This window comes from Chryseobacterium lathyri (assembly GCF_030812195.1).
Classification (GTDB): Bacteria; Bacteroidota; Bacteroidia; order Flavobacteriales; family Weeksellaceae; genus Chryseobacterium; species Chryseobacterium lathyri_A.
In genome coordinates this window covers 115343-230685 of record NZ_JAUSSF010000002.1, presented here as the reverse complement: position 1 = coordinate 230685, position 115343 = coordinate 115343, and the positions used below count along the sequence as shown (strand labels likewise).

Annotated in this window: 120 protein-coding genes, 3 tRNA genes and 1 riboswitch (2 of these 124 running past the window's edge); of the genes, 82 read left to right on the top strand and 41 right to left on the bottom strand. The window is 37.1% G+C overall.

From position 1 onward, the window contains the following. From J2T03_RS11315 to J2T03_RS11280, 8 genes are all read right to left on the bottom strand, one after another. Positions 1-645: the 5' portion of an MFS transporter gene (locus tag J2T03_RS11315; protein WP_306840454.1), read on the bottom strand. The gene continues 561 nt to the left of window position 1, outside the view; the window shows 645 of its 1206 coding nt (coding positions 1-645); it begins with the start codon at positions 643-645; the stop codon falls past the left edge of the window. 56 nt (positions 646-701) lie between these two features. Beyond that, a complete protein-coding gene (locus J2T03_RS11310; protein WP_307211275.1) occupies positions 702-1358 on the bottom strand; it encodes a FadR/GntR family transcriptional regulator in 657 nt (218 codons plus the stop codon). Between the two features lie 157 nt (positions 1359-1515). Continuing rightward, positions 1516-1587, bottom strand: a tRNA-Glu gene (locus J2T03_RS11305). Between the two features lie 93 nt (positions 1588-1680). Further along, a tRNA-Glu gene (locus tag J2T03_RS11300) sits at positions 1681-1752 on the bottom strand. A 10-nt stretch (positions 1753-1762) separates the two neighbouring features. After that, on the bottom strand, positions 1763-2017 hold the full coding sequence (gene rpsT, locus J2T03_RS11295; protein ID WP_040993501.1) for a 30S ribosomal protein S20: 255 nt from the start codon (positions 2015-2017) through the stop codon (positions 1763-1765). Between the two features lie 67 nt (positions 2018-2084). Further along, entirely contained in the window at positions 2085-2405 is a 321-nt protein-coding gene (locus J2T03_RS11290) for a hypothetical protein (protein ID WP_111957012.1), read from the bottom strand. An 11-nt stretch (positions 2406-2416) separates the two neighbouring features. Then, positions 2417-2491: transfer RNA gene (locus tag J2T03_RS11285), tRNA-Glu, on the bottom strand. 58 nt (positions 2492-2549) lie between these two features. Continuing rightward, positions 2550-3839, bottom strand: a complete 1290-nt coding sequence (locus J2T03_RS11280) for an N-acetylmuramoyl-L-alanine amidase family protein (protein ID WP_307211272.1) — start codon at positions 3837-3839, stop codon at positions 2550-2552. A gap of 51 nt (positions 3840-3890) precedes the next feature. Between J2T03_RS11280 and J2T03_RS11275 the strand changes: the two genes are divergently transcribed. The 3 genes from J2T03_RS11275 (at position 3891) to J2T03_RS11265 (ending at position 7450) form a co-directional block, all read left to right on the top strand. Next, positions 3891-6476, top strand: a complete 2586-nt coding sequence (locus J2T03_RS11275; RefSeq protein ID WP_306840451.1) for a putative LPS assembly protein LptD — start codon at positions 3891-3893, stop codon at positions 6474-6476. A gap of 138 nt (positions 6477-6614) precedes the next feature. Beyond that, on the top strand, positions 6615-6995 hold the full coding sequence (locus tag J2T03_RS11270; protein ID WP_045491236.1) for a RidA family protein: 381 nt from the start codon (positions 6615-6617) through the stop codon (positions 6993-6995). Further along, positions 6995-7450, top strand: a complete 456-nt coding sequence (locus J2T03_RS11265; protein ID WP_111957020.1) for a hypothetical protein — start codon at positions 6995-6997, stop codon at positions 7448-7450. Before J2T03_RS11270 ends, J2T03_RS11265 begins: the two co-directional genes overlap by 1 nt. 56 nt (positions 7451-7506) lie before the next feature. Here J2T03_RS11265 and J2T03_RS11260 read toward each other — a convergent pair whose 3' ends face one another. Next, on the bottom strand, positions 7507-9033 hold the full coding sequence (locus J2T03_RS11260; RefSeq protein ID WP_306840450.1) for a trypsin-like peptidase domain-containing protein: 1527 nt from the start codon (positions 9031-9033) through the stop codon (positions 7507-7509). Positions 9034-9408: 375 nt separating this feature from the next. On the opposite strand from J2T03_RS11260, the gene trhO reads away from it, so the two are divergent. After that, positions 9409-10761: an oxygen-dependent tRNA uridine(34) hydroxylase TrhO gene (gene trhO / locus J2T03_RS11255; protein WP_307211270.1), complete on the top strand. Its 1353-nt coding sequence runs from the start codon at positions 9409-9411 to the stop codon at positions 10759-10761. Between the two features lie 20 nt (positions 10762-10781). Beyond that, complete coding sequence (locus J2T03_RS11250) at positions 10782-11357, top strand: 5-formyltetrahydrofolate cyclo-ligase (protein ID WP_307211268.1); 576 nt, start codon at positions 10782-10784, stop codon at positions 11355-11357. On the opposite strand, the gene J2T03_RS11245 is transcribed toward J2T03_RS11250, so the two are convergent. Together J2T03_RS11245 and J2T03_RS11240 are read right to left on the bottom strand one after the other, a co-directional pair. Beyond that, positions 11306-11887, bottom strand: a complete 582-nt coding sequence (locus tag J2T03_RS11245) for a hypothetical protein (protein WP_306840447.1) — start codon at positions 11885-11887, stop codon at positions 11306-11308. The genes J2T03_RS11250 and J2T03_RS11245 overlap by 52 nt on opposite strands. Further along, positions 11871-13052: a hypothetical protein gene (locus tag J2T03_RS11240; RefSeq protein WP_307211266.1), complete on the bottom strand. Its 1182-nt coding sequence runs from the start codon at positions 13050-13052 to the stop codon at positions 11871-11873. Before J2T03_RS11240 ends, J2T03_RS11245 begins: the two co-directional genes overlap by 17 nt. Before the next feature lie 182 nt (positions 13053-13234). On the opposite strand from J2T03_RS11240, the gene J2T03_RS11235 reads away from it, so the two are divergent. Continuing rightward, positions 13235-13576: a hypothetical protein gene (locus J2T03_RS11235; protein ID WP_076507063.1), complete on the top strand. Its 342-nt coding sequence runs from the start codon at positions 13235-13237 to the stop codon at positions 13574-13576. A 118-nt stretch (positions 13577-13694) separates the two neighbouring features. Here J2T03_RS11235 and J2T03_RS11230 read toward each other — a convergent pair whose 3' ends face one another. The 10 genes from J2T03_RS11230 to J2T03_RS11185 all read right to left on the bottom strand — a co-directional run bounded on the left by J2T03_RS11230 (position 13695) and on the right by J2T03_RS11185 (position 21904). Then, positions 13695-14462 (bottom strand): TrmH family RNA methyltransferase, encoded by a 768-nt coding sequence (locus J2T03_RS11230; protein WP_307211264.1) that lies wholly within the window; start codon positions 14460-14462, stop codon positions 13695-13697. A gap of 26 nt (positions 14463-14488) precedes the next feature. After that, entirely contained in the window at positions 14489-15274 is a 786-nt protein-coding gene (locus J2T03_RS11225) for a CPBP family intramembrane glutamic endopeptidase (RefSeq protein ID WP_307211262.1), read from the bottom strand. Between the two features lie 90 nt (positions 15275-15364). Then, complete coding sequence (locus J2T03_RS11220) at positions 15365-16213, bottom strand: LytTR family DNA-binding domain-containing protein (RefSeq protein ID WP_307211261.1); 849 nt, start codon at positions 16211-16213, stop codon at positions 15365-15367. 87 nt (positions 16214-16300) lie between these two features. After that, positions 16301-17803, bottom strand: coding sequence for a DNA recombination protein RmuC (rmuC, locus tag J2T03_RS11215; protein WP_373425236.1), 1503 nt, complete (start codon positions 17801-17803; stop codon positions 16301-16303). 79 nt (positions 17804-17882) lie between these two features. Next, positions 17883-18539 (bottom strand): hypothetical protein, encoded by a 657-nt coding sequence (locus tag J2T03_RS11210; RefSeq protein WP_307211259.1) that lies wholly within the window; start codon positions 18537-18539, stop codon positions 17883-17885. Between the two features lie 101 nt (positions 18540-18640). After that, positions 18641-18895, bottom strand: a complete 255-nt coding sequence (locus tag J2T03_RS11205; RefSeq protein WP_306840439.1) for a hypothetical protein — start codon at positions 18893-18895, stop codon at positions 18641-18643. Positions 18896-19034: 139 nt separating this feature from the next. Next, on the bottom strand, positions 19035-19622 hold the full coding sequence (locus tag J2T03_RS11200) for a hypothetical protein (protein ID WP_306840438.1): 588 nt from the start codon (positions 19620-19622) through the stop codon (positions 19035-19037). A gap of 2 nt (positions 19623-19624) precedes the next feature. After that, positions 19625-20095, bottom strand: coding sequence for a YciI family protein (locus tag J2T03_RS11195; protein WP_307211257.1), 471 nt, complete (start codon positions 20093-20095; stop codon positions 19625-19627). A 60-nt stretch (positions 20096-20155) separates the two neighbouring features. After that, positions 20156-21334, bottom strand: a complete 1179-nt coding sequence (pncB, locus tag J2T03_RS11190; RefSeq protein ID WP_306840436.1) for a nicotinate phosphoribosyltransferase — start codon at positions 21332-21334, stop codon at positions 20156-20158. Between the two features lie 93 nt (positions 21335-21427). Beyond that, positions 21428-21904 (bottom strand): Dps family protein, encoded by a 477-nt coding sequence (locus tag J2T03_RS11185; protein ID WP_306840435.1) that lies wholly within the window; start codon positions 21902-21904, stop codon positions 21428-21430. A 121-nt stretch (positions 21905-22025) separates the two neighbouring features. On the opposite strand from J2T03_RS11185, the gene J2T03_RS11180 reads away from it, so the two are divergent. From J2T03_RS11180 to J2T03_RS11155, 6 genes are all read left to right on the top strand, one after another. Further along, positions 22026-23612: a hypothetical protein gene (locus J2T03_RS11180; RefSeq protein ID WP_307211255.1), complete on the top strand. Its 1587-nt coding sequence runs from the start codon at positions 22026-22028 to the stop codon at positions 23610-23612. A 201-nt stretch (positions 23613-23813) separates the two neighbouring features. Beyond that, positions 23814-24227 (top strand): 30S ribosomal protein S12, encoded by a 414-nt coding sequence (gene rpsL, locus J2T03_RS11175; protein ID WP_002983146.1) that lies wholly within the window; start codon positions 23814-23816, stop codon positions 24225-24227. Positions 24228-24250: 23 nt separating this feature from the next. Next, positions 24251-24727 carry a 30S ribosomal protein S7 gene (gene rpsG / locus J2T03_RS11170; RefSeq protein ID WP_007839548.1) on the top strand — a complete coding sequence of 159 codons (477 nt, stop codon included), beginning with the start codon at positions 24251-24253 and terminating at the stop codon, positions 24725-24727. 6 nt (positions 24728-24733) lie between these two features. Then, complete coding sequence (gene fusA, locus J2T03_RS11165; RefSeq protein ID WP_111957054.1) at positions 24734-26851, top strand: elongation factor G; 2118 nt, start codon at positions 24734-24736, stop codon at positions 26849-26851. 17 nt (positions 26852-26868) lie between these two features. Next, the gene (gene rpsJ, locus J2T03_RS11160) at positions 26869-27174 is read left to right on the top strand and encodes a 30S ribosomal protein S10 (protein ID WP_002661363.1); all 306 of its coding nucleotides are present in this window, start codon (positions 26869-26871) and stop codon (positions 27172-27174) included. A 336-nt stretch (positions 27175-27510) separates the two neighbouring features. Continuing rightward, positions 27511-28011, top strand: a complete 501-nt coding sequence (locus tag J2T03_RS11155; protein WP_307211253.1) for a low affinity iron permease family protein — start codon at positions 27511-27513, stop codon at positions 28009-28011. Between the two features lie 32 nt (positions 28012-28043). On the opposite strand, the gene J2T03_RS11150 is transcribed toward J2T03_RS11155, so the two are convergent. The 7 genes from J2T03_RS11150 to J2T03_RS11120 form a co-directional block, all read right to left on the bottom strand. Then, positions 28044-30770 carry a hypothetical protein gene (locus J2T03_RS11150; protein ID WP_307211251.1) on the bottom strand — a complete coding sequence of 909 codons (2727 nt, stop codon included), beginning with the start codon at positions 30768-30770 and terminating at the stop codon, positions 28044-28046. 85 nt (positions 30771-30855) lie between these two features. Then, positions 30856-31827: a hypothetical protein gene (locus J2T03_RS11145; protein ID WP_307211249.1), complete on the bottom strand. Its 972-nt coding sequence runs from the start codon at positions 31825-31827 to the stop codon at positions 30856-30858. Continuing rightward, positions 31824-32243 carry a hypothetical protein gene (locus J2T03_RS11140; RefSeq protein ID WP_307211248.1) on the bottom strand — a complete coding sequence of 140 codons (420 nt, stop codon included), beginning with the start codon at positions 32241-32243 and terminating at the stop codon, positions 31824-31826. The genes J2T03_RS11145 and J2T03_RS11140 overlap by 4 nt, the downstream gene beginning before the upstream one ends. Positions 32244-32572: 329 nt before the next feature. Beyond that, positions 32573-33373 (bottom strand): hypothetical protein, encoded by an 801-nt coding sequence (locus tag J2T03_RS11135; RefSeq protein WP_307211246.1) that lies wholly within the window; start codon positions 33371-33373, stop codon positions 32573-32575. Between the two features lie 9 nt (positions 33374-33382). Further along, on the bottom strand, positions 33383-34114 hold the full coding sequence (locus tag J2T03_RS11130) for an MIP/aquaporin family protein (RefSeq protein ID WP_306840428.1): 732 nt from the start codon (positions 34112-34114) through the stop codon (positions 33383-33385). Positions 34115-34136: 22 nt separating this feature from the next. Beyond that, on the bottom strand, positions 34137-35633 hold the full coding sequence (glpK, locus tag J2T03_RS11125) for a glycerol kinase GlpK (protein WP_307211245.1): 1497 nt from the start codon (positions 35631-35633) through the stop codon (positions 34137-34139). 11 nt (positions 35634-35644) lie between these two features. Further along, positions 35645-37243, bottom strand: a complete 1599-nt coding sequence (locus tag J2T03_RS11120) for a glycerol-3-phosphate dehydrogenase/oxidase (RefSeq protein ID WP_307211243.1) — start codon at positions 37241-37243, stop codon at positions 35645-35647. Positions 37244-37360: 117 nt separating this feature from the next. Between J2T03_RS11120 and J2T03_RS11115 the strand changes: the two genes are divergently transcribed. The 29 genes from J2T03_RS11115 to rplQ all read left to right on the top strand — a co-directional run bounded on the left by J2T03_RS11115 (position 37361) and on the right by rplQ (position 52236). Then, positions 37361-38125 (top strand): DeoR/GlpR family DNA-binding transcription regulator, encoded by a 765-nt coding sequence (locus J2T03_RS11115; protein WP_306840425.1) that lies wholly within the window; start codon positions 37361-37363, stop codon positions 38123-38125. Positions 38126-38372: 247 nt separating this feature from the next. Continuing rightward, entirely contained in the window at positions 38373-38999 is a 627-nt protein-coding gene (rplC, locus tag J2T03_RS11110) for a 50S ribosomal protein L3 (RefSeq protein WP_034678007.1), read from the top strand. After that, the gene (gene rplD / locus J2T03_RS11105) at positions 38990-39619 is read left to right on the top strand and encodes a 50S ribosomal protein L4 (protein WP_111957081.1); all 630 of its coding nucleotides are present in this window, start codon (positions 38990-38992) and stop codon (positions 39617-39619) included. The genes rplC and rplD overlap by 10 nt, the downstream gene beginning before the upstream one ends. Positions 39620-39622: 3 nt before the next feature. Continuing rightward, positions 39623-39913 carry a 50S ribosomal protein L23 gene (gene rplW / locus J2T03_RS11100; protein WP_034702844.1) on the top strand — a complete coding sequence of 97 codons (291 nt, stop codon included), beginning with the start codon at positions 39623-39625 and terminating at the stop codon, positions 39911-39913. Between the two features lie 22 nt (positions 39914-39935). After that, the gene (gene rplB, locus J2T03_RS11095; RefSeq protein ID WP_111957083.1) at positions 39936-40757 is read left to right on the top strand and encodes a 50S ribosomal protein L2; all 822 of its coding nucleotides are present in this window, start codon (positions 39936-39938) and stop codon (positions 40755-40757) included. A gap of 2 nt (positions 40758-40759) precedes the next feature. After that, the gene (gene rpsS / locus J2T03_RS11090) at positions 40760-41038 is read left to right on the top strand and encodes a 30S ribosomal protein S19 (protein WP_034702850.1); all 279 of its coding nucleotides are present in this window, start codon (positions 40760-40762) and stop codon (positions 41036-41038) included. A 2-nt stretch (positions 41039-41040) separates the two neighbouring features. Continuing rightward, positions 41041-41439, top strand: coding sequence for a 50S ribosomal protein L22 (rplV, locus tag J2T03_RS11085; RefSeq protein ID WP_111957085.1), 399 nt, complete (start codon positions 41041-41043; stop codon positions 41437-41439). Between the two features lie 7 nt (positions 41440-41446). Then, positions 41447-42193, top strand: coding sequence for a 30S ribosomal protein S3 (gene rpsC / locus J2T03_RS11080; RefSeq protein WP_111957087.1), 747 nt, complete (start codon positions 41447-41449; stop codon positions 42191-42193). 98 nt (positions 42194-42291) lie between these two features. Then, positions 42292-42717 (top strand): 50S ribosomal protein L16, encoded by a 426-nt coding sequence (gene rplP, locus J2T03_RS11075; protein WP_034738777.1) that lies wholly within the window; start codon positions 42292-42294, stop codon positions 42715-42717. Positions 42718-42728: 11 nt separating this feature from the next. Then, positions 42729-42917 (top strand): 50S ribosomal protein L29, encoded by a 189-nt coding sequence (rpmC, locus tag J2T03_RS11070; RefSeq protein ID WP_034725985.1) that lies wholly within the window; start codon positions 42729-42731, stop codon positions 42915-42917. Between the two features lie 11 nt (positions 42918-42928). Next, positions 42929-43186: a 30S ribosomal protein S17 gene (rpsQ, locus tag J2T03_RS11065; RefSeq protein ID WP_053073319.1), complete on the top strand. Its 258-nt coding sequence runs from the start codon at positions 42929-42931 to the stop codon at positions 43184-43186. A 2-nt stretch (positions 43187-43188) separates the two neighbouring features. Continuing rightward, positions 43189-43557: a 50S ribosomal protein L14 gene (rplN, locus tag J2T03_RS11060; protein WP_007839504.1), complete on the top strand. Its 369-nt coding sequence runs from the start codon at positions 43189-43191 to the stop codon at positions 43555-43557. Between the two features lie 23 nt (positions 43558-43580). Next, positions 43581-43907, top strand: a complete 327-nt coding sequence (rplX, locus tag J2T03_RS11055; protein WP_111957089.1) for a 50S ribosomal protein L24 — start codon at positions 43581-43583, stop codon at positions 43905-43907. Positions 43908-43920: 13 nt separating this feature from the next. After that, positions 43921-44472: a 50S ribosomal protein L5 gene (gene rplE, locus J2T03_RS11050; protein WP_034702867.1), complete on the top strand. Its 552-nt coding sequence runs from the start codon at positions 43921-43923 to the stop codon at positions 44470-44472. Positions 44473-44475: 3 nt separating this feature from the next. Continuing rightward, the gene (rpsN, locus tag J2T03_RS11045) at positions 44476-44745 is read left to right on the top strand and encodes a 30S ribosomal protein S14 (protein ID WP_047376574.1); all 270 of its coding nucleotides are present in this window, start codon (positions 44476-44478) and stop codon (positions 44743-44745) included. A 145-nt stretch (positions 44746-44890) separates the two neighbouring features. Next, a complete protein-coding gene (gene rpsH / locus J2T03_RS11040; RefSeq protein WP_306840424.1) occupies positions 44891-45289 on the top strand; it encodes a 30S ribosomal protein S8 in 399 nt (132 codons plus the stop codon). Between the two features lie 17 nt (positions 45290-45306). Further along, positions 45307-45852 (top strand): 50S ribosomal protein L6, encoded by a 546-nt coding sequence (gene rplF, locus J2T03_RS11035; protein WP_306840423.1) that lies wholly within the window; start codon positions 45307-45309, stop codon positions 45850-45852. 15 nt (positions 45853-45867) lie between these two features. Further along, positions 45868-46221: a 50S ribosomal protein L18 gene (gene rplR / locus J2T03_RS11030; RefSeq protein WP_034725976.1), complete on the top strand. Its 354-nt coding sequence runs from the start codon at positions 45868-45870 to the stop codon at positions 46219-46221. Positions 46222-46241: 20 nt separating this feature from the next. Further along, positions 46242-46763 (top strand): 30S ribosomal protein S5, encoded by a 522-nt coding sequence (gene rpsE / locus J2T03_RS11025; protein ID WP_034703137.1) that lies wholly within the window; start codon positions 46242-46244, stop codon positions 46761-46763. A 10-nt stretch (positions 46764-46773) separates the two neighbouring features. Continuing rightward, the gene (gene rpmD / locus J2T03_RS11020) at positions 46774-46950 is read left to right on the top strand and encodes a 50S ribosomal protein L30 (RefSeq protein WP_007839493.1); all 177 of its coding nucleotides are present in this window, start codon (positions 46774-46776) and stop codon (positions 46948-46950) included. Between the two features lie 21 nt (positions 46951-46971). After that, a complete protein-coding gene (gene rplO / locus J2T03_RS11015) occupies positions 46972-47421 on the top strand; it encodes a 50S ribosomal protein L15 (protein WP_111957099.1) in 450 nt (149 codons plus the stop codon). A gap of 9 nt (positions 47422-47430) precedes the next feature. After that, on the top strand, positions 47431-48810 hold the full coding sequence (gene secY, locus J2T03_RS11010; RefSeq protein WP_034725974.1) for a preprotein translocase subunit SecY: 1380 nt from the start codon (positions 47431-47433) through the stop codon (positions 48808-48810). Between the two features lie 3 nt (positions 48811-48813). Then, complete coding sequence (infA, locus tag J2T03_RS11005) at positions 48814-49029, top strand: translation initiation factor IF-1 (protein ID WP_027381317.1); 216 nt, start codon at positions 48814-48816, stop codon at positions 49027-49029. Positions 49030-49139: 110 nt separating this feature from the next. After that, entirely contained in the window at positions 49140-49256 is a 117-nt protein-coding gene (rpmJ, locus tag J2T03_RS11000) for a 50S ribosomal protein L36 (protein WP_007839480.1), read from the top strand. 9 nt (positions 49257-49265) lie between these two features. Continuing rightward, on the top strand, positions 49266-49643 hold the full coding sequence (gene rpsM, locus J2T03_RS10995; RefSeq protein WP_002983260.1) for a 30S ribosomal protein S13: 378 nt from the start codon (positions 49266-49268) through the stop codon (positions 49641-49643). A 12-nt stretch (positions 49644-49655) separates the two neighbouring features. Continuing rightward, a complete protein-coding gene (gene rpsK / locus J2T03_RS10990) occupies positions 49656-50045 on the top strand; it encodes a 30S ribosomal protein S11 (protein ID WP_027387198.1) in 390 nt (129 codons plus the stop codon). A gap of 19 nt (positions 50046-50064) precedes the next feature. Further along, the gene (gene rpsD, locus J2T03_RS10985) at positions 50065-50673 is read left to right on the top strand and encodes a 30S ribosomal protein S4 (RefSeq protein ID WP_034725972.1); all 609 of its coding nucleotides are present in this window, start codon (positions 50065-50067) and stop codon (positions 50671-50673) included. A 33-nt stretch (positions 50674-50706) separates the two neighbouring features. Further along, the gene (locus J2T03_RS10980) at positions 50707-51702 is read left to right on the top strand and encodes a DNA-directed RNA polymerase subunit alpha (protein WP_306840422.1); all 996 of its coding nucleotides are present in this window, start codon (positions 50707-50709) and stop codon (positions 51700-51702) included. A 6-nt stretch (positions 51703-51708) separates the two neighbouring features. Further along, positions 51709-52236 (top strand): 50S ribosomal protein L17, encoded by a 528-nt coding sequence (gene rplQ, locus J2T03_RS10975; protein WP_306840421.1) that lies wholly within the window; start codon positions 51709-51711, stop codon positions 52234-52236. Between the two features lie 170 nt (positions 52237-52406). On the opposite strand, the gene J2T03_RS10970 is transcribed toward rplQ, so the two are convergent. Continuing rightward, positions 52407-52841 carry a hypothetical protein gene (locus J2T03_RS10970; protein ID WP_306840420.1) on the bottom strand — a complete coding sequence of 145 codons (435 nt, stop codon included), beginning with the start codon at positions 52839-52841 and terminating at the stop codon, positions 52407-52409. A 175-nt stretch (positions 52842-53016) separates the two neighbouring features. Between J2T03_RS10970 and J2T03_RS10965 the strand changes: the two genes are divergently transcribed. The 7 genes from J2T03_RS10965 (at position 53017) to J2T03_RS10935 (ending at position 62480) form a co-directional block, all read left to right on the top strand. Then, positions 53017-53649, top strand: a complete 633-nt coding sequence (locus tag J2T03_RS10965) for a response regulator (RefSeq protein ID WP_307211241.1) — start codon at positions 53017-53019, stop codon at positions 53647-53649. A gap of 6 nt (positions 53650-53655) precedes the next feature. Beyond that, complete coding sequence (locus J2T03_RS10960; RefSeq protein WP_306840418.1) at positions 53656-54468, top strand: hypothetical protein; 813 nt, start codon at positions 53656-53658, stop codon at positions 54466-54468. 593 nt (positions 54469-55061) lie between these two features. Beyond that, positions 55062-55850, top strand: coding sequence for a sensor histidine kinase (locus J2T03_RS10955; protein ID WP_306840417.1), 789 nt, complete (start codon positions 55062-55064; stop codon positions 55848-55850). Positions 55851-56108: 258 nt separating this feature from the next. Next, positions 56109-57401 carry a phosphopyruvate hydratase gene (eno, locus tag J2T03_RS10950; protein ID WP_306840416.1) on the top strand — a complete coding sequence of 431 codons (1293 nt, stop codon included), beginning with the start codon at positions 56109-56111 and terminating at the stop codon, positions 57399-57401. 81 nt (positions 57402-57482) lie between these two features. Next, entirely contained in the window at positions 57483-58769 is a 1287-nt protein-coding gene (locus tag J2T03_RS10945) for a citrate synthase (protein ID WP_307211239.1), read from the top strand. A gap of 206 nt (positions 58770-58975) precedes the next feature. After that, complete coding sequence (locus tag J2T03_RS10940) at positions 58976-60037, top strand: helix-turn-helix domain-containing protein (protein WP_307211237.1); 1062 nt, start codon at positions 58976-58978, stop codon at positions 60035-60037. Between the two features lie 79 nt (positions 60038-60116). Then, a complete protein-coding gene (locus J2T03_RS10935; protein WP_307211235.1) occupies positions 60117-62480 on the top strand; it encodes a TonB-dependent receptor domain-containing protein in 2364 nt (787 codons plus the stop codon). 42 nt (positions 62481-62522) lie between these two features. Here J2T03_RS10935 and J2T03_RS10930 read toward each other — a convergent pair whose 3' ends face one another. Then, complete coding sequence (locus J2T03_RS10930; protein WP_306840412.1) at positions 62523-62684, bottom strand: hypothetical protein; 162 nt, start codon at positions 62682-62684, stop codon at positions 62523-62525. 312 nt (positions 62685-62996) lie between these two features. On the opposite strand from J2T03_RS10930, the gene J2T03_RS10925 reads away from it, so the two are divergent. From J2T03_RS10925 to J2T03_RS10880, 10 genes are all read left to right on the top strand, one after another. Continuing rightward, the gene (locus J2T03_RS10925; protein ID WP_306840411.1) at positions 62997-63911 is read left to right on the top strand and encodes a dimethylarginine dimethylaminohydrolase family protein; all 915 of its coding nucleotides are present in this window, start codon (positions 62997-62999) and stop codon (positions 63909-63911) included. A gap of 70 nt (positions 63912-63981) precedes the next feature. Then, positions 63982-64905: a citrulline utilization hydrolase CtlX gene (gene ctlX, locus J2T03_RS10920; protein WP_307211233.1), complete on the top strand. Its 924-nt coding sequence runs from the start codon at positions 63982-63984 to the stop codon at positions 64903-64905. Positions 64906-64926: 21 nt separating this feature from the next. Continuing rightward, positions 64927-65286 carry an S-adenosylmethionine decarboxylase family protein gene (locus tag J2T03_RS10915; protein ID WP_307211231.1) on the top strand — a complete coding sequence of 120 codons (360 nt, stop codon included), beginning with the start codon at positions 64927-64929 and terminating at the stop codon, positions 65284-65286. A 42-nt stretch (positions 65287-65328) separates the two neighbouring features. After that, positions 65329-66753: a DUF4178 domain-containing protein gene (locus J2T03_RS10910; RefSeq protein ID WP_307211229.1), complete on the top strand. Its 1425-nt coding sequence runs from the start codon at positions 65329-65331 to the stop codon at positions 66751-66753. Positions 66754-66756: 3 nt separating this feature from the next. Further along, positions 66757-66951, top strand: a complete 195-nt coding sequence (locus J2T03_RS10905; protein ID WP_307211227.1) for a hypothetical protein — start codon at positions 66757-66759, stop codon at positions 66949-66951. Positions 66952-66963: 12 nt separating this feature from the next. Further along, complete coding sequence (locus J2T03_RS10900) at positions 66964-67179, top strand: DUF350 domain-containing protein (protein WP_276729455.1); 216 nt, start codon at positions 66964-66966, stop codon at positions 67177-67179. After that, complete coding sequence (locus J2T03_RS10895) at positions 67172-68686, top strand: polyamine aminopropyltransferase (protein WP_307211224.1); 1515 nt, start codon at positions 67172-67174, stop codon at positions 68684-68686. Before J2T03_RS10900 ends, J2T03_RS10895 begins: the two co-directional genes overlap by 8 nt. Further along, positions 68661-70250 carry an NAD(P)/FAD-dependent oxidoreductase gene (locus tag J2T03_RS10890; protein WP_307211222.1) on the top strand — a complete coding sequence of 530 codons (1590 nt, stop codon included), beginning with the start codon at positions 68661-68663 and terminating at the stop codon, positions 70248-70250. Before J2T03_RS10895 ends, J2T03_RS10890 begins: the two co-directional genes overlap by 26 nt. Further along, positions 70247-71272 (top strand): hypothetical protein, encoded by a 1026-nt coding sequence (locus J2T03_RS10885; protein WP_307211221.1) that lies wholly within the window; start codon positions 70247-70249, stop codon positions 71270-71272. Before J2T03_RS10890 ends, J2T03_RS10885 begins: the two co-directional genes overlap by 4 nt. A gap of 23 nt (positions 71273-71295) precedes the next feature. Next, entirely contained in the window at positions 71296-73056 is a 1761-nt protein-coding gene (locus J2T03_RS10880) for a discoidin domain-containing protein (protein ID WP_307211219.1), read from the top strand. A gap of 31 nt (positions 73057-73087) precedes the next feature. Here the strand turns inward: J2T03_RS10880 and J2T03_RS10875 are convergent, their stop codons facing one another. The 6 genes from J2T03_RS10875 to recJ form a co-directional block, all read right to left on the bottom strand. Then, on the bottom strand, positions 73088-73894 hold the full coding sequence (locus tag J2T03_RS10875) for an alpha/beta hydrolase (protein WP_307211217.1): 807 nt from the start codon (positions 73892-73894) through the stop codon (positions 73088-73090). 156 nt (positions 73895-74050) lie between these two features. Then, the gene (locus tag J2T03_RS10870; protein WP_307211215.1) at positions 74051-76357 is read right to left on the bottom strand and encodes an outer membrane beta-barrel family protein; all 2307 of its coding nucleotides are present in this window, start codon (positions 76355-76357) and stop codon (positions 74051-74053) included. Positions 76358-76422: 65 nt separating this feature from the next. Then, a complete protein-coding gene (locus tag J2T03_RS10865; RefSeq protein WP_307211213.1) occupies positions 76423-78654 on the bottom strand; it encodes an outer membrane beta-barrel family protein in 2232 nt (743 codons plus the stop codon). A 244-nt stretch (positions 78655-78898) separates the two neighbouring features. Further along, positions 78899-79237, bottom strand: a complete 339-nt coding sequence (locus J2T03_RS10860; RefSeq protein WP_306840405.1) for a DUF3817 domain-containing protein — start codon at positions 79235-79237, stop codon at positions 78899-78901. Positions 79238-79322: 85 nt separating this feature from the next. After that, the gene (gene nadD, locus J2T03_RS10855) at positions 79323-79907 is read right to left on the bottom strand and encodes a nicotinate (nicotinamide) nucleotide adenylyltransferase (protein ID WP_307211211.1); all 585 of its coding nucleotides are present in this window, start codon (positions 79905-79907) and stop codon (positions 79323-79325) included. Positions 79908-79950: 43 nt separating this feature from the next. Continuing rightward, on the bottom strand, positions 79951-81663 hold the full coding sequence (gene recJ, locus J2T03_RS10850; protein WP_306840403.1) for a single-stranded-DNA-specific exonuclease RecJ: 1713 nt from the start codon (positions 81661-81663) through the stop codon (positions 79951-79953). 108 nt (positions 81664-81771) lie between these two features. Between recJ and J2T03_RS10845 the strand changes: the two genes are divergently transcribed. After that, entirely contained in the window at positions 81772-82584 is an 813-nt protein-coding gene (locus tag J2T03_RS10845) for a M48 family metallopeptidase (RefSeq protein WP_306840402.1), read from the top strand. An 85-nt stretch (positions 82585-82669) separates the two neighbouring features. On the opposite strand, the gene J2T03_RS10840 is transcribed toward J2T03_RS10845, so the two are convergent. Then, positions 82670-84292 (bottom strand): ABC-F family ATP-binding cassette domain-containing protein, encoded by a 1623-nt coding sequence (locus J2T03_RS10840; RefSeq protein ID WP_307211210.1) that lies wholly within the window; start codon positions 84290-84292, stop codon positions 82670-82672. Positions 84293-84483: 191 nt separating this feature from the next. Here J2T03_RS10840 and smpB point away from each other — a divergent pair, with 191 nt between their 5' ends. The 5 genes from smpB (at position 84484) to J2T03_RS10815 (ending at position 89193) form a co-directional block, all read left to right on the top strand. Beyond that, positions 84484-84942 (top strand): SsrA-binding protein SmpB, encoded by a 459-nt coding sequence (gene smpB / locus J2T03_RS10835; protein WP_040993570.1) that lies wholly within the window; start codon positions 84484-84486, stop codon positions 84940-84942. Between the two features lie 77 nt (positions 84943-85019). After that, positions 85020-86504 (top strand): OmpA family protein, encoded by a 1485-nt coding sequence (locus J2T03_RS10830; protein WP_307211207.1) that lies wholly within the window; start codon positions 85020-85022, stop codon positions 86502-86504. A 94-nt stretch (positions 86505-86598) separates the two neighbouring features. Further along, positions 86599-87339 carry a YebC/PmpR family DNA-binding transcriptional regulator gene (locus J2T03_RS10825; protein WP_306840400.1) on the top strand — a complete coding sequence of 247 codons (741 nt, stop codon included), beginning with the start codon at positions 86599-86601 and terminating at the stop codon, positions 87337-87339. Positions 87340-87396: 57 nt separating this feature from the next. Then, positions 87397-88221: a UDP-2,3-diacylglucosamine diphosphatase gene (locus J2T03_RS10820; RefSeq protein WP_307211205.1), complete on the top strand. Its 825-nt coding sequence runs from the start codon at positions 87397-87399 to the stop codon at positions 88219-88221. Beyond that, positions 88222-89193 (top strand): glycosyltransferase family protein, encoded by a 972-nt coding sequence (locus J2T03_RS10815; protein WP_307211204.1) that lies wholly within the window; start codon positions 88222-88224, stop codon positions 89191-89193. It begins immediately after the preceding gene. On the opposite strand, the gene J2T03_RS10810 is transcribed toward J2T03_RS10815, so the two are convergent. Beyond that, entirely contained in the window at positions 89182-89472 is a 291-nt protein-coding gene (locus J2T03_RS10810; protein WP_307211202.1) for a GNAT family N-acetyltransferase, read from the bottom strand. The genes J2T03_RS10815 and J2T03_RS10810 overlap by 12 nt on opposite strands. Positions 89473-89658: 186 nt before the next feature. Further along, positions 89659-90408, bottom strand: coding sequence for an RDD family protein (locus J2T03_RS10805; protein WP_306840396.1), 750 nt, complete (start codon positions 90406-90408; stop codon positions 89659-89661). 27 nt (positions 90409-90435) lie between these two features. Here J2T03_RS10805 and J2T03_RS10800 point away from each other — a divergent pair, with 27 nt between their 5' ends. The 7 genes from J2T03_RS10800 (at position 90436) to J2T03_RS10770 (ending at position 97336) form a co-directional block, all read left to right on the top strand. Continuing rightward, positions 90436-91419: a stage II sporulation protein M gene (locus J2T03_RS10800; RefSeq protein ID WP_306840395.1), complete on the top strand. Its 984-nt coding sequence runs from the start codon at positions 90436-90438 to the stop codon at positions 91417-91419. Further along, positions 91403-92365, top strand: a complete 963-nt coding sequence (locus tag J2T03_RS10795; RefSeq protein WP_306840394.1) for a DUF4013 domain-containing protein — start codon at positions 91403-91405, stop codon at positions 92363-92365. Before J2T03_RS10800 ends, J2T03_RS10795 begins: the two co-directional genes overlap by 17 nt. Continuing rightward, positions 92358-93155, top strand: a complete 798-nt coding sequence (locus J2T03_RS10790) for a DUF4129 domain-containing protein (RefSeq protein ID WP_307211200.1) — start codon at positions 92358-92360, stop codon at positions 93153-93155. Before J2T03_RS10795 ends, J2T03_RS10790 begins: the two co-directional genes overlap by 8 nt. 15 nt (positions 93156-93170) lie before the next feature. Next, positions 93171-94328, top strand: coding sequence for a hypothetical protein (locus J2T03_RS10785; protein ID WP_306840392.1), 1158 nt, complete (start codon positions 93171-93173; stop codon positions 94326-94328). 98 nt (positions 94329-94426) lie between these two features. Next, on the top strand, positions 94427-95458 hold the full coding sequence (locus J2T03_RS10780) for an AAA family ATPase (RefSeq protein ID WP_306840391.1): 1032 nt from the start codon (positions 94427-94429) through the stop codon (positions 95456-95458). Positions 95459-95520: 62 nt separating this feature from the next. Then, positions 95521-96843: a DUF58 domain-containing protein gene (locus J2T03_RS10775; RefSeq protein ID WP_307211199.1), complete on the top strand. Its 1323-nt coding sequence runs from the start codon at positions 95521-95523 to the stop codon at positions 96841-96843. Positions 96844-96916: 73 nt separating this feature from the next. Continuing rightward, entirely contained in the window at positions 96917-97336 is a 420-nt protein-coding gene (locus tag J2T03_RS10770) for an OsmC family protein (RefSeq protein WP_306840389.1), read from the top strand. Between the two features lie 53 nt (positions 97337-97389). Here J2T03_RS10770 and J2T03_RS10765 read toward each other — a convergent pair whose 3' ends face one another. Next, complete coding sequence (locus tag J2T03_RS10765; RefSeq protein ID WP_307211198.1) at positions 97390-100005, bottom strand: MGH1-like glycoside hydrolase domain-containing protein; 2616 nt, start codon at positions 100003-100005, stop codon at positions 97390-97392. Positions 100006-100192: 187 nt separating this feature from the next. Next, a riboswitch (SAM riboswitch) is annotated at positions 100193-100299 on the top strand. A 58-nt stretch (positions 100300-100357) separates the two neighbouring features. Here J2T03_RS10765 and J2T03_RS10760 point away from each other — a divergent pair. The 7 genes from J2T03_RS10760 (at position 100358) to metF (ending at position 110018) form a co-directional block, all read left to right on the top strand. Beyond that, on the top strand, positions 100358-101296 hold the full coding sequence (locus J2T03_RS10760) for an alpha/beta fold hydrolase (RefSeq protein ID WP_307211197.1): 939 nt from the start codon (positions 100358-100360) through the stop codon (positions 101294-101296). A gap of 1 nt (position 101297) precedes the next feature. After that, positions 101298-102836: an ACT domain-containing protein gene (locus tag J2T03_RS10755; protein WP_307211196.1), complete on the top strand. Its 1539-nt coding sequence runs from the start codon at positions 101298-101300 to the stop codon at positions 102834-102836. Between the two features lie 92 nt (positions 102837-102928). Continuing rightward, complete coding sequence (locus tag J2T03_RS10750) at positions 102929-104089, top strand: O-succinylhomoserine sulfhydrylase (RefSeq protein ID WP_306840385.1); 1161 nt, start codon at positions 102929-102931, stop codon at positions 104087-104089. Positions 104090-104156: 67 nt separating this feature from the next. Further along, a complete protein-coding gene (locus J2T03_RS10745) occupies positions 104157-105167 on the top strand; it encodes a homocysteine S-methyltransferase family protein (RefSeq protein ID WP_307211195.1) in 1011 nt (336 codons plus the stop codon). An 83-nt stretch (positions 105168-105250) separates the two neighbouring features. Beyond that, complete coding sequence (locus tag J2T03_RS10740; RefSeq protein ID WP_306840383.1) at positions 105251-106342, top strand: fatty acid desaturase family protein; 1092 nt, start codon at positions 105251-105253, stop codon at positions 106340-106342. A gap of 6 nt (positions 106343-106348) precedes the next feature. Continuing rightward, a complete protein-coding gene (gene metH / locus J2T03_RS10735) occupies positions 106349-109009 on the top strand; it encodes a methionine synthase (RefSeq protein ID WP_307211194.1) in 2661 nt (886 codons plus the stop codon). A gap of 49 nt (positions 109010-109058) precedes the next feature. After that, entirely contained in the window at positions 109059-110018 is a 960-nt protein-coding gene (metF, locus tag J2T03_RS10730) for a methylenetetrahydrofolate reductase [NAD(P)H] (RefSeq protein WP_306840381.1), read from the top strand. Between the two features lie 49 nt (positions 110019-110067). Here the strand turns inward: metF and J2T03_RS10725 are convergent, their stop codons facing one another. Further along, entirely contained in the window at positions 110068-111222 is a 1155-nt protein-coding gene (locus J2T03_RS10725) for a hypothetical protein (protein ID WP_307211193.1), read from the bottom strand. A gap of 90 nt (positions 111223-111312) precedes the next feature. On the opposite strand from J2T03_RS10725, the gene folE reads away from it, so the two are divergent. The 4 genes from folE to J2T03_RS10705 all read left to right on the top strand — a co-directional run. After that, positions 111313-111981 (top strand): GTP cyclohydrolase I FolE, encoded by a 669-nt coding sequence (gene folE / locus J2T03_RS10720; RefSeq protein WP_306840379.1) that lies wholly within the window; start codon positions 111313-111315, stop codon positions 111979-111981. A 7-nt stretch (positions 111982-111988) separates the two neighbouring features. Next, positions 111989-112420, top strand: a complete 432-nt coding sequence (locus tag J2T03_RS10715) for a DinB family protein (RefSeq protein ID WP_306840378.1) — start codon at positions 111989-111991, stop codon at positions 112418-112420. A gap of 121 nt (positions 112421-112541) precedes the next feature. Next, positions 112542-114008: a cysteine--tRNA ligase gene (cysS, locus tag J2T03_RS10710; RefSeq protein WP_307211192.1), complete on the top strand. Its 1467-nt coding sequence runs from the start codon at positions 112542-112544 to the stop codon at positions 114006-114008. A gap of 390 nt (positions 114009-114398) precedes the next feature. After that, positions 114399-115343: the 5' portion of a T9SS type A sorting domain-containing protein gene (locus J2T03_RS10705; RefSeq protein WP_307211190.1), read on the top strand. It continues 222 nt past the right edge of the window; 945 of the gene's 1167 nt are visible here — the first part of the coding sequence; its start codon is at positions 114399-114401; the stop codon falls past the right edge of the window.

The window sequence follows — 115343 nt, the reverse complement described above, 5'->3', positions numbered from 1 at the left end:
GGATAGTTCTACGGCTATAATATTACTGGAATGCTGAGTCGTTTTTTTCAGAGACAATCGTTCTGCATACCAATTCCCGATCCTCCATAATACTATAATTCCTATAAAAGCGGCAATGGCAAAAAGGCTGACGTACCCTTGTCCTAAAGGAAGTACAATTAAAGCAACCAATAGAGGGCCAATAGCACTTCCTGAATTTCCTCCTACCTGAAAGATGGATTGAGCAAGTCCTTTTTGTCCGCCCGAAGCCAATTGCGCAACTCTGGAAGCCTCAGGATGAAAAATTGAAGATCCCATCCCTATTAAAGCGACTGAAACAAGGATCATATAATATTGATGGGCTGCCGCCAAAAGTAACAATCCGGCCATTGATAATCCCATTCCTACAGCTAAAGATCTTGGATTGGGCTTTTTATCTGTATAAATCCCCACAAACGGCTGTAATATAGATGCCGTAAGCTGAAACACCAATGTAATGATACCAATCTGTGCAAATGATAAGCTAAATTCACCTTTTAGAATAGGGTATAATGATGGAATAGTAGATTGTATCAGGTCATTTAAAAAGTGAGAAAAGCTGATCATAAATAAGATCGGATAAACAATTTTATTAGTATCAATTGTCTGGGTCTGTAGATTTTTCATGAATTATAAGTTTCAATTCATCATGTCATCTGATGAATTTTGTTAAAAAAATATTTTTAATATACCCTGTCGACGATGAGCTGTGCAATATGAGCTGCATTTTCAGGATCTTTATTTTCAATACAGCTATAGAGATCCGTATGTATTTTTTGAGAAAACTTAAAAGAGTCTGTATTGTTATTATGACTGCTTTCAAAAGTACTGAGGATATGTTTACTGGCGATTTTGTAAATTTCTTTCAAAAGGTTATTGCCACATGCTTCAGCAATAGATATGTGAAAGTTGATATCAGCCTGATAGCATTCCAAAGCCTGATTTTCTTCTGCAAACTTCTCTCTAAGATCCAGATACATTTTAATAGTCTTTAATTCCTTTTCACTGCGGTGAACTGCTGCTCTTGCTGCTATTTTTGAATCTAATAGAGAACGTACCTCATATACTTCATTGAATTCAGCGTTATTGATCCGAGCTTCCAGTGATTCTTGAATATTCTTCGAAATAACAAATGTACCCACACCTTGCTGTACATTCAGGACTCCTTTTATCGATAAAATTTTTATTGCTTCACGGATGCTCGATCGTCCTACACCATATATTTTCATCAATTCCGGTTCAATAGGAAGTTTATCACCTACTGCATATTCTTCATTGGTAATCCCTTGTATTAACCTTTCTGCGACTTCCTGAGCTAATGTTTTCCTTTGAATTTGCATATACATCTTATCATCTGATGAATACAAAGGTAGTTAAAAAATACATAAGCCTGTACTATTTTATTGTCAAAGGATGAGTTTTTTGATAATAAGGTGGTTTGCAAAATATTTTAAAACATAAAAAGAGAGATCCTAGTATTAAGAATCTCTCTTTAAGTAGCCCGTAGGGGAATCGAACCCCTCTTACCAGAATGAAAATCTGAGGTCCTAACCGATAGACGAACGGGCCATCTATCTAGCACTAATAAATTAGTGGGTTAGATTTTTTGTTTTTATAAGTTTCAACTCTTATTAACCACCCGGTTAGTAGTGATTAAATTTGTAGCCCGTAGGGGAATCGAACCCCTCTTACCAGAATGAAAATCTGAGGTCCTAACCGATAGACGAACGGGCCAACTATACTTTTACGCTAATTTATTAACGTGTTTTGTTAATTTGCTTTTCAAGTTAGCCGCTTTGTTTTTGTGGATAATATTTCTCTTAGCTAATTTATCCAATAAAGCAATAACTTTTGGCAGTTGCTCTGTAGCAGCAGCTTTGTTCTCTTCATTTCTTAAGACTTTAAGAGCAGTTCTAGCAGTCTTGTGATAATATCTGTTACGAACTTTTCTAACTTCGTTTTGTCTGATTCTTTTTAATGCTGATTTATGATTTGCCATATCGTTCAAATGTGAGTGCAAAACTATAAACTTTTTTTTAATCTGCCAAATTATTTTTTAAAATTTTTCAATTTTCTTCTGACAGGTATTTTCTTAGTTTATCTATTGCTTGTTCTATTTTTAAATTCTCTTGTTCTCGTTCTATTTTCTTGATCGTACTGCTTAGCATGATCATCGCATTGTTCCATTCTCCAGTGGTATTGGTAAAGGAAAGTCCGTCAATTGTTACTTCAAAGGCAACCCTTTCTCCTGTCCTGTAAAGTCTGAAACTTATCTTATCATCCCTGCCTGTAATCCCCTCTTCATTGATTTGTAAATCATAACTTTTTGGGTTAGAGTGGATTTTCTTAAAAAGAAGTTTTGCTTCCTGTATTTTTAAATCCGGCATGATATCAAATTTGGTAGCCTATAGGGGAATCGAACCCCTGTTGCAAGAATGAAAATCTTGAGTCCTAACCACTAGACGAATAGGCCAAATTTTGAGGTTGCAAAAGTAATGATTAACTTTTTAACTTCAAAATTATTTTTTACGTTATTTAAAAACTTTTTGAATAATAGTATTCTTGATTCCCTTGGATTCAAGGTCTTTTTGGAGCTTTACAGCATCCTCTAAAGTAAATACTTTACCATAAGTGTAGTAAAACACTCCATTGTCTTTATTTCTCTCCACATCTTTCAATGTCTGGAGAATAAACGAATTGCCATTCAGTTTATCGCCTGTATAAACCTCAATGGTATAATAGCCCGTCAGAAGTTTTTGATTAGGCATAAATCCTACTGCATAAGCATTTCTGAATCCCGCATCCTTGGCCGTTTTGAGGTTGATATCTTTTATCGAAGCCATATTAGTAACTCCATAGTAATATTTGTATTGCCCATTGTCTTTGATAGGGAGAATATAATTTAAGCCCTTTAAAGCAGGATCTCCGTCATTGTATTTAACCGGGGAGCTCAACAGTAAAATTCTGAAATCATTTTTTAAAGGAGTTTCGGCAGGCTTTTCAGGTTCCGGTTTTCTGGTAGCAATAGAAGATCCACCTGTTTTTCTGTCAATTGCTTTTTTATAATCGATGATCGCGTTATAGATACTTTCAGAAATTTCGTTCTGTCCCTTTTCAGAAGCCAAATAGTGGCTTTCTTCTGGGTGGTTGATGAAACCGGTTTCTATCAATACAGAAGGCATTGCATTCATACGCAGGACGTGAAGGTTTTTCTGGAAAACACCTCTTGAAAATCTTTTATCCTTATTTACAAAATTACCTTCCACCAGTCCGCCAAGCAGCAAGCTTGACTCAAGGTATTTATTTTGCTGAAGTTTCAGGGCAATAAGAGATTCCGGGGAACTTGGGTTGTAAGATCCGAAGGTTTGTCTGTCTTTTTCATCAAGAAAGATCACATCGTTCTCTCTTTTTGCAACCTCCAGGTTTTCATCATTCTGGTTAGGTCCCTGCACATAAGTTTCAGTTCCGTAGGCTGTAGGTCTCTGTGAAGAATTACAGTGGATCGAGACAAAAAGATCAGCTTTACTTCTGTTGGCCAGGTTGGTTCTGTCTGAAAGGGAAGGGTATTCGTCGAATTTACGGGTGTATATAACTTTGAAGTCTCTGTTTTTTTCCAACATTGCTCCAATCTTTAGAGTAACGGCAAGTGTAACGTCTTTTTCTGCAACCCTTCCGATATCCGCATAAGTCCTGTTCGCACCATGATCGCTTCCCCCATGACCAGCATCTAAAACGATCGTAAATTTCTTTTGTGAAAAAATTAAAATACCGGAAAGAAGGAGGAGAAATGATAAAATTATTTTAAATTTTTGTTTGTACATCTTACAGTTTTAAAAATTATACTAATTTTGAGCCTTAATTAAAGAATAAAATTGGCCAAAACCGTCCTCAAAAATATATTACAAATTTTAATTATCCTAATTTTTAACAATTTTTTAGCACAGAAAACCCCTGAAAAATTGCCTAAAAATGTGGTTAATGATACTATTTCCAAAAAGGATACCATTGTTGTAAAAAAAGAAGCTTTAGATGATGTTCTTCATACAAAGGCAGATGATCAGCGTAGAGATGTCCCGAAAAAGATGACATTTCTGAATAAAAATGCCCAGGTAAAATACCAGGACATGCAGATCGATGCAGATTATATCTCTATTGATGATAACAAAAACCTGATCTATGCACGAGGAAAACAGGATTCTTTAGGGAAGATCATAGAACCTGTAATTACCACTCAGGCTGGTAAGAAGTATGAGACCAATGAGTTCAGCTACAATACCAAAACCAAGCAAGCCATTGCTTTTAATGCAAGAACAGAAGAAAGCGAGGGGGTGATCACAGCACAGAAAACCAAAAAATATAATGATTCTGTTTTTGCCATGAGAAATGCAGATTATACAACGGATGAATATTATATCAAGAAAAAAGATACAGCCTCGGATTACTTTATGCGGGCATCCAACATCAAGCTGATCAAAACTAAAAATAAATCACAGATTGTTACAGGTCCTATACAGATGTATATAGAAAGGGTGCCAACACCTCTTATTCTTCCGTTTGCCATTCTTCCGTTTTCAGACAAAAGGGCAGCCGGCATCCTGATTCCAAGTTTTGGAGAAAGGGAAGATGTAGGCTTTTTCCTTAACGGATTGGGGTATTACCAGCCGATAGGGGAGCATTTTGACCTTAAAGTGCTTGCTGATATCTACACCAAAGGAAGCTGGAACTTAAGACCACAGATGAATTATCTGAAGAAATACCGGTATTCCGGAACTTTTACAGCGGATGTAGGGACCATGGTGAGAGGAATTAAAGGTTTGGATGATTATACCAGGAACAGCACGTACAGAATCGCATGGACACACACTCAGGACACAAAGGCGAATCCTTTCCTGACTTTCAGTGCTTCTGTGGATATTGTAAGTACCAAGTTTTACAACAATCCGCTTAATAACAACTATATTTTCAACCAGAACGTCCTGAATACACAGCAGAGTTCAGCGGTAACAGTCACAAAAAGATTTTTAAAGCTGCCTGCAACCATCACCGGGACAGCATCATATTCTCAAAACTTTGCGACCGGGTTAGCAGATCTTCGTCTCCCTCAGATGAATGTGGCGATCAATCAGTTTTATCTGTTTGGTTCGAAAACAGGAGTGAGACAGGGACTTCTTGAAAATATTACAGTAAACACAGGTTTTAACCTGACCAACTTTGTAAATACACAGGAAAATGAGCTGTTTACAAAAGCAATGTGGGATAAGATGCAGACGGGACTGAAAAACAATATTGCATTAGGAACCAACACAACGGTAGCGAAATATTTTACGTTCAGCTTAAGTGCGAACATTGATAACGCTTTAACGACGAAAACACTTAAAAAATATTATGATCCTGTAAAGAATGCGGATGTGGATGAAATACAGAAAAATATTGCCGGATATTCCACGTTCTCTTCATCTGCCAGTCTTCAGACCACTCTTTATGGAATGCTGAAATTTAAAAAAGGTTCTGCTGTAGAAGCAGTAAGACATATGATGACACCAAGTCTTAGCTTTACTTATTCACCGGATTTCTCGAGTCCCGGTTTCGGATATTATAAAAACTATTACAATGCAGAAGGAGCTTTGACCCCTTATTCTATTTTTGAAAAAGGAATTGTAGGAAGCCCGTCAAGTGGAGTGGTAGGAGCCTTAGGTTTTAATATTGGAAACAATATTGAAATGAAAGTAAAGTCTAAAACTGATTCTACCGGTGTAAAGAAAGTAAAAATCTTTGAATCCCTTAACCTTTCCGGAAATTACAATTTTGCAGCGAAAGATCATCCATGGTCTGTATTCAGCATCAACGGGCAGTCTTCTTTCTTCAATAATAAATTAAATGTAAATACCAGTCTTTCACTGGATCCTTATAAGATTGTCTTTGCTCCGGGTGCAACGCAGGGAGTAAGAACGGAACAGTTTGGACATTTCAGCGTACAGGGTTTCAACGTGCAGTTATCATATCCTTTAAGTAGTGAGCTCTTTGGTGAAAAAACGGATTATGCTAAAAAATATCCGGCAAAAGGTGAAGTCAGAAATGAAAATTATTATTTTGATGATGATAATTATGCTCATTTCGACCAGGCATGGACTTTGAATATCAATGCCAACTATGCTTATTCAAAAGGACTGTCGGCGCTTGGTACCAAGATTGCTTCTGTAGGTCTGGACGGCAGCATCAAGCTTACTCCGTACTGGAATATCAACGGAAGTACACACTTTGATCTTGTGACGAAAGATCTTGCTTATACAAGAATCGGGTTTACCAGAGATCAGCGAAGTTTCACAATTAACTTCAACTGGGTTCCTTTCGGCCAGTATAAGGTATACGACTTCTTTATCGGTATCAAAGCTAATATCTTAAGCGATGCATTAAAGTACAAAGACAGAAGTTTTACGCAGCCTGATGCACCTTTCTAATATCAGATTGACAATTGTAAATATAATTTTATATTTGCAACCAAAATAAATTCTAATCACTGTTAACGAAATTTGTTGGCAAACGAATACACGAGATGGTGATTACATGATGACCTTTGAAAAAATAAATATCCATATATGAAACAAATAATCAACACAGTTAATGCACCTGCAGCAATCGGTCCTTACTCACAAGCTAATATGGCAAACGGAGTTTTATATATTTCCGGACAGATCCCTGTAGATCCTGCAACTGGTAAACTGGTAGAGGGAATTGAGAAGGAAACGCATCAGGTAATGAAAAACCTTGAGGCAATTCTTACTGAAGCGGGAATGACTTTTAAAAATGTAGTGAAGGCTACCATCTTCCTTAAAAGTATGGACGATTTTGCAGTAATGAATGACATTTATGCTTCATATCTTGACGCAGAAAGCTATCCGGCTCGTGAAACTGTACAGGTTTCTTGCCTGCCTAAGAATGTTGATATTGAAATTTCTATGATTGCACATCAGGATTAATGAATTTTATAAGAAATACAATTGCGGTTCTTGTAGGCCTTGGAATAGCCGGGCTTATTATTACTCTTGGTATAAGGGTTTTTCCGCAATGGATCACTTTCGAAGCTTTTGCCCCTTTTGAGCATTGGCAGAGATTTCTTTACAGCATGAGAGGCGATAATGCGTTTTTCGGATTTCTGCTGTTTATTTCAGGGCTGGGAACAACGATAGGAGGGGTTGCTACTGCACTTATTGTAAAGTATGCCAAGGTGGCGTATGCTATTCTTATTGGTTTTATTATGCTGTTCATAGCCATGCTGGATGTTATTGTATTTCCATACCATCCTACATTTTATAAGATCTCTATTTTCCTTACATTTTTCCCGTTTTCGTGGATTGGGGGAAAGATTGTAGAGATTATTTATGAACGGAATAAGAAAAAGAAGATCGCTGATAAAATGAACAAAACCAAATAAAAAACGCTGCAAATCTGCAGCGTTTTTGTTGATATAAAAAGACTATTGTCTTGTGTTTAAGGCATCTTGAATCCTTTGGTATAGATTCTTCCGTAGTCATCCACAAATTTCACCTGCACATTGCCCTGGTATTTATCCAGGATCTTTTCTACGTCTTTCTGTGAATTGACAGGCTTACCGTTGATCTCTATAATGATATAATTGTCCACGATTCCGATTTTGGCCATCTCGCTTCCCTCACTTACGTTTTTAGCAACAACGCCACTGTTTAATCCATATTCTGTTTTGAATCTTTCATTAAGCGGATCAAAATCAGCTCCTATTTTTTCAGTGACACTCAAATCAGCTTTGGTTCTTGTGGAAGTTCCTCCTTTCTGATCTTTCAGCGTTACTGTAGTGGTGTTTATCTTACCGTTTCTTAAATAAGTCACCTGAACTTTATCACCAGGGCGTTTGCTTCCGATAGACATGGAAAGATCTGCGAAATCTGTGATATCATAAGCATCTATTTTAGTAATGACGTCACCTTTTTTCAGACCTGCATCTTCTGCGCCGCTGTTATCTCCAAATCCGGTTACGTATACCCCAGAACCTGCTTTGATATCAGTTTTAAACTGCTTATTGTATGCCGTTACCTGCTGATCATTAGAAAGGTCTAATGACGAAACACCTAAGAATCCTCTCTGTACAATTCCGAATTTCTTGATATCTTCAACAATTTTTCTTGCCAAATTAGCCGGAACAGCAAATCCGTATCCCTGATAGTATCCTGTGGTAGATTGGATTGCAGAGTTAATCCCGATTAAATCACCATTTACATTAACCAGTGCTCCTCCTGAGTTACCCGGGTTAATCGCTGCATCAGTTTGGATAAAGCTTTCAATAGGATTGGCAGCTTTGCCCTGACTTCCCAGGATACCAATTCCTCTACCTTTAGCAGAAACAATACCAGCTGTTACTGTAGAATTTAATCCAAGTGGGTTTCCTACTGCAAGTACCCATTGTCCGACTTCGATATTGTCTGAATTTGCAAAATTTAAATAAGGAAGGCCTTTTTCTTCAATCTTAAGTAAAGAAATGTCTGTGTTTGGGTCTGTTCCTACGAGAGTAGCAATGTAAGATTTCTTGTTACTTAAAACAACTTCCAGTTTATTTGCTCCAGCAACAACGTGATTGTTGGATATGATATACCCGTCTGGGGAAATGATCACCCCGGACCCCATTCCTGATGGCATATTGTCCGGAACCTGCTGCTTCTGTCTCTGCTGGCCTCTTCCTCCGAAAGGATCTCCGAAGAAAAAGTCAAACAGATCCTGCTCTGAAGCCCTGCTTGTTGATCTGCTCTGGTAATTTTTGATGGTAACAACAGCCGGAACTGTAGTTTTTGAAGCCTTTACAAAATCATCGCCTACAGCTCCGGTATTCATCCCTACAAATGAGGCATTAGGGGCTGCTGCTGTGAAGTAAGACTGGTCACCGTTATCTGAATGCTGACCGAAATATTGTAGTGTCCCAACGGTAGTAGCTCCTGAGACAACTCCCACTACTGCAAATGGTAATAGTTTTTTTAAAGTACTCTTCATTGTATATCTTTCTTTTTTTATTTATTGATTTTTGTTTTCTCGCAAACAAATTTAATGCTAAATGAGTAAGCAATTAACATGCTATGTTTCAATTTTAACTAAAATTTAACGGCTATTGTGTCATTTTATACATTATGTCATAATTTTAAAAGGTGCATTAACAAAACTTAAAAAATTATTAAAGAAAAAATGTCACGTTTAGTAAGCTACAGAGAAAAATGAAATTTTATGTTTAAGGTACAATAATTAATCCAAAAGTTCTTCATTGATTAATTCCGGATTTTTTTCATTACTGTACTCCATACGCGCCAATCTATTCAATTGAAAAATGATTATATTTGCAAAAATATTTTTCTCACTTAAAACGTTTATAGCATGCAACTGTATAACACCTTAAGCGCAGAAGAAAGAGCTCAACTTATTGATGAAGCTGGTAAGGAACGCCTTACGTTGTCTTTCTATGCGTATGCCAAAATTGAAGATCCCCAAAAATTTCGCGACGAATTATTTATAGCCTGGAATGCGCTTGATGCCCTTGGCCGTATCTATGTTGCCCACGAAGGTATTAATGCTCAGATGAGTGTTCCTGCGGATCAGTTTGAGGCTTTTCGCAATACACTGGAGGCTTACGACTTTATGAAAGGGATCCGTTTAAATGTAGCGGTTGAGCAGGATGATTATTCTTTTTTAAAACTGACCATAAAAGTAAGGCATAAAATTGTCGCTGATGGTTTGAACGATGATACTTTTGATGTTACCAATAAAGGGATTCATTTAAAAGCTCAGGAATTTAATAATTTACTTGAAGATCCAAATACCATTGTAGTGGATTTTAGGAATCATTACGAAAGTGAAATAGGTCACTTTGAAGGTGCTATTACTCCTGACGTGGAAAATTTCAGAGAAAGTCTACCAATTATCAACGAACAGTTACAGGATTTTAAAGAAGATAAAAACCTGTTAATGTACTGTACAGGAGGAATCCGTTGTGAAAAAGCCAGTGCCTATTTCAAACATCAGGGTTTTAAAAATGTTTTTCAATTAGAAGGAGGCATTATTGAATATACCCGCCAGATCAAGGAAGAAGGAATAAAAAGTAAATTTATTGGAAAAAACTTTGTATTTGACCACCGTTTAGGTGAAAGAATTACAGATGATATTATTGCCCAGTGCCACCAATGTGGAAAACCTTGCGACAACCATACGAACTGTGCTAACGATGCCTGTCATTTATTATTTATTCAATGTGACGAATGTAAAGCTGTGATGGAAAACTGCTGTTCTACAGAGTGTTTGGAAACCATACATTTACCCTTAGAAGAACAGTTGAAATTAAGAAAAGGATTGCAGGTTGGAAATAAAGTCTTTAGAAAAGGAAAATCTGATGCGTTGAAATTTAAAAATTCCGGCGATCTGCCTAATAAGCCTTTAGCAAAAGCAGAAACAAAAAATATTCGTCAAAAAATAGCGGTCAAAAAAGTATTGGTCGGTAAAGCAGAACATTATTATACAAAATCAAAAATCGGACAGTTTTTAATTGAAAACAAAGAACTTTCAGTAGGTGATAAAGTATTGATTTCAGGCCCTACCACCGGCGAGCAGGAATTGACCATTACTGAACTTTTTGCAAACGGAGGACCTTGTGAAACAGCAAAAACAGGAGATCAGATCACTTTTGAACTTCCTTTCAGAGTTCGTTTATCAGATAAAATTTATAAAATTCTTTAAGCTTTAAAACGCCTGATCAGATGTTAAAAGCAGAACTTAGAAAAAAATATATGCAACTAAGAAAAGCCTTGTCAACTGATAGGGCTTTCTTGTTATCTGAAAAGATTTTTGAAAATTTCGTTGACTATTTTAAACCTGTCCCAGGTCAGAAAGTCCACATTTTCATTCCGATCGAAAGGTTTAAGGAAATTGATACTCAAATATTCATTAGCTATTTTTTAAGCCGGAATGTCAAAGTTTTTGTGCCTAAAATTGTTGATACAAAATTAATTTCCGTAGAAATTTTTAATGATACGAAATTTGAAACGAATAATTGGGGTATTTCAGAGCCTGTTTCTAATGAAGATTCTGGTTTTTTAGATTTTAATTATGTTATCACGCCTTTACTGTATTGTGATAAAAAAGGAAATAGAGTAGGCTACGGAAAAGGATTTTACGATGCTTTTTTTGAAATAATTCCTCCTGAGACAAAAAAAATCGGAGTTAATTACTTTAACCCCGATGAAAATATCGATGATGTCTGGGAAAACGATGTTCCGCTGGACTATTTGGTGACACCTACTGATGTGCTGTCTTTCTTTAACGGGTCAGAGTAAAAATCTAAGAAATAAAATTTAAATTCTTTTTTAATCATTGGGGTAGAAAGCAAAATATACTGGGCGTTTTTCTCAAAAGTTCCCAGGGATTTATTTTTTGAATCAAAATATTCCAGATTGAATTTAGCATAATCCAGCGTATCCTTTTTATAGAACTCTTTATAAACATTCAGGCTATTTACCTTTACCGATTTTACTTTAAGGCTGTCCAGCTCTTTTAACAGCTTTTTGAACGTTAAAGAATCTGGTTTATGGAAGTAGCTTTCCATTTGTGAAAAGATTACCGTGTCAATCTCTGTATTTCTGTTTCCGGAAAGGTAAAGGGTTGAAAGGTCAAGAAGTTCCTGCACTTTTTGTTTGGTGATGGAATTAATGGCCTGCATACTGTCCATCTGTACGGCAGGATAGCTTTTTATGTTGGTGCTGTTTCTTAATTTATCCAGATCACTTACTTCCGTCTTTTTATTATTACAGGAAATAAATGCCAAAAAAAGTACTGCGAAGATTAAAAATTTATTTATTTTCTTCATCTGTGGATGCGATTTTAAATTTAATAGATATTATTTTTCCTTTACTGTCCTTTTTCATCTCTATAACATTAAGATTTTTTAGAGATGTGGTAGGCGTAGTTACCAGCGTAATGTATTTTTGCTTGTCAAGCCTTTCTATACCATACGTTTTATTGTCGTACACCTGATAAATAACCGCACTGTTGCTGATCAGGTTTTCCAGTTGGTTTCTCTTCTGTTTAATCAGGGCTACCTGCTCTTCCGGATTACCTCCTTTTACATCTTTAATTGAGAAGTAATAAGCTGCCATCTTGTAGTCATCAGGTTTAAGTTCGATCATTTCCTCATCGGGAGCATTTTCAAGGTTCCTGTTGACTTCCAGGTACTCATAGAAAGGAGCACTGATCTGCATTTTAATATTTTTGTCTTTGGTTGAATAATAAAAACATTCACCCGGCTTTAATTTATAAAGAAGCGGAGATTCATTTTCTTTAATCACTCTTATTTCTAGAGTATTAATTACAGAAACACCACGGTCTTTATCGGTAAAGCAATATTTATAGGTTTTCGAAAATATCTGGTCTTTAAATCCAAGAACTCCAGTAATCGCAACTAAAACAGAGGTAACGATAGCCCAGGCGTTTTTTTTGAGAAAATTTTTCCTCACAACAGGAGGTTGTATTTCTGTTGGAGTGATAGTCGTTGGATTTTTTGTAATTGACTGATTGTCAGTATTTGATTTTTGTAAATCGGTGTTTTCCTGTGGCTGATATTCTATTTTTTGAAGTTGAATTTCAGTTTTTGGTAATTCAGGAGCCGAAGAAACCGTTTTTTCTAATTCATGAATTTCTTCTTGTTCAAGATCTTCATTTTCCTGCAGCAATTCTCCTGCAAAAAGATGTTGTTTCTTGAAATCGTACCATGATTCATATCCTGCATAAATACTCAATAAATTGAGCATATCGATTCTGGGTAATTTGGTAACCGGCGAAGTTTTAAAATAGGTGTAAAATGATTTTTCACTGATGTTACCTTTCGCTTTTTTTCGAAGGTCTTCCTGAAAATATATAATATCTATCCCCTTCCATTTTGAAATTTCATCATGGGAAGGGGTGGATTTTTTTAAATATTCTGTCTGAACGTCTTTTTTTAGCTGTTCAAAGTGCAATAGATCTAAATCTGTCAATTTTTATAAAATAATTAAATTGTTGATTATCAGTATTGTTTTTTTGTAAAACAATTTTACAAATGTATTACAATTATTTTTCATAAACAACTTTTGTATCTGCTCTACCTTTGTCTTGTTCAAATAACAGAACAGAAGAAAATTTATAAAAACAATATTAACAAAATTAAATTTAATTTATTATGAAAAAGTCATTATTCGTAGCTGCTATCGCTGCAATCTCTCTAGTTGCTTGTAAAAAAACTGAAGCTACTTCTACTGAAGGAGCAACTGATTCTGCTGCTGCTAACGTAGCTGATTCTGCTGCTGTAGTTTCTGATTCTGCTGCTAAAGTAATTGATTCAGCTGCTAACGTTGCTGTTGATGCTACTAAAGATGCTGCTGCTGCTACAACTGCTGCTGGTGCTGATGCTGCTAAAGCTACAACTGAAGCTGCTGCTGACGCTGCTAAAGGTGCTGCTGATGCTGCTAAAGGTGCTGCAAAAGATGCTGCAAAAGAAGTTAAAGACGCTGCTAAGAAATAATTCTAGCATAAGCTTAACAATAAAAGAACCGTTTCACACAGTGAGACGGTTTTTTTATGCTTTAAAAAACCATAACCTTACCTGGGCATCTCATCGAGTGATGGAAAAGTCTACATTCTTATCCCTTCTTTTGTCTTAAAGACTCATAGCAGGTAATAGCTACTGCATTGCTCAGATTCAAAGAATCAATACTTCCCGCCATAGGAATCAGCGTATTTTTTCCTTTTCCAATCCAGAACTCACTTAATCCGGAATGTTCCGTTCCGAATAAAACGGCAGAACGCTGTCTGAAATCTCTTTTATAAAGATCTTCAGCGGTCTCATCCATAAGGGTGATATAAATATTGAAATTATTTTTCTGTAGAAATTCAAGGGTTTCTTCATTTTCAGCATCATAAACTTCCATTCCGAAGAGGCAACCGACACTTGAGCGTATCACATTAGGGTTGTAAAAATCAGCTTTTCCTTCTGCAACGATCAGGGCATCAATTCCGAAAGCCTCGCAGCTTCGGAGGATAGCACCAAGGTTACCGGGCTTTTCTACACCTTCTACAATAATGATGGTAGAATTTTCTTTGGGAATAAATGATGACAGGAGATTTTCTTTAGTTTTATAAATTCCAATAATTCCTTCAGAGCTCCCTCTATAGGCTATTTTTTCGTATACTTTTTCACTTACAAAATAGATTTTACCTTCGGGAAGTTTTCCTTTAAAGATGTTTTCGCAGATAAAAAATTCGGTAGATTCGAAATCATACTGTAAAGCTCTTTCATTTTCCTGTTGTCCTTCAACTACAAAAACTTTTGATTTTTTACGGAACCTGTTGTCTGCCAAAAGTTTGGTGACATTTTTTATTTTATCGTTTTGAAAACTTTCTATCAACATGCTGCAAAATTATGCAAAATTTGTGATTACATCTCCTTGGTTTTGATGAAAAGGTTTTTTCCGGTAATTTGAAACGGTATTTTATTCCTGCGTTTATTATAGATAACTAAGGCTGTAATAAGTAAAATGGATAAAACTTTAAATAAATTTCCATACATATTGCCTGAAACATTGTCCGAAACATTAAATATCTCCCAGTACAGATTCATGAAAAGATGAAGGGAGATTGCTGTCCAAAGATTGAAATCAGTTTCAAAATAAGCCCATGAAAAAAACACTGAACCTAAAAAGGTAATGAGAAATATTTCAGTAAGCTCTGCGAAGCTGCTGCCCTGGTATAAATGCACCTGAGCAAACAATAATGATCCGAATAAAGCAGAAGTAATAAATCCCATCCGGGTAAATCTGTATAGAATCCCTATGAGGAACGCCCTGAAAATAAGTTCTTCAAAAAATGGAGATGAAATGCTGTTAATGAAGAGCGATTGAAAATTAATACTTTGTACCAGCTTAAAATACGTAAAATAGCCGGCAAGCATAGGAAGCGTGCCCATAAAAGCTATGGAAAGACCTTTCAGAACAGGTTTGTTGATTGAAAAAAGGTTGGTAATATTTTTCTCCGGAAATAGGATTTTTAAAGTAATAACAAGGGGGAGCATTGTGATACAGTATGCTGAAATATGGGCGACAGCTTTACTCCCGGATAATTGCTTAACAAAGCTTTGAATACTTTTAAAATAAAAGAGATCAACAAAATAGTAGACAGAAAATCCCAGAATGAAAAAGAAGAAGAAAGAAATAGTTTTGTTCATTATTTATAATTTTGAACAAAAATGAAGATTACAATAAGGCTGGTCAAATGAAAGTGATGAATGACAAAAGAATGTGACGAGCAACAAATATCAGATTTTTGAAGATCTTAATTTTGGAATAATCAAAGAAATAAAACTTCTTGAAACGGGGATCTCAAAATCAATCTCAGAAAGGAAAAGTCTATAGCCCTGTGCATTTCCTTTAAGATTTTTAACCTGATTCAAATTAACAATATAGGAACGGTGGCATTTTTTTATAGAATCTGTCTGAACCTGTTCCAAAAGATTTAAGAGGCTTATCCTGACCACAAGTTTTCTCACCTGACCGTTTTCCAAAAAATATATGGAACAGTAGTTTTCCATAGACTGTGCACAGATGAAGTTCTCTTCATGAATCTGCAAATCCATATTATTTGCAGATATATTCAAGATTTTATTGAATGTGGCAACGATTGGATTATCATGATCAGCCAGCTGCCGGGAGATCTCGTTAGCTGTTTTTTCGTGAGTTTTTTTCAAGTAGATATACCTCGACAATATATAAATAGTAGAAATAGGGATTCCCAACGCCAGGCAATACAGAAACATATAAAGATAGTTGCCGAAGCTCAGCGTAACATGACTTATAAACAGAGAATTGTAAAAATAGGATAGGATAGAGGCTGAAAAAAGAATACCTGCCACCTTCAGTAATTCGGAACCGATGTTCCAGTTTCTGAAATGAATAATACTAAGGTTTGCAGCAAAAAAAACAGATCCGAAGATAACGGAATAAGGGAAAAGCAACAGATATTTATACTGATGCCGGAAGTTTTCTGTTCCAAAAGGTTGAAAAACAATCAGGAACAGATAGGTTAAAAGGCCGGCAGCAATCGATGAAAGCAGAATCTCTTTATAAGATTCAGACTTTGGATAAGAATATGCTGCAAAGGAAAACATATAATCAATCTTTGGAATTTAATTTTTAAAGTTACTGAGCAATTGGCATTCACGGCTTTTGGGGAAAACTTTGGACAGCGTATGTCATCAGTTTTCTGTTTCCAGAAAGTTACCATTATCAATAAGGCTTTGCGGCAGGTCTTTCTTATTTTTGATTCCTAAGGATTTCAGTTTCTGCGTCTGGATGACAAGGTTGTCATTTCCTGTAGACAGCTGCTTGTAAGCATCGTTATATACATTTTTAGCCTGATCAAGATTTTTCCCGACTTTCTCCAGGTTTTCCACAAAACCTACAAACTTATCGTATAGTTTTGCCCCGCGATCGGCGATCTCCATAGAGTTCCTGTTCTGATACTCACGCTTCCATAGATCGGCAATAAGTTTCAGAGAAGTGATCAGGTTGCTTGGGTTAAGCAGAAGGATCCTTCTTTCGTAAGCAAAGTTCCAAAGGTTCTGGTCCGCCTGCATGGCAGCAATATAAGCCGGTTCACTCGGGATAAACATCATGACAAAATCCAAAGATTTTCCATAATCATCATAAGCTTTTTGGCTTAGCTGAAGAATATGATTTTTGATAGACCCCAAATGTTGGTTAAGCTTCATCGCATAAATATCCTGGTCATTCTCATCTACCAATTCTGTGAAGGCAGTAAGAGATACTTTGGAATCAATAATCACATTTCTTTCATCCGGGTATTTTATAACAGCATCAGGCCGCATTTTCTTTCCCGAAAATTCAGAGAACAGGGCTTTGTTGTCTTCATCACGAAGCTCATGTTCGAGGAAATATTCCCTTCCTTTTACAAGTCCGGATTTTTCAAGGATGCTTTCAAGGATCATTTCGCCCCAGTTCCCCTGGGTTTTGCTTTCCCCTTTTAAAGCTCTTGTCAGCTTTTTTGCGTCTTCTGATATCTGCTGATTCAGTTCAGCAAGCTCTTTTACCTTTTCTGCCAGAGAGAAACGCTCCTTGTTTTCCTTTTCATAAGCTTCGTTTACCCTGTTTTTAAGGTCGGTGATTTTTTCCTGGAAAGGTTCAAGAATATTTTTTAAATTATTTTGATTTAAAGTCGTAAACTTTTCTGTTTTTTCCTCTAAAATTTTATTGGCAAGGTTTTCAAACTGCAGCTTTGATTCTTCCTGAATCTTAATGATTTCTTCCTTTTGGTTATCAAGAGATTGCTGTAGGCTGTCGTTTTTAGCAGTAAGTTCAGAGTTTTTAGCAAAAATATGTTGCTTCTCAGAGATAAGATTCTCTATTTGGGAGGTTTGTTTTGAGTTGAGTTGTTTTTGTTCTAAAAACTGAGAATTTAAAGAAGCATGTTCTGCCGAAATTTTTGCATATTCATTTTTCAAATCATTTAAGAGATCGGTCTGCTGTTGGTTCAGTTCTTTTTCTTTACTGATATTTTGGCTCAGTTCCTGGACTTTCAGATTAAGATTTTCCAGATCAGAATTGTTTTTGATATGCAGATTATTCAGATCGTCATAAGAATTTCTTGAAACCATAGACGATTTTAGTGCGAAATACAAAATAACGGCTCCCAGAATTCCGCCGGCAATAAATCCAATAATTAAATATGTCATCTCCATGTTTCAAAATTACAAAAAGAAAAATTGATTTCTTTTATGGGAAACCATCAAAATTTTATAGAATGACAAGCATGGAGATTTATTTATAATACTCAATATCTATTGAATGACTTTGAAAGGGGCGGTTATTTTTTAATAGAATTAATTTGTCCGGATTTTTGTGATCGTCTTTATGAGATATCTGAAATCTGTAAGTGACGGTTTGGGCAGTCAATAAATCTTTCACATCATATCCTGAAATAAATCCTTCTTCGCTGTAATAGTAACCGACAAATGAATGGCTTTTAAGTTGGCCGTTCCGATTATCATAAATCATGCGTTCATTGCTTTTTATTCTTAGAAGCTCATTATACTTATATTTATCTTTTGATACCTGCCTGTTTTGTAAATCATAGAGGTTAATAATATATCCGCCCTTTTGCTGAATAATTTTCGCTCTGAGCCTGACTTCTCCATGTCTGCTGAGGGAATATCCTGTTCTTAACCCGTTTTTAAATTCATACTCAGTTACTTGCTGGTTTTTATCACTTTGATATGATTCTTTTGTAGCATTTCCGTCTTCATTATAATAACGGGTTTTCACAGAGATTAAAGAATCAGCAGATTTATCTTTTATTGAATCACTATATATTTTGATTGTAATTGAACGTATTTTTCCCTTATACCCTGAATTAATAATTTCAGGATACTTTTTATTTTGAGCTGCACAAAAAATGCTTAGATACAATAAAAACAAGATGCTAAGGTTCCTTTTCATTTTGGGAGATATAATGGTTCTGCTTATTAAGTATGATAAAAAAGTGAGCCCGGAAGACTCACTATAAATTATTTGGGTATTTACGGAACGGGTACTGGTCCGGGATTGATAGGCCCAATGACAAGAGGTTCACAGAATCCTGTAGCCAGCATGCATTTACCTCCCATGCAAATATGTCCCGTCATGGAAGAGGTTCCGTCGGGACACATAATCATTGCTTCACCATAGCGGCTGCATTCTCTGTCGGAGTAACATTCCAAGGCAGGATACAAAGTTCCCCCAAATACATTTTTCAATTCTTTTCTTGAAATTTTTGATACGTTCATTTTTTTCATGGAATTAATTTTTTGATGGTTTTTATTTCTATAAATCTGGAAATGAACCTCTAAGATAATGAAAAAAATAAATCACTATGGAGTTATATATTGATTTGTTTAATTTTTTTTGCTAATGTTTTAATAGGTGTTACAGTTGTTAAATAAAGAGAACAAAATACACACAGTTAAGTACAGTCGCTATAAATGAAGCAATGAATACTGCCAAATTATCACGTGTTTTTCCTGTAAATAATCTTATGATCCAATAATTAATAATGTAAGCAGGTATAAGTAAACCGAAATTGAAAACTGATAAAAATGTAAATTTGTATAAAATGGTCAGAATAATAATGGTACTGACGACCGAGGCTACTATAGTTCCGATAAAGCTGTACATCAAAGTATCTGAATCAACTTTTAAATTCTCAACATTCTGATGAATCTGTTTGTATTTTATATCTACAAGGATTCTAATGGTTTTATCAGATAATAAATCAGAGCTTAATAACGATAAACATTCCTGTTTTGATAATTTACTCATGTAATGTCCATGAATTTCTCTGATAATTCTATTTTGCTCATCCAGCAATAATTTTTGAGTTTTAATTTTAAAAAGGAAATCATCCAAAGAACTCCTGCTTAAAATTTCTTCTAAAATTTCTTGATCAGCCTTACCTTGGTAATCTATTTGATTGGTATAAGATTCGATCAGGTCTTTTTCTGAAAAATTACTGTAAAATCCCATTTCTATGGATTTTCCTTAGATATTTCTCCATGATGTTTTAAATACAAAGGCAATGCAGCAGATCCATACCAAGGGAAGATTTCATACCCGAAGATCCCGGCCCGTACGGCAGGGTCAGTTTTTACCCATTGTTCAGCTTCCTCTTTGGATTTTGTGTTGAAGATAAACATGCCGCGGTAATTTTCTTTGTTTTGTTCCAGGAAAGGACCGGCCACCACAATTTTTCCTTCATCAGCCAGCTTCCCGATGTTTGCCATATGGCCTTTCATTAGCTCTCCCATTTGGGCTTTATCATCAACTTTTGTATTGCCTTTAGTGAGCATCACGATCGTGTAAGGCTTCATTCCGTATTTATCAGCGCCGAGAGATGTTGCCAGCTCCTGGTTGAATTTTGGTTTTTCTGCTTTCTTTTCTTGGGCAAAAGATAAAGTTGCCACTAAAAGAGTGAGGGATAAATAAATTTTTAATTTCATAGTAATTGCATTATAAAGTAAGTATTTAAATATCTGATGTCAGACATCAGATATTTAAATTTAATCTTTTATTCTTAAAAATTCCTTAGCGAGCTCAATCATTTTAGGGTCACCGGTATATTTTCCGTGCTCGTCGGAAAGCTTTACTGTGGCAATCCATTCCTTATTCGGTGCCTGTACTCCGATCAGTTTCATGACGATATTCATTGGTTTTAAACCGACATCGTTGGTAAGATTGGTCCCGATCCCGAATGATACGCCGATCTTTCCTTTGCAGTAATTGGTAATTTCTTCTACTTTTTCAAGGTTCAAGGCATCAGAGAAAATGATATATTTAAATAAAGGATTAATCCCGTTATTGGTGTAGTGGGCTATTGTTTTATCTGCAAATTCCAATGGATCACCACTGTCATGGCGCACACCGTCAAACAGTTTGGCAAATTTCTTATCGAACTGCTGGAAGAAAACATCGGTAGTATAGGTATCTGAAAGTGCAACTCCAAGATCGCCTCTGTAAACATCTACCCAGTGCTCCAGAGCCAGCTCATTGGCCATTTTGAATCCGTATTCAGCAGCGTGAAACATAAACCATTCGTGTGCGTGGGTACCAATAGGTTTTACGCCATATTTCATGGCAAAATGAACATTGGAGCTCCCGATAAAAGTTGATTCTTTACTATGCGTTAAAGCTTCCATTACCAGATTCTGTACTTTATAAGAATGTCTTCTTCTGGTTCCGAATTCTGCGAAATTTACACCTAATCTCGCCAGCGAAGCCGCTTTTTCCAGTGTTCTGTTCATAACGATCTCATTGGAATCTCTTTCCATATGATTCATTTCGTAATGAAGTTCACTGATCAAAGCAAGAAGGGGAACTTCCCAAAGGATAGTTCTGTACCAAAGCCCCTCAACAGTTACGGAAAGCTCACTGCCTTCCTGGTGTATCTTTACTTCAGACGGATCGTAATGATAGCCTTCTAAAAAATCCAGATAGGGAAGGTCTATATAAGGACAGGTTCTTGCCATGAATTTTTTTTCGTCCTTGGTAAGTTTTAATTCTGCCATTTTGTTGACGGCTTCCTTTAAAGCTGCATCAAAACCTGCCGGAAATTGATGTTTGCCCCTGTTGATGAATTCATATTTTACAATGGAGCTTGGAAATAGCTTTACCACTGCATTTTGCATCGTTATTTTATAGAAATCGTTATCCAGTATAGAGTTTAATCGAACGTCGTGCATAATATGTGTAATTTTAACGCAAATATAGTCATTTAAAATAAAAATCGCCTAAATGTAAGACGATTTTTTTATTAATCAGGTGATTTTTGTAGGTTACTTCCCTAAATAGGAATTGTACATCCATACTTCTTTTTCTTGTTCAGTAATGTAGTCGCTCATCTGGGAATTGGTTCCTTCATCTCCTGCAGCATCTGTGATCTCCAGAAGCTCTCTCTGTAGATCGATTACTACTTTGAAAGAATTTAAAATAAGCTCAACACTTTTAGTGGCATCCGTTACTTCTTTGCTTTCTTTAATGGTTGCTACTTTTAAATAGTCTGAATAGTTATGGGCAGGGGTGGCGCCTAATGTAAGGATTCTTTCTGCGATCTCATCGATTTTTAATACAAGACTGTTGTACAGTTCCTCGAACTTAGGATGGAGGGTAAAGAACTGCTCTCCCTTTATATTCCAGTGTGAACCTCTTGTATTTTGATAAAATATTGAATAATTGGCTAAAAGATTATTTAATTTTTCTGAAATGTTCTTACAGTCAGCTTCTTTCAGGCCGATAATGCTTGCATTTTTCATATGTTTATTTTTTATGTTAACAAATTTAGAAAATATTATGCCGAAAAGCTTTCAATCTCAATAGAAGATAACTATATGAAAATTTTTAAAAATAGTTTGGAAGTACTAATATTGCAGGTAAATGAAAAGTTTACTAACAATAGCAGCGGTATTTTTTGGGATGTGTTTTATATATATCCTACTCATGCTTTCTGAAACGGAGAATAATTTCACCTATATATTAGATGATGCATATATTCATCTGGCAATGGCTAAGAATTTTGCGCTTCATGGGGTCTGGGGCGTTACAGAATATTCTTTTTCATCTTCTTCTTCGTCCCCTCTTTTTACGTTTATTTTAGCGGGACTTATCTATTGTTTTGGAAATTACCAACTGTTTCCATTGATTTTTAATCTGGGCTGTGGTTTTCTGATAGTTTACTTTCTCAACAAATATTATTCGGACTTGTTTAAAGAAAATAAGTCAATTGTTTTCGCAGGGATTTTTACTCTTCTTTTTGCTTCCGTTCATTTGCTTATTTTTTCGGGCATGGAACATGGGCTTCAGGTAGTGTTGATAACCATTAATGTTTATTGCTTTGAAAAGTGGAGAGCTACTGATTTTGAAAAATCTCCTTATTCCGGCTGGTTTTATATTACCATTGCTTTATTGGGGCTGATAAGGTTTGAAAGTATGTTCTATTTCCTTGCACTTGCTTTTGTTTTTCTTTTGCTGAGAAAAGGTAAACAGAGTGTCATTGTACTATTGTTCGGTTTTATTCCTATTTTGATATTTGGTTGTTTCACCTATCAGAAAACCGGATATTTCTTTCCTAATTCTGTGATGGTAAAGGGAACGAAACTAGATTTCTCTGGACATTATGTTGTGCAGATTAAAAATATATTTTTGTATAAAATAATATTGAAGCCTTATTTTTATTTAGCGGGACTGTTTCCGCTTTGTACAGCTGTCCTCTTAATTTTTAAAGATTATAAAAATAAATTAAGCTTTAGAGAAATAGTTGTTCATAACTTTCTGCTAATTGTATTGGTCATCAACTTATTTGTTCAGGGTGCTTTTGGTCAGTTCACCAACTTTTACCGTTACGAGGCCTATTTGCTGGCAGCTTTTGCTATGATTATTATACCCAGGCTGAAAACTATTTTTGTGAGCAGAGCTTATTTATTAAAACAAAATAGAAGTGCCGTACTTTTTGTATTATTTACAGGTATGGTGCTAGTTCTTAAAATAGGCCTTGTACATCTACTGATTATATACGGAAGTCGGAATATCTACGAACAGCAGATTCAGACGGCAAGATTTCTGAAAAAATACTATAAAAGTTCTAAAGTAGTTGCCAATGATATTGGTGCCATATGTTACTTTACAGATATTCATTTGCTGGATACTGCGGGATTAGGGTCAGCAGAAGTAATTCCTTTTAAGGTTAAAAAAAATGAAACAGATAAGGAGTTCGAAAATTTTTTGACACAGTATTCTATACAGAATGATTACCAATTGGCTATTATATATGAAAGCTGGCTGGATGGGTATGTTCCTAAAAGTTGGGAAAAAGTTGCAATACTGGAAATTGAAGGGCTGAATGCAGTGCTTGGAGATACTAAAGTGTCCATTTATTCTATAAACCCCAATATCCATAATTCTTTGAAGCAGAATGTGAAAAAATTTGACTGGAATAAAAATGTTGCCGTAAAAATAACAGAATAATTTTACAATTATTAATATATAGCCTGTAAGATAAGACCTCTCTTCTAATTTCATATTTCTCAATGTAAATCAACAGTCTGTTATTGGGTTGTTCAGAGGCGACTCCTTTTTCGTGTAAGTGTTTGATTTTAATTTTCATATAAGTTTTTGTAGATTAAAAAAATATTCCTATTTTTGCACCCTAAAATAAAAAGCAATTAAATGCCTACTATTCAACAATTAGTAAGAAAAGGAAGAGCCACGCTTGCCAAGAAGAGCAAATCGGCTGCCCTTGATTCTTGTCCACAAAGACGAGGTGTATGTACGAGAGTATATACTACCACTCCTAAGAAACCTAACTCTGCACTTAGAAAAGTAGCAAGGGTAAGACTTTCTAACGGGAAAGAAGTCAACGCCTACATCCCGGGCGAAGGACATAATCTTCAAGAGCACTCGATAGTATTGGTAAGAGGCGGAAGGGTGAAAGACCTACCGGGAGTACGTTACCACATCGTAAGAGGTGCTTTAGACACTGCAGGTGTAAATGGAAGAACACAGAGAAGATCGAAGTATGGAGCTAAGAGACCTAAGCCAGGTCAGGCAGCTGCTGCACCAGCAAAAGGAAAGAAAAAATAATCATTAAATAAGGTACAAAAGCAATGAGAAAGACAAAAGCGAAAAAAAGACCGTTGTTACCAGATCCGAAGTTTAATGATCAATTGGTAACTAGATTCGTAAATAACCTAATGCTTGACGGTAAGAAGTCAATCGCATTCAAAATTTTCTATGATGCATTAGATATCGTAGAAACTAAAAAAGGAGATAACGAAAAAACTGCACTTGAAATCTGGAAAGATGCACTTACTAATGTAATGCCTCACGTAGAAGTACGTTCTAGAAGAGTAGGTGGAGCTAACTTCCAAATCCCTATGCCAATCAGAGCTGATAGAAAAATTTCTATGGCAATGAAATGGTTAATCAAATATTCAAAAGCTAGAAATGATAAGTCTATGGCTTTGAAATTGGCTAATGAAGTGGTAGCTGCTTCTAGAGAAGAAGGTGCTGCTTACAAAAAGAAATCTGATACTCACAAAATGGCGGAAGCTAACAAGGCTTTCTCACACTTTAAATTCTAATTAGAAATGAGTAGAGATCTTAAATTTACAAGAAATATTGGTATTGCCGCACACATTGATGCTGGTAAAACTACCACTACAGAAAGGATTTTATTCTATACAGGGGTAAACCACAAAATTGGTGAAGTTCACGATGGTGCTTCTACAATGGACTGGATGGAGCAGGAAGCAGAAAGAGGTATTACCATTACTTCTGCTGCAACTACTTGTTCTTGGAACTTTCCAACTGATCAAGGAAAGCCTGTAGCTGAAACTAAACCTTACCACTTCAACATCATCGATACACCGGGACACGTTGACTTCACTGTAGAAGTAAACAGATCTTTGAGAGTATTGGATGGATTGGTATTCTTATTCTCTGCAGTAGATGGAGTAGAGCCTCAGTCTGAAACAAACTGGAGACTTGCTGACAATTACAAAGTAGCGAGAATGGGATTCGTAAACAAAATGGACAGACAGGGTGCTGACTTCTTGAACGTTGTAAAACAAGTAAAAGAAATGTTAGGATCTAATGCAGTTCCAATCGTTTTACCAATCGGTGCTGAAGAAGATTTCAAAGGTGTTGTAGACTTAATTAAAAACAGAGCGATCATCTGGGATGAAGCTGGACAAGGTGCTACTTTCGAGGTAGTTCCAATTCCGGAAGACATGAAAGATGAAGTTCTTGAATACAGAGAGAAATTAGTAGAAGCTGTAGCTGACTACGATGAGACTTTGATGGAGAAATTCTTCGAAGATCCGGATTCAATCTCTGAAGACGAAATCAACGAAGCTCTAAGAAAAGCTACTATCGATTTATCGATTATCCCAATGACTTGTGGTTCTTCATTCAAAAATAAAGGAGTACAGTTTATGTTGGATGCAGTATGTAAATACTTGCCTTCACCATTGGATAAAGATGATATCAAAGGTACTGACCCTAGAACTGACGCTGAGATTACAAGAAAACCAGACGTAAACGAGCCGTTCTCGGCTTTAGCATTTAAGATTGCTACTGACCCGTTCGTGGGAAGATTGGCATTCTTCAGAGCATACTCTGGAAGACTGGATGCAGGTTCTTATATCTTGAACACCCGTTCAGGAGATAAAGAAAGAATCTCAAGAATCTATCAGATGCACGCTAACAAGCAAAATCCTGTAGAATATATTGAAGCAGGAGATATTGGTGCAGCGGTAGGTTTCAAATCTATCAAAACAGGTGATACAATGTGTGACGAGAAAAACCCAATCGTTCTTGAATCGATGGTTTTCCCTGATCCGGTAATTGGTATCGCTGTTGAGCCTAAAACTAAAGCTGACCAGGATAAAATGGGTAACGCTCTAGCTAAATTAGCTGAAGAAGATCCAACATTTACGGTTAGAACAGATGAGGCTTCAGGACAAACGATTATCTCTGGTATGGGTGAGCTTCACCTTGATATCATCGTAGATCGTATGAGAAGAGAGTTCAAAGTAGAAGTGAACCAAGGTCAGCCACAGGTAGAATACAAAGAAAATCTTACAAAAGTTGCTCAGCACAGAGAAGTTTACAAAAAACAATCTGGTGGTAAAGGTAAATTTGCTGATATCGTATTTGAATTAGGACCAGCTGACGAAGGTAAAATAGGTTTAGAATTTATTAACGAGATCAAAGGTGGTAACGTTCCTAGAGAATTTGTTCCTGCAATTGAAAAAGGCTTTAAAGCTGCAATGAAAAACGGTCCTTTGGCTGGTTTCGAAGTTGAAGGTATTAAAGTAGTTCTTAAAGACGGATCTTTCCACGCAGTGGATTCTGATGCACTTTCTTTTGAAATGGCTGCTAAATTAGGATTTAAAGAAGCGGGACGTGCTGCTAAGCCAGTAATTATGGAGCCTATTATGAAACTGGAGGTTGTAACTCCGGAAGAATATATGGGTAATATCATTGGTGACCTTAACAAGAGAAGAGGTACCATCAGTGGTCAGGAAGAGAAAAACGGAGCTGTTGTAATCAAAGGTTCTGTTCCACTTTCTGAAATGTTTGGATATGTAACCACTCTAAGAACACTTTCATCAGGAAGAGCTACTTCTTCTATGGAATTAGAGAAATACCAGGCTACTCCACAAAACGTTGCTGAAGAAATCATTGCTAAAGCAAAAGGTTAATTTTTTAAACTAAAGAAATGTCACAAAGAATCAGAATAAAACTAAAATCTTACGATTACAACTTGGTAGACAAGTCTGCTGAGAAAATCGTAAAAACGGTAAAGGCTACTGGTGCTGTTGTAAACGGACCAATTCCATTGCCAACAAATAAGAGAATCTTCACGGTGTTGAGATCTCCACACGTAAACAAGAAAGCTAGAGAACAATTCCAATTATCAGCTCACAAGAGACTGATGGATATCTACTCTTCTTCTTCTAAAACTGTTGATGCTCTAATGAAATTAGAGTTACCAAGCGGTGTAGACGTTGAAATTAAAGTGTGATAATTGCATACTTTGCAATGATTATAGAATCCGTTCCTTTTTAGGGACGGATTTTTTATTTGAAAGAACTGAATATAAAATCGTATGCTTCTACGTTCAGGTCATTAAAATTCATCTTTCCATCATTGTGCTCCTTGTAGAGATAATCCGGGAAAATAATAAACATTCATTCATATCAAATTTTAAATAGAAAATATTAAAGCAGTCCTTCTGTCTTAATGTTTTTGATTTTAACACCATTGGGATCTTGTTTTTTTCTCTTTTCTCCGTTTTCCGATTTTATTACTTCCGATTCAAGTTAATTCTATAAATTTATTATTTAAAAGAATTGATATCATGAGCCATAAGAACAATAATCTCTTTGAGAAGTTTTCGGACTGGGCAACCAAATTTACAGGAAGTTCATATGCATTTATCGGAGCTGTACTTGTCGTTGTAGTATGGGCGGCTTCAGGACCTGTTTTTGATTATTCTGAAACATGGCAGCTGGTCATTAATACCGGAACTACCATTATTACTTTCTTAATGGTCTTTTTAATTCAGAAAGCTCAGAACAAAGATTCAAAGGCAATACAGATCAAACTGAATGAGCTTATTGCTGCTCACGAAAAAGCCAGCAACAGAATTGTAGATATTGAAGATCTGACAGAGAATGAGCTTGACCAGCTTCACTGCTATTATGAGGAACTTGCCAAGTTTGCGAAAAAGGATGCGGATATCCACACCTCACATTCTATAGATGCAGCTCACAGAAACCAGGATTACAAGTATGAATTCTTTAAACATAAACATGCAGAATGGCTTCAGAAACAGCAAGAAAAAAAGGAATCATTATGATTGATTCCTTTTCTTTTCTGTAAATTAAAAAATTATCTTTTCAGGAAATATCCGAAATAGCTGCAGCTTCCTGCAAGTCCTTTCATGGTTTCCGAATCTGCATACTGGGACTTCAGCTGCGCAAAATATGTTCTGTATTTCTGGTTCCTGATATTATCTAGCTCAGTCTGGTGTGCCTGCTCTTTTTCAGAATACTGAGGATCCGAATAGCTGATATTCACAGCATTTTTTGCCTCATACTGATAATACTTTCCTTGTTCTGCACTAGCCATCTGGAAAAGGGCTCTCGCTCTTTGTTCCTTGTCTTTTGACAGCTTCAGGGTCTTTTGGTAATAATTGATTGCGAGATCAAAATTATCCGGTTCCACATAGGTGGTATAAAGGAAATTCTTATAATAATACTTATAAGGATTCTTTCTGTCCGTATTCCAGAAATCGTACTTTCCGCCGTTGGTGTTGTCGATATCCATCACAAAAAGCTGGCGGTAATATCCTAAGCTGGAAGTATTGTACAGTAGGTTTCCGATAAGCTGGTTCGCTTTTGCGGCCTTTTCATCTGTCCCGTTACCTATCTTTTTAAGCTGGATCAGTGCATCTGCAAGTTCCAGTTTATTCATGCTGGCTTTAATGAAAGGAAACGCAGAATAATCTTCGGCTTCCATACTTTCAGTTTCAGGACTGCCGAAACTTTCCCATACATTGTGACCGAAAACAAGATTCGAAATGTCTCTGAATCCGTTATATTCGCCGGCTGCATACTGCTTCGGAGTGATTTTTTCACCTTTATCCGTCCAGTCGTAATTCATCCTTGGAATTCCTGCAAATCCCTGGGCTTTTTCATAATAAGATTTAGCCTTTTCAAAATCTGCCAGTTTCATGGCTCTGTCGCCGTAGATCATGCTGAAGAAAGCATCAATATTTCCTACGTTATCCATATTCTTGGCAATGATCTGCTGTTCAAACTGCGTTTTATTCGGTTTTTTATAAAAATCTTCAACACTTTTTACGAGACTGGAATTCGGGTTATACTGAAGATCCGAAAGCTTATTATTCATCAGGAACGATTTTCCGTCTTCCCCCTGCAGGAAATAGCGGTTGGCAAGAACATCTTTAAGGAAATCTGCTGTAGACGGGGTTTCCCCATAATAATCGTAGTCTGCAACAGCTGTGCTGTCTTTCTTTGCTTCTTTTTTTACAAAATATTCAGCGTAGTCTTTCATCAGGTGGTCTTCGAATTCCGAATCGATCTTAGGATGCGAAACGATATCATTAAGGACCTTCATTCTTTTTATTTCTTCAAGATATTCGGGATTTGCTGTTTTGATATCCTCCAGAATCTCAGAACTTCCTTTGTAATCTTTCTTCAAAAACTTAAGATAAGCATCTGCAATCTGCCAGTATTCATCCTTGGATACTTTCTTGGTTTTCTCCGTGAATTTTTCCAGCTCATTCAGGTAATCTTTTGTTTTTTCATCATAGCCGTAGCCGGATTTAGTATAGAAAGGAATCCTGTCCGGATTGTTCAGTAGCTCATCATCACTCTGATCATTTTTATCTCCGTTTGCACTACCAGATTTTGATCCTCCAAAAAGATTTTTGAAGAACCTTACTATCTTTTGCCAAAATGAAAGTTTCTCTTCTTTTTTTACTTCTGCAGGTTTAGCTTTTGTATTTGTGGAAGTTTCGTTGTGATCATCTGTATTTCCCTTTTGTATATAGACATTGTCTGAAGTATCGGAGGTATAGTAATAAATCGGAAGATAGCTTCTTTCCAGCTCATTGATGCTTCTCACGGCCATTACTTTCAGGATCTCGGAATCCGGATTAATCTCATACATTTTTTCCATAAGAGGAATGGGGTCTGTGAAGCCCTCATAGCCCAACAGAAAATAAGCCATATTCTTTTCATCGCTCGTACCTGCTCTTTTCATAATGTTACTGAAAGAAGCGGTATCCGAAAGTTTCATTGAAATGAAGGCAGATTCCTTGCGGTCTTTGCTGTTCATGAAAACCTGGAAGAAGTTCCAGTTCGCATCAGCGTTCATTTCCTTTCCTCTCTGAGCACCGGCAAGCTGGTCAAGGGCCATAAAATATACGGTGCCTTTCTGCTTGATCGGTTCTATATAAGTTTTGAAAGCCTCCAATGCGGCATCATAATTTCGTGTATAATGGTTGAAACGCACCAGCTGATATCCGTAACGCTGCTTGATCTCCGGATTTCTTGTCGCATTGTATAAAGAAGTGAGTGCGTTGACTGTTTTAGCATAATCAATAGAAGTGGCATTTTGCTCCTTTGAAGGGCCATTACTGTAAAATGAGTCCGGACTTTCAACATAATTGATGCTCATATATGGTTCCAGATACTTGGCTTCAATTAAATAATCGATACCTTCTTTATACTTTTGATAGAATCCTGTACCCAGTTTCTGCAGCAACGGATTGGTTGGTGTTCCGTTTTTCAAAGCATTAAGGTCGTTCATGCTGATCTTGTATACCAGATTTTCTGTTTCTGAGTAGTTCAGCTGGTTATTGAAAAACTTTTTCCATGTTTCAATATTGTCATCAGGAATCGGGTTGCCCTTATAGTCTCCGTAAAACCTATTGGAATAAGTAAGCAGGAAAGGCAAATAAGATTTATCCTTAATGATGCTTTGTGTAAAAAGGTTAAAGTATTCATAATCGGGGTCTGACCACGCGCAGGCATCAGATTTCGTATAGAAAAGCGATAGGACCGCCAGCGAAAGAATATACTTTTTCATATAGTTGATGGGTGTTTTTATTTTTGTAACTCAGTTTCAACAGGATTTAACTCTTCATGATCTGCTCAACAGCAGGGCATAAAATTTAAAAACCCCTGTTACTTACAAATTTACTATCTAATTGATAATAAATTATATTAAAATCATGTATTTTTTTCTCCAGAAAACGGGTGACATCCTGCAGCTGATCATCTGATATTTCTTCAACCTTTATCCTAAATCCTTTATTTAGGAAGCTTCCGAAATAGAAACCGTCTTTGATGATTTCAACTTCATGATCCGATATCTTTTTAAATGCAGGGTTTTCAAGATCTTTTCTGGATAAGGCATTAATTAATTTATGCTTTTCAAGGTGATTGGTAACGATTCCCCAGGAGTAGATCGGCAGCGCGACTTCAATTTTTTTAACAGGATAATCTTCCAGCTTGGAAAGATAGCTTTTTAAAACCGTCACATCCAGAATAGAATTCTTATTGGAGTTTTCAAGCGGGGAGGAAGTAGAGTAGCACATCAGATATACTTTTTCTACCGGTGGAACTCCGGTCTGGCTTTTATCTTTTACCTGATGAAGGCGCAGTGTACAGGTGATTTCTTTTCCGGAAATTCTTTTCAGCTCTTTTAAAAATTTAAAATAATCATTCCTGGTTCCGGCTGTCCAGTCACAGTCGATCTGAATTTCATTATTAATTTTTAAATCATATTCTTTGGCTTTTTTCTGAATCAGATCATGAATGTTTTTTGCCAGAAACCTGATTTCTTCTGCCGAGATATGATACATGGATTGATTTGTGATAAAAACAGTCGACACGATTTGTTTATCTGTCCGAAAACTATTGTCTTTGGTGACTACAGCCACCGGCATGAATTTTCCACGGGCTTTGTCAATGTCAAAAAAACGGGTGTATATATAAGGAACCGAAGCCTTGTCCAAAACTCTTTTCTCTTCCTGATCAAGCTTAAGATGGGTCTTCCAGTAATAAAAAGTATAAGGATGGTTCTTTTTCCCACTACATGATACAATGAGAAGAAGGACAAACAGTGCCTTTAATGCTTTCATCGCTTATACAGTTTGCTTTCGCAGGTGCAGATATCCTGTGTTCTGCTTTCCATGCTGGAGCAGCAGTCTTCAGATTTCTTAATGTTTCCGTCTTGGTCTGTCAGGTAGATATTATCCTTATCAAATTTCACATAGAAGTTTTCCCCGTATGTTTTGAAATCTACCTTCATTACCTTTGGATTGTATTTTCCGGCATTGACTTCTTCCGTGGTTTCAGTTCCATCCGCCTGATTGACCTGAACAAATCCGAAATAGACATCTCCGTTTTTCTTTACATCCAGATAATAAGTGGGCGTTCCCGATCCGCTGAACCCTTCAATGATATTAAAACTTCTGTAGCCTACAAATGGTGCTTTTGTCTGCGCGAAAGATAAAATGCTGATGCATAAGATCACTAAGCTGAAAATCTTTTTCATATATTTTTTTTCAAAAGTAAAAATATTTAAGCAAAAATGAAACCGTAAAAACCCGGTGATTGCTTGGTGGAGGTAGTTATGAAGTTTTTTTTAACACTTAGCTAAAGCTACATACATTGTACATATAAAGTACACTTAAGTTCTGTGAAAATCTAAGATTTCTACTTATGAGCTCTGACTGTTTTCAATATAATAAGACTTTTAAACTAAAGTGTCCTTAAGTGTTTAAATGTACCAAAAGCCTTTGATTTTTTTAGTTTAATTTTTCATCAATATAAAAAAAGCCACTCCAAATAGGAATGGCCTTTATAATGAAGTTAAAACTCAAATTAGAAAACAGTGGCTGCCAGTTGTATTCTTGCATATTTATTGGAAGGATTCCACATAGCCATCATAGAAACCGGAAGACTGTAATGTTCCGTAATTTTAATGGTCTTGCCTGCTTTTACTCCTACATTAACAACATCAAAACTATTTTTGCCATTGCCATAAAGGAAATGCTTGTCGTTGAGGGCAAACCCGGCACCAACAAAAGCATCCAGATTTACCTTCTCTCCGGCGATGACCGGATAGCTCGCCTGAATGTAGGTAGAGTATTTATTCTTTTTATAGTTTCCATCTGATTCTAGAACCACTTCGCCCGCATTGGCTCCTCCGTACAGCATAATGTCCGCTTCAATATTCAGTGGGAATGAAGGTCCGAAAGTATAATTGGTTCTAAGGTCAATGATGTGGGCAGTTCTTCTCTGTGAGTAACTGAAAATGTCGTCTGCAGCTACAGCAGTATTAATGTTTCTGGAATTATACAAATCCCACAATCCAATATAAAAACGGTTATGTGAGTATTGGATGTAATAATTGATCTCCTTGTAATGAGTACCGTCTTTATCATCAGCTAATGCCGAGGCACCCCAAATACCAATCTTCCATTTTTTTTCTGAATCTAAGGCATAAGAGAGATTTCCCATCACAACAGGTTTGTCTGTAATAATCAATCCTCTCCACAAATGGTTGTTTTGAATATTGGCAGTAAAATCCAGCCTGTTGCTTTTGATTGCTTCTTCGTTCTCTTGAGAGAAGAGTTTTCCTGTGCCTAAAATAATCAGGCATGCAATTTTTAAAATTTTCATCGGGTATTTTTAATGTATTATTCCAAAAAGAACGGCTGCGATAACGGCGCCCAGGATGGGACCTGCAACCGGAATCCAGGCATATCCCCAGTCACTGCTGCCTTTTACGGGAAGTACAGCATGCATAATCCTTGGCGCTAAATCTCTTGCAGGATTGATGGCATAACCGGTTGTTCCGCCTAACGACAAGCCTATGGCCCAAACCAGCAAGGTAACAGGAAGTGCTCCTACAGAACCGAGTCCTACTTTAGCGCTTGGATCTGCATTCAGAGAAATACTGGGGTCTGAAAAATGAAAGATGACAAATACCAGTACAAAAGTTCCGATAACCTCACTGATGAGATTTGAAAAAGTATTCCTGATGGCCGGCCCGGTACTGAAACATGCCAGCTTAGCACCCTCATCTTCGGTAATAGCGAAGTGATCTTTGTTAAAAAGCCAAACAAGGAAAGCGCCAAGCATTCCGCCAAGCATCTGTGCTGCAATATAAGACGGAACCAGGTCCCAGGAGAATTTTCCTGCAACAGCTAGCCCTATTGTTACGGCCGGGTTCAGATGGGCACCGCTTGCAGGTCCTGCAACGGTAACGCCCACAAAAACTGCCAGTGCCCAGGCTGTCGTAATGACGATCCATCCTGAATTATTTCCTTTAGTATCCTTTAAGACAACATTGGCTACAACGCCGTTGCCTAATAATATAAGAAGCATTGTTCCTACAAGTTCTGCTGTAAATGGGGTCATGAGTAGTTTTTTATATTAAGGATTAATCTTCGATCCAGCTTTGGGAACGCTTTATAGCTTTGTTCCAGAAGTGAATCATATTATCTGCTTTTTCTTTGTCCACTTTAGGATGGAAATGCTCATCCACAACCCATTGGGACTGTATCTCGTTGATGTCTTTCCAGTAACCTACCGCTAAACCTGCCAGATAGGCCGCTCCTAAAGCCGTTGTTTCAAGTGTTTTTGGTCTTGTAATCTTAAAGCCGAAAAGGTCAGACTGTATTTGCATCAGAAGATCGCTTGCAGAAGCGCCTCCGTCTACTCTAAGTTCAAGGCTCGGTCTTCCTGAGTCTGCCTCCATAGATTTTACAATATCATATACCTGGAATGCTATTCCTTCCAAAGTTGCCCTTGCAATATGTCCGTTAGTCGTTCCGCGGGTTACCCCCACAATAGTTCCTCTTGCATACTGGTCCCAATATGGTGCTCCCAATCCGGTAAGTGCAGGAACGAAGTAAACTCCCCCGTTATCTTCAACACTGGCTGCCAGATCGTTCACTTCTTCTGATGAATGGATGAGCTTAAGGCCGTCTCTCAGCCACTGTATGGCTGCACCGCCTACGAATACACTTCCTTCCAGTGCATAATTTACTTCTCCATTGATTTTCCAGGCAACAGTTGTTAACAGGTTGTTTTTAGAAGAAACAGCCTCTGTGCCTGTATTCATTAATAAGAAGCATCCTGTTCCGTAGGTATTCTTTACCATTCCGGGAGTGATGCACATCTGTCCGAATAAAGCGGCCTGCTGATCCCCCGCAATTCCTGCAATCGGGATTTTTGTAGAAAATAAAGTGGTTGCAGTTTCTCCGTAGATCTCACTGCTCTGTTTTACTTCAGGAAGAACAGATCTTGGAATATCAAATAAATCGAGAAGGTCCTGATCCCATTCTAAAGTATGAATATTCAGAAGCATTGTTCTGCTGGCATTGGAAACATCGGTGATGAACATTTTTCCACGGGTAAGTTTCCATACCAGCCATGTGTCAACCGTTCCAAAACATAATTTCCCTTCTGCCGCTTTTTCTCTTGCTCCTTCTACATTGTCCAGAATCCATTTCAATTTGGTTGCTGAAAAGTAAGCATCCAGGACAAGGCCGGTTTTTTCTTTGATGACTTCAGCATGTCCCTGCTCTTTTAATTCGTCACAGTATTTGGAGGTCCTTCTGTCCTGCCAGACAATAGCATTATAGATAGGTTCACCTGTTTCTTTGTCCCAAACAACAGTCGTTTCACGTTGGTTGGTAATCCCGATGGCAGCTACTTCTAATCCGGAAATGCCTGCTTTGGCAATAATTTCTGCGGCAACGGATATCTGGGACGACCATATCTCGTTGGGATCATGTTCTACCCATCCCGGAGTAGGGTAGATCTGTTCAAAATTTTTCTGGGAGATATATTCTATAGCTCCGTTGTGATTGAATAAGATGGCTCTAGATGAAGTTGTACCCTGGTCTAAAGCGAGAATCAATTTTTCCTTCATACTGCAAAGTTTTAATTATGAGTAATAGTTTTGGGAGAATAAGGCGTTAATAAGTATCCTTTTGCTAATTCAATAAATTCTTTTTCCTGTTCATTAGCCCATTCCTGGGAATGTCCTTTTTCTTTGGCAATAAGCTGTGCAATAGTATGTGCACTGTCAATCGCGGCTCTTGCATCTAAAAATAAAAGACGGACCCTTCTGGCGAGAATATCTTCAATAGTTTCTGCCATTTCATATCTTATGGCCCAAACGGCTTCTGCAATAGTAAAAGCATGCTCAGGATGGATCTTTTGGGAATATTGAGGGTCGCTGTTCTGCAATGATTTTATGGCTGGAATATCTGAGCCGTACACATAAAGGTGGCTGGTTCTGTCAACCAGTTCCGCTTTCATATTACCATGAATAGACATGTTTTCCGTTTGGGAAGGCCCTCCGTGTAAATGAAGGATTTCTACAGCTTTATCAATAGTGTCTTCCGCCATTTTACGGTAAGTGGTCCATTTTCCGCCGATGATGGAAACCAGTCCTGTATCTGAAGCAATGACTTTGTGGCTCCGGGAGACTTCTTTTGTACTTTTACCTCCTTCTTTTGGAGCGGCAAGAGGTCTTAATCCGGCGAACATCGATTTTACATCTTCTCTGGTCGGTTTCTTTGCTAAGTATTGTCTGGCTGTATTTAAAACGAAATTAATTTCTGATTCTAAAGCGTGCGGCTCAAAACTCGGGCTTTCCAGAAGTGTATCTGTAGTTCCCACTAATGCTCTGTCATGCCATGGGACCACAAAAAGGACCCTGCCGTCTGATGTTTTAGGGATCATAATTGCATCATCACTTTTCAGGAAAGATTTATCCAATACCAAATGAATACCCTGGCTCGGAACGACAAATTTACCGTGCTTAGGATTGTTCATATTCAGAATGTCATTCGTAAAGACCCCTGTGGCATTAATGACCGCTTTCGCACGAAGCTCATATTGCTGGTTTGAAAACTGGTCTTCCGCTTTAACTCCGTTTACTTTTCCGGAATCATTTTTCAGAAGACCGGTTACTTTCATATAATTAACGGCGCTTCCTCCTTTTTCAATAAGAGTCTGGGTTAAATTGATTGCTAATCTTGCATCATCAAACTGTCCGTCCTGATATACCACACCGCTTGCCAGGTTATGCTGTTCAATAGTTGGTAGCTTTTCGATGGTTCTGGCTTTGCTGATGTATTTTGTTTTTCCAAGACTTAGCTTTCCTGCAAGGAAATCATAGATAGACAATCCTATTTTATAATAAATACCTCCCCACCAAGTGTAGTTAGGAATAATAAATGACTGGTTTTTGACTACGTGTGCTGCATTTTGGGCAAGTAGTCCTCTTTCTTTCAGGGCTTCTTTTACAAGTCCTACATCTCCCTGTGCAAGATATCTTACGCCGCCGTGTACCAGTTTGGTGCTTCGGCTGGATGTTGCTTTGGCAAAATCGTGCGACTCAAGGAGCAGGGTTTTAAATCCTCTGCTGGTTGCATCCAATGCTGAGCCCAGACCACTGGCTCCACCTCCGATGATGATGAAGTCCCATTCCTGAACACTGGATAATTTATTAATTTCTTCGTTTCGTTTCATAAATGTTTCGTTTATGTTTCGTTTTCAAATGTATAAATTAAAAATGAAACTAAAAAGAAAATAAATGAAATTTTATTGGTCTCGAAAAAAAATGGTATTTTTGATGAAAGAATCAGAATGGAAAAGTTGATACCAAGGCACGATGATATATTAAAGGAACTGGATGAAAAAGGGTATGTTCTTGTACAGGATCTGTGTGAGAAGTTCAATGTTTCGTCAGTTACGGTCCGAAAGGATCTGAATTATCTCGAAAGCCTAGGATTGCTTTTCCGAAACCACGGAGGGGCAAGCAAACATGTACGATATGCCTACGAAAGGAATGTAGATGAAAAAGAAAACATCAATGTAGAAGCCAAGCAGAACATTGCTAAGGCAGCCTTGCAGTTAATTCAAGAGAATGACTGTATTATTCTGGCTTCGGGGACTACGATGCATTATCTTGCAAGAATGTTGATGAACTTTGGTCCTCTTACGGTTTTGACCTCTTCCTTAAGGGTGGCTATTGAACTGTGCAATAATCCTAATATTAATATTATACAATTGGGTGGTGAAGTCCGAAAGAGCTCTACCTCCATAGTAGGTTCCATTTCTGAAGGCATTCTTAAGCAGTTTTCCTGTAATAAGCTTTTTCTGGGCGTAGATGGTATTGATATTAATTTCGGAATCAGTACATCCAATGCTGCGGAAGCTCATTTGAATCAGCTTATGATAGAGTGCTCCGAAAAAGTAGTCATTCTTGGTGATTCTTCAAAGCTGAATAAAAAAGGATTTGGAAAGATTGCTCCTCTGGATAAAGTTGATTATCTGATTACGGATAGTGGCATCTGTGCCGAAGATAAGGCAGCACTAGAAGAAATAGGGGTTTCGGTTATTATAAAATAGGCTTTTTCCTTATTTTATTTTTTAAAACCAAAATAATTCTCTGAAAATTTCCATCCGGTTTTTTCAAAATCACCTAATTGATTAAAAATCAAAATATTTTACTTAAAATATTTGTCAGTTCTAAAAATATTCATAAATTTGCACACTCCATTTTAGGGGCGTAGTATGCCTATATCAAAAGTAGAAATTGCTTCAGACCTCCTAAAAATGTGGAAACTAGAAAGATAAATTTTATTTAATATAAACAATGTCAGGTATTATTGGTAAAAAAATCGGTATGACGTCTTTGTTTAACGAAGAAGGAAAGAATATTCCTTGTACAGTTATTCAGGCTGGTCCATGCTCGGTTTTACAGGTCAGAACCATAGAAAAGGACGGCTACAAGTCAGTTCAGTTAGGTTTCGATGACAAGAGTGAAAAGAACGTAGGTAAAGCGTTAGCTGGCCATTTCAAAAAGGCTGGTTCTGCTCCAAAAGCTAAGTTGGTAGAATTCTACAGAGAATTCGTAGACGAGGTAAAAGTAGGAGAAGAAGTAAAAGTTGATTTATTCTCTGAAGGAGAGTATGTTGACGTAACAGGAACTTCAAAAGGTAAAGGTTTCCAGGGTGTTGTTAAAAGACATGGCTTTGGAGGTGTAATGCAAGCTACTCATGGTCAGCACAACAGACTTAGAGCTCCAGGTTCTATCGGTGCTGGATCGGATCCTTCAAGAGTATTCAAAGGAATGAGAATGGCGGGTAGAATGGGAGGTAAGCAGGTAACTGTACAAAACCTTCAAGTATTAAAAGTGGATCAAGAACAAAATCTTTTAGTAGTAAAAGGTGCTGTTCCGGGAGCTAAAAATTCTTATGTAATTATCAGAAAATGGAACTAGTAGTATTAAATACATCAGGAAAAGAGACCGGAAGAAAAGTAACTCTAGACGAATCAGTATTCGGAATTGAGCCAAATCAGCACGCGGTTTACTTAGAAGTTAAACAGTACCTTGCAGCACAGAGACAAGGGACTCATAAATCAAAAGAAAGAAGCGAAATTACTGCTTCTACTAAAAAGCTTAAGAAGCAAAAAGGATCTGGTTCTGCTAGATATGGTGATATCAAATCTCCAACTTTCAGAGGTGGAGGTAGAGTATTCGGACCAAAACCTAGAGACTACAGATTCAAATTGAACAAAGCTCTTAAGAGATTAGCTAAAAAATCTGTTTTATCTCAGAAAATGAGAGACAACAGCATCAGAGTAATGGAGGATATGAGCTTAAACGCTCCTAAAACTAAAGATTTCATCACTATCCTAAATGCATTGGCATTGAACGATAAGAAATCTCTATTTGTTCTTCCTGAAGCTAACAAGAATGTGTATTTATCTTCAAGAAACTTACCTAAAACTAAAGTAATGAACTTCAACGAAATTAGTTCATATGACTTGATGAATGCAGGTGAGATCGTATTCTTAGAAGGTGCAGTTGAAAAATTCCAGGAAAATTTAAAGAAATAAATCATGTCACTTATTATTAAACCAGTTATCTCAGAAAAGGCTAATTACCTTACAGATTTAAGAGGTTCTTATTCTTTCTTAGTAGATCCTAAGGCTAATAAGATCCAGATTAAAAAAGCTGTTGAAGCAGCTTACGGTGTAAAAGTAGCAGACGTTAACACAATGATTTATGCTCCGAAGGTTTCTTCAAAATACACTAAAAAAGGTCTTCAAGTAGGAAAGACAAACAAATTGAAAAAGGCGGTAATCAAGCTTGTTGAAGGTGAAGTTATCGATATTTTTGCTGTAAATTAATTATTAATTATAAATAATAGTAATGTCTGTTAGAAAATTAAAACCTATCACCCCAGGACAGAGATTCAGAATTGTAAACAATTTTGAGGAAATTACTACCAACAAACCAGAGAAATCTCTAACAGTTGGTATTAGTAAGTCAGGTGGACGTAACCAAACTGGTAAAATGACCATGCGTTACACCGGAGGTGGACACAAAAAGAAATACAGAATTATCGACTTCAAAAGAAACAAGCATGATGTTGAAGCAACGGTAAAAACTGTAGAATATGATCCAAACAGAACTGCATTTATCGCTTTATTAGAGTACGCAGATGGAGAGAAGAGATATATCATCGCTCCAAACGGTATCAAAGTAGATCAGAAAGTAGTTTCAGGAGAAAGCGTAGAACCGAATGTAGGTAACGCAATGAAATTGAAAAACATTCCATTGGGTACTGTAATTTCTTGTGTTGAAATGAAGCCTGGACAAGGTGCTATTTTAGCAAGAAGTGCTGGTTCTTCAGCTCAATTAACTTCAAGAGACGGAAAATATGCAATCATCAAATTGCCTTCAGGAGAATCCAGAATGATCCTTACTGAATGTTATGCAATGATTGGATCTGTTTCTAACTCTGATCATCAGTTAACTGTTTCAGGTAAGGCTGGTAGAAGCAGATGGTTAGGTAGAAGACCTAGAACTAGACCGGTAGTAATGAACCCTGTAGATCACCCAATGGGAGGTGGTGAAGGACGTTCTTCTGGAGGTCACCCAAGATCTAGAAACGGTATGCCGGCTAAAGGTTACAAAACCAGAAAGAAAAACAAAGCGTCTAACCGTCATATCATATCTAAAAGAAAATAATTATGGCAAGATCACTTAAAAAAGGACCATTCATTCATCATACTTTAGATAAGAAGGTTCAGACAAACATAGAGTCTGGTAAGAAGACAGTTATTAAAACTTGGTCTAGAGCATCGATGATCTCTCCGGACTTCGTAGGACAAACTATTGCAGTACACAACGGGAAATCGTTTATCCCTGTTTATGTTACAGAAAACATGGTAGGTCACAAGTTAGGCGAATTTTCTCCAACAAGATCTTTCAGAGGTCATGGTGGTAACAAAAATAAAGGAAGCAGATAATCATGGGATCAAGAAAACAAGATAGTTCAATCGCAAGAAAAGAAGCTAACAAAGACGTTGTAAAAGCTTCATTAAATGACTGCCCATCATCTCCAAGAAAAATGAGATTAGTTGCTGATATCATTAGAGGAGAGCAGGTAGATAAAGCTCTTTATATCCTAAAATATTCTAAAAAAGAAGCCTCTAACAAATTAGAGAAATTACTTCTTTCTGCTATGGCAAACTGGCAGACTAAAAATGAAGGTGCTGATATTGAAGAAGCAAACCTTATCATTAAAGAAATCTTCGTGGATAGTGCAAGACAATTGAAGAGACTAAGACCAGCTCCGCAAGGTAGAGGGTATAGAATCAGAAAAAGATCTAACCACGTTACATTAATCTTAGGTAATAAAGAAAATTAATCAAGGTATGGGACAGAAGACAAATCCAATTGGTAACAGATTAGGTATCATCAGAGGATGGGATTCTAACTGGTTTGGCGGAAACGATTATGGAGACAGAATCGCGGAAGACTACAAAATCAGAAGATACCTTGAGGCTAGATTATCTAAAGGTGGTATTTCAAAAATTTATATTGAAAGAACACTGAAATTAGTAACAGTGACGATCACTACTGCTAGACCGGGACTTATCATCGGTAAAGGAGGTCAGGAAGTTGATAAATTGAAAGAAGAATTGAAGAAACTTACAGGTAAGGATATTCAAATCAACATTTTCGAAATCAAAAGACCTGAACTTGACGCAGTATTAGTGGCAGACAGCATCTCTAAGCAGATCGAAAACAGAATTTCTTACAGAAGAGCTGTTAAAATGGCAATGGCTAGTACAATGAGAATGGGTGCTGAAGGTATCAAAGTTCAAATCTCTGGTAGATTGAACGGTGCTGAAATGGCAAGAAGCGAATCTTTCAAAGACGGAAGAATTCCTTTGTCTACTTTCAGAGCTGATATCGATTATCACTGGGCTGAAGCTCACACTACTTACGGTAGATTAGGCGTGAAAGTTTGGATCATGAAAGGAGAGGTTTACGGTAAAAGAGATCTTTCTCCACTAGTGGGACAACAGAAAAAAGGAGGTCCTTCAGGAGGCGGAAACAGAGGAGACAGAGACAACAGAAGACCTAGAAAAAATAACAATAATAACAATAATAATTAAAAATTTTAGGTTAGAAATTTTGAATTTTAAATTACCGTTACTTTTTTAAAATATAAAAAATCTAAAATCTAAAATCTAAAATCTAAAATTTAGAAATTATGTTACAACCAAAAAGAACCAAATTCCGTAGAGTTCACAAGATGAAGATGAAGGGGATTGCTCAAAGAGGTAATCAACTGGCTTACGGAACTTTTGGAATCAAAGCTATAGAAGGTGCTTGGATCACTGCAAGACAAATCGAAGCTGCTCGTATCGCTGCGACTAGATATATGAAGAGAGAAGGTCAGCTATGGATCAAAATCTTCCCGGATAAGCCAATTACTAAAAAACCAGCTGAAGTACGTATGGGTAAAGGTAAAGGTGCCGTGGAATATTGGGTAGCTGTAGTAAAACCAGGTAAAATTATGTTCGAAATCGGAGGAGTATCTTACGAAATCGCTAAGGAAGCTTTAAGACTTGCTGCTCAGAAATTACCGGTAGTTACTAAATTCGTAGTTGCTAACGATTTTGTTAAACCTCTATAATCTTTGATACAATGAAACAAGCTGATATTAAAAATTTAAGCGCGGGTGATATTCAAGCAAAACTTGCTGAATTGAAAACTCAATATTCAAAACTGAAATTGGCTCACAAGATCAGTCCAATTGAAAACCCGATTCAAATCAGAGATTTGAGAAGATCGATCGCTAGACTAAACACTGAGTTAACCACTAAACAACAATAAGATTTTCATACATTATGGAAAGAAACTTAAGAAAAGAAAGAATCGGAATAGTTTCCAGCAATAAAATGGAAAAGACCATTGTTGTAAGTGAGACTACGAGAGTGAAACACCCGATGTACGGTAAATTCGTATTAAAAACGAAAAAATATACTGCACACGACGAAAACAACGAATGCACAGAAGGTGATACAGTTCTGATCCAGGAAACTAGACCTTTGAGCAAGAGCAAGAGATGGAGATTAGTAAGAATCATTGAAAAAGCTAAGTAATAATGTTACAAACAGAATCAAGATTAAAAGTTGCTGATAACACAGGTGCAAAAGAAGTACTAGTTATCAGAGTTCTGGGAGGAACCAGAAGAAGATATGCTTCAGTTGGTGATAAAATCGTTGTTACTATCAAGGATTCTACACCATCAGGAAACGCTAAAAAAGGTCAGGTATCTAAAGCTGTAGTAGTAAGAACTAAAAAAGCAGTTAGAAGAAAAGATGGTTCATACATCAAATTCGAAGACAATGCTTGTGTATTACTAAACGCAGCAGGAGAAATGAGAGGAACACGTGTTTTCGGACCTGTTGCTCGTGAGTTGAGAGACAAAGAATATATGAAAATCATTTCATTAGCTCCTGAAGTACTTTAATTTTAAAAATTTTTAAAAGAAAAATGTCAAAGTTAAAAATAAAAAGAGGAGATAACGTCATCATTACTACAGGTAAGAAAGATATCAAAGGTAAGACTGGTGAAGTTATTGAAGTGATCAAAAAAGAAGGAAAAGACCCAAGAGTAATCGTTGCAGGACTTAACATCGTTAAAAAACACGTTAAGCCTTCAGCTTCTAACCCTCAAGGTGGAATTACTGAAAAGGAAGCTTCTATCCATATCTCAAACGTAGCTCTAGTTGGTAAAGACGGAAAAGCTATCAAAATCGGTTATAAAATCGACGGAGATAAGAAAGTAAGAATCGATAGAAAAACGGGTGAAACTTTATAATTTGAATTAACACATGGAATTTATAGCAAGACCCAAAAATATATACAGAGAGAAAATTGTTCCTGCAATGATGGAAGAATTTGGGTACAAATCTGTAATGCAGGTACCTAGATTGGAAAAAATCATCCTATCTCAAGGATTAGGTGATGCAACTGCAGACAAGAAAATCATTGATTATGCTGTAGAAGAATTAACAATGATTACTGGCCAGAAAGCAGTAGGTACTATCTCTAAGAAAGACGAAGCGGCTTTCAAATTGAGAAAAGGTATGCCTGTAGGTGCTAAGGTAACATTGAGAGCTCATAAAATGTATGAATTCTTAGACAGACTTACTTCTTCTGCTTTACCACGTATCAGAGATTTCTCTGGTATCAAGGCAGACGGGTTCGATGGTAGAGGTAATTATAACTTAGGTATTACTGAGCAGATTATCTTCCCTGAAATCGTAATTGACAAAGTGAAAAAAATCCAAGGGATGGACATCACTTTCGTAACAACTGCGAAAACAGATAAAGAAGCGAAAGCTTTATTAACTCACTTCGGTTTACCATTTAAAAAGAACTAAGAAATGGCTAAAGAATCAATGAAAGCGCGTGAGCGCAAAAGAGAAGCACTAGTTGCTAAATACGCTGACAAAAGAAAAGCTTTAAAAGAAGCTGGTGATTATGAAGGACTTCAGAAATTACCTAAAAATGCTTCTCCTGTAAGATTACACAACAGATGTAAACTAACAGGTAGACCTAGAGGATACATGAGAACGTTCGGTATTTCCAGAGTAACTTTCAGAGAAATGGCAAACAACGGTCTTATCCCGGGAGTAAGAAAAGCCAGTTGGTAATAATTACTAATTAATCGGGACAATTAAGTTGTCTGGATACTAAAGAATAAAAATATCAGACCCAAGATTTTCTGAAGTCTGATATTTTAATCTTCAAGTCTTTTCAATACTGATTGTCTTTAACCAATAATTTTAAAATAGAAAAATGGTAACAGATCCAATTTCAGATTTCCTAACAAGAGTAAGGAACGCACAAAGCGCAGGCCACAAAGTGGTGGAAATTCCTGCATCGAAAATCAAAAAGGAGATTACTAAGATCTTATTTGATCAAGGGTATATCTTAAACTACAAGTTTGAAGATAGCGCTGTTCAAGGAGTGATCAAAATCGCTTTAAAGTATGACAAGCAAACTAACAAACCGGCTATTAAATCTATTCAGAGAGCTTCTAGACCAGGTTTAAGACAGTACAAAGGTTCTACCGAACTTCCAAGAGTACTGAACGGTTTGGGTATAGCTGTTATCTCTACTTCTAAAGGAGTAATGACTGACAAGAAGGCTAGAGAAGAAAAAGTAGGCGGTGAAGTAATCTGCTATGTTTATTAATTTTTAATCAGAGGAAAATGTCAAGAATTGGTAAAGCAATTATAACAATTCCAGCTGGAGTTACTGTCACTGAAAATAACGGTGTTGTAACAGTTAAAGGTCCTAAAGGAGAACTTTCTCAGGAGCTTACAGCAGGAATTACTTTAGAACAGAAAGATGGTGAACTTAATGTGAACAGACCATCTGAGTCTAAACAACACAAAGCACTTCACGGTCTATACAGAGCGTTGATCAACAACATGATTGTTGGTGTTGAAAAAGGTTTCGAAAAGAAACTAGAACTAGTAGGGGTAGGATACAGAGCTTCACACACAGGTCAAAAACTTGAGTTAGCTTTAGGATTCTCTCACGGTATCGTATTAGAACTTCCAAACGAAGTAAAAGTAGATACATTGACTGAAAAAGGTAAAAACCCAATTATTACTTTAGCGTCTCATGACAACCAACTTCTAGGAATGGTAGCTGCAAAGATCCGTTCTTTCAGAAAGCCTGAGCCTTACAAAGGAAAAGGTGTAAGATTCCTTGGAGAAATTGTTAGACGTAAAGCTGGTAAATCTGCTTAATAAATTATAAGTATTATGGCATTAAGTAAATTAGAAAAAAGAATAAGAATCAAAAGAAGAGTAAGAGGGAAAATCTCTGGATCTTCTGAATTGCCAAGATTATCTGTATATAAAAGTAATAAGGAAATTTACGCTCAGTTAATCGATGATAAAAATGGTACAACTTTAGTTTCCGCTTCTTCAAGAGAGAAAGGTGTTGACGCTAATGGTACTAAGACTGAAGTTTCTGCTGCTGTTGGTAAAGCTATCGCTGCCAAAGCGATCGCTGCAGGAATTGAAAGTATTGTATTTGACAGAAACGGTTTCGTTTATCATGGAAGAGTGAAAGCTCTTGCTGATGGAGCGAGAGAAGGAGGACTTAAATTCTAATCATAAAAATTTCGGAAAATATGTTAGGACTAGATAATATAGAAAGAGTAAAACCGGGAGGATTAGAATTAAAAGATCGTCTCGTAGCTGTTAACAGAGTAACAAAAGTAACCAAAGGAGGTAGAGCTTTCGGATTTTCTGCTATTGTTGTAGTAGGAAACGAAGATGGAGTAATCGGTCACGGTCTTGGAAAATCTAAAGAAGTAGCTTCTGCAATTGCTAAAGCTGTTGAAGATGCTAAGAAAAACCTTGTGAAAGTTCCTGTAATGAACCACACGATTCCTCACCAGACTACTGCCAGATATGGTGGTGCTGATATCTTCTTAAGACCTGCTTCTCACGGTACAGGACTTATCGCCGGTGGTGCGGTAAGAGCAGTGCTTGAGTCTGCTGGTATTCACGATATCCTTTCAAAATCTAAAGGATCTTCTAACCCTCACAACGTGGTGAAAGCTACTTTCAAAGCGTTATTGGATATCAGAAGACCTGAAGAGATTGCTAGAATGAGAGGAGTTTCTCTAAGTAAAGTGTTTAACGGTTAATATTAGAACAATGGCAACAATCAAAGTAAAGCAAGTAAGAAGCGCTATTGGAAGAACAAAAACCCAAAAGAGAACGCTTGAAGCATTAGGATTTAAGAAACTTCACCAAGTTGTAGAACACGAAGCTACTCCTTCTATCTTAGGAATGATAGCTGCAGTTAGTCATTTACTTGAAGTTCAAAAATAATTTTTAACAAAAGAAATTAAAATGAATTTAAATAACATAAAACCTGCTGCAGGATCTACTTTCAATTCAAAAAGAATTGGTAGAGGTCAGGGTACAGGAAAAGGAGGTACTGCTACGAAAGGTCATAAAGGTCAGAAAGCTAGAGCTGGTTATTCTCAGAAAATCGGTTTCGAAGGTGGACAGATGCCTTTACAAAGGAGATTACCTAAATTCGGTTTCAAAAACGTAAACAGAAAAGAGTTTAGAGGAGTAAACCTTGATACTATCCAAATTTTAATCGAGAACAAATCCATCACTGGAGATATCACGAAAGAAGTTTTAGTAGAAAACGGTTTAGTTTCTAAAAACGAATTAGTGAAAATTATGGGTAGAGGAGAATTGAAATCTGCGGTTTCAATCTCTGCTGACAAGTTCACTAAATCTGCTGAAGAGCTTATTGCTAAAGCAGGTGGAAAAGCAATTACCTTATAATACTTACTAATGAAAGAATTTATACAAACCCTTAAAAATATTTGGAGCCTAAAGGAATTAAGAGATAAAATTCTCTTTACGTTAGGTATTATCCTTGTGTATAGATTCGCATCTTATATCTCGCTTCCCGCAATTAACCTTGCAGAAGTGGGAGATCTCTTAGAGCATTATAAAAATCAAGGCGGTAACAAGCAAGGAGCAGGTCTCCTTGGCTTGCTTTCGTCGTTTACGGGGGGAGCTTTCAGCCACGCTTCCGTAATGGCGTTGGGAATTATGCCTTATATTTCTGCTTCTATTATTGTTCAGTTGATGGGAATGGCTATTCCTTATCTTCAGAAACTTCAGAAGGATGGAGAGTCTGGTAGAAATACATTGAATCAAATTACTAGATGGTTAACGATTGGTGTTTGTCTTGTACAGGCCCCTTCTTATTTAACGTCTATTACACAATTATTCTTACCGTATGCTCAGTTCTCTTCTGCATATTATGTAGAGCCAAATTCTATCATGTTCTGGTTACCAAGTATTGTTATTTTGGTTGCCGGTTCAGTATTCGCAATGTGGTTAGGTGAGAAAATTACCGACAAAGGTATCGGAAACGGTATTTCCATCCTTATTATGGTGGGAATCCTATCCAGATTACCTGAAGCATTCGTACAGGAAATGGCCGTGCAGAACGGAAAAGGAGGAATGGGATCTATCATGATCCTTATAGAAGTAATATTCTGGATGCTGGTAGTTCTTTTAGCAGTAGTATTATCTGTTGCTGTCAGAAAAATTCCAATTCAGTATGTAAGCAGAGCTCAAGCAAGAGGAGGTGTAAACAGAAATCTTATGCAGGGAGCAAGACAGTGGATCCCATTGAAAGTAAATGCTGCTGGTGTAATGCCGATTATCTTTGCTCAGGCATTGATGTTCGTACCAGGATTATTAACCAAATTCGATGAGTCCAATACTTTTCTTGCAGGTTTCAAGAATGTTTTTAGCTGGCAGTACAACGTATTGTTTGCGCTATTAATTATTATCTTCTCATTCTTCTATACTGCAATTACGATTCCGGTAAACCAAATGGCTGATGATTTGAAGAGAAATGGAGGTTTAGTACCGAAAGTAAGACCCGGTAAAGAAACAGCTGATTATTTAGATGATATTTTATCAAAAATTACCTTGCCAGGTGCAATATTTTTATCTATCTTTGCAGTCCTTCCAGCAATAGTGCATGGAAGCTTTGTTCAGACAGATGCGTTCGCCCTATTTTTCGGGGGAACATCACTATTGATTATGGTTGGAGTTATTTTAGATACAGTTCAACAGATTAATACATATCTGCTGAACCATCACTATGATGGCTTAATGCAGTCTAAATTATCAAGAACGACTGGATATTAATTTATGGCGAAACAAAAACATATTGAACAAGACGGCGTTATCACGGAAGCACTTTCGAACGCTCAGTTCCGTGTAGAGCTTGAGAATGGGCATATACTTATTGCTCATATCTCTGGTAAAATGAGAATGCATTATATTAAACTTTTACCTGGAGACAAGGTAAAACTAGAAATGTCTCCCTATGATTTATCGAAAGGGAGAATCACATTTAGATATTAATACAAACGCCAAATGGAATGTATGTTCCATTTGGCTCTTGTTGAAAAATAAATACTATCAAAATGAAATCGTAAGATTCCATTTGTCAGTAAAAAAAATAAATATTTCAAATGAAAGTTAGAGCATCAATTAAAAAAAGAAGCGCTGATTGCAAGATTGTACGCAGAAAAGGTGTACTATTCGTAATCAACAAGAAGAACCCAAAATTTAAACAAAGACAAGGCTAACATTAAATTATGGCGAGAATTGCAGGTATTGATTTACCAAAAAACAAAAGAGGTGTTATCGGTTTAACTTACATCTACGGAGTTGGAAGAAGTACTTCTTCCGAAATCCTTAAAGCTGCCGGTATCAGCGAAGACAAGAAAGTCAACGAATGGAATGACGATGAATTGGCTGCAATCAGAACATATATCTCTGAAAACGTAAAAGTAGAAGGAGAATTAAGATCTGAAGTGCAATTGAACATCAAGAGATTGATGGACATAGGATGCCAACGAGGAATACGTCACAGACTAGGACTACCTTTAAGAGGCCAGAGAACGAAAAACAACTCTAGAACCCGTAAAGGAAAGAGAAAAACTGTTGCTAACAAGAAAAAGGCAAGTAAATAATCGTTAGGAATTATGGCAAAACAAACTAAAGTAGTTAAAAAAAGAAAAGTAAAAGTTGAAGCTATTGGTGAAGCGCACATTCAGGCTTCTTTCAATAACATCATCATTTCTTTAACAAATAAAAGCGGAGAAGTTATCTCTTGGGCTTCTGCCGGTAAAATGGGTTTCAGAGGTTCTAAAAAGAATACTCCATTTGCTGCTCAAATGGCAGCTGAAAATTGCTCTAATGTTGCTCACGAAGCTGGATTAAGAAGAGTAAAGGTGTATGTGAAAGGTCCTGGTGCAGGTAGAGAATCTGCAATCAGAACAATCCACAATTCAGGTATTGAAGTTAGCGAAATCATTGATGTGACTCCTATGCCGCACAATGGATGTAGACCACCGAAAAGAAGAAGAGTTTAATTTTTAGAATTTACCCATTATGGCAAGATATATTGGACCTAAAACTAAGATTGCTAGAAAGTTTGGTGCTGCAATCTACGGAGATGACAAAAACTTCGAAAGAAGAAAAAACCAACCGCCAGGACAACACGGTCCTAACAAAAGAAGAGGTGCTAAAAAATCTGAATATGCAGTTCAGCTAGCTGAAAAGCAAAAAGCTAAATATACTTACGGTATTTTAGAAAAGCAGTTTGCTAACTTATTTGAAAAAGCACACAGAAGTAAAGGTGTAACAGGTGAAGTTCTATTACAGCTTTGTGAATCAAGATTGGATAACGTAGTATTCAGATTAGGTTTTGCTAAAACAAGATCTGCTGCTAGACAGTTAACTTCTCACAGACACATCACTGTGAATGGTGAGATCCTTAACATCCCTTCTTATTTAGTAAAAGCAGGTGATGTGATCGCTGTAAGAGAGAAATCTAAATCTCTTGAGGTTGTTACTGATTCATTAGCTTCTAAAGCTAATTATGAGTGGTTACAATTCAACGATGAGAAGAAAGAAGGTACTTTCGTTTCTGCTCCTGAAAGAATCCAGATTCCGGAGGACATCAAGGAACAGCTTATCGTCGAACTTTACTCTAAATAATTTTTTAATCAAATTTTTGCTCAACCCAATAATATGGCAATTTTACAATTCATAAAACCCGATAAAGTAATTTTACTTAACTCTGATGAATTTAAAGGTCAATTCGAATTCAGACCATTAGAACCAGGTTTCGGGCTTACTATCGGTAATGCTTTGAGAAGAGTGTTGCTTTCTTCTCTGGAAGGATATGCTATTTCATCTATCAAAATAGAAGGTGTAGAGCACGAATTTTCAACTATTCCAGGAGTAATCGAAGACGTTACCGAAATTATTCTTAACCTTAAGCAGGTGAGATTAAAAGCTTCAGCAGAAGGCCAGGCCAACGAGCAGGTAATTGCTAAAGTTTCAGGTCAAACTATTATTACTGCTGGTGATTTAGGGAAGTCTATCAACGGATTTGAGGTGCTGAACCCGGATCTTTTGATCTGCAACCTAAACAGTGATGTAACTTTCGAAATTACTTTCAATATTGAAAAAGGAAGAGGGTATGTTCCTTCAGAACAGAATAAGTCAAACAATGCACCGGTAGGTACTATTGCTATTGACTCTATTTTCACACCAATTAAGAAAGTACAATACAGCATTGAAAATTATCGTGTAGAGCAAAAAACAGACTACGAAAAACTTGTATTAGATATAGAAACTGATGGTTCCATCAGTCCTCAAAATGCTTTAACTGAAGCTTCTAAGATATTAATTTATCACTTCATGTTGTTCTCTGATGAGAGAATCACTCTTGAAACAGAAGCTGTGAAAGCATCTATCCAATATGATGAAGAAACACTTCACACAAGACAATTACTTAAGTCTAAATTAGCAGATATGGATCTTTCTGTAAGAGCCCTTAACTGTCTGAAAGCAGCTGAAGTAGAAACTCTTGGAGAGCTTGTTTCTTACAGTAAGTCTGATTTGATGAAATTCAGAAATTTTGGTAAAAAATCTTTGACAGAACTAGAAGAATTAGTGCATTCAAAAGGTCTTAACTTCGGTTTCGACGTTGCAAAATATAAGTTAGACGCTGATAAATAATTAATAATGAGACACGGTAAAAAATTCAATCACTTAGGAAGAACAGCTTCTCATAGAAGTGCTTTACTTTCTAATATGGCTTGTTCTCTAATTGAGCATAAAAGAATCAACACTACTGTAGCTAAAGCGAAAGCTTTAAGAGTATATGTTGAACCTCTATTAACAAAGGCAAAAGAAGATACTACACACAATAGAAGAATTGTTTTTTCATATCTTCAAAGTAAAGAAGCAGTTACTGAACTTTTCAGATCAGTAGCTCCTAAAATCGCTGAAAGAAACGGTGGTTATACAAGAATCATCAAAACAGGTTTCAGACCAGGTGATGCTGCTGACATGGCTCTTATCGAGCTGGTTGATTTCAACGAACTTTACAATCCTAATGCTGAGGAGAAAAAAGCTACAAGAAGAAGCAGAAGATCTGCAACTGCAAAAAAAGCTGAAGCTGTAGTAGCTGAAGCTCCAAAAGCAGAAGAGAAAGTTGAAGAGCCTAAGGCTGAAGCAGCTGACTCTGCAGAAGAGAAAACTGAAGAGTAATATTCATTCAGATATAAATGAAAAGCCATCCAGATTCTGGATGGCTTTTTTATTTGTAGGATTTATACAGCGAAAATCAATTTTACTTTACAAATGAACAATGAATTTAAAATTAACGATTGATCGTTCATCCTTACCTTTCAAACCCGGATCCTGAAATTTATCCCGATTTAAATTTTCGTTCTTTTCAGCTCAATCACATTATTTCCCTGTTCCAGATGAAGACTATCACCTTTTACCCTGGCAGTCATATCATCTTTTTTGTAGATGGTTTCGCCGTCTTTTGTTTCTGTTTTAGGTAATGTAAACGTTTTTTTATTGCTGGTGATGGCAACGTTACTTTCCTTAGGATCATTTTTGAATACTACTTTTACTAACGTTCCGTCTGTGGCTTTATAAACGAAATCTGTTTTTTCTATTTTCTGGCCGTTCACTTCAATGGTTGAGGAATTTTGGGTTACAGAATCAATTTTTCCGTTATTGTCAGTGATCATAGTTTCTGAACTGTCAGTTTTGATTACACTTTTGTTTCCGCTTTCACTTTTTTTGCAGCTGCTTAATAAAAATGTGACAGTAGAAATCGCGATTAAAAGGCTTTTTCTCATGATATTTATTTTTTAATGTATGGGATATTAATTGTTTTCTATTTGTAACAGAAATTTAAGTAAATTAATAGAAACAAAAAACAAACCAATAACCCTGAACTCAAGTCACTAAATTACACAAAAGTGTAATTGATTCCGTCTTGTTTTCTTGCGAAATTTGCCTTAAACAAAAAAAATGAGCATTTCTATCGCCATAGTAGAAGACGAAAAGAACTACAACAATGCGTTGAAGAAAGTTATCAATTACCAGGATGACATGAAAGTAGTTGCGCAGTTCTTTGATGGAAACACTGCCTTAAAAAATCTCACTGATGCTTTTCCGGATGTAGTCATGATGGATATCCAGCTGCAGGATATGCTAGGGATTGAAATCATTGAAAAGCTAAGAAAAAAAATGCCGGAGACCCAGTTTATTATGTGTACCAGCTTCGAAGATGACGAAAAGATTTTTAATTCATTAAAAGCCGGAGCTATGGGATATCTCATCAAAGGAGAAAGCATGGACAAGATTCTTTCTTCCATCCGTGATGTATATAATGGCGGAGCTCCTATGAGCCTGTCAATTGCCCGAAGAGTCTTAAGTCACTTCGAAAAAAAGCTTCCTGAACTTAAAGATTTTGATGATCTCACCGAGCGAGAAAAAGAAATTCTCGAACTTCTTTCACAAGGTCTCCTTTACAAAGAAATTGCCGACAGAAAATTCATCAGTATAGACACTGTAAAAAAACATGTAGGAAATATCTACAGAAAGTTGCACGTGAGCAATAAAGTAGAAGCAATAAATAAATTTAACCATTTTAAAAACTAAGAAAGTATGAATGAAAATCAGGATTTATTAAACTTGTTAGGAAGAATCCACCAACTTGTAGATTATGGAATTATCAACATTGATAAATTAAATGAAATACAATCTTTTTGTGATGACGAAATTTCCAGATTAGATTCTCATGGGTTTATAGAGAAAGAAGAAATAAATTGGAATAATTATAAAATCCGGGAACAAAGTACTGGTCATGAAATAGATGCCGGAATGGCTATGGACATGACCAATGCATTTAGTAAGTCAAACGAGATTGCTGAAATTTATAAAGAAATACTGCATATATCCTATGAAGTAGCTACTGACTTATTTAAAACGAATAATAAACTGAAAATTTTTTTAGGTGCAGATAGAAAAGGATTAGTTTTTTTATATGTAGATGAAAAAGAAAATAAGTATTATATTTTAGATAATAAATTAAAGAAAGAGGAAATTATAAAAGATGAATTTGATGATTACAAGAAGACTTACAATGACGGACTTAAATCAATATTAGATAGGCGCATTCAACAATATAACTCAATAACATCAAATACTGAAAGATTTATCTTATTTGATACTTTTTATGCTGAGCTTGAAAGATTAAAACCTAAATATCCGAATCTTGTTGTCTCTTTTCATCCTGCAATACACATTTCTGACGATATATTTGAGGTAGTTCTTGAAGACGGAACAGTCATTCAGACGAACTATAAGCACAGACTGACTTTCATAATGATATTAGGATATTATCAAGGAGCTAAATTTATTCCGATATCGGGTTTAGGCGCTTATGACAGAAACGGTCTCTGCCCTCCAGGATGTTAGATGACCATTCTAGACATAGCATATTATATTGCAATAGTTGCAAATTTTATTGTTTCCATAGTTCAAAAAAGACTGTGGAGGCATTTTTATTTCCTGTATTTCTTTATTACGATAGCTGTAGAGATATTTGCAGTATATTATCATCACTGGCAAAGAGTGTATAATTTTCTTGATATCTTTAGTATACTATTTTTTTGTCTTCTTTTTATTAAGGAAATTGTTTACAAGAATTTTTTAATAGCTATAACAGGTATTGCCTTAATATTAGCTGTATACTACATATATATTTGTAATACTTCATATTCTATATATACAGGACTTGTTTTCTGCATATACTCTATATTTATTTCCTTAAACTGGTTCTATAACAAAATTGCATTTCAGAAAGATACAGAATCAATACTAGAAAGAAGCTTATTCTGGATAAGCTGTTCATTATTGTTTTGGTCAGTTTTTTATTTGTTCAGAATGATGCCTATGTATTGGATACAAAATGAGGATGAGAATTTTTTATACACTCTAAAATATATTTTTCAGGTGGCAACAGTTATCTCTTATATTTTGTTTTTTAAAGGTCTTCTAAGTAAAAAAGTATGAATACATTACCTCAGGAAATAAAATTGATTTTTCTTATAGCCCTTCTTATCGTAGTGTTGTTTGTAGCTTTTATCATTTTTGTAGTGTTAATGTACAATAGAAAACAGCTTATATATTTAAAAGAAAAACAGCTCCAGCTGGCAGAACATCAAAATCAGCTTCTTCAAAAGGAACTTGAAAAGCAAAAATCCATAGAACAGGAGCGGGAACGTATTTCCCACGATATGCATGACGATCTCGGAGCTGGGATTTCAGCATTAAAGCTTCAGGCAGAATTCCTGAAGCAGAAAGCAGAAGACGGAGATCTGCAGAATGATATCGATGAGCTGCTGAAAACTTCCGAAGAAATGAATCTTTCCATGCGCGAAATGCTCTGGAGCCTGAACTCAGGAAATGATACTTTGGGAAGCTTCATAGACTATGCCATACAATATACCAGTAACTTTCTGAAAAGAACAAAAATTAAACTTTCATCAGAAAGTGAAGATATTATATCAGGAACGCCAATTTCCACAGAACTGAGGCGGAATATGTTTTTATGCTTAAAAGAAGCTCTGAATAATGCTTATAAGCACAGTCAGTCCAATCAGCTGAAACTTTCCTTTGTTCAAAAAGATAAAGAATTCATAATGAAAATCTCTGATAACGGAGTTGGAATTCAAGATGAGCATGCCGAAGGAAATGGCCTGCGGAATATGAAGAGAAGAATGCAGGAGCAAAAAGGGGAATGTCAAATTCTAAAAGAAAGTCCGGGAACTCAAATTATTTTTAAGATTACAATATAAGCTCCATACATTCAATACCAATACAGTTTTTTTGGAAATCCTGTTTTTTTAATATAAACAATGTGAAATGTTATTTAAACGGAGAATTAAACGATAATTTTCCGGTGTTATAAAAAGCACTGGAGAATTTTTGAATTATTACCAAATATTAAAGCCCACTTTTTTCATCAGGTTAGTTTTTTCATTAAATTTGTGATCAAGTATAATTTTAATAATAAACAACTTGAAGCTTTTGCGGATGGTTTAAAACTAAACAATATGAGTGCAATTTCTTTCATAGAAGCGAGACAAATTTTGGATTCCAGAGGTAATCCTACCATTGAAGTAGATGTATTTACAGAAAGCGGGGCCATGGGGCGTGCTGCCGTACCTTCAGGAGCATCTACAGGTGAACATGAAGCAGTGGAATTACGTGACGGTGGTTCAGATTATATGGGTAAAGGAGTCCTGAAAGCTGTTGAAAATGTAAAAGAAGTAATTGCAGAAAACTTGATCGGTCAGCCTGTTTTTGAGCAAAACTTTATTGATCAGATTATGATTGATCTTGATGGAACTCCAAACAAAGGAAACCTTGGTGCTAATGCAATATTAGGCGTTTCTTTAGCCGTAGCCAGAGCTGCTGCTGCTGAACTAAGAATACCTTTATACAAATATGTCGGCGGTGTTAATGCCAACACCCTTCCTGTTCCTATGATGAACGTGATCAATGGAGGATCACACTCTGATGCTCCTATCGCATTCCAGGAGTTTATGGTGATGCCGGTAAAAGCAGATTCTTTCTCTCACGCTTTGAGAAAAGGAACTGAAATTTTCCATAACCTGAAATCTATTCTTCATTCAAGGGGCCTTTCTACGGCAGTAGGGGACGAAGGAGGTTTTGCACCTACTTTCAAAGGAACTGAAGATGCATTGGATACCTTGCTTCAGGCTATTGAAAAAGCAGGCTATAAGCCGGGTGATGACATCATGTTGGCCCTTGACTGTGCCGCTTCAGAATTTTATAAAGACGGAATTTACGACTACAGAAAATTCCAGACTCCGGATGCCGCTCAGTTCTCAAGCAGTGAGCAGGTTTCTTACCTTGCTGAATTAGCTGCTAAATACCCTATTATCTCCATCGAAGACGGAATGCAGGAAAATGACTGGGATGGTTGGAAAATGCTTACCGATAAAATCGGTGACAGAGTACAGCTTGTGGGGGATGATCTATTCGTAACCAACGTAGAAAGATTATCAAGAGGTGTAAAAGAAGGTATTGCCAACTCAATCCTTGTAAAAGTAAACCAGATCGGTTCTCTTTCTGAAACAATGGATGCTGTACAAATGGCTCAGAATAATAAATTTACTTCAGTAATGTCTCACAGATCTGGTGAAACTGAAGATTCTACAATTGCTGATTTGGCAGTTGCCATGAACTGCGGACAGATCAAAACAGGATCTGCTTCAAGATCAGACAGAATGGCGAAGTATAACCAGCTTTTAAGAATTGAAGAAGCATTGGGTGATACTGCATTTTTCCCTGGTTTAGACGCATTTAAAATCAAAAGATAATTGAATTTATAAATAACGGCAAGCGATATTTTTTGTTTGCCGTATTTTGTAATAAGTAGTATATTTAAAAAAAATAAATAAATGTCAGACAACAAAGTAATATTGAATTACGACGGTAATTCATATGAATATCCAATCGTGGATAGTACTATCGGAGACAGAGGGATTGATATTTCAAAACTAAGAGACCAGACAGGTTTAATCACTCTGGATTTAGGATACAAAAATACCGGAGCTACCCTTAGCGACATCACTTACTTAGACGGAGATAAAGGAGAATTATTCTACAGAGGGTATCCAATCGAGCAGATTGCTGAGAAATCTAACTTTACAGAAGTAATGTACCTTTTATTAAACGGTGAATTACCTACTCAGGAGCAATTCGGTTCTTTCAATAACAACATCAAAAAATATAATTTTATAGCAGAGGAGATGAAAAAAATCATCGATGCTTTTCCTCGTTCTGCTCATCCTATGGGAGTTTTATCTTCTTTAACTTCCGCTTTGACCGCTTTCAATCCAAAAGCAGTTAACGTAAACTCTAAAGAAGAAATGGATCATGCTGCAGAATTAATGATTGCTAAATTCTCTCACCTTTGCGCATGGACTTACAGAAAAACTCAGGGCCTTCCGCTTAACCACGGAGACAACAGCCTGAACTATGTTGAAAACTTCTACAAAATGGCATTCAGATTACCAAATGAGGAATTTGAAGTAAATCCAGTTATTGTAGACGCTCTTGATAAATTATTAATCCTTCATGCTGACCACGAACAAAACTGTTCTACTTCTACAGTAAGAATGGTTGGTTCAGCTCATACAGGTCTTTTTGCTTCTATTTCTGCCGGTGTTTCTGCTCTTTGGGGACCTCTTCACGGAGGTGCTAACCAGGCAGTGATCGAAATGCTTGAGCTGATCGAAAAAGATGGAGGAGATGTTAATAAGTGGGTAGCAAAAGCTAAAGATAAAAATGACAGCTTCCGTCTGATGGGCTTTGGACACAGAGTGTACAAAAACTTTGACCCAAGAGCGAAGATCATTAAAAAAGCAGCTGATGATATCCTTAGCGCATTGGGTATCCAGGATAAAGCTCTTGATATTGCCATGCAGTTAGAAAAAGTAGCCCTTGAAGACGAATACTTCGTAGAAAGAAAACTATATCCAAACGTAGACTTCTATTCAGGTATTATCTACAGAGCATTAGGAATTCCTACAGAAATGTTCACCGTAATGTTTGCATTGGGAAGACTTCCGGGATGGATTTCTCAGTGGAAAGAAATGAGAATGAAAGGAGATCCTATCGGAAGACCAAGACAGGTTTACCAGGGTGCTCAAAAAAGAGACTATATCGATATTACAAACAGATAATCCCTGTTTTTATCATAAACAAAATCCCAAAGCAAGCTTTGGGATTTTTTATTTTAGTAGGTTCTATTTTTTTATAGAATTGGAATCGATAATTTTATTAAATTTACGTCCATAAGTTGATCACTTTCAATAAGTTTAGGCTAAGGTCTGTTTTATAGATCGGTAAACCATTTATAGCCTATGTATCAAAAATAAAAGCAGCTACAATGACCTTCGGACAGCAGATGTTATTTTTTTTCAGTGCGGTAGGAGCCTTTAATGGGTTGCTGCTCGGGATCTATCTTCTGTTTGTTAAAAAGCTCAAATACATTCCGGATTTCTTTTTAGGCTTGATTTTATTGACTTTAAGCATCAGGGTTGGGATTTCGGTCTGTATCTATTTCTACCCGGACTGGCCACGGATCATTCCACACCTGGGTATGTCAGCGCTATTTTTTACAGGGCCGGCTTTATATTATTACATCAGAGCATCATTCCAGAGAGAAGCATTTGATTTAAAACAAAGCAGAACATCTTTCGGTGTGTTAACGTTAGTTCTTGGGACAGTTGGGTTACTGTATTTGTTCTTTCCGGTTACCTGGGACAAATATTTCGGGACCTTTATTTATACAGTGTGGTCAGTATTTGTTTTGCTTGCCGTGTATCAGTATTATATTTTTTCAAAACAGACGGCGAGAAATCCTAACAAGTTTATCCTTCCGGTACTTATAAGCAATGTGATCATTTTCCTGGCGTACCAGTTAATTTCTACAGGCTGGGTACAGGTATACTGTGCAGGCGGGAGTCTTGTATTCTCATTTGTGCTGTATGCCAATTTTTTAATTCTCTTCAGTAAAAAGAATGATGAAGATTCTGTAAAAGAGCTTCCTAAATATACCAATAAAAAGATTTCAGAAGAACTTGCAGACAGTTTTGTTTCAAAACTCGAGCGGCTGATGAATTCCGAAGAATTATACAAAAATCCAAACCTGAAATTAAGCGATCTGGCAGCAAAGATGAACATGTCTGCCCATCAGCTTTCCCAATTGCTGAATGATAATCTCGGTAAAAGCTTTTCAACGTACATCAATGAATACAGGATCAGCGAAGCCTGTCAGAAAATAGAAAGTGGCTCCTTCCTCAAGATCGAAGAGATCGGTTATGAAGTGGGGTTTAATTCCAAGTCTACTTTCTTTTCCACATTCAAAAAAATTAAAAATACGACACCGCTTTTGTACAAGCAGTCACAAATCCCTTCTGAAGCCAGGTTTCAGAGTTCAGAATTATAATTTCGTACTGCTAAATTTAAACTTCAAAACCTTTTTTTATCAATAGCCTGCTACTTTTGATTTCATAAAATTAAAATTTATGAATATCAGATTATGGATTTTCCTGCTTCTCCTATTTCTTTCCTGTTTCGGAAAAGCTCAGGAAACAATACATGGAAAGGTTTTGGATTCAGAGACGAAAAGAGCTGTTTTTCAGGCTGAAGTATCTCTGCTAAACAAATCAGACAAAAGCGTTCTTCAAAAAGTTCAGACGGATTCCCTAGGTATTTTTCATCTGAATAATATAATTGCTGATTCTTACTTTGTGATTCGGAAAAAGGAATATGAAACGAAAGAATTTGATAAAGGTGAAGATCTTTCTTTGATTGAGCTGAAACCCGTAGCTGAAAATATCTCAGAAGTAGTGATCCGCGCAGTGCCCAGAAGTATCAGGCTCAATGAAGGGAATATTGTAATGAGCGTTTCCGGAAATAAAGATTTTAAGACCTCCGCGAATCTTTTTGAGGTTTTAAAAAAGACACCGGGTGTGTCCATAGATCAGGAAGGCGGCATTTTTATTGGCGGAAGAATTACTCCTGCTGTGTTTATTGACGGCAAACCTGTCACCATGAGCAGCCAGGAACTGCAGGCTTATCTCCGTGCATTACCGCCGGAAATGGTAGAATCTGTTGAAGTGAATGCCAATCCTTCCTCAAAATATGATGCAGAATTTAAAGGAATCATCGATATCAGACTGAAAAGAAACGGAAACCTCGGCTGGAAAGGAAATTATAATGGAAATACCTATGTCAATAAGTTCAGCTACAGGGAAAACTCTTTAAACCTTTCTTATAACACAGCAAAGACAGCCTACAGTCTGCAGGCCGGCTATAATAACGGCATTTCCACTTACCGCTATAACGCATTACAGAAACTTGCCAATACCAATGTCATGCGAACCAATACCTACCAGGAAGATGAAGGAATGGTGTACAGTATTCAGGCTGGTGCGGATTTCAGGATCAATAATAAAAACAGGGCAGGCATCAATGTAAGAAGTAATTTCAGAACCAGCGACCGGATCCGTTCAGGTTCACTGTATACCACCAATAAAGAAGGGGCACAGCTGATCTTTAACACTGAAAGTGAAAACCCTACAGATTATTCCCAGGAAAATTATGGAGTAACTGCAGATTATTCGTTTCAAAACAAAGGTTTTAAAATGAATCTTTTAGGTAATTATCTTTCCGTCAGAAATAGTCAGAAGGATGATTTTATCAATAAAGATAAACCTACCTCTCAGCTTTTGTCCTACTGGAAATCCGACCTGCTTAATAAAATTAATATCCTGACCGCACAAATTGATATTTCCCAAAAGATAGGAAATGCAGACATCGAGGCCGGAATGAAATACAGCCGTTCCAATACTCATAATAATATACGCTACGATACGCTGTCTTTAAATGACCGTTTTATCTTTGATCCAGAACGTAGCAATATGTTTTCTTACAAAGAGAAAATATGGGCTGGTTATGTTTCGTACAGGCAGAAATTTGGAAAGCTCCAGGTGAACGCAGGACTGAGATTTGAGAATACGGAGAGTATTTCGGATGCTGTTACCAAAGATTCTGTGGTTTCAAGAAATTATCTCGAATGGCTGCCGTCTTTCAGTACAGCATATACGTTCAATAAATCTAATGAATTATCACTTTCGTACAGCAGAAAGATAACGCGGCCTGTGTTTTCCCAGCTCAATCCGTTCCGGGTTTATTTCAGCCCGCTGAATTACTGGATAGGAAATCCTTATCTTCAGCCTTCTTTCACCAGCCAGATCAAGCTTACGTATCGTTATAAGAATTGGGTGACCAGTTTTATAGCAGGTAAAGAAAAAGATGTAATGACCCGCTATCCGCTTTACAATCCTAAAACCAATGTACTGGAATATCTTGGAACTAATCTTCCATACCGGAAATTTGCTTCCATAGAAACCAGTTTTCCTGTGAAACTGACAAAATGGTGGAGTATTACCAGCCAGGTCGCCGGATACTATAACGATGAGTTCAGACCTTATCTGGGCGAGGTATTTGCTTTGAAGGTGTATAATTATGAAATACGAGTAAATCAAGTTTTCACTTTGCCTAAAGGATATACCGTTAATCTCTTTGCAAGCTATGAATCCAAAACCGGAAACAGTCTGTATATCATAAAACCAAGGTATACGGTAGATCTGTCTGTGCAGAAGTCATGGTTTGATAATACATTGAATACAAAAATCAGCTATAACAATATTTTTGATTCCTACGACCAGCGTTTGGAATTCAGGCATAAACAGATTATGGACAACCGTTTTACACATTGGTGGGATACCAGCCGCCTGATCCTTTCTATAGGATATAGCTTCGGAAGTTCAAAGTATCAGGCCAAAGAAATTCAGAAAACAGAAGAAGAAAACAGGGCAAGATAAAAAGAAAACCTGCTTGTTAAAAGCAGGTTTATTATTATTTAATTATGGACAAACACAGTTACCGCACGTCCAGATGGTACAGTTTCCGTTTTCGTCCCATTCGCAGCAGTATCTGGGTCTGTTTATCCCTCCTCCTGTGATTAGTTTCTGCTCGTTTCTTCCTAATTTTTGTGCATTTTTCAGCACAGAATTTTTCTTGTTCATGATTTTGATTTTTTGATGTTAATAGTTAAATTTTAATTTATAATTCAATTGAAATTATATCACTAAGATATGAATTTATTTTATAAAATGTACTGTTTTTTATTTCTTATGTAGATGAAAAATAGTTAGTTGTAGATTAAATGACGACGGAAATGTAAAAGGATTATTCGGGCAGGTATAAAATTTTATCTCGGAATATGAAGCATAAGGCTGAAGATAAGCAATATTAAAATCAAATTTGATGCATAAAACAAATCAAAAGTTTTCCAGATAAAGACCTTTACTTATATTTGTAGTATTGCATAAATCTTTATGAAACTAAACATTAAAAACGAAACGGGCAGGCTGAAATCAGTTGTTCTAGGACAGCCTAATTCAATGGGAGCAGTTCCCACGCTAGAGGAGAGTTATGACGCAAAGTCATATTACTCTATCGAACACAATATATATCCTAAAGAAGAGGATATTATTAAAGAAATGAACGCTTTTGAAGCAGTATTGAAGAAATATGATGTAGAAGTACTTCGCCCAAGCATTATCAAAGATTATAACCAGGTTTTCGCAAGAGATGTAGCTTTTGTGATTGACGATAAAATGATCATCTCAAACGTGATCGCTGACAGAGCTGATGAGCAGGATGCCTATAAGAAAGTTTTTGAAAAAGTAGCATGGAGAAAGATCATCAATCTTCCGGAAACAGCGCACATTGAAGGAGGTGATGTCATTGTATGGGATGATTTTCTTTTTATAGGAACATGTTTCAGCGAAGATTACAGAAATTATAAAACAGCAAGAACCAACGAATATGCTATTGAAATTCTAAAAGAATATTTTCCGAAGAAAAGAATCATTGATCTTGAATTGAAGAAAAATGATAAAATTCCGTTTGAAGGGATCTTACATTTGGACTGCACATTCAATCCGGTAGGAAAGGATAAATGTCTCATCTATAAAAACGGATTCGTGGATGAAAGTGATTACCGCCTGATCATCGATATCTTTGGGGAAGAAAACTGTTTCCACCTTAACGATGAGGAAATGTTTGAAATGTTCCCGAATATTTTCTCCATTTCTCCCGAAGTCATTGTATCAGATAAAACATTTACAAGAATGAACAATCACCTGAGAAATGAGTGGGGAATGACCGTGGAAGAAATTCCTTACAGGGAAATTTCTAAAATGGGAGGCCTCTTGAGGTGTTCTACAATGCCACTAGTGAGAGAGTAGATGATATGAAGATTAGATGATTTATTGACTCTGAATCCTTTAATCTTTTAATTTTTTAAATTTAAAAACAATGCAAACGACAGATACAGTATTAATGATAGAACCGATTGCATTCGGTTACAATGCGGAAACGGCAGAAAATAATTACTTTCAGGTTGAACAGAAAGGTTCTGATATTCAGGCTAAAGCTTTGGCTGAATTCAACACTTTTGTTGGAAAACTGAGAAGCAAAGGGGTGAATGTGATCACTATAAAAGATACACTGGATCCTCATACTCCGGATTCTATTTTCCCGAATAACTGGGTAAGCTTCCATAAGGATGGAAAAGTGGTTCTATACCCGATGTTCGCTTCAAACAGAAGGGTGGAAAGAAGAGAGGATATTATTGAAAGCATCAAAAATCAGGGGTTTGAAGTTACCGAAATTGACGACTGGTCGTTTCCTGAAACTCAGGGACACTTTCTGGAAGGAACGGGAAGCATGATCTTTGATCACGATAATAAAATCGCTTACGGTTCAGTTTCTCTGAGACTTGACGAAAATTTGTTCAGAGAATTTTGTGATAAGTATGGATTTACACCCATTGTTTTCCATTCTTACCAGACTGTAGGTGCGGAAAGGCTTCCAATTTATCATACCAATGTCATGATGTGTGTGGCTGATAAATTTGTGGTGATCTGCCTTGACTGTATCGATGACGAACTGGAAAGAGAAAAGGTGATAGAAACTATCAAAAATTCAGGAAAAGAGATCGTAGAAATTTCAGAAGAGCAAATGCAGCAGTTTGCCGGCAACATGCTTCAGGTTCAGAACAAAGACGGCCAGAAGTTTTTGGTGATGAGCCAGACTGCTTATCAGTCATTAACACCTGAACAGGTGGCTGCCATAGAAAAATACTGTGAGATCATTTATTCAGATCTGAATACCATTGAAGTAAATGGAGGAGGAAGTGCAAGATGTATGCTTGCTGAGGTTTTCCTTCCGAAAAAATAATATATTTACGAAAAAAAATAATTGAAACCACTATCAAGCAAAGGTCTGCACATTCTTCTGACTTTGGAAACACAGTCAGAAGATTTGTTATTAGACTGCAGCCGCTTTTTGAAATATACAGAATCCATTTTAGAAACCAAAGAAGTGGAAATTGTTGGAATTACAGAGCATGTCTTTGAGAACCAGAGCTTCACTGCTGCTGTATGCCTTAAGGAATCCCACCTCTGTATCCATACCTGGCCGGAGTTTAAACAGCTTACATTTGATGTTTTTCTGTGCAACTATACCCAGGATAATACCCAGAAAGTAGAGCAGATCGCAGATGAAATTGTTCAGTATTTCAATGCTGATGTCATTCAAAAACACAAAATTCACCGTTAAAAAATGTATTACGTTTGTCCCGTTTGCGAAAAAAATAATGAGATGGCAATAGATTTTTCTGTTGAAGAATACATCTGCAGCTCATGTTCTTCCCTTATCGGAATAGAAAAAAATGCTTCCCGGAAAATCATTAAAAAGCCCATAGAAAATGTAGTGCTGGAAGTTGGACAGAGGGGGGAAATCTATGGGACAGAGTACTATGTTATTAATATTGTTGTTAAAAAATATGGCGAAAATATTTTCTGGCGGGAATATACTCTGAAAAATTCTTCCAGAAATAATGTATACTTAAGCGAAAGTGACGGACATTGGGTACTTCTCCACCAGTTGGACTCTGCATTTAAAGACTTCAAGCATTATGCAGAAACTGCTGACGGCCGGAAGTATAGATGGTACGAAACCACGCCCTGCAGTATTCATTCCGCAGCTGGTTTTTTTGAAGATAAAATAGATTTTAAACTTGCCAAATATAAAGAATACGTAAACGGCACTGAGATGATTTCACGAGAAGAATGTGGAAATTCAGTACAGTTCTTTAAGGGAAATCATATCTCAAAATACACCATCAAAAAAGCTTTCGGCTTAAAAGAACTTCCCGATTATTCAGGGATAGGAATTGTAGAGCCTTTTTTCTTTAATATAAGGCAAGGGATCAACATTATCGGAGTTTCAGCTTTGCTGATCTGTCTGATCCAGCTGTATGTGGTGATGTCAAGAACCAATCAGACACTTTTTGAACAGGAAATCAAATTTGCTGATTTAAATGAAAAAGAGCTGGTAAGCAAAAGTTTCAACCTTTCAGGAGCTTCCGCTCCGTTAGAAGTGAATGCCTACTCTGAAGTAGACAATTCCTGGGCAAATGTAGGCGTAAGCCTTGTTAATGAAAAGACCAATGAAATAGCTTATACCTCTAAAGACATAGAAAGATATTCCGGCTATGAAGATGGAGAAAGCTGGAGCGAAGGAAGCCAAAGCGAAGAATTTAATTTTTGCGGTGTAGCACCCGGAAACTATCATTTCCTGATTTCTGCAGAAAAAGAAGGAGGTGCTGCAGATCCTTTCAAATCAGGCTATCAGCTACAGAATGGAGATTTTTCAGTGATTAAAAATGACTTGGGAAATTTCTATATGCGGAATAACAAAGATAAAAACGTCGCAGTTTATTACGAGCAGGAAAAACTTAAAAATGAAATCAGCATGATGGGTAATCTGGCAGAAAAACCGCTGGAAATTAAAAAGCTGGACTCTGTCCTTACCAATATGAGCCTGGAAACCGGCTACCCGGAAAAATATGAAAGAAACAGCTTTGTAAAGATCAAGGCAGCATGGCAACCGGTATCATTCTGGAATTTTGCTATTGTAATCATTTTGTCACTAACCTTCATAGCAGTCAGCTTTGTGGGAAGACGCATTTTTGAACTCAATAAATGGAAAAACAGTTCTAATTCACCTTATCCTACCCATTAAGCCATGGACAAAATAACCCACTACATCAGAACCAATTGGATGCTGTTACTTATCGGGGGCTTTTTTCTGAGCTGGTTCGTTTATCTTACTTTTACAGGAAATAAGTTCTGCGACTGTGCCAAAACAGAAACCTACCGGGACGGAACCACCAGAAATCACTCTTCAGGAAGAGGATTTTACAGATACTACCACAAATAAAAAATATAAACTATGGATAACATTAATCTACTGCCGATATTCAACTCTGTGTTATATTCAATTTTAGGAATAGCCATTCTTTTGGTTTGCTATTTCATTATCGAAAAGCTGACCCCTGAAAAAACATGGCATGAGATCTCACAAAATAAAAATGTAGCGTTAGCGATTGTTTTCGGAGCATTTATCATAGGAATTTCAATGATCATAAGCGCCGCGATTCATGGATAAGAAGAGGATTCCTCTTGAGCTGCTTTTAATGTTCTCGGTTTTTGTCATTGCAACGTGCGGGCTCATCTATGAGCTGGTGGCAGGGGCATTGGCAAGTTATCTTTTGGGAGATTCTGTCAAACAGTTTTCTTTCATCATTGGCGTTTATCTCTTTTCAATGGGGGTAGGGTCATATTTTGCTAAATTTATCAAAGGAAATCTCATCGATAAATTTGTAGAGATTGAAATCCTTGTGGGAATTGTCGGTGGGGTAAGTTCAGTTGTTTTATTTATCCTGTTTAATACCCTGGCCCATTTTGAGGCAGTGCTTTACCTTTTTGTTTTCTTTACCGGATGTCTGGTCGGAGTGGAAATTCCGCTCTTGATGAATATCCTAAAAGACAGAATAGGGTTTAAAGACTTAGTCTCAAATGTTTTTGCCTTTGATTATATTGGTGCATTACTGGCCTCAATACTGTTTCCTCTCGTGCTTATTCCGAACCTGGGAATTGTAAAAACACCTTTGTTTTTTGGATTGATTAATGTTTCTATCGCCATATTCTTATGTTTTTATATTAAAAAAGAACTTTCAAAACCGCTTTCTTTAAAGATAAAATCCATTGGGGCTTTTACATTTCTTCTTGCCCTTTTTATCTTTTCAGATAAGATTTTGTCGTATTCAGAAGAAAAACTCTACGGTGAAAATGTGGTCTATACCAAAAGCTCGCCCTACCAGAGAATTGTTCTCACGAGAAATAACCATGAATTCCGGCTGTATCTGAATAATAACCTTCAGTTTTCCTCCACAGATGAATACCGTTATCATGAAGCGGTGGTGCATCCGGCGATGTCTATGGCAAAAAATATTGAGAATATCCTGATTTTAGGTGGTGGTGATGGTTTTGCTGCACGTGAAGTACTGAAATATAAAGAAGTAAAAAATATTACCCTTGTTGACCTAGACGGAGAAATGACCGATTTCTTCAAAACCAATGGAACCATGCGTACCTTAAACCATAGTTCTTTATCTGATCCCAAGGTCAAAATCATCAACAAAGATGCGTACGTCTGGGTCAAAGAGAACAGACAGAAGTTCAATGTGATCATTATTGATTTTCCTGATCCTTCCAATTACAGTTTAGGAAAACTCTATTCATTGCAGTTTTACAAAGAACTGGAAAGACTGGCCGGTTCCGACACCAAAATTGTTGTCCAGACCACATCTCCCTATTTTGCTCCGAAATCTTTCTGGTGTATAGAAAAAACGATCAGTCAGATATTTCCTTTTACTTCAGCATATCATACCTACGTACCGTCATTCGGAGAATGGGGGTTTTCAATGGCTTCATTTGAACCTGTAAACAATAGGATCTACAGAAAGATTCCCAATTTAAAATATTACGATTATAATTTTTCCCAACTTTCTTATTTTAGCAAAGACATGAAAGTGAATGATGTAGAAGTTAACCGTCTGGATAACCAGATATTAGTCCGTTATTTCGATGAAGAGTGGGGGAAAGTACAGTAGGAAAGATTTTCTTACAACGGTTTTTCTGGGCAGTCTTATGCTTCCTTTTCTGCAGTACTGCGGAAAGAAAGCAAGGTCTCTGATGCTTAAAATTACCGGAACCAATCATATCCTCGGACACAAACTGTGGGCCAAAGATTTTCCAAAATTTTCAGAAAAAATCCATACAAAATATCTCATTGTCGGAGGCGGAATCTCCGGGCTTTCTGCATGCCGGTTTTTAAGCCAGAATAATCAAAATGATTACCTTTTGCTTGAAATGGAGAACAGGTTGGGCGGAAATTCTTCAAACGGACAGAATCAATTTTCAAAGTTTCCTCTGGGTGCGCATTACATGCCCCTTCCCAATAAAGAAAATACTGAACTCATTGAATTTTTACGGGACTGTGGAATCTATCAGGGGGATGACGAAAACGGAGAACCTGTACTGGATGAATACCAGATGACTTTTCCACAGCAGGAAAGACTGTTTTATAAAAATGTATGGCAGAATGATATTGTTCCGCAGAAAGGAACTGATGCAGAAGTTCTGAAAGAATTTGACCGTTTCTTTAAAGCAATTGATGATTTCCGCCAGAAAAAAGATGCTCATGGAAAATATTGGTTTACTATTCCTGTCCATGATTCAAGCACAGAAAATGATGCTGTAGAGCTAGAAAAGGTCATTTTTAAAGACTGGCTGAAAGAACATCATTATACATCGGAAGAATTGCTGTGGCTGCTGGATTATTCCTGCAGAGACGATTATGGATTAGGAATTGATTTTGTTTCTGCCTGGGCAGGAATCCATTATTTTGCAGGAAGAAAAAATAACTGGAGCCAAAAATATAAAGATCAGGTCTTTACATGGCCGGAGGGAAATGCAAGGCTGGCCAAACATCTCTCAAAATTTACGAACGGAAAACATAAGTCCGGTCATTTGGTTTTTGAAGTTAATATAAATGATAAAGTTGAGGTTTTAAGTTTCGATAACCTTACCAGAAAGACAGTTAAAATCACTGCTGAAAAAGTTCTGTTTACAGGTCCTCAGTTTGTTGCCGAGAGAATTTTTAGCAGTAAAAAAGCATCATCATTTAATTATGTTCCCTGGCTCCTGACCACTATTACGTTAAAGAATGAGTTTGGAGGTGATGAGGAACTGGCTTGGGATAATGTCATCTACGGTTCTGCCGGACTGGGTTATATTTTTGATCAGCATCAGAACGTTGAGCAGGTCATTGGAGAGAAAGTGATCACCTATTACAGGAGTTTTTCCAGCAACGACTGTAAAAAAGCAAGACGTAAGCTGTATTCCATGAAGGAAAGTGAGCTTAAAACTTTAGTTTTAGATGATTTAAAGAAGGCACATCCGCTAATAGAAGATTTTATTTTAGAAATGGATTTTCATAAAATAGGACATGCTATGATAGCTCCGGTTCCCGACCAGATTTTTGGTGAAGAAACCCAAAGAGCAAAAGAACCCATTGACGGGAAAATTTTCTTTGCCCATACAGATCTTTCAGGAATTTCTATTTTTGAAGAAGCTTTTTATCAGGGACTAAGAACAGCACAGCAGATGATATGAAACAGCCTTGGATACATAATGCAAAAACAGACTGGTGGTTTATTTTATCTCCGCCTTTCCTGATCCTGCTCGTTATTTTTCTTTTTCAGAAACAGATTCAAGGGCTTGAAAACAATCATTCCTTTTACACATGGCTTTTTCTTATTGTTTTTGTAGATGTAGCGCATGTGTATTCCACTTTATTCAAAACCTATTTCGTAAAGGGAGAAGTGCAGAAGAGGAAACTTCTGTATTGGGGAATTCCTATCCTGAGTTGGGTTTTGGGGGTGGCCCTGTTCCAGTTCGGCAGCCTGGTGTTCTGGTCAGGCCTTGCGCTGGCAGCTGTTTTTCATTTTATCCGTCAACAGTACGGTTTTATGAGGATTTATGCCCGTTTTGAACCTAATAACTGGAGAAAAAGGATTGATGAGGTCACTGTTTATTCTGCTACAGTTTATCCTATGCTGTATTGGTTTAAGACCCCGCGTGCTTTTACGTGGTTTGTAGAAAATGAATTTGACTGGCTTAAAAATCTGCCGGATTATACCGGACCCATTACTATAATTTACGTTGTCATATTGGTTGCCTGGATTTTAAAAACGGTTTTTGAAGTCTTTAAAACTGAAAATTTCAATATTCCGAAAATCGCTCTGATAGCGGGAACCTATCTTTCATGGTACTTTGGAATCGTCTATTTCAACAATGATCTGGTCTTTACTTTTCTGAACGTCATTTCGCATGGGATTCCATACATTGCACTGGTATACATCCGGGAGATCCGGCAGAAAGAAAACCATCAGCTGGACAGGCTTTCTGTTTTTAAGTCAGCCCTTGGAATATTTCTATTTATTGGAGTGATCTTGGGATTTGCATTCTTTGAAGAATTTTTGTGGGAAGTGCTGGTCTGGAATGAACATTTTTCGTTGGATCTCCATGTTTCGGAAAATATCCTTCAGTTTTTAGTTCCCATACTGGTTGTTCCTCAGCTTTCTCATTATCTCCTTGACGGTTTTATTTGGAGGAAACCAAAAAAAGTTACCTAAATTTGTCCTTTAAGCAAAAAATTATGAAGATACAGCAGTACTTTTTATCATTCGCTGTTCTGTTGGGAATATTCGTTGGTGCCCAGCAGAAAACATTCTGTAACCCGATTAACATTGATTATGGCTATACGCCGTTCGAAGCTTTCTCAAAACAGGGAAAACACCGGGCTACCGCCGATCCGGTGATTGTTAATTTTAAAGAAAAATTATTCCTCTTTTCTACCAATCAGGAAGGATACTGGTACAGCGACGATATGTTGGACTGGAAATTTGTAAAAAGAAAATTCCTGAGAGATAACAAATATATCCACGATTTGAACGCGCCCGCTGTTTGGAAAATGAAAGATACTTTATATGTTTACGGATCTACCTGGGAACAGGATTTCCCGATCTGGAAAAGTACCAATCCTACCAAAGACGACTGGAAAATTGCTGTGGATACATTAAAAGTTGGGGCTTGGGATCCTGCATTCCATTATGACGAGGACAAAAATAAATTGTATCTCTACTGGGGATCCAGCAACGAATGGCCGCTACTGGGAACTGAAGTGAAGGTTAAAAACCTGCAGTCTGAAGGCTTTGTAAAACCTATTATAAAGCTGAAGCCTGAAGATCACGGTTGGGAAAGGTTTGGTGAATATAATGACAATGTTTTCCTTCAGCCGTTTGTAGAAGGTGCATGGATGACGAAACACAACGGAAAATATTATATGCAGTACGGAGCTCCGGCTACCGAATTCAGCGGATATTCTGATGGAGTTTATGTCAGCAAAAATCCTCTGGAAGGCTTTGAGTACCAACAGCACAATCCTTTTTCTTATAAACCCGGGGGCTTTGCAAGAGGAGCAGGGCACGGAGCCACTTTTGAAGACAATTATAAAAACTGGTGGCATGTTTCAACGATCTTTATTTCCACCAAGAATAATTTTGAAAGACGACTGGGGATCTGGCCGGCAGGATTTGATAAGGATGATGTAATGTATACCAATACGGCTTACGGAGATTACCCAACCTATCTCCCACAATATGCCCAGGGTAAAGATTTTTCAAAAGGTCTTTTCGCAGGCTGGATGCTGCTGAATTATAACAAGCCTGTCCAGGTTTCTTCTACCTTAGGAGGTTATCAATCAAATTTAGCGGTAGATGAAGATATCAAGACCTATTGGAGTGCGAAAACAGGCAATTCCGGAGAATGGTTTCAGACAGATCTTGGCGAAGTTTCCACAATTAATGCGATTCAGATCAATTACGCAGATCAGGATGTTGAGTTTTTAGGGAAAACATTGGGCAAAATGCATCAATATAAAATCTACGGCTCGAATGACGGAAGGAAGTGGAATGTTGTCGTAGATAAAAGTAAAAACACCAAAGATGTTCCCCACGATTATATAGAGCTGGAAAAACCTGTTAAGGCAAGGTTTCTGAAAATGGAAAACCTGAAAATGCCTACCGGGAAATTTGCTCTAAGCGGTTTCAGAGTCTTCGGAAAAGGAGAGGGCGAAAGACCCAAAAAAGTGGAAGGATTTGTTCCTTTAAGAGCTGACCCTAAAAAATACGGTGAAAGAAGAAGCATCTGGATGAAATGGCAGCAGAACCAGGATGCAGACGGATATGTGATTTATTGGGGGAAATCTCCGGATAAATTATACGGAAGCATTATGGTATATGGAAAGAATGAATATTTCTTTACCGGAGCCGACCGGACTGACTCCTACTATTTCCAGATCGAAGCCTTCAATTCGAATGGAATTTCGGAAAGAACAGAAGCTGTAAAATCAGAATAAAAATTAAAACGCTTTGAAATTTTCAAAGCGTTTATTTTTTATCAGTTTGTTTAAGAAAAAAGGCAATTTTATCGATCAGGAATTCATCATTCGGAGCTTTGTCCCAGTCCAGATGTCCACCATTGAATTCATAGGTTTCATGCTTTACTTTATTTTGAATCAAAGCAGAATCCAATCTTCTCTTTTGAGATAAAGGAATAACCTGATCCCTGTTTCCATAAAAAGAGATAGTAGGTGGGGATGTTCCATTAATCCAGAAAATAGGATTCGGAATATCCAGATGAGTAATATCTGTTGGAGTTGGTTTTGATGAATCGATCATATGCTTTTTGATAAAAGAATAGTCAGAATAATTTTTGAAATCAGCATTGTTTAAATCAGCAGGTCCTACAATATTTACAATGGCTTTGATTTTTGTTCTATGCTTATGGTCGAAAATCCTATTATATCCGTATAACATTGATAAATGGGCACCTGCGCTATTTCCAAGCAAAATAAATTCAGGCGTGAACTTCATTTCCACAGATTTTTTAACTAATAAATCTAAAACATGATCAATGTCTTTTGTTTGATCAGGAAGAATAAAGGAATCATTATCTGCCAATCTGTAATTCATATTGGCAAAGGCATAATCAGGAAACTTTTGCATCATAGAAAGGGTAAAGAACGTGAGTTGTGATTTATCTCCGCTTCGCCAGCCTCCTCCATGAATAATAATAAAGACACCTTTTATTGAGTCTCTGTTTTTAGGAGTATAAAGATCTAATTTTTGTTCAGGATCATCTCCATACCGGATGTTTTCTTCTTTTTCAAAAATAATGTCTTTAGCCAAAGTCATTGTTTTTTCTTTGCAGCCGGTCCAAAGAAGGCAAATTGAAAGAAAGCACAGAATGCTTATAAAACTATTTTTATCCATAATGTTAAAGATAGAAAACCCGCCGGAATTTCCGACGGGTCTTACCACAAAAATAATTGAATATGAAGAATGATGTTTTTATTTTGTTCTGCTCTTAATAGCATCTGATGCTCCCTCGATGTCTCTTACTTTTTTCACTTTCTGATTTCCGAAATTGTAGGTAAGGCTCACCGTCATGCTTCTTCTGTACTGATCATTTCTGATGTAGTTATAATTCCCGTTGGATTGATCGTCTTCAATTTCCAAAATATTTGTTCTTAATACATCATTAAGGTTCAACGCAAAAGTCCAATCGTTCCAGTTTTTCTTGATGCTCAGATCCAGGCTCATCAGGTTTTTCAGCATTCCCAGCTCGATTTGCTGTTTGTCGATAAAGAAATAGTTAACACCCAGAAACCAGGTTTTCTTTTTATCCAGACGAAGTGTGTTATTACTGGTAATAACCAAACTTGTCGATTTTACGTTATTAGTATACACCAGTGCCTTTCCGTCCTTATCTACAAACGTTTCACCTGTTGTAGGATCTTCAGCCAGAGAGCCATTGTTGATATTGTGCTGAATTCCTGCATTGAAATTCAATGTTAAATACTGCTTGAAGAAAGTCTTTTGAATTCCGACCATCGCAGACATCTCCTGCTTGTCCCCAAAATTGGTTCTGATGTAGCGCAATACACTCTGTTCGCTCACTTTGCCATCAGCTGTTTTGGTATATCCCTGCAAAGGAACCTGGGTAATCTGGTCTTTGAAATAGGAGTGATTCAGAATCAGGAAATATGAATTTTTATACATATACGTCAGTTCCTGGTTGTAAGTGGAGGATGCCTTTACAAAAGGATTGTTCTGTGTATAATTATATTCTGTGATATAATTTCTTACCGGATTAAGCTCCCAGAAGCTTGGTCTTCTCATTCTGCTTGAGAATGAATAGGAGATATTGTTTTTATCATTAATGGCATAATTGAAGCTTAAATAGGGTAAAAAGTTATTATAATTTCTTTTAATAGTCTGATGCCTTTGAGCTTCCACAGGATTAGTCGGGCTGTCCGCAGTACCTAAACTGTTGGTGATCTCATATCTTGCTCCTACCTTTCCGGAAAATTTATCCGAGAACTTTTTTTCAAAGGTTAAATAAAGACCGTAAATATTTTCATCGTAGATAAAGTGATTAAGCTCTGGAGTTGTTTCTATTTTGTCCAGTTCTCCGTTAGCTTTGTAAGTATAATCGTAGGTAAGGTTCTTTGTATCGTTATCAGTTTTTGTTTTATTAAAATTCCCTCCGGCAGAAAATGTGAAGTCGTTTTTCAATTTCTGGATATAATCAACAGTTCCTGAAAAATTATTAATGATCTGTGGGATATCCTGAACAATTGTTTTTCTCGTTCTTGAAAAATCTTCCCAATTGGTTATGCCGGGAAGCATCGTATTGTTTTTTGAAAACTGAAATCTTTTGTAAATGAGATAGGCTGCATTTACATTCAGCTTACTTCCCAGGGAATCAAGCTTTAATTCATAGTTTAAGTTAACTGAGTTATTATAATTTCGGGCATCTTCTCTGTTTTTTGTTCTGGTATATGAGGTTTCGATTATACCCTTATCATTCGGCTGAATCAGCGTATTAAACAGGTCAATCGTTGAATTATAGCTTCTGTTGGCCCAGGAGTTCCATGATAATGCTAAATTGTTGTTGTCATTAAGCTGATAATCAATATTTAAATAACCGCCGATGTTTTTGTTCGGATCATCAATATCTCCTACCGATTCATTTTTCATCCGGTCCGTTCCGTTTCTTAGAATATAGGTTTGGGGTGAAATATTTTCCCCACCGTTCAGGTTACCGCTGATTCCCAGTTTATCCTTACGGTAGTTGACAGAAAAACTTGCCTGGCTCGCATTGTATTTATTTTGAGTATTGGACATCCGTATGTTACCATTGGTGCCATCGCTCATCTTCTTCTTCAAAACAATATTGATGATCCCATCTGAAGATTCCACCTGAAACTCACTGCCCGGAACAGTAATCACTTCTATTTTCTGGATATTTTCTGCGGGTGTATTTTTCAGGAACTGAGCCAGAGATTCAGCATCCATATTCGTTTTTCTACCGTTGATATAGATCAGGGCATTGTTTTTTCCTGCGATCTTTAATGTTTTATCATCCGTTGAGGACAGAAGCGGAGTCTGCTTCAACAGATCAAAAGTGGTATTTCCTTTGGCAACCGGAGATGCTGCAACATCATACACAAAACGGTCGCTTTGTTTCTTAAAAACCTGTTTTGTAAGCGTAATGCCTTCTATAGATTTCGTTTTTACCGTGTCGGATTTTTTTTCCTGCGCAAAAATTACGCTTCCTGATATAGCTGCTGCCAGTATAATGATCTTTTTCATGATTCTTCTATTTAAATGCTGTTGTGATACAGAGTGGTTGTGGTGATTGTAATTTTTTATAAAACTTAAGTTCTTGACTTTATAGCATCGTTGGCCGATTTCATTTCTCTTGCCTTTTTCAGTTTCTGATTTCCGAAGTTGTAGGTTACCCCGATATTCAGAATTCTCGGATATTCAAAATTGACAACGTTATTATAGCTTCCGTTAGGCTGTATTCCCTGTATGCTGTTATAGTTTTGGTTAAATACATCATACACTTCCGCTACAAAAGTCCAGTTACCCATAATTTTCTTTAAGCTCACATCAAAGCTCTGTCTTACGCCTAATGTTCCGCTTTCAATTTTAACTTTACTGCCGTAGTAATAATTAACTCCCAAGAACCAGTCTTTATTCGATGAAAGACGCACAGTATTATTGATATTACCTGATACATTGAAGTTTTTGAAACTGATTACATAAGGTTCAACAACTTCTGTCTGGCCTGCAACCGGAACCGAGGTAGGATCTTCCGTTACCGAGCCTTTATAGATATTATATCCCAGGTTCACAGAATAATTGGTTGTCCAGATGTCCTGAAACCAGGATTTGTTCATTCCTAAGGTCAGTCCAAACTGTTTGTTATCCCCATAGTTCGTTCTTATATATCTTAAAAACCTTCTTGTAACAATTACTGTGTTTCCATTTTCATCTTGTTCCGGCCCGGTTACAGTTCCCTGCAGTGGTATTTGGTTTGAAGCATCTTTTACATAATTGAAGCTGAGGTTGGCAAAAAATGCATTCTTGTACATATAGCTGAGTTCCTGGTTGTAAAACTTAGAAGCCAGTATGAAAGGGTTATTCTGTGTATAGTTATTAGGCGTGAAATACGTTCTTGAAGGATTCAGTTCCCAGAATCTGGGTCTTCTGATTCTGCTTGAAAAACTATAGGTAAGATTATGATCTGAGTTAATGGCATAATTTAAATTAAGATAGGGAAGAAGGTTGTTATAGTTTCTGTCGAAACTTGTTTTACCAAGAATCTCGCCGCTACTCCTGGTCATTTCATAACGGGTTCCTACTTTTCCGGACAATTTCTCGCTTAGCTTTCTTTCATACGTAAGATAGGCACCCAGGATTCTTTCCTTATAAATAAAGTGATTAGTCTGATTCACATTATTGATGATCACTCCGTTTTCAATATCATCCTGTCTGGTGTCATTATCCGTATTGGTATGGTTGTAGCTTACTCCCATCAGCCATGTACTGCCTTTAGCTGTTTTTTTCAGATAGTCGATGTTCGCGGCATAATTATTAATAATCTGAGGGACCGACTGCTGTAGTGCGCTATATTTGTTATCCTTATCATTATTTAGAGGAAAACTTTCATTGGTACTCATTTTATCCCTGTTGAACCATAAATATGAAACATTAGAGGTAAGCTTACTTCCGATAGAATCCGTTTTTATTTCATAATTCAGATTGAAAGAATGATTTCTGGTCTGTGCATTCTCATTGTTGACGGTTCTGTTGACAAGTGCGCCGTTCTGCCAGTTCGTTACATCAAGAATTGAATTGAAACTCTTATTATATCTCATGTTGTAGGTAAATCCTAAACTGTGATTTTTATTGATCTCATAATCAATATTCACGCTTCCACCCACATTTTTGTTTGGATCGTCATTATAGCCAAAAGACTCATTTCTGAAAGTAGAATCTCCGTTGGATAATGTATATCTTTCGCGGTCTGTCCAGCTTCCCGTATTGAAATTTGAATTCACTGACCATTTGTTTTTTCTGAAATTGAATGAAGCACCGGCAGAAGGATTATTGTAGTAAGCCTGTTCATTATTCATTTTCAGGGTTCCGTTGTAGCCGTCATTTTTCTTCTTTTTCATCACAATATTGATCACTCCTTCATTGGACTCTACCTGGAATTCACTTCCCGGTGTTGTGATCACTTCAATTTTCTGGATATCTTCAGATGGAGTTCCCTTCAGCATCTCAATCAGGGCCTCAGCGTCCATATTGGATTTTTTATTGTTGATGTAGATCACTACATCAGATTTCCCCATGATCTTAAGAGATTTTCCGTCAATGCTTGAGATCATCGGAGTCTGTTTCAAAAGATTGAACGTATTGGTTCCCTTTGCAATAGGAGAAGAAGCTACGTCATATATGAAACGGTCACTTTGTTTTTTGAAAACCTGCTTCTTGATATTGACAGCTTCAATGTTTTTTACTTTCAGGGTATCTTTTGATTGCTGGGCAGCTGCCAGTCCGCTGAAAAATAAGGCGGCAATTAGAATATGAGTTTTCATGGTCATTATTTTTTGTGGTTTAATAGCTTGTATCTGTTATTATTTAACATAGCAAAGATATATAATAAAAACAGTATCATGCAATACAAAGTACTTAAAATATTTTTAACTTGAATTTAACATGCTGATTTACAGGGTTAAAAATTTTAATTTTAAATTAAAATACTTTTGAGTTTCTACACAATAAGACAACTGTAACAAGAATTTTGTTACAGCAAAACAGAAAAATTTATAAAAAATAATATTATTCCCGGTCGAATCGGGCCAGTTTTTTGTCTATCCAGATGGTAGCAAAAGGGAAAAACGCGGCAATTAAAGCGAAGACGCTGTCTTCATCATCCCAGGTGTATATTTTTCTTATAGCAGGTAGAAAGATGAGGTAAAGTGTAAAAAATAATCCGTGAATGCTGCCGATAGTGCTGATATATACAATAGGAAAAATGCCTTCCGGATCAATGCGTATCCAGGTCATTGCTGTGAATAGGAAAAACCACGAAACAGCTTCAGCCAAACAGATTTGCTTAAACCATTTAATGACTTTTTCCTGAGGATATTTTGAGAAAAACTTTTCGATGAATTCCATATTGTAAGTGTAAAAAGCTGAGAACTTATTGTATTTGTATCCTGCTAACTTCTAAAGTCTAGCTTCCAATTTCTTATTTACAAAATTACTTATAAAAACTGCTTCCGTCCAAATATTCAAAAACTTCCGGCGGAAGCATTGGGCGAACATTTTTTCCTCCCTTGATCATATTCCTGATCTCCGTGGCGGAAAGTTCAATAACCGGAGCTTTAATGACAGAAATATTTTCATGCTGAAGATATTCAGAATCTTTCTTTTCGCCTTCAAAAACCCGTGGATAAACAATAATGTGATGATTTTTGATCAATATATCAGCGTTTTTCCATTTATGAAGACTGTCCAGGTTATCTTCACCCATAATCAGGCTGAAAGAATAATCAGGATACTTTTCATGAAGATAGGTAAGGGTATCAATAGTATAGCTGGGCTTAGGAAGTGAAAACTCCACATTCGAAGCTCTCATTTTAGGATAACTTTTTACGGCAAGTTGTACCATATCCAGCCTGTTGTGATCTTTCAGCAGAGATTTTTTATCTTTAAAAGGGTTCTGCGGACTTACGACAAACCACAGCTCATCCATGTCAGAATTTTCCAGGATATAATTAGCCAGAATTAAATGTCCGATATGGATCGGATTAAAAGAGCCGAAAAATAAACCGATTTTTTTCATTGATTGTAGGTAGCAGATGATAGGTAACAGGTAGCAGCATTGACTAATCCCTGAACTTTACATCCTTTATATTCAAATAATGCGTTACATTTCCTTTCCAGTGGTTTTCTTCTAAGGTAAAAGCAAGATCAAAATTTTTATTTTTAAAATCTTCCACATACTGCCCAAGTTTAAAACCTACACATTCTATATTTCTGCCGGTAGATTCCTGCTTGATATAAAACTTCAGGTGATTGTTGTCTTTTCCCATTGTTTTTACATAACCGGACAGCTTTTGGTCGGTCAGTGTAAGAATAGGCTTCATATTATGAGGACCGAATGGGGCGAGCTTCCTATGGAAATTAATGAATTCCCTGTTGATCTCATCCACTTTGATTTCAGAATCTATCGTGATAGAAGGTTCCTGCTGGTGTTCCTGAATCTTTTCCGAGACTATTTTCTCAAATTTTATTTTGAAGGCCTCAAATTTATCCTTTTCCATGGAAAGTCCTGCAGCGGCATGATGCCCGCCAAACTTCAGGAAATATTCAGAGCACATATCAAGTGCTTCATGAACGTCAAAATCAGAAACCGACCTTGCAGAAGCCACCATTTCACCATTATTGCCGTCAGTGAATACCAGAGTTGGTTTGTAATAAGTTTCAATAAGTCTTGAGGCAACAATACCAATCACACCTTTATTCCATTCAGGATGATAAACAATAGTAGAATATTTCGTTTGCTGCTGGGATTCAACAATTTGGTTTAAAGCAGAAAGCGTGGAGTTCATATCAAGCTCACGCCTTTCGTCATTAAGATTCATAATATCGCTGACGATCTGGTTGGCATGTTTCAGGTTATCAGAAACCATGAGCTCTACCGCTGCTTTCCCCTGGGAAATTCTTCCTGCAGCATTAATTTTGGGCGCAATTTCAAAAACAATATTTGAAATTTCAAAATGAGAAAGTTTATCTTCAGGAATTAATAATCTTAATCCGAGATTTCTTGTTTTTCTAAGAACTTTTAATCCCATTTTGGCTAAAACCCTGTTTTCTCCGGTCATTGAGACAATATCCGCTGCTATGGAAATAGCCAGAAGATCGGTCAGCTCAAACAATTCAGCTTCAGGAATTTTATAGATGGTATTCAGTCCCTGGCAAAGCTTAAAGCCAACACCACATCCTGAAAGTTCTTTAAAAGGGTATCTGCAGTCATTTCTTTTCGGATCCAGAACAGCCACTGCGTTAGGGATCTCTTCACCGGGAAGGTGATGGTCACAGATAATAAAATCAATACCCTTATCCTGTGCATATTTTACCATGTCGGATGCTTTGATACCGCAATCTAAAGCAATAATCAGGGAGAAACCGTTCTCTTTGGCAAAATCAATACCTTCGGTGGAAATTCCGTATCCTTCAGAATTTCTGTCAGGGATATAATAGTCTAAATATTTTTTCTCAACAATTTTGCTGAGGTAAAGGTACATCAAAGCAACAGCCGTAGTTCCGTCTACATCGTAATCTCCATAAACCAATATTTTTTCACCGTTTTCAATTGCAGTTGCGATGCGTTCTACGGCTTTCTGCATATCCGCCATTAAAAACGGGCTGTGTATATCGTTGAGGTTTGGTTTGAAAAATTCTCTGGCCTTTTGATAATTGTCAATTCCTCTCAGAACGAGGAGTTTAGATTCAAAAGTACCAAAACCAAGTGACGAACTTAATCTGTCCACAACTTCCTCATCGGGTTCGGGCTTGTAAATCCATTTCTGACTCATTTCACAAAAATAAGGAAAAAAAATAGCATTTTGAAATGATTAAGGTTGAAGTTAGCTTACTGATTGTTGAAAAAATTATCTATCTTCGCGGTCCAAATTAAAATAAACATGAAAAAAATTACCTTCTGCCTTTTATTCTTAGGCACTATGAATGCTGTATCGGCACAGAAAATTAATCTTGGAAAAGCTGCAGGCGTTGTTTCGAAGGGAGCAAAAGCCCTTACTTTTACCAATGAAGATGCTGTGAAACTGTCAAAAGAATCGGTTGACTGGATGGACAAGAATAATCCGGTTGCAGGACCTAAAGATCCTTATACAGTAAGACTTAATAAGCTTTTCGGAAAACACAAATCCCAGGACGGCCTTACTTTGAACTATAAAGTTTATAAAGTTAAGGATATCAATGCTTTTGCATGTGCAGACGGAAGTGTTCGTGTATTTTCTTCATTAATGGATATTATGACGGATGATGAATTATTAGCAGTAATAGGACATGAGATCGGACATGTAAAAAACCAGGATACCAAAGATGCTATTAAATCTGCTTACATGAAGGCAGCAGCATTAGATGCGGCATCATCTGCATCAGGAACCGTGGCGGCATTAAATGAAAGTCAGGTAGGAAAGATGGCCAATGATTTCTTAGATGCTTCACACAGCAAAAAACAAGAGTCTCAGGCAGATACTTACTCTTATGATTTTATGAAAGCCAATAATTACAATGTAGTAGGAGCATATTCTGCATTCAAAAAGCTGGCTTTACTTTCAGAAGGAAGTACTCAGACAGGTTTTGAGAAAATGTTCAATTCCCACCCTGACAGTGAAAAAAGAGCACAGGCGATTAAGAAGAGAGCAGAGAAGGACGGTTTATGGAAAGATCCGGGAACAATTGCTATTCCTAAAACGAAACTTACCAAATAATTCAATCTTCATTTAAAATAAAAATTCCTCAAAGTTATCTTTGAGGAATTTCTTTATTACAGATTTTTTAATGTGTTCTGAAAAATTAAGAATACATTTTTTCTCTGATTTCCTTTACTTTTTTGTCTGCAAGATATTCATCGTAAGTCATTTCTCTGTCAATGATTCCTGATGGAGTCAGTTCAATGATTCTGTTACAGACTGTCTGAAGCATTTCGTGGTCATGAGATGCTAATAAAAGATTTCCTTTGAAGTTAGACAATGAGTTGTTCAAAGTCGTGATACTTTCAAGGTCAAGGTGGTTAGTCGGTTCATCCAATAATAGAACATTGGCTTTCTGAAGCATCATTCTGCTGAACATACATCTCATTTTTTCACCTCCTGAAAGTACTTTACAGGATTTTAAAGCTTCATCACCAGAGAAAAGCATTCTTCCCAGGAATCCTCTTACAAATTCCTCATGACGCTCTTCATCGTTTTTGGTAAATTGTCTCAACCAATCAACCAGGCTTAAATCTTCCTGAAAGAAATTGGTGTTATCTAAAGGCATATGAGATTGGTTCGTGGTAACTCCCCAAGCTACTGTTCCTTTATCTGCCTGAACGTTTCCTGCTAGAATCTCAAAAAATTCTGTGATGGCTAAAGAGTTTTTAGACAACACAGCCACTTTATCACCTTTCTTAAGATTTAAATCGATGTTTGAGAATAACAGTTCTCCGTCTTTTGTTTTCTCAAGTCCTTTTACATCCAGGATCTGATCTCCAGCCTCTCTTTCCATTTCGAAAATAATGGCAGGATATCTTCTTGAAGAAGGTTTGATATCGTCAATATTCAGCTTGTCGATCATTTTCTTTCTGGCTGTAGCCTGTTTTGCTTTTGCAACGTTAGAGCTGAATCTTGCGATGAAGTCCTGAAGTTCTTTCTTCTTTTCCTCTGCTTTTTTATTAGCCTGAGCTCTCTGTCTTGTTGCTAGCTGAGAAGCCTGATACCAGAAAGTATAGTTACCTGTATAAAGGTTAAGTTTTGCATAGTCTAAATCTCCGATGTGTGTACAAACCGTATCCAGGAAGTGACGGTCGTGAGAAACAACAATTACTGTGTTCTCATAGTCAGCAAGGAAATCTTCCAACCAGGAAATCGTATCAATGTCAAGGTCATTCGTAGGTTCATCCAGGATCAGTACATCAGGATTTCCAAAAAGAGCCTGAGCCAAAAGAACCTTTACCTTGTCCTTGTTCTCAAGTTCACTCATCATCTGCCAGTGCATTTCATCTTTAATCCCAACATTTGAAAGCATCGTCTGAGCATCAGATTCTGCAGTCCATCCGCCCATTTCATCATAGATCACACCAAGCTCACCTGCTTTGATCCCGTCTTCATCAGAAAAGTCTTCTTTAGCATATAAAGAATCCATCTCTTCTTTTATTTCGTATAATTTCTTATTTCCTCTTAAAACAGCCTCAAGAACGGTAAACTGATCATAAGCAAAGTGATCCTGCTCCAAAACTGACATTCTTTTCCCCGGCTCCAAAGATACATGCCCTGTAGTAGGATCCTGCTTTCCTGTTAATATTTTAAGGAATGTAGATTTCCCCGCACCGTTTGCTCCGATAATCCCGTAGCAGTTTCCTTTGGTAAACATAATATTTACCTCGTCAAAAAGAACTCTTTTCCCGAATTGTAAAGATAAGTTAGATACTGTTAACATATAGTTTTGTAAATTTGGCGCAAAATTACGAAAAGAATTTGGGTATTTCGTAATAATGTAATAGTCAAGTTTTTAAATATGAGGTATTTTTTCTATATTTCATTAACAAAATAAATAAGAGCGAAGTCCCAAAGGGGCGGTTTAATGAAGATTGAACGTAACCCAAATAGTATAATCACGAATTTTTTACAATGAAGATCGAAAAAACAGTAAATATATTAAACAGAAGAGCCCGTTTTGAATATGAAATCCTTGAAGAATTTGAAGCAGGGATGGTTCTGACGGGTACAGAAATAAAATCTTTACGCTCATCCAAAGCATCTATTACAGAATCCTTCTGTCAGTTTATTGATGGGGAATTATACATTATTAATATGATGATTGATGAGTATAAATTGGGAACTTTTTACAATCACAAAACAAAAAGGGAACGGAAATTGCTGTTGCACAAAAAAGAATTGCAGAAACTTGAAAAAAAGTTAAAGGATGCCGGTAACACAATTATACCTCTTAAATTATATATCACAGACAAGGGTAAAGCAAAGGTGCTTATTGCGCTTGGTAGAGGGAAAAAACTCTTTGATAAAAGGGAGGCGATAAAAGATAGAGAAAATAAACGTAACCTGGACAGAATATTAAAGAAAAGTTAAAAATCATTCAAAAAACTTTGTATATAAAGAAAAATTATATTTATTTTGCATTATCAATTATTTAATCATTTAATTCTATGAAAAATCTAAAATTAGGAATTTCAGCATTGGCGCTTACTGTTGCCTCTACTGTCTTTGCGCAGACTACCAATAATCCGTGGTTGATCGGAGTTGGTGCTCATGCGGAAAACCATAAGGCAGTACAGACAGAATTCAGTAATACGTTCTCTGCTAATAATTTAACGAAGACGATGTTCAATATGAACAACTTCTCTATTACACCTCCATTATCTAAATTAACAGTTGCTAGAAACATCGGTAAAGGTTTAGTTATCGACTGGCAGACTTCTGTAGGTAATGTAGATAATAAGAGATTTAACATGGGAAAAGAATTTTTCCTAATGACAGGTCTTGGTTTCCAGGCTAAAGCAGCTGGTCTTCTATGGAATGAAGAATCTTGGTTCGATCCATATTTGAGAGTTGGTGCTAACTACCTGAGACATGATTATACTGCTCTTACTTTCCCAAGAAACGATTACAAAGGTGAATCTGTTTCTAACGGAGACGGTGGTAACGAAAACGGAAAAGCTAACCACTTTACACTTTCTACAGGTGCTGGTGCTAACTTCTGGGTAACTAAGAACTTCGGTCTTGGTGTTCAGGGAGATTACGTATCAACTCCAGGTGATAAATCTACGGTGGGTAACTTCTGGCAAGCTTCTGCATCGATCTTATTCAGATTCGGTAACAGAGACAGAGATAAGGATGGTATCCTAGATAAAGATGACCTTTGTCCAGATACTCCTGGTTTACCAGAATTCCAAGGATGTCCTGATACTGACGGTGACGGAGTTCCAGATAAAGACGATCAATGTCCAGAAGTAGCTGGTCCAGTTGAAAACAACGGTTGTCCTTGGCCAGATACAGATGGTGACGGTGTTATCGACAAAGATGATGCTTGTCCTACAGTAGCAGGTCCTGCTGAAAACAACGGTTGTCCTTGGCCAGATACAGACGGTGACGGAATCTTAGATAAAGATGACGCTTGTCCTACAGTTCCAGGTCTTCCAGAATACAACGGATGTCCTAAGCCTAAGAAACAAACTGCTATTGAAACAACAGAAGCACTTAAAGGTATCTTCTTTGATTTCAATAAAGCGACTATCAGACCAGAATCTAGTGCAAAACTAGACAATGCTGCTAAAATCATCAAAACTGATGGAGGTAACTATTTAGTTGAAGGTCAAACTGATGCTAAAGGTGCTGCTGAATACAACTTGAAACTTTCTAGACAAAGAGCTGCTTCTGTAGTTTCTGCTTTAGAAGCTAGAGGTGTTGATGCTAACTCTCTTAAGTCAATCGGAGTTGGTGAAACTAAAGCTACAGTTTCTGAAAAAGCTTCTGATGCTGAAAGACAAGCTGACAGAAAAGTTGTTGTAACTGCTGTTGAAGATGCTAACGAGTGGAATGCAATCTCTAAGAAAGATTACGAAGATGCTCCAGTGAAAAAAGCTACTAAAAAATCTACAGCTAAGAAAAAAGTAGTTAAAAAGAAAAAATAATTAATTTTTCTAAATAATAAATACCTCCAATTTTTTGGGGGTATTTTTTTTTTGTTGACTTTTAGTTAATTTTGTTGAAAATTTAAAAATTAAAATGGGAAGAGCATTTGAATATAGAAAAGCTTCTAAAATGGCCAGATGGGATAAAATGGCCAAAACTTTCTCTAAGATTGGTAAAGATATCGCGCTGGCAGTAAAAGCTGGAGGAACAGATCCTGAAGCTAACCCTGCTTTAAGAAGATGTATCCAGAATGCCAAGGGTGCAAATATGCCCAAAGACAACGTAGAAAGAGCTATCAAAAAAGCAAGTGGTGCTGATGCAGAAAACTACGAAGAGGTTACTTATGAAGGATACGGGCAGGGCGGTGTCGCTTTCTTTGTTGAATGTACAACCAACAATACAACAAGAACCGTTGCCAATGTAAGAGCAATTTTCAATAAGTTTGATGGTAACCTTGGTAAGAATGGTGAATTAGCTTTTATCTTCGACAGAAAAGGAATTTTCAGCCTGGATTTATCTCAGGTCAAAATGGATTGGGACGATTTTGAAATGGAAATGATTGACGGGGGTGCTGAAGATGTGGAAAAAGATGAGGATGAAGTAATGATTACCACAGCTTTTGAAGACTTTGGTTCATTGTCACATAAATTAGACGAATTGGGAATTGAAGCAAAAAGCGCAGAACTTCAGAGGATCCCGAACAATACCAAAGAAGTAAATGAAGAGCAGTTCAAAGCCAATATGAAAATGCTTGAGCGCTTCGAAGATGATGATGATGTGCAGAACGTTTATCACAATATGGAAATCACAGATGAGCTGATGAGCTCACTATAAAAAATAATATAGCATTCATATACAGTTAACTTTCAATTAGTTTCTTTGTATAAAACTATGAAAAGAAATGTTGAGTTAGTTGTTATATCGGATGTTCATTTGGGAACTTATGGATGTAAGGCTAAAGAACTGTTGCGGTATCTCAATTCTATTCAGCCTAAAACGTTAGTTTTGAATGGTGATATCATTGATATCTGGCAGTTTAAAAAGTCTTACTTCCCTAAACCTCACTTGAAAGTGATCAAAAAGATCCTTTCATTGGCCACTAAAAATACTCAGGTCTACTATATTACAGGCAATCACGATGAGATGTTCCGTAAGTTTACGGATTTCGAATTGGGAAAACTGAAGGTTTGCAATAAAATATGTCTTGATATTAATCAAAAGAAAACCTGGATATTTCATGGAGATGTTTTTGATGCTTCCGTTCAGCATTCCAAATGGATTGCGAAGCTTGGCGGAAAAGGCTATGACCTCCTGATTGTCATCAATAATATTATCAATTGGTTTTTAGAGAAAATGGGCAGAGAGAAATATTCATTTTCCAAGAAGATCAAAAACAATGTAAAAAAAGCAGTTAAATATATTGGCGACTTTGAATTGACTGCTTCCGAACTGGCTATTGACAATCAGTATGATTATGTAATCTGCGGGCATATCCACCAGCCTCAGATCCGTGAAGTCATTACTAAAAAAGGATCGTGTACTTATCTTAATTCCGGAGACTGGATCGAAAACCTGTCGGCATTAGAATACCATGATAAAGAATGGAAAATATTTTATTATGACGACCATAAAGATTCACTTAAAGATGATGAAGTAGAAGAAATCCAGGATATGGACAGCTCTGAGCTTCTGAAAATAGTAACTAATTTTTCTTAAATGAAAGTACTGTATGCATTTCAAGGGACAGGAAACGGACATGTTGCCAGAGCACAGGAGATTATTCCTATCCTCAAAAAATATGCTTCAGTTGATACATTGATCAGTGGTCACCAGTCACAGTTAAAGGCTGATTTTGACATTAATTTTCAACATAAGGGTATTTCTCTTCTTTATAACAAAACAGGCGGTTTATCCTATCGCAAAACGTTTACTGAAAATAAATTTCTTGAAGCCATAAAAACAATCCGGGAGCTGGATCTTTCACAATATGATCTGATCATTAATGATTATGAGCCTCTGACCGGTTGGGCCAGTAAGCTGAAGAAGCTCCCAATGATTGAGCTGAGCCATCAGGCTTCCATGAGTTTTCCTGAAACGCCAAAACCAGAAAAGAAAGATTTTTTGGGGGAGCTGATCCTGAAATATTATGTTCCCAGTGAAAGAAAGATCGGCTTTCATTTTGAAAATTACCATCCTCAGATAAAAAAACCGGTAATCAGGCATAAAATCCGAAATCTCAATCCGGATAAAAAAGGATATTATCTGGTTTATCTTCCCAGCTTTGCAGATGAGAATATCATCAAGGTTTTAAAACAGATTCCTGTACAGTGGAAAGTATTTTCTAAGTACAGCAAGGTACAGGTTAAAGTTAAAAACGTTGAAATTTTCCCTATTGACGAGGTTCAGTATCTGAAATACTTTGAAAGCTGTGATGGTATCTTATGTAATGCAGGTTTTGAAACTCCGGCAGAAGCACTTTTCCTGGATAAAAAACTGTTTGTAATTCCTATTCATAACCAATACGAACAGGAATGTAATGCCAGTGCTTTAAATCTTATGGGAATCCCAAACTCTAAAGTGCTAAACCTCCAGGAAATTATGGAATGGGTGGCTTCAGACCATCACTTAAAAGTAGATTATCCAGATGATATTGAGGAGATTCTGGTCAATGAAGTTTTAATTCTTTAGAAAAACATCTTCTACATCATTCATTCTTGTCATCACAGCCCTTGCATAAGAGCAGTGAGGATAAACTTTCCAGTTGTTCTCTCTGGCAAATTTTATAGCTTTCTCAACCAGATATTTTCCCATTCCACGGCCTTCAAATTCCGGGTGAACCAGTACGAAAGAAATAATAAATTTACTTTCTTCCGGGAAAATAGTATACGTAAGTCTTCCGACTTCTTTTATATCATTGTTCAGTGTTAGAACACCGCCGTTTCCTGATTTGTTGTTTTCAAATTTCATAATTCAAATCTTTGTTTTAAAGATACAAAAATTGCACCGCCGGATAATTGTTAATGGTGAATTGTCAATAGTGAATTTGCTTCACAGTTAATTTTTAATTCGATAAAATTTGGAAGAATGTTTTCGGAATAAGATAAAATTGATCATTCACTTGCAAAGCAAAATTGGCCATTGACATCTTCATCATCAATTATCCTTTCCCGTATAGTAATTATAATCCTTAATCACTATATTGATAAACTGCCTTTCCGTCATCTTCCTGGGATCTATTTCCAATTTTAAAATGCTTTTGATCTTATCAGAAAGCCGGCTGATGATTTGACGGTCGTCTACTTTCAGAGCTTTGGTGTAATTATCTTTGATGATCCGCATATCATTATCGCTTAATGCAATGACCTGAGGGAATGACGGGACATAGTCTTCATGAATATTTTCTAAGATGGTATGGGAAATATTGATATTATTTTTTAAAGATATCACCGCAGTACCGGAAGCGATATCGCCCAGGCGCTGATTATTTTTAGAGACAATCATGGAGATCAGGCCTACAACACCGACTGCTGAAGTGTCAATCAGTCTGAAAACCCAACGGATCAGATAATCACCAAAACTCGCTTGGTAACCATCTATTTTTACTACCCGGATTTTCATTAGCTTTTTCCCGGGAGTCTGTCCTTCCATCAGGCTTTCTAAAACAACGGGATAAATATAAACAGGAAATGTAAGAACAATATAAACTGCCATGACAGACCATTGATCTAGCCCTGCCAATAAATACCCAAGATCAAAAATATTGAAGAAAAGATAAAATACAATGACGGCATAAGCAACCTTTATCAAAAGATCGATAATGAAGGCAAGCATTCTTTCTCCAACACTAGCAATATTAAAGTTAATATTTACATTTTGTGAGGTATTTATCGCAATTTGAGACATAATTTTTATTATTTTAGCCTTACAATTATGAGAGAAGTTTATTTCATTAAACAAAATAAAGAAAAATGGTTGGGAATTGAACAGGTTATTCAAGGGAAAATAAAAAAAAATCCTGATGACCTGTCTTCGCTGTATATCAACCTGATCAATGATCTTTCATTTGCACAGACCTATTATCCTAAAAGCAATACGACAGTATATCTGAATCATTTGTCTTCGCAGATATACCAGAAGATCTATAAAACCAAAAGAGTAGAAGAAAACAGGTTGATCTATTTCTTCAGGACAGAAGTTCCCTTGCTGGTACACCAATACAGAAGATATCTTATGTATGCTTTTCTGTTTTTCACTCTGTTTACCTCAATTGGAGTGCTTTCCGGAGCATATGATAAAGACTTTGCGAATATCATTCTTGGAGAAGACTATGTTAATGAAACCATAGAAAACATTAAAAAAGGTAATGCGGTAGGAGTCTACCAGAGTGGTTCTACATGGGGAAGTACAATCGGGATTATTTTCAATAATATTGGAGTAGGCGCGAAATTATATATTTATGGGATTATGGGGGGAGTAGGGACACTGTTTGCACTGCTTTCCAACAGTGTTATGCTGGGGTCCTTTCAATATTTTTTCTATGATTACGGTGCTTTGAAAGACAGTGCAAGAGGAATTTGGCTTCACGGCGTTTTCGAGATCTTTGCAATGGTTGTAGAAGCCATGTGCGGTCTGATTCTGGGGGCGAGTATCCTGTTTCCGAAAACATTTTCAAGATTCAATTCCTTTAAAAAAGGGTTTAAGGATTCTTTTAAAATCTTCCTCAGTACCATTCCGTTTACCATTTGTGCGGGAATTATCGAAGGCTATGTCACCAGACATGCTTTGAAAATGCCGCTGGTGGTAAATTTAGCCATAATAATCAGTTCACTTGCCATTATAGGATTTTACTACTTTGTTTATCCTTCAGTGGTTTATAAAAAAATTAATAATCACAACCATGATGCAGTTTTATAAAAAAAGAGAATTTGGCGCTTTCATCAGTGACAGCTTTAATTTTTTCAAATTATACGGAAAAAACTATTTCAAAAACTATATCCTGATCAACGGGCTGCTGTTAATACTAACAGTTGCTGTAGTGATTTTTGGCTTTAGAGAAATCTTCGGACAGCTTGTCGGTTCCAATATCAGTGGAGAAAGTTACTATTTTGAAAGGTATTTTTCAGAAAATGCAGGAATGCTGATCGTTACCGGAATACTGGTTTTTGTACTCTTTGTCCTTTTGGGAATCGTCAATTATCTGTATCCTGTTTTCTACTTGAAAAGAATAACCGAAGGAGCCCAAAAAATAAAGACAGATGAGATACTGGGTGATTTTAAAAGAAATGCCGGAAGAATTGCTAAAATGTGTATAGGGATGCTGTTTATTGTACTTCCCATAATGATGATCCTGATAGGGTTTTCTTATGTATTGATGCTGATTATCATTGGCTTTTTTCTCATGCTGCTTGTTTATCCTACAGCATTCAATGTCTCTGCATTTCTGATGTATGATTATTTTAATACAAAAAGAGGCTTTATAGAAAGTTTGAGCTATTCCATAAGATCCCAGTTTTCCTATCCTAATGGGAACGAAAAATCCCCATACTGGAAATATTGGGGAGCATCCATTATCATGTTCATTATTATGTATATGATTACTTCTGTATTTACGTTTGTTCCCATGTTCTTTGTTTACGGGTCACTTCTGACATCCACTCCAAATGGAAATTTTGAAGAAAATCCCTTCACAGGAGTAGCAGGCATCATATTTTTTGTGTTTTATGGAATTTCAATGCTGGCTTCATTATTACTTTCCAACCTGATGTATATCAATGCAGGCCTGATGTATTATGACAGCAGGACGGATCTTCATCAGAAAGCCGAACTTGAAGAAATAGAAACCATCGGTATTAATGAATAAGTTTCTTTTTTTTCTGCTGCTTTTTTTCTTCATTTGTCCTGTTCGTGCACAGGATGATGATGAGCCTGCAACAGTAGAAGAGTATATGGTAGACTCTCTGGGAACCGGGCATTACAGAAACATGCTCCGTGCAGATTCTGTATTGATCAGAAAACCGGTTTCGGAAAATACAGTCTATCCAAAGACATTTAAAGAAAATCTTCAGTCAAGATATAAAGGAAATGAATTTGATTATTCGGTTTCGAAGCCGAAAGAATCTTTCTTCCAGAAACTAATGAGGAGAATAGATAAGATCCTGCAAAGCATTTTTGGCGAAACTGTTTTTACCAATTCTGCAAAAATAACCACCATTCTTATTCGTCTCTTTGCGATTATTCTGGTAGGGTTTCTTCTGTATTTTATCATTAAATATCTGATGGGGAAAGATGGCAACCTTTTCTTCAGCAAGAAAAATAAAAAAACGGAAATCAAGGCAGAAGAGCTTCATGAAAATATCCACGAGATCAATTTTCCTGAAAGCATTCTGAAATTTGAACGGGAAGGGGATTACCGTTCGTCGGTTCGATATCAGTTTCTATTTATTCTGAAAAAGCTGAGTGACAAAAAACAGATCAGCTGGAATCCTGAAAAAACCAATAAGGATTATGTGATGGAGCTTAAAGCAGAGCATCTGAAAAATGAATTTTCCAGGCTGTCCTATATTTTTGACTATGTTTGGTACGGAGAGTTTCCCATTGATGAGCAGGCTTATGTGAAATTTAAAGACCAATACCAGGCATTTAAACCGTAATTTAAACCATTAACCATGAAAAAAACCTTCAAAATATATGCTGTGATATTCATCATTGTGATGCTTATTCTGGCGTTGCTTGAAGTCAATAAAAAAGAAACAATAAACTGGCGTAAGAACTTTAATATCAACGAAAAATCTCCGTTCGGACTGTTTGTTTTTAATAATGAAGCCAAAGATCTGTTTAAAAATAATCTGAAAAAAACAGAACAGACACCTTACGACTATTATAGCCAGGGAAAGAAAGGCATACACAACATTCTTGTTATAGAAAAAGATCTGGATAAAGAATCCTGGAAAAAAATCCTGGACCAGGTGTCAAATGGTTCAGACGCAATGATTCTGGTGAGCCGGGTCCCCAAAGATATTTCAGACAGTATTGGCTATCATAGCTCAGATATTTCTTTTGAAGAGGAAAATGTCCTGAAGCTTACGGATAAAGAATACCAGAATGATTTTATTAAATTAGATAAATTTCCGTCTGGTAGAGGATTTTCATACATCAAACCAAAAGTGGAAGTGCTGGGTAAAACAGTGGAAAGAAACAATTCGGACCAGGCGAATTTTATTAAAACCAGCTTTGGAAAAGGGACCATCTATGTACATTGTGAACCGCTTTTCCTGACGAATTATTACCTGTTGAAGTCCGGAAGCTTAAAATATACGCAGGATGTTTTTTCGTACCTTAAGGATAGGGAAACCGTTTGGTTTGTAGAAAATGATACCAAGGTATCACGTTTCTTTATGAGATTTGTCCTGTCCAATCCCGCATTGAAGTATGCCTGGTGGGTGTTTTTAGGCGGACTTGTACTGTTTATTTTCTTTAATGCAAAAAGAAAACAGCGGATAATCCCTGTTTTGGAGCCGCTGAGAAATACTTCTGTAGATTTTGTGAAAAGCATTGGAAATCTTTATCTTCAGGAAGGAAATTTTCATGATATGATGGCTAAAAAAGCGCAGTATTTCCTGAATAAAATAAGAATGGACCTGTTGATCGATACCCAGAATCTGGATGCGGAATTTGTCAAAAAACTCCATTTGAAAACAGGGAAACCAACCGAAATGATTGATGAAGCTATAGCTTTGGTGAGAAAAGGACAGGATCCTTATGCAAGTGTCATGAAAGAAGACCTTGTGAGAATGAATAAACTTCTTGATGAAATACTCAAATAAAATATATAATCTAGTAATGTAACAATAGAGTAGGATAAGCAGAAATATCGGTGATTTATTGCTAAACTGTCACATTGTTATATTGAAAAAATATAATTATGGAAAATTTTGAAAACCAGAATTTAGAGAATCAAAGTTCTATAAATTTAAATAAAAACGAAGACAAGTTTCAATCGAGGATTGATATGATTGAGCTGCGTGCCAGTTTAGATAAAGTAAAAGCTGAAATAGCCAAAGTTATTGTAGGACAAGAAAGTATGGTTGAGCATCTTATTGCAGCCCTTTTATCCAACGGACACGTATTGATTGAAGGTGTTCCGGGAGTGGCAAAAACCATTACAGCCAAGCTTCTGGCAAAAACTATTGATGTAGGTTTCAGCAGAATCCAGTTTACACCGGATCTTATGCCTTCTGATATTCTGGGAACCTCTGTTTTCAGTGTGAAAAACTCTGAATTTGAGTTTAAAAAAGGACCTATCTTTTCTAGCTTTATATTAATTGATGAGATCAACAGATCGCCTGCAAAAACACAGGCAGCATTGTTCGAAGTAATGGAAGAAAGACAGATCACCATGGACGGAACCCGCTACATTATGGATGAGCCATTCCTGGTAGTAGCTACCCAGAACCCTATAGAACATGAAGGAACGTACAGGCTCCCTGAAGCACAGCTGGACCGTTTCCTGTTCAAAATTAATGTAGGATATCCTAATCTGGAACAGGAGATCGCCATCATCAGAAACCAGCACGAAAGCAAAAAAGAGGATAAAACAGAGGGTGTAAACCGCGTTATTAGTGCAGAACAGCTGAAGAGTTACCAGCATCTGGTAAAAGAGATCATAGTGGAATCTCAGCTCATGGAATATATTGCCAAAATTATAGTTAATACAAGAGAGAACCAGTTCCTGTATCTGGGTGCTTCTCCGAGAGCTTCATTGGCCCTGCTTACGGCTTCCAAATCTTTCGCAGCGCTTAGGGGAAGAGACTTTGTAACACCTGAAGATATCAAAGAAGCAAGCTATGCCGTATTAAGACACAGGGTGATTGTTTCTCCGGAAAGAGAGATGGAAGGTCTTACGGCAGATGAAATTATACGCCAGATCTTAGAGGGAATAGAGATTCCGAGATAGATGGTAGGGATTAGGTCAAACAGGTAATTATTTATCGCAGCTAATCCCCTAATCCTTAAAATATGAAAAACCTATACATCAATACACGATTTTTCTTTTCGCTCATCGGAGTGGGGATACTGTATGTCCTTGCTTTTTTCTTCCCGGTCCTGATGTGGGCTGCTCACATACTGTTGCTGTTGTGTTTTCTTGCAGTAATGGTAGATTATCTTTTATTATTTAATCAAAAGAACGCAGTGCTTGCTCAAAGAATACTGCCGGAAAAACTGTCCAATGGAGATGAGAATTTTGTGAAAATCGATATTAAAAATAATTACAGCTTTAAGATCAGTACGAAGATCATTGATGAAATTCCGTTTCAGTTCCAGAAAAGAGATTTTTTAATTACAAAAAATATTGAATCAGGTAAAAACACCTACTTCCAGTATAGTTTGGAGCCCAAAGAAAGAGGAGAATACAGTTTCGGAAACCTGAATATATATGCTTCTTCACCATTAGGCTTTGTGGCCAGAAGGTTTAATTTTCAGAAAGATGCTATGCTGCCTGCCTATCCGTCTTTTATTCATCTCAGAAAATATGAACTGATGGCACTCCAAAGTGAATTTATGCTGGGTGGAATCAAAAAAATAAGAAAACTGGGGCATACCATGGAGTTTGAGCAGATCAAAGAATATGTTCCCGGAGATGATATCAGAACTATTAACTGGAAAGCTACCTCTAAAACGAACCGACTGATGGTCAATCAGTTTCAGGATGAAAAATCACAGCGTATCTTTATTCTGATTGATAAAGGAAGGACGATGAAAATGCCTTTCAACGGGTTGAGTCTGCTAGATTACTCTATCAATGCAGCTATGGCTCTTTCCCATATTATCCTCAAGAAAGGCGATCGGGCAGGAATGATGACCTTCTCAAAAAAGACTGAAAATAAAATCGCAGCTGAAAACAAATCCGGACAGCTAAAAAAGATCTCAGAAGCTCTGTACAATATTAAAACTGACTTTTTTGAAAGTGATTTTAACCGTTTGTACCAGGATGTAAAATATTCTCTGAACCAGAGAAGCCTTATTTTGCTTTTTACCAATTTTGAAACTCTTGACGGATTAAACCGGCAACTGAAATACCTCCGTGGTATTGCAAAAAATCATCTGCTGGTTGTCGTATTTTTTAAAAATTCAGAATTACAGACCCTTATCCATAAAAACTCTGAAAGTATGCAGGAAATTTATGATGAGATCATTGCTGAAAAATTTGAGTTTGAAAAGAAACTGATCATTCAGGAACTTAGGAAGTATGGAATCTATACGGTGTATACCTTGCCTGAAAACTTGAATATTGACGTTATCAATAAATATTTGGAGATAAAAGCGAGAGGAATTTTATAATTTTGCTTTAATAATAAATCTAAAGGCTTCAGTCATTCTGAATGAAGTTGAAATCTTACAATAAAATTTAAAAATGAAAATAACACTCAACAGACTCAACGACGACTTTTTATTTGAATGTACCAATTCCCAGGGGAATTCCATCCTTTTGGACAATACCTCACAGCCGGGAGCTAAAGGCGTTTCTCCTATGGAAAGCGTACTCATGGCCGTAGCCGGATGCAGTGGAATAGATGTAGTGGCTATCCTGAAAAAACAGCGTCAGGAAATCACAGGTTTCCAGGCAGAAGTAGAAGGAGAAAGGGTTCCTGTAGAAGATGCAAAGCCATTTAAGGCTATCAAAGTGAAATTCCTTCTGGAAGGAAATATTGATCCTAAAAAAGCATTGAAAGCAGCCCAGCTGTCTTTTGAGAAGTACTGTTCCGTATCAAAAACTTTAGAACCTAATGTAGAAATCGGGTATGAAGTTTTGGTGAACGGAGAGAAAGTTTGATATTTTTTAATTGATTATAAAGCGGCCGGCCCAGATGGGCCGGCCGCCACATTTTATATGGTCATTCTTGGTTTCATTAGCTTTGCAACCGTTGCCGTCCATCCAGTCTGATGGGAAGCTCCTACACCCCGGCCATTATCTCCGTGAAAGTATTCAAAGAATGTAATATAATCCTTAAAATGCTCATCATAATTAAATTTGGCATTTCCTCCGTTGAAAGGTCTCTGACCATCTTCATCTTTTAAAAACAGCGAACATAATCTTTTGCTGATATTTTGTGCCACTTCATCCAGGTTTTTTTTCTCGCCACTTCCGGTAGGGAATTCCACCTTTAAGCTGTTTCCATAGTAAAAATGAAAACGCTGTAAACTTTCTACAATCAGGAAATTAATAGGGAACCAGATAGGTCCTCTCCAGTTGCTGTTCCCCCCGAACATCCTGCTGTCGCTTTCTGCAGGAGTATAGTAGACTACATTTTCCGTACCGTGAACTGAAAACACAAACGGATTTTCCTCGTACACCTTCGACATAGCACGGATCCCGTAAGAACTTAAAAATTCATTCTCATCAAGCATTCTTTTTAAAACCTTTGTCAGTCTGTTTTTACGTAAAATGCTCATCAGATGCTTTCTTCCTTGTCCTTCCTCATCCCAGTGGGAAACCAGCTTCGTGAGCTCCGGTTTGTTTTTTAATACCCAATCCATTCTTGCCTGGAAATTAGGCATTTTCTCTAATAATTTATGGTCTACAATTTCCACGGCAAACATTGGGATCAATCCTACAATGCTTCTTAATTTCAATGAAACACTGTCTCCGTTACCGAGCTGCAGTACATCATAGAAAAATCCATCCTCTTCATTCCATAAGCCCTCTTTACCGTCACCCAGATTTTCCATTGCTTCTGCGATATACAGATAATGTTCGAAAAACTTGATCGCCATATCTTCATAAACCTGATAGTACTGTGCAAGTTCCATGGCAATCCGCATCATATTAAGAGCATACATCGCCATCCAGCTTGTTCCGTCGGCCTGTTCGAGGTGTTGCCCATCCTTCAGTTCCATATTACGGTCAAAAGCCCCGATATTATCCAGACCAAGGAAACCGCCCCCAAAAATATTGTTACCGCTTTTATCCTTTCTGTTTACCCACCATGTAAAGTTCAGAAGGAGTTTCTGGAAAACTTTTTCAAGAAATAAAAGATCCGGTTTCCCATTCTGTTTTTCATCAATTTTGAAAACCCGGAAGCAGGACCATGCATGAACCGGTGGATTTACGTCGCTCAGGTTCCATTCATAGGCAGGGAGCTGGCCATTGGGATGCATATACCATTCCTTTGTTAAAAGCAGAAGTTGTCCTTTTGCAAATTCACCGTCAATAATAGAAAAAGGAACGCAGTGAAATGCCAGATCCCACGTTGCATACCATGGATACTCCCATTTATCAGGCATAGAAATAATGTCCTTATTGTGAAGATGGTTCCATTCTGTATTTCTTACATACTCATTGAAATTTCTGGGAGCCTCATGATTAGGGTCACCTTTCAGCCATTTTCCAACATTGTAGTGATAGAACTGTTTATTCCAGAGAAGTCCTGCAAAAGCTTGTCGCTGGACATTCCTTTCGTCTTCGTTTGTTGTTTCACTCTGGATATCATTGTAAAACTCATCGGCTTCGGCAGTTCTTGTACTGAAAATTTCGTCAAACTTGTCAAAAGGTTCGTCTGTCTCATCAGGGCACAATCTGAAATCAAAAGTTTTAGATTGTCCTGCCCCAATCATCTCATCAATGATAAAAGATGCTTTGGTACCTCTCTTTTCGGGATTTATCGTATTGCTTCCATAGATAATGTGATCATTTATTCCGTCTTTAAAGTAGGTGTTTCCCGGATAAGGTGCTCCATATAATTTGGGAGTATTCGTTTCATTTTCACAGAATGCATTTTTAGCAGCCAGATTTCTTGAATAGAACTTTCTAATCGAGATGCTGTCATGATGAATATCAATGCATCCGTCATATGAAGCATTCATTTGACCCTTATAGGTATTGTAGCCCCATTTCCAGTTGTTTCGGAACCAGGCAGTCGGAGCTATAACGATGGGAGCCTCCTGTCGGCTTCTGTTATGAACGGTTATCCTTGCAAGAATATCGTTGTGGTCTGCCTTACAGTATTCAATGAAAATATCGAAATATTCATCATCATTAAAAATTCCTGTATCAAATATTTCATATTCAGGTTCCTTTTTGCTTCGCCTGCCGTTTTCATCAACAAGATCATCATAAGGAAATGTATTGATAGGATATTTGTACACCATTTTCATATAGCTGTGGGTAGGTGTATTATCTAAGTAATAAAAAATTTCTTTGATATCTTCTCCGTGGTTACCCTGAGGGTTGCTTAACCCAAAAAAACGTTCTTTTACAATTTTATCTTTTTTATTCCAGAAGGAAAAGGCAAAACAGAAAAGTTGTTTCACATCAGAGATTCCTGCGATGCCTTCTTCACCCCACCGGTAGGCATAACTTTCTGCATTATTATGGTTGGCGTAATGCCAGGCATTCCCGTTCGGGCTGTAGTCTTCACGCACATTTCCCCATTGCCGGTTGCTAACATAGGGACCCCAGTTTTTCCACTTAGCATCTTGTAATCTTTCTTTTTCAACAGTCATATTTCATCACTTTTTCAATACGAAGTTAGTTTTTTTGAAAAATAATTCCAATTCCTTTCACCTGAAGAATTATTAACATAGCCTTGAAATGCTTATTATTACAGTGTTTTTTAATATTAAATATTTTTTCTTTTAAAATTTAAAAGAAAAGACTTATCTTTGCAGAGCGTTCATTCAAATATTGAAAATGTTATCAAGAAAGGTTGAGGGATTAGACCCTATGAAACCTTAGCAACCCTTTGCGCAAGCAGAGAAGGTGCTACGTTCTACCAATTTATTTTGGACAGATAACTTACTGAAGTTCTTTTCAGCCATTTCCTGTGGCATTTTCAATTGTATTAAAATAATAGAATTGAAAACAGAACTAAACTATATTAATCTTTCGTATCGTACCCATTCCCAAAAGGAATACAATATCCCGTTGACTTATCAGATCTTCGGGAAAGACCTGTTTACAGCACCCGTTATATTGGTAAATCATGCCTTAACCGGAAATTCAAATGTTTCCGGAGAAAAAGGATGGTGGAAAAAGCTGATCGGTGAAAATCAGGTTATTGATACGGATAAATATACAGTTCTGTGTTTCAATATTCCCGGAAACGGATATGATCATTTTTTAATTGATGAATACGAAGACTTCACGCCATCAGATATTGCTGAAATATTTCTGAAAGGCCTCGAAGCTTTACATATCAAAAACTTATACGCCATTATCGGAGGTTCTCTCGGAGGAGGAATTGCATGGGAAATGCTTGCCAAGCAACCAGAGCTGGCGGAGATTTTTATTCCCATTGCCTGTGATTTTAGAACCCACGACTGGCTTCACGCACAATGCCTGATTCAGAAATTTTTGCTGAACGGAAATGATGAACCCCTGCAGAAAGCAAGAATCCATGCGATGCTGTGTTACAGGACACCTCAATCCTTAAATGACAGATTTCAAAACAGATACGATCATAAAAATCAACGGCTAGAGTCAGAAGACTGGCTGGTTTATCACGGAAATTCATTAAACGAAAGATTTAGTTTGAAATCTTATAAATTGATGAATCATCTGCTGATGAATATCAACACCGAAGAAGAACAGTTAGAAAAAATCGGTGCCCGGATGCACCTTATCGCAGTGGATACAGATTTGTTTTTCCCTGCTTCGGAAATCCGAATGTGCTTTGAACAGCTGAAAGAGAAAAAGAAAGAGGTTTTCTATCATGAAATACAGTCAATTCACGGGCATGATGCCTTCCTAATGGAATACGAACAATTAAATACTATCATAAAAAATATTTTGTAGAATGAGAAATGCTAACGAAATAAAATTTTTAAAAAACAGATCAATCATCAAATTTGAAGGAGAAGATTTCCTGGGTGAAATAGGGATCGACGGAAGAATTTTTAAGGCGCTTACTTTGGCGCGCATCAGTGTAGGAGTAATCTCCCAACAGGCCATTGAAAACGGCATCTCCATTCTGGTAAATGAAGCCGATGCAGAAAAAGCAGTGACTTGCCTGATCGATGAATTTGAAGCGGAAAGAAAATCAGGAAAGGTTTCGCAGATCTACAGCATCAATAATGTTTCCGTACTAGGATTTGTAGCGGAAGATTTCAATAAAGTTCTTGCAGAGCTGGCCAGAAACAATGTCTTTCCACTTCTTCTCAACCAGGTTGCAGGAGAAAACAGGGTTAATATTGTCGTTACCTCTTCCCAGGATGAAAAAACAAAGAATATCATTGAATCCGAAATCTTTAAAAAACCTAAAACTGTTCACCTGGCGATCATTGGTCACGGAAATGTAGGAAAAACATTAATAGAGCAGGTTTTACAGTCGTCTGAAGAAATCAGAAGACGTAAAAAGATAGATCTTAAAGTAGTGGCAGTAGCCAATTCAAGAAAAATAGCTTTCAATAAAAAAGGCTTTAATGAAGACTGGAATGATGAGATTTTAACAGCAGAACATCCTTCAAATGTAGAAGAATTGATCAACTTTTCAAAAGAAAATCAGCTGGAAAACCTGATCGTGGTGGATAATACCGCTAGCAAGGATTTTGTGAAAAATTACCATGCACTGGCTGAAAACGGTTTTGATCTGGTCTCATCCAATAAAATATTCAATACGCTTCCCATAGAAGAATACCGTAAACTAAGGTATACGTTGAGTAAAAACAACAGACGTTATCTCTATGAAACCAACGTAGGAGCAGGTCTTCCATTGATTGACACTATTAAACTGCTACACCTTTCAGGAGAAAATATTACCAGAATCAAAGGGGTATTCTCCGGATCATTGAGTTATATCTTTAATAATTTCTCTGTAAGAAATGATAAATTCTCAACCATTATTGGAGAGGCAATGGAAAAAGGATATACAGAACCTGATCCGCGTGAAGACCTTTCCGGAAACGATGTGGCAAGGAAACTTCTGATTCTGGCCAGAGAATTAGACCTGATCAATGAATTTCAGGATATCAGCATCCAGAATTTAATTCCAGAAAATCTTCTGTCCGTAAATAAAAACGAGTTTATCTCAAGGCTGGATGAGCTGGATGAAGAATACCAGAAAATCAAAGAAGGACAGGAGCCAGGAAATGTGCTTCGTTATGTGGGTGATCTTCATGGTGACCTTCAGAAAGACAAAGGACAGCTCGATGTGAAATTGGTTTCTGTACTCGGTACCTCTGCATTAGGGCAGTTGAAAGGCTCAGACTCTATTTTCGAGATCTATACGGAAAGTTACGGTGAAAACCCAATTGTGATCATGGGAGCCGGAGCCGGAGCTCAGGTAACGGCAAGAGGAGTTTTTGGAGATATTTTAAGAGTAAGTGAAACGAAATAATAATTTAATATAACAATTTAACAATGTACTAATTTACCAATGATCTTATTGTTACATTGTTAAACTGATACATTGCTACATTTTAAAACTATATGGAGAATTTTGAAACATCAGCGATAAGAACCCAGACTGAAAGAACCCAGTTTGATGAACATACAACACCATTATATCTTACATCCAGTTTTATATTTCAGGATGCAGAAGATATGAGAGCAAGCTTTGCTGAAGAAAAACCTAAAAACTTATACAGCCGTTTTTCAAACCCGAACGTGACAGAATTCACCGATAAGATCGCAATAATGGAAGGTGCAGAAGCTGGATATGCATTTGCAACGGGAATGGCTGCCATTTACTCTACATTCGCTGCTTTATTGAATGCCGGCGACCATATCGTCAGCTGCCAGTCGGTGTTCGGATCTACACATACCTTGTTTACAAAATATTTCCCGAAATGGAATATTGAAACCACTTATTTTAAAGCCGGAGACGCGGAAAATGTAGAGCAGTATATTAAGCCCAATACAAAGATCCTGTACCTGGAAACGCCTACGAATCCTGCTATTGAAATTCTGGATCTTGAGTTTTTCGGACAGATTGCGAAGAAGCACAACCTGATCTTCATTGTAGATAATTGTTTTGCAACACCATATCTGCAGCAGCCTATTAAATACGGTGCAGATGTTGTTGTACATTCTGCGACGAAACTTATTGACGGGCAGGGAAGAGTATTGGGTGGAGTAGCTGTAGGAAAAGCCGATCTGATCAGGGAGATTTATCTTTTTGCAAGAAATACAGGACCAGCAATGTCGCCTTTTAACGCTTGGGTATTATCAAAAAGTCTTGAAACATTAGCTATCCGTGTTGAAAAGCATTGTGAAAATGCTTTAAAAGTAGCTGAATTTTTAGAAGGCCATCCTAATGTAGAACTTGTAAAATATCCTTTCCTGAAATCTCATCCAAGTTATGAAATTGCTAAAAAACAGATGAAACTGGGCGGGAATATTGTAGCTTTTGAAATTAAAGGAGGAATAGAAGGAGGACGAAACTTTCTGGATAAAATAAAACTGTGCTCACTTTCTGCCAATTTAGGAGATACAAGAACAATTGTAACCCATCCTGCATCAACTACCCATTCAAAACTGACCGACGAGGAAAGAAATGAAGTAGGTATTACTGCAGGGCTGGTACGCTGTTCGGTAGGCCTGGAACATGTAGATGACATCATAGCAGATTTAAAACAGGCTTTAGATTAATTCAATAGGAATGGGCTTTAGCCCGTTTAATGAGGTATATAAAACGGCTTTAGCCAAAATTTAAAAAATGAAAAACTCAGAACAACTATACAAATCAATATCCGAAAGAATTTTAATTCTGGATGGAGCTATGGGAACCATGCTTCAGCGTTACAAGTTTGAAGAAGAGGATTATCGTGGAGAACGTTTCAAAGACTGGGAACATCCGGTAAAAGGAAATAACGACTTGCTTTCCCTCACTCAGCCCCAGGCGATTGAGGAAGTTCATAAAAAATATCTGGAAGCCGGAGCAGACATTATAGAAACCAATACATTCTCGGGAACCACTATTGCCATGGCAGATTATCATATGGAAGATCTGGTGTATGAACTGAACTACGAGTCAGCCAAAATTGCCAGAAAAGTATGTGATGAATTTACGGCTAGGAACCCGGATAAGCCCAGATTTGTTGCCGGTTCCATAGGACCGACAAACAGAACGGCAAGCTTAAGTCCCGACGTAAATGACCCGGGGTACAGAGCTATCACTTTTGATGAATTAAGAATAGCCTACAAACAGCAGTGCGAAGCTTTGCTGGACGGAGGTTCAGACATTCTTCTGGTAGAAACCATCTTCGATACACTGAATGCAAAAGCCGCTTTGTTTGCTATTGATGAAATTCAGGAAGAAAGGAATATAAAAATCCCGATCATGGTTTCCGGAACAATCACTGATGCTTCAGGAAGAACATTGAGCGGGCAGACGGCAGAAGCATTCCTGATCTCAGTGTCACATCTAAACTTATTAAGTGTAGGTTTCAACTGTGCATTGGGTGCTGATCAGCTGACGCCGTATCTGGAAACATTAGCCCATAATTCGGAATTCTATGTTTCAGCTTATCCGAATGCCGGACTTCCCAATGCTTTTGGAAAATATGATGAAACACCGGAGGATATGGCAAGACAGATCAAAGAATATGTAGAGAAGGGACTGATCAATATCATAGGCGGATGCTGTGGTACAACCCCTGATCATATTAGAGCCATTGCAGATCTGGTAGCAGAATATGCTCCAAGAAAATTGAAAAAATTTGTCTGATTTAATAGATTTTTTTAATTAAAATATGGGGTAAGTGCTTGATTATAAATGTTATCTTTAAATAAGTCACAAAATTTAACATTATGGAAAAGCCTAGTTATTTGAAAAATTCAGAGGATATAAGACTTTTTAATGAACTAAGAAAGAAAGTGAATCAGCGTTTAGAACAAATTCCCGAAAACAGAGATGTTTATATTCAGATCAAAGCGGTTATCCTGCCTTTGGTCTATTTTGCGCTGTATTTCTTTGCTTTATTTAATGCGGACAAATCCTGGATATATGTTGGAAGCTTTGTTTTGATGGGAATTTTTTTGGTACTGATTTATTTAAACCTGATCCATGAAGCAGCCCACAATAATATCTATAAAAGTAAAAGACTGAATGCGCTTGTGCTGCATATTTTTGACTTTGTGGGGGCCAATTCATACATCTGGAAAAAAAGGCATATTGCCAGCCATCATGCCTACCCTAATGTGGACGGATGGGATACGGATATAGAGCAGAGTGGCCTGCTTTTAATTATTCCGTGGGTTAAGGCTAAGGGGATTCAGAAATATCAACACCGATTTTTCTTCATGGTATATCCTCTTTATCTGTTTAATTGGATGTTTATCAGGGACTTCAGGGATTTTTTTGATAAAGAAAGAGTTATTTTAAAGACCCAGGGTTCGATTCCTTTGGTTGAAAAAATAAAAATGGTGGTGTACAAACTGTTGTATTTCTTTTATCAGATTGCGGTTCCTGTTTTATTCTTTAAAGTATCCATAGGTTTGGCTTTGGGAGCCTGGGGACTTCAGGTAATTGCTGCAAGCATTTTTGCACTGTTTGTATTATTGCCTTTACATCCGCTTCCTGACAATGCTTTTCCAAAATTGGACACAAAAAACGGGCTTCCGTTCAGCTGGCTGCGTCATCAGTTTGAGGTGACCAATGATTTAAAAGAAAATAACTGGCTGGTGAGAAATGTTTTAGGGAATTTTAATTTCCATGTTGCCCATCATCTTTTCCCGAATTACAGCTATATGTACTATAACGAGATCACAGAAGAGATCGAAAAATTTGCAAAAGAACACAACTTAGCCTATAAAAGATTTCCAATTTTTACTGCTTTAGGCAAGCATGTAGACCTGCTGCGGCAGAATGCAAACAATGCCTATTATATTTTAGAAGAATAAAAATTAATGAAATATTTAAGATTGTCAGGCCTTGAGCCTCTTATTATAACGCCGGAAAGTAATTTCATCAATGTTGGTGAGAGAACCAATGTTGCCGGCTCCAAAAAATTTTTAAGACTGATCAAAGAGGAGAAATTCTCCGAAGCGCTCGATATTGCTCGCCATCAGGTAGAAGGTGGGGCACAGATCCTTGATGTCAATTTTGATGACGGATTGATCGATGGAAAAGCTTCCATGATCAAATTTCTGAATTTAATTGCTTCAGAACCGGATATCTCAAGAATTCCCATCATGATAGATTCTTCCAAATGGGAGATTCTGGAAGCCGGGCTTCAGGTGGCACAGGGCAAGTGTGTCGTCAATTCCATCAGTCTGAAAGGAGGTGAAGAAGAATTTATCAAACAGGCCAAAGCGGTCAAAAGATACGGTGCGGCAGTAATTGTAATGGCATTTGACGAAACAGGTCAGGCAGACAATTTTGAACGCAGAACCGAAATATCAAAACGTTCCTACGATATTTTAGTTAATCAAATCGGCTTCCCTGCTGAAGATATTATTTTTGACCTGAATATTTTCCCTGTAGCCACAGGAATGGAGGAGCACAGAAGAAACGCTATTGATTTCATTGAAGCCACAAGATGGGTAAGAAAAAATCTTCCTTATGCCTCCGTAAGTGGTGGTGTAAGTAATGTTTCGTTTTCGTTCCGTGGAAATGATACCGTAAGAGAAGCCATGCACTCTGTATTCCTTTACCATGCCATTCAGGCTGGGATGAATATCGGAATTGTGAACCCCTCTATGCTGGAAGTATACGATGAGATTAATAAAGAACTTCTGGAGCTTGTAGAAGATGTGATCCTTGATAAAAGAGAGGATGCTACAGAAAGACTTCTGGAATATTCCGAAAAAAATAAATCCGTCAAAAAAGAAATCGTTGAAGATCTCGAATGGCGGACAAGGCCTTTACAGGATAGAATTACCCATGCTTTGGTAAAAGGAATTGACCGGTTTATCGAAGAAGATGTGGAAGAAGCCAGAAAGCAGGCTGCAAAACCGCTGCATGTTATTGAAATTAACCTTATGACCGGAATGGGCGTTGTAGGAGACCTGTTTGGGAGCGGAAAAATGTTCCTGCCGCAGGTGGTAAAATCCGCAAGGGTAATGAAAAGAGCGGTGGCTTATCTCCAGCCTTTTATTGAAGCCGAAAAAGACGGCACAAGACCGGCCAACGGAAAAATCCTGATGGCAACGGTAAAAGGTGATGTTCATGATATAGGAAAAAATATTGTGAGTGTGGTATTGGGCTGTAACAATTATGAAATTGTGGACCTTGGAGTTATGGTGCCTGCAGAGAAAATTATTCAGACGGCTATCGAACAGAAAGTTGATGTTATCGGATTAAGCGGATTGATCACACCAAGTCTTGATGAAATGGTATACATCGCCTCTGAATTGGAAAGACAGAATCTTAATTTCCCCCTGTTGATTGGAGGGGCAACCACTTCGAAAGCCCATACCGCTGTGAAAATCGATTTAAAATATAAAAATGCAGTTGTTCACGTTAATGATGCTTCCAGAGCAGTAAATGTAGTGAGCTCCTTATTAGGAGACAGAAACAAAGATTACGTTTCAGACCTGAAAGATGAATATTCTGATTTCCGCGAGAAGTTTCTGAACAGGCAGATCGATAAAGACTATGTTTCCATTGAAGAAGCAAGGAAAAGCCATTTCAGCATCGACTGGGAAAATGAAGAGATCTTTACACCGAATAATTTAGGTGTAACCGTAATAGAAGATCAGGACCTGAATGAACTGCTTCCGTTTGTTGACTGGTCGCCATTCTTCAGAAGCTGGGACCTTCACGGGAAATACCCGAATATTTTAGAAGATGAGGTGGTAGGAGCTCAGGCTAAAGAACTCTTTAAAGATGCCCAGGTCATTTTAAAAAGAATTCTTGATGAAAAACTACTGAAAGCAAAAGCCATCTTCGGAATTTTTAAAGCCAACTCCAATGAAACAGATGATATTTTACTCTTTAACGAAAATAATGAAGAGCAAGCCAGATTCTTAACCTTAAGACAACAGGCTCAGCGTTCAAAAGGAAAAGAATATTTAGCATTAAGTGACTTTATTGCGCCACAGGCTTCCGGTAAAACAGATTATGTAGGTGCTTTCTGTGTCACCACAGGCTTCGGTACAGACGAGCTGGCAGAAGAATATGAAAAAGCCAATGATGATTATAATGCCATTATGGTAAAAGCCTTAGCTGACAGATTTGCAGAAGCCTTTGCCGAATTTTTACATAAAAAAGTAAGAACAGAATATTGGGGCTATGCCAACCAGGAAACATTAAGCAATGAAGAGCTCATCGCAGAAAAATATAAAGGAATCCGTCCGGCTCCGGGATATCCCGCATGTCCGGATCACCTGGAAAAGAAGACCATCTGGGATCTTTTAAAAGTAGAAGAGAACACCGGGGTTTTCCTTACCGAAAGTCTGGCGATGTTCCCGACGGCATCCGTTTCCGGGTATTATTTCGGAAGTCCGCATGCCAAATATTTCGGCCTTGGGAAAATCACAGAAGACCAGCTAAAAGATTATGCAGAGAGAAGAGGCTGTAGTCTTCAGGAAGCAAGAAAGTGGTTGTCACCCAATTTAGCGGATTAATAAAATATCAACAGGCACTTTAAAGCTAAAAAAATAACTAAACTATAAAATGAAGATCACTGAACATATTAAAAACGCAAATGGCAAGACCTTATTCTCCTTAGAAGTTGTTCCGCCCCAAAAAGGGATCGGAATTGAAGATCTGTACACCAATATAGATCCGCTTATGGAGTTTAAGCCCCCTTTTATAGATGTAACCACTTCCAGGGAAGAATATATTTACATTGATAAAGGAAATGGGCTGATGGAGCGCCGGATCACCAGAATGCGTCCCGGAACCTTAGGGATTTGTGCCGCCATCCAGCATAAATATAATGTAGATACCGTTCCCCATCTCCTTTGCGGAGGTTTCACCAAAGAAGAAACCGAATATCTTCTGGTTGACTGTATGTACCTGGGAATAGACAATATTATGGCTTTGAGAGGTGATGCTATGAAAGGACATCAGTACTTTGAGCCAACACCCGGCGGTCATGCCAGTGCTATGGATCTCGTCCATCAGATTAATGATCTGGGAAGAGGGAAATATCTTCACAATGATGAAAAAGCCTGTGATGAACTTAACAAATTCTGCATAGGAGTAGCCGGTTATCCGGAAAAACATATGGAAGCACCCTCCATGAATTATGACCTGAAGTGGCTGAAAGAAAAAGTGGATGCCGGAGCAGATTATATCGTTACGCAAATGTTTTTTGATAACAAGAGATTTATTGAATTTGTAACGAAAGCCAGAGAAATGGGAATTACCGTTCCTATTATTCCGGGTATTAAACCTATTGCCACCAAAAAGCATCTGAAGATCCTGCCGCAGGTCTTCAAAATAGATCTTCCTGAAGAGCTGATCAATGAAGTGGAAAATGCTAAAAATAATGAAGCGGTAAAACAGATCGGGGTAGAGTGGGCTATTGCCCAATGCAAAGAATTACTGGATTTTGGAGTGCCCGTGCTGCACTTTTACTCCATGGGGAAAAGCGATAATATTAAAAAAGTAGCCGGAGAGCTATTCTAATAGAGTTCAAAATGAAAGGGGCCCTGCTGTTCACAGCAGGGTTTTTTATTTAAAGGATAGGATGTCTTTCAAACTCTTTTTCGCGGTCAAATAAATACCGGTACGTAGCCAGTTTTCTGGTGACTGTAGTATCCAGACTTTCCGCTATTTTTATCATTTTAGGATTAAAATCTCCGATCCACTGGAGCTCCGTCGTTTTAAAATCCGTATGTTTTCTCAGATGCTGCGTTCCTTCCCAGATCATATACCCATCGATACCTTTTTTCTGCCATTCCGGAACAACACCGAATACCAGCCCCACCATTTTTTCATTCTTTTTGAACTGCTTTATCCACAAAAATTTAAGTTTTTCCACAATTCCGAATTTACCGTTTAAATATTTGAACCATTGGTTCACATCCGGAAGATTCATCCACATCGCAATCGGCTTTTCATTTTCATACACAAACCAGGAAATATGCTCATTAATAATCGGCTTCATGGTTTTGAACATTTTGAGGACCTTTGCTTCTTCCAGCTGCTTGCCTTCGCCGTGGGAGGCCCATGCCTGATTATAGATTTCTGTAAAATCTTTCGCAAATTTGGGAAGGTCATTTTTTTTCATGGGCCTTGCGGATATGGCCGGATTTCTGCTGTGCTTGGTATGCATCAGCGTAAAAATTCTTGAAACTTCTGCGAAAATCGGTCTCGAAAAACAGAGCTGTTCAAAATATATTTTGAAGCCATAATTTTCAAACAGTTCTTTATAATAGGGGAAATTGTAATTCATTCCAAAAAGTGGATCAGTGAAGCCCTCTATCAGAAGCCCCCAGAACTTGTCCCGTTCCCCAAAATTGATCGGGCCGTCCATAGCTTCCATACCTCTTTCGCGAAGCCAGTTTTTGCAGTGGTCAAAAATAAAATCTGCTGTTCCCTGATCATTAATACAGTCGAAAAACCCCATTCCTCCCGTAGGCTGTTTCTGCTGATAAAGACCGGAGATGAAAACGGCTACTTTCCCTACCGTTTCATTCTCTGTGTTTTTAAATAAGAATCTGGCACATTCCCCATTTTGAAAAGATTTATTCTTTTCGGGATCAAAAATTTCTTCGATGTCCTGATTTCTGGGTCTGATATAGTTTTTGTCGTGCCGGTAAAGTTGGGCAGGAAATTCTAAAAATTTCTTTTTCTGGTTTTCATTCTGTACTTCTTCGACAATAATCATAGGGCTAAGTTGAGAAAGGATAATGTTTTTCGTTCAAAATGAAATTGATGAACAGATTTTATCCGTATTTTTGTTGCAAATTAAATAAAAATGGTTGATTTTACCGATAACGACGATGATATTTTCACAGGAAAAGAACATACGCCTATTAGGAAAGATGCATTTGATAAATCGCCACAGGAAAAAATAGAAAAAATTACCGAACTTTTCGGTGAAATTATGGAAACACTGGGGATGGATATGACGGATGATTCTTTAAAGGATTCACCTGGGCGTGTTGCCAAAATGTATGTCAATGAAATTTTTGGAGGGCTTCTTCCTGAAAACAAACCGGGAATTTCCACCTTCTCCAATAAATATAAATACCGCCAAATGCTGGTGGAAAAGGATATTACTGTATATTCTTTCTGCGAACACCACTTTCTGCCGATCATCGGAAGAGCACATGTTGCCTATATTTCAAATGGTGAGGTGATTGGTCTTTCCAAGATCAACAGAATTGTGGATTATTATGCAAAAAGGCCACAAGTTCAGGAAAGATTGACGATGCAGATCGTAGATGCTTTGAAAGAAGCGCTGGGAACCAAAGATGTGGCATGTATTATCGATGCAAAACATTTATGTGTCAACTGCAGAGGAATAAAAGATACGGCAAGTTCTACCATTACGGCGGAATTAAGCGGCATTTTCAGAACCAATCCTATCACCAGGCAGGAATTCCTTCATTACGTTGGAAGTCATGCCAAATTAGATTATTAATAAAAATATGAACTATCAGATTCTAAAAAATATTGTTAATGCCGAACTTCAGAGATTCGAAACAATTTCTGAGGAAGAATGGTCCTATAAAATTTCACCGGAAAAGTGGTCCAGAAAAGAAATTTTAGGCCATCTTTGTGATAGTGCCCTGACCAACATCAGAAGATTTGTAGTGACACAGTATAAGGAAAATGATAATATTGTATACGATCAGGATTTTTGGGTAAAAGCACAGAATTATCAGAATATTCCGGTTTCGGAATTAATTGTTCTTTGGAAATCCTTAAATTTTCAGATCGTTCATACTGTGGAAAATATTCCTGATGAAACCCTGAAAAGAACCTGTGATACTACAAAAACAGTTCCTCAGACCTTCACGTTGGAGTACATTGTTCAGGATTATATTGATCATCTGCAATATCACTTAAAAGCAATTTAATAATGGTAATATTTAAAAAAGTTTCAAATAAAATTTTCCTCACGACAATTATTTGTTGTGAACAGAATTATTTTAACTAATTTTTAAATCCTTTAATCATTGAATCTTTTAATTTAAAAAAATGCAATTAAAACTATATAACTCCCTTACAGGAGAAAAAGAAATATTTAAACCAATTTTAGAAGGCAACATCGGCATGTATGTCTGCGGACCCACGGTGTACAGCAATGTGCATTTAGGAAACGTAAGAACATTTCTTTCCTTTGATTTTATATACCGTACCCTGATGCATTTGGGGTATAAAGTAAGGTATGTAAGAAATATTACAGACGCAGGCCACCTTACAGACGACGGGAACGTAGATAACGACAGATTCGTGAAACAGACCCGTCTTGAAAAGCTGGAACCTATGGAGATCGTACAGAAATATACGGTCGATTTTCACAAAGTGCTGGAAATGTTCAACCTGCTTCCTCCCAATATTGAGCCTACAGCTACAGGTCACATTGTAGAACAGATTGAATTAACGCAGAAGCTTATTGAAAGAGGCTTTGCCTATGAAAGTAATGGCTCCGTATATTTTGATGTTCTGGAATACAATAAAAGAGGTTTGAACTACGGTGAGCTTTCAAAACGCAATATCGAAGAGCTTTTTGCCAATACCCGTGATCTTGACGGACAGGGTGAAAAGAAAAACCCTCAGGATTTTGCACTATGGAAAAAAGCATCGCCTGCACACATCATGAGATGGAATTCTCCCTGGGGCGAAGGTTTCCCGGGATGGCACCTTGAATGTACTGCCATGAGCACGAAATATTTAGGCGAAAAATTTGATATCCATGGCGGTGGAATGGATTTGAAATTTCCACACCATGAATGTGAAATTGCACAGGGAAAAGCTTGCAATGATACAGCTCCGGTTAATTATTGGATGCATGCCAATATGCTGACAATGAATTCCCAGCGTATGAGTAAATCTACAGGGAATTATATCCTTCCGATGCAGTTGGTTACAGGAGAAAATGATTTCTTTGAAAAACCTTTCCATCCGTCCATCGTGCGCTTCTGCTTTTTACAGGCACATTACAGAAGTGTACTGGATATTTCCAATGATGCGATGATTGCCAGTGAAAAAGGTTTCATCAGGTTAATGGAGGCTGTTAAAGTTTTAGGCTCTGTCACTCCAGATGATGACAAACAATCAGAATTCAATCTTAAGGAATGGAAGAATAAATGTTATGATGCTTTAAATGATGATTTCAATTCTCCTATCCTGATTGCTCATTTATTTGAAGCTGTAAAGTATATTTTTGCTTTAAACGATGCTAAAGAGACAATATCAGCTGAAGATCTTGAAGATTTAAAGTTGACCTTACATGCATTTATATTTGATGTCTTAGGACTTCAAAGTATTGAAGAGAATAATAATGAGAAGCTTGATCAGACCCTAAAAGTCTTAATAGAACTGAGAAATCAGGCAAGAAAATCAAAAAACTTTGACCTTTCAGACCAGATCAGAGATAAGCTGCTTGCCGAAGGCATCGAATTAAAAGACGGAAGAGACGGAACAACTTACGTTCTGAATTAATCCAAAATACATAAGTATAGCTCCCGCTGGTGACGTGGATTCCGCAGATAAAATCTGTTGTAATCCGTGTGATCAGCGGGAGTTCTTTTTTTTGATGAGGTACAGGCCAATCTACTTTTACGATTAACTTGCTAATAATTCAATTCTCCCGAAGATTTTAAATTATTGGCCTATTTACATCGGCGAAGCTGGCAATCTTTGCTCCTTTGATTAATACAGCTTAATGATCAGTCTTTGCGGTTTAAAAAAAATATCCATTTATCAAAACACCAACATTTTGATTAAATGATTATAAATGTTATGTAAATAGTATTATTTTTTTGTGATTCAATTTGTAAATTGTGTAACTTAGTTATACTAAAATAATCACGAATCTAAATTCTACATTGTATGAAAAAACATTTATTCCCTCTTTTCTTGCTTGTGCTTGGTGCTAATGTCCAGGCACAGCAGGACTTTTTTGCTATTGCCGGAAAAGATACTTCCAGCATTGTTTTTAATGATTTCCGTGCCATGGATGCGGTAAGCGGTGTTTCAGGAGAAAAGTTATTTTCAGCGGATACTGCAGCAAAAGTATTTTCTCAGGACAGGAAAAGTATTGTATCTGAAGATAAGAATTCCTACAGCCATTCTCAGGCAGTTACCATGGCGGCTTTGGCTTATGATCCATCCAATAATAATCTGGTGTATATGCCTATGTTTTCTTCCAATATTTATGTTTTGAATGCAAAGACTAAAGAAATTACTCTGGTAGAAAATACTGTGGCAAAAGTAACTTCCTGCGATATCAATTCCCACATAACAAGGATGACCACAGGATATGATGGACACATTTATGCCCTTAATAACGCCGGTACGCAGCTGCTGCAGATTAGCAGAAAAGGAAGTCAGTACACTGTCAGTGACCTTGGGATTATTAAAGATGATACTTCCAATGGAAAGAATTCATTTACAGCTATTGAAACAGGTTTCGGAGGAGATATGATTGCAGATGCTGAAAATAATTTTTATGTTTTTTCAGCTTCAGGAAATGTTTTTAAGGTAGCTGCAAAAGAATTGAAGGCAAAATTTTTGGGTAGGATCTCCGGTATTCCTGAAAATTATTCTGTGAACGGATCTGCTGTTAATGCTAAAGGAAAAGTGATTATTGCAAGCGCTAAAGGAGATGCTTTATATGAAGTAGACCTGTTGACGCTACAAGCAAGAGCTCTTCCGGGAGGAGAAAAACCTCATATTTATGATCTTGCAAGCAGATATTTTGCCAATGACAGAACTTCTTCAGTAAATGCACTGGCTAATATTGACATCTACCCAACCAGAGTAGATGAACATTTT

Excerpts from the sequence above, each read along its gene's own strand:
- rpsG (WP_007839548.1), top strand. The coding sequence starts at position 24,251 with ATGAGAAAGACAAAAGCGAAAAAAAGACCGTTGTTACCAGATCCGAAG.
- pncB (WP_306840436.1), bottom strand. The coding sequence starts at position 21,334 with ATGCACGACGTTCGATTAAACTCTATACTGGATAACGATTTCTATAAA.
- J2T03_RS11225 (WP_307211262.1), bottom strand. The coding sequence starts at position 15,274 with ATGAACAAAACTATTTCTTTCTTCTTCTTTTTCATTCTGGGATTTTCT.
- rplQ (WP_306840421.1), top strand. The coding sequence starts at position 51,709 with ATGAGACACGGTAAAAAATTCAATCACTTAGGAAGAACAGCTTCTCAT.
- J2T03_RS10970 (WP_306840420.1), bottom strand. The coding sequence starts at position 52,841 with ATGAGAAAAAGCCTTTTAATCGCGATTTCTACTGTCACATTTTTATTA.
- J2T03_RS11290 (WP_111957012.1), bottom strand. The coding sequence starts at position 2,405 with ATGCCGGATTTAAAAATACAGGAAGCAAAACTTCTTTTTAAGAAAATC.
- J2T03_RS11265 (WP_111957020.1), top strand. The coding sequence starts at position 6,995 with ATGAATTTTATAAGAAATACAATTGCGGTTCTTGTAGGCCTTGGAATA.
- rplE (WP_034702867.1), top strand. The coding sequence starts at position 43,921 with ATGGAATTTATAGCAAGACCCAAAAATATATACAGAGAGAAAATTGTT.
- J2T03_RS11260 (WP_306840450.1), bottom strand. The coding sequence starts at position 9,033 with ATGAAGAGTACTTTAAAAAAACTATTACCATTTGCAGTAGTGGGAGTT.
- J2T03_RS10805 (WP_306840396.1), bottom strand. The coding sequence starts at position 90,408 with ATGTCTCAAATTGCGATAAATACCTCACAAAATGTAAATATTAACTTT.
- eno (WP_306840416.1), top strand. The coding sequence starts at position 56,109 with ATGAGTGCAATTTCTTTCATAGAAGCGAGACAAATTTTGGATTCCAGA.
- rpsT (WP_040993501.1), bottom strand. The coding sequence starts at position 2,017 with ATGGCAAATCATAAATCAGCATTAAAAAGAATCAGACAAAACGAAGTT.
- rpsC (WP_111957087.1), top strand. The coding sequence starts at position 41,447 with ATGGGACAGAAGACAAATCCAATTGGTAACAGATTAGGTATCATCAGA.
- J2T03_RS11280 (WP_307211272.1), bottom strand. The coding sequence starts at position 3,839 with ATGTACAAACAAAAATTTAAAATAATTTTATCATTTCTCCTCCTTCTT.
- J2T03_RS10965 (WP_307211241.1), top strand. The coding sequence starts at position 53,017 with ATGAGCATTTCTATCGCCATAGTAGAAGACGAAAAGAACTACAACAAT.
- rplX (WP_111957089.1), top strand. The coding sequence starts at position 43,581 with ATGTCAAAGTTAAAAATAAAAAGAGGAGATAACGTCATCATTACTACA.
- J2T03_RS10940 (WP_307211237.1), top strand. The coding sequence starts at position 58,976 with ATGACCTTCGGACAGCAGATGTTATTTTTTTTCAGTGCGGTAGGAGCC.
- J2T03_RS11310 (WP_307211275.1), bottom strand. The coding sequence starts at position 1,358 with ATGCAAATTCAAAGGAAAACATTAGCTCAGGAAGTCGCAGAAAGGTTA.
- J2T03_RS11150 (WP_307211251.1), bottom strand. The coding sequence starts at position 30,770 with ATGAAAAAGTATATTCTTTCGCTGGCGGTCCTATCGCTTTTCTATACG.
- rpmC (WP_034725985.1), top strand. The coding sequence starts at position 42,729 with ATGAAACAAGCTGATATTAAAAATTTAAGCGCGGGTGATATTCAAGCA.
- J2T03_RS10845 (WP_306840402.1), top strand. The coding sequence starts at position 81,772 with ATGAAAAAAATTACCTTCTGCCTTTTATTCTTAGGCACTATGAATGCT.
- rplB (WP_111957083.1), top strand. The coding sequence starts at position 39,936 with ATGTCTGTTAGAAAATTAAAACCTATCACCCCAGGACAGAGATTCAGA.
- J2T03_RS10780 (WP_306840391.1), top strand. The coding sequence starts at position 94,427 with ATGGAAAATTTTGAAAACCAGAATTTAGAGAATCAAAGTTCTATAAAT.
- J2T03_RS10955 (WP_306840417.1), top strand. The coding sequence starts at position 55,062 with ATGAATACATTACCTCAGGAAATAAAATTGATTTTTCTTATAGCCCTT.
- J2T03_RS10790 (WP_307211200.1), top strand. The coding sequence starts at position 92,358 with ATGAATAAGTTTCTTTTTTTTCTGCTGCTTTTTTTCTTCATTTGTCCT.
- rplV (WP_111957085.1), top strand. The coding sequence starts at position 41,041 with ATGGGATCAAGAAAACAAGATAGTTCAATCGCAAGAAAAGAAGCTAAC.
- J2T03_RS10935 (WP_307211235.1), top strand. The coding sequence starts at position 60,117 with ATGAATATCAGATTATGGATTTTCCTGCTTCTCCTATTTCTTTCCTGT.
- rplF (WP_306840423.1), top strand. The coding sequence starts at position 45,307 with ATGTCAAGAATTGGTAAAGCAATTATAACAATTCCAGCTGGAGTTACT.
- J2T03_RS10740 (WP_306840383.1), top strand. The coding sequence starts at position 105,251 with ATGGAAAAGCCTAGTTATTTGAAAAATTCAGAGGATATAAGACTTTTT.
- J2T03_RS10980 (WP_306840422.1), top strand. The coding sequence starts at position 50,707 with ATGGCAATTTTACAATTCATAAAACCCGATAAAGTAATTTTACTTAAC.
- rpmJ (WP_007839480.1), top strand. The coding sequence starts at position 49,140 with ATGAAAGTTAGAGCATCAATTAAAAAAAGAAGCGCTGATTGCAAGATT.
- J2T03_RS11245 (WP_306840447.1), bottom strand. The coding sequence starts at position 11,887 with ATGAAGAAAATAAATAAATTTTTAATCTTCGCAGTACTTTTTTTGGCA.
- J2T03_RS10800 (WP_306840395.1), top strand. The coding sequence starts at position 90,436 with ATGAGAGAAGTTTATTTCATTAAACAAAATAAAGAAAAATGGTTGGGA.
- folE (WP_306840379.1), top strand. The coding sequence starts at position 111,313 with ATGGTTGATTTTACCGATAACGACGATGATATTTTCACAGGAAAAGAA.
- J2T03_RS11205 (WP_306840439.1), bottom strand. The coding sequence starts at position 18,895 with ATGAAAAAAATGAACGTATCAAAAATTTCAAGAAAAGAATTGAAAAAT.
- metF (WP_306840381.1), top strand. The coding sequence starts at position 109,059 with ATGAAGATCACTGAACATATTAAAAACGCAAATGGCAAGACCTTATTC.
- rplR (WP_034725976.1), top strand. The coding sequence starts at position 45,868 with ATGGCATTAAGTAAATTAGAAAAAAGAATAAGAATCAAAAGAAGAGTA.
- J2T03_RS11270 (WP_045491236.1), top strand. The coding sequence starts at position 6,615 with ATGAAACAAATAATCAACACAGTTAATGCACCTGCAGCAATCGGTCCT.
- rplW (WP_034702844.1), top strand. The coding sequence starts at position 39,623 with ATGTCACTTATTATTAAACCAGTTATCTCAGAAAAGGCTAATTACCTT.
- J2T03_RS10860 (WP_306840405.1), bottom strand. The coding sequence starts at position 79,237 with ATGGAATTCATCGAAAAGTTTTTCTCAAAATATCCTCAGGAAAAAGTC.
- cysS (WP_307211192.1), top strand. The coding sequence starts at position 112,542 with ATGCAATTAAAACTATATAACTCCCTTACAGGAGAAAAAGAAATATTT.
- ctlX (WP_307211233.1), top strand. The coding sequence starts at position 63,982 with ATGCAAACGACAGATACAGTATTAATGATAGAACCGATTGCATTCGGT.
- J2T03_RS10905 (WP_307211227.1), top strand. The coding sequence starts at position 66,757 with ATGGACAAAATAACCCACTACATCAGAACCAATTGGATGCTGTTACTT.
- J2T03_RS11195 (WP_307211257.1), bottom strand. The coding sequence starts at position 20,095 with ATGAAATTAAAAATTTATTTATCCCTCACTCTTTTAGTGGCAACTTTA.
- rpsE (WP_034703137.1), top strand. The coding sequence starts at position 46,242 with ATGTTAGGACTAGATAATATAGAAAGAGTAAAACCGGGAGGATTAGAA.
- J2T03_RS10820 (WP_307211205.1), top strand. The coding sequence starts at position 87,397 with ATGAAAAGAAATGTTGAGTTAGTTGTTATATCGGATGTTCATTTGGGA.
- trhO (WP_307211270.1), top strand. The coding sequence starts at position 9,409 with ATGCAACTGTATAACACCTTAAGCGCAGAAGAAAGAGCTCAACTTATT.
- J2T03_RS10870 (WP_307211215.1), bottom strand. The coding sequence starts at position 76,357 with ATGAAAAAGATCATTATACTGGCAGCAGCTATATCAGGAAGCGTAATT.
- J2T03_RS10795 (WP_306840394.1), top strand. The coding sequence starts at position 91,403 with ATGATGCAGTTTTATAAAAAAAGAGAATTTGGCGCTTTCATCAGTGAC.
- rplN (WP_007839504.1), top strand. The coding sequence starts at position 43,189 with ATGTTACAAACAGAATCAAGATTAAAAGTTGCTGATAACACAGGTGCA.
- rpsK (WP_027387198.1), top strand. The coding sequence starts at position 49,656 with ATGGCAAAACAAACTAAAGTAGTTAAAAAAAGAAAAGTAAAAGTTGAA.
- J2T03_RS10925 (WP_306840411.1), top strand. The coding sequence starts at position 62,997 with ATGAAACTAAACATTAAAAACGAAACGGGCAGGCTGAAATCAGTTGTT.
- J2T03_RS10750 (WP_306840385.1), top strand. The coding sequence starts at position 102,929 with ATGGAGAATTTTGAAACATCAGCGATAAGAACCCAGACTGAAAGAACC.
- rpsH (WP_306840424.1), top strand. The coding sequence starts at position 44,891 with ATGGTAACAGATCCAATTTCAGATTTCCTAACAAGAGTAAGGAACGCA.
- J2T03_RS10880 (WP_307211219.1), top strand. The coding sequence starts at position 71,296 with ATGAAGATACAGCAGTACTTTTTATCATTCGCTGTTCTGTTGGGAATA.
- metH (WP_307211194.1), top strand. The coding sequence starts at position 106,349 with ATGAAATATTTAAGATTGTCAGGCCTTGAGCCTCTTATTATAACGCCG.
- J2T03_RS10885 (WP_307211221.1), top strand. The coding sequence starts at position 70,247 with ATGAAACAGCCTTGGATACATAATGCAAAAACAGACTGGTGGTTTATT.
- J2T03_RS10715 (WP_306840378.1), top strand. The coding sequence starts at position 111,989 with ATGAACTATCAGATTCTAAAAAATATTGTTAATGCCGAACTTCAGAGA.
- rmuC (WP_373425236.1), bottom strand. The coding sequence starts at position 17,803 with ATGGAGATGACATATTTAATTATTGGATTTATTGCCGGCGGAATTCTG.
- rplC (WP_034678007.1), top strand. The coding sequence starts at position 38,373 with ATGTCAGGTATTATTGGTAAAAAAATCGGTATGACGTCTTTGTTTAAC.
- rpsN (WP_047376574.1), top strand. The coding sequence starts at position 44,476 with ATGGCTAAAGAATCAATGAAAGCGCGTGAGCGCAAAAGAGAAGCACTA.
- J2T03_RS10875 (WP_307211217.1), bottom strand. The coding sequence starts at position 73,894 with ATGACTTTGGCTAAAGACATTATTTTTGAAAAAGAAGAAAACATCCGG.
- J2T03_RS11180 (WP_307211255.1), top strand. The coding sequence starts at position 22,026 with ATGAAAAGTTTACTAACAATAGCAGCGGTATTTTTTGGGATGTGTTTT.
- rplP (WP_034738777.1), top strand. The coding sequence starts at position 42,292 with ATGTTACAACCAAAAAGAACCAAATTCCGTAGAGTTCACAAGATGAAG.
- J2T03_RS10725 (WP_307211193.1), bottom strand. The coding sequence starts at position 111,222 with ATGATTATTGTCGAAGAAGTACAGAATGAAAACCAGAAAAAGAAATTT.
- J2T03_RS11115 (WP_306840425.1), top strand. The coding sequence starts at position 37,361 with ATGGAAAAGTTGATACCAAGGCACGATGATATATTAAAGGAACTGGAT.
- J2T03_RS10810 (WP_307211202.1), bottom strand. The coding sequence starts at position 89,472 with ATGAAATTTGAAAACAACAAATCAGGAAACGGCGGTGTTCTAACACTG.
- J2T03_RS11140 (WP_307211248.1), bottom strand. The coding sequence starts at position 32,243 with ATGAAAAAGATTTTCAGCTTAGTGATCTTATGCATCAGCATTTTATCT.
- J2T03_RS10785 (WP_306840392.1), top strand. The coding sequence starts at position 93,171 with ATGAAAAAAACCTTCAAAATATATGCTGTGATATTCATCATTGTGATG.
- recJ (WP_306840403.1), bottom strand. The coding sequence starts at position 81,663 with ATGAGTCAGAAATGGATTTACAAGCCCGAACCCGATGAGGAAGTTGTG.
- J2T03_RS10775 (WP_307211199.1), top strand. The coding sequence starts at position 95,521 with ATGAAAAACCTATACATCAATACACGATTTTTCTTTTCGCTCATCGGA.
- J2T03_RS10960 (WP_306840418.1), top strand. The coding sequence starts at position 53,656 with ATGAATGAAAATCAGGATTTATTAAACTTGTTAGGAAGAATCCACCAA.
- rpmD (WP_007839493.1), top strand. The coding sequence starts at position 46,774 with ATGGCAACAATCAAAGTAAAGCAAGTAAGAAGCGCTATTGGAAGAACA.
- J2T03_RS11220 (WP_307211261.1), bottom strand. The coding sequence starts at position 16,213 with ATGTTTTCCTTTGCAGCATATTCTTATCCAAAGTCTGAATCTTATAAA.
- J2T03_RS10745 (WP_307211195.1), top strand. The coding sequence starts at position 104,157 with ATGAAAAACTCAGAACAACTATACAAATCAATATCCGAAAGAATTTTA.
- J2T03_RS10895 (WP_307211224.1), top strand. The coding sequence starts at position 67,172 with ATGGATAAGAAGAGGATTCCTCTTGAGCTGCTTTTAATGTTCTCGGTT.
- fusA (WP_111957054.1), top strand. The coding sequence starts at position 24,734 with ATGAGTAGAGATCTTAAATTTACAAGAAATATTGGTATTGCCGCACAC.
- J2T03_RS11200 (WP_306840438.1), bottom strand. The coding sequence starts at position 19,622 with ATGGGATTTTACAGTAATTTTTCAGAAAAAGACCTGATCGAATCTTAT.
- rpsJ (WP_002661363.1), top strand. The coding sequence starts at position 26,869 with ATGTCACAAAGAATCAGAATAAAACTAAAATCTTACGATTACAACTTG.
- J2T03_RS10865 (WP_307211213.1), bottom strand. The coding sequence starts at position 78,654 with ATGAAAACTCATATTCTAATTGCCGCCTTATTTTTCAGCGGACTGGCA.
- J2T03_RS10890 (WP_307211222.1), top strand. The coding sequence starts at position 68,661 with ATGAAGAGTGGGGGAAAGTACAGTAGGAAAGATTTTCTTACAACGGTT.
- J2T03_RS11155 (WP_307211253.1), top strand. The coding sequence starts at position 27,511 with ATGAGCCATAAGAACAATAATCTCTTTGAGAAGTTTTCGGACTGGGCA.
- J2T03_RS11120 (WP_307211243.1), bottom strand. The coding sequence starts at position 37,243 with ATGAAACGAAACGAAGAAATTAATAAATTATCCAGTGTTCAGGAATGG.
- J2T03_RS11250 (WP_307211268.1), top strand. The coding sequence starts at position 10,782 with ATGTTAAAAGCAGAACTTAGAAAAAAATATATGCAACTAAGAAAAGCC.
- secY (WP_034725974.1), top strand. The coding sequence starts at position 47,431 with ATGAAAGAATTTATACAAACCCTTAAAAATATTTGGAGCCTAAAGGAA.
- rpsM (WP_002983260.1), top strand. The coding sequence starts at position 49,266 with ATGGCGAGAATTGCAGGTATTGATTTACCAAAAAACAAAAGAGGTGTT.
- J2T03_RS10755 (WP_307211196.1), top strand. The coding sequence starts at position 101,298 with ATGAGAAATGCTAACGAAATAAAATTTTTAAAAAACAGATCAATCATC.
- J2T03_RS10900 (WP_276729455.1), top strand. The coding sequence starts at position 66,964 with ATGGATAACATTAATCTACTGCCGATATTCAACTCTGTGTTATATTCA.
- J2T03_RS11130 (WP_306840428.1), bottom strand. The coding sequence starts at position 34,114 with ATGACCCCATTTACAGCAGAACTTGTAGGAACAATGCTTCTTATATTA.
- J2T03_RS10930 (WP_306840412.1), bottom strand. The coding sequence starts at position 62,684 with ATGAACAAGAAAAATTCTGTGCTGAAAAATGCACAAAAATTAGGAAGA.
- J2T03_RS11230 (WP_307211264.1), bottom strand. The coding sequence starts at position 14,462 with ATGTTGATAGAAAGTTTTCAAAACGATAAAATAAAAAATGTCACCAAA.
- rpsD (WP_034725972.1), top strand. The coding sequence starts at position 50,065 with ATGGCAAGATATATTGGACCTAAAACTAAGATTGCTAGAAAGTTTGGT.
- J2T03_RS10825 (WP_306840400.1), top strand. The coding sequence starts at position 86,599 with ATGGGAAGAGCATTTGAATATAGAAAAGCTTCTAAAATGGCCAGATGG.
- rplO (WP_111957099.1), top strand. The coding sequence starts at position 46,972 with ATGAATTTAAATAACATAAAACCTGCTGCAGGATCTACTTTCAATTCA.
- J2T03_RS10910 (WP_307211229.1), top strand. The coding sequence starts at position 65,329 with ATGGCAATAGATTTTTCTGTTGAAGAATACATCTGCAGCTCATGTTCT.
- rpsS (WP_034702850.1), top strand. The coding sequence starts at position 40,760 with ATGGCAAGATCACTTAAAAAAGGACCATTCATTCATCATACTTTAGAT.
- J2T03_RS11185 (WP_306840435.1), bottom strand. The coding sequence starts at position 21,904 with ATGAAAAATGCAAGCATTATCGGCCTGAAAGAAGCTGACTGTAAGAAC.
- glpK (WP_307211245.1), bottom strand. The coding sequence starts at position 35,633 with ATGAAGGAAAAATTGATTCTCGCTTTAGACCAGGGTACAACTTCATCT.
- smpB (WP_040993570.1), top strand. The coding sequence starts at position 84,484 with ATGAAGATCGAAAAAACAGTAAATATATTAAACAGAAGAGCCCGTTTT.
- J2T03_RS10765 (WP_307211198.1), bottom strand. The coding sequence starts at position 100,005 with ATGACTGTTGAAAAAGAAAGATTACAAGATGCTAAGTGGAAAAACTGG.
- J2T03_RS11135 (WP_307211246.1), bottom strand. The coding sequence starts at position 33,373 with ATGAAAATTTTAAAAATTGCATGCCTGATTATTTTAGGCACAGGAAAA.
- J2T03_RS10945 (WP_307211239.1), top strand. The coding sequence starts at position 57,483 with ATGTCAGACAACAAAGTAATATTGAATTACGACGGTAATTCATATGAA.
- J2T03_RS10770 (WP_306840389.1), top strand. The coding sequence starts at position 96,917 with ATGAAAATAACACTCAACAGACTCAACGACGACTTTTTATTTGAATGT.
- J2T03_RS10830 (WP_307211207.1), top strand. The coding sequence starts at position 85,020 with ATGAAAAATCTAAAATTAGGAATTTCAGCATTGGCGCTTACTGTTGCC.
- J2T03_RS10815 (WP_307211204.1), top strand. The coding sequence starts at position 88,222 with ATGAAAGTACTGTATGCATTTCAAGGGACAGGAAACGGACATGTTGCC.
- rplD (WP_111957081.1), top strand. The coding sequence starts at position 38,990 with ATGGAACTAGTAGTATTAAATACATCAGGAAAAGAGACCGGAAGAAAA.
- J2T03_RS11235 (WP_076507063.1), top strand. The coding sequence starts at position 13,235 with ATGAAAAAGTCATTATTCGTAGCTGCTATCGCTGCAATCTCTCTAGTT.
- J2T03_RS10840 (WP_307211210.1), bottom strand. The coding sequence starts at position 84,292 with ATGTTAACAGTATCTAACTTATCTTTACAATTCGGGAAAAGAGTTCTT.
- infA (WP_027381317.1), top strand. The coding sequence starts at position 48,814 with ATGGCGAAACAAAAACATATTGAACAAGACGGCGTTATCACGGAAGCA.
- rpsL (WP_002983146.1), top strand. The coding sequence starts at position 23,814 with ATGCCTACTATTCAACAATTAGTAAGAAAAGGAAGAGCCACGCTTGCC.
- J2T03_RS11145 (WP_307211249.1), bottom strand. The coding sequence starts at position 31,827 with ATGAAAGCATTAAAGGCACTGTTTGTCCTTCTTCTCATTGTATCATGT.
- nadD (WP_307211211.1), bottom strand. The coding sequence starts at position 79,907 with ATGAAAAAAATCGGTTTATTTTTCGGCTCTTTTAATCCGATCCATATC.